Below are 114083 nucleotides of genomic sequence, written 5' to 3'. Positions count from 1 at the left end.
GCCGAGCGGGCGCAGTACCTCGGCGATCGCGTCGCTGGTCGCGCGCTGTCCGGCCGGCGCGCTGGTGTTGAAACCGTAGATGCGACCGGCGCCGAAATCGCTTTCCGCGCCGATGATGTGCTGCGCGATGACGTCCGCGCCGCCGTGTGCCTCGGCGTAGGCGCGAGCGCCGAGCAGTCCCTGCTCTTCATTGGCGAACGCGACCACGCGCACCGTGCGGCGCGGGCGCTGCGGCAGCTGCGCGATCAGATGGCCGGCGGCCATCGTGATGCCGACGCCGGACGCATCGTCGACCGCGCCGGTGCCGAGATCCCACGAATCCAGATGCCCGCCGATCAGCACGATCTCGCCCGGCGCTTCGCGCCCCGTGATTTCGCCGATGACGTTCTGCGAGGTGTAGTCGCCGTTCCAACCGACATCCAGCGCCAGATGCACCTGCACGGGGCCGAGTCGCAACAGGCGCGCAAGCTGGTCGGCGTCGGGCAGCGACAGCGCAGCGGACGGAATCGGAGTGACATCAGCATCGAAGCGGGTGATGCCGGTATTGGCGACGCGGTGCGGACTGGTACTGATCGAGCGCATCAGATAGCCCGCGGCGCCCTTGCGCGCCGCGATCGACGGGCCGCGGCCACGCACCGGGCCCGCAGCGCCATATCCGCTGCCGTCGCGCGAGCGCGCCATCGGCACGTCGACGAACGCGAGCTTCCCGCGCAGCGTCGCGGGATCGGCCGCTTCCAGCGCGGCGACGCTGTCGAAGCGCACGAGTTCGGCGGTGACGTCGCCGGCGGGGCTGCCGCCGAGCGCGGTGATCACCAGCGGCTGCGCATGCGCGCCGACCACGGCCGCGTGCTCGCTGCGGCGCTCCCACTTCGGGAACGTTACCGGTTCGGTCCAGACCTTGTCGTAGCCGAGCGCCTCGAACCGGGCTTTGGCCCAGGCGACGGCGCGGGCGTCCGCTTCGCTGCCGGGCAGGCGCGGGCCGATCTCGGTGGTCAGCGATTCGATCAACCCGTATGCGGTGCCGTCCTGCGTGGCGCGTTCGCGCAATTGCGCGGCCTGTTCCAGCGCAGCCGCCGACAGCGGCGCGGCCTCAGGCGATTGTGCGAAGGCGGGAGAGGCGGCCAGCAGCGCGGTCGACAGCAGGGCAGTGGCCAGAGGCCTGATGGACGGAACGCGCATGTGGACGACTCCAGCGGTGAAAAGGGGTTCGACAAAACGGAAACGGGCCGCGGCATTGTCGCGCGCGGCCCGTCGGATGGCTCGAGCGTGTCTGGAACGCTGCGTCAGGCTTGCGGACGCAGCGAATCGCGGATCTCGCGCAGCAGCTTCACTTCTTCGCTCGGCTCGGCGGGCTTGGCCGGCTCCGGCGCCTCGGCCTGCTTGCGCTTCAGGCGGTTGATGAACTTGACCGCGAGGAAGATCGCGAACGCGACGATGGTGAACTGGATGATGGTGTTGATGAAGATGCCGTAGCCGATGGCGACCGCGGGAATCTCCTCACCGGTGGCGGCATCGACCGTCGCGGCGCGCAGCGTGACGGCCAGTTCGGTGAAATCGACGTTGCCGATCAACATGCCGATCGGCGGCATGATGATCTGGTCCACCAGCGCGGTGACGATCTTGCCGAACGATGCGCCGATGACGACACCGACCGCGAGATCGATGACGTTGCCGCGGACCGCAAATTCCTTGAATTCGGACAGAATGCCCATGGATCACTCCTGCACTGTGTAAGGGAACAAGCGCGGGTGACTATACCGACGGCGAAGTGATTTCGAGATGCAGTGCGATCACGTCGTCGAGCGCGGCGACGCAACGATCGCCCGGCTGCAGCGCGGCCACGCCGGCGGGCGTGCCCATGAAGACGAGGTCGCCGGCGCGCAGCGCGAACAGTTTCGACAGTTCGTGCAGGATTTCGGGTACGTCCCAGATCAGCTGGTCGAGCGTCGACGTCTGGCGCAGCGCGCCGTTGACCTGCAGTGACAGCGTGCGCGATGCAAGCGCGCCGATCTCTGCTGCCGGCACGAGTTCGCCGACCGGTGCGGACGCGTCGAAACCCTTGGCGATGTCCCACGGCAGGCCCTTCGCCTTGGCCGCGGCCTGCAGGTCGCGACGGGTGAGATCGAGGCCGATCGTGTAGCCGAACACCAGCGCCTGCGCGTCCTCGACCGCGAGCACGCCTGCAGGCGCGTCGGCACCGAGCGCGACGACCAGTTCGACCTCGTGATGCAGATCCTGCGTGGCGCTCGGGTAGGGCACCGCACCACCGGTCGTCACCGCATCGGCGGGCTTGGCGAAGAACACCGGCGTGCCGCGTGCGGCCTTCGAGGCCGGCGCCTCGGCACCCATTTCCTTCGCGTGGTCGGCGAAATTACGGCCGACGCAGTACACGCGGCGGACCGGGAAACGGCCACCGCCGCGCACCGGCAGGCGCACGGGCTCGAGAGCGGGCACGACATCGCGCGCGGGGTCGGTCATCGCGGGTCCTCGGCGCAACGCGCCATCAAGATGCAAGACAGGCGCGGCGCAGTCGCCGCGCGCGTTGGATCAACGCAGTGCGGCGTGGTCGCGGTCGCGCACGACGCGATATTCGGCGTCGACGATGCGCGTATCGCGGCGCGGCGCGGGGCCGCGGACGAGCAGGCGACGGGCGATGCCGAACAGGATCATCGCCGCGCCGATGAAGACGCCGGCGACGAGCAGCACCGCGAGCATCGCCACGCCGACCAGGCCGAGCGCGATGCGCAGCAGCGGGTGACGCGGTTTGCGCGGCGCGAACATCGCGCGCACGCCGGAGGCGTCGAATCGGGCATGGAGATCGCGGAAGAAAGGCTTGGACATGGGTTCTGTCAACGTCGTGACACAATGCGGCGGGTGGGCCGGCGACCAGTATCGGGCCCGGGCCGATCGGAGTTGTAATGTCTTCGTTAAATCCACGTGAAGCGCATGCGCCGCTGCTCGCGCTCGACGCCATTGCCGACGGCGGATTCGCCGAAGTGGAGGTGACGCTGGACGGCGATGCCGAATCGCTGGTGCTGTTCCGCGACGGCGCACGCGTACAGGCGTGGTTGAACATCTGCCCGCATGCGGGGCGTCGTCTCGACTGGGCACCCGGCCAGTTCCTGCGCGCGAAGACCGGTGAATTGGTGTGCGCCGCGCACGGCGCGAGTTTTTCGTTGACCGACGGTGTGTGTGTCGCCGGCCCTTGCCGTGGCGAGTCGCTGCGCGCGGTCGCGGTGCGCGTGCAGGACGGGCAGGTCGTGCTGGATTGAACGTGTCCGCGACGCATCACGCCTGCGGCGGAACGTGATCGCGCCGGTCAGAACAGCAGGTTGACCATCAGCACGACGATCACCGTGTAGATCAGCGAGATCGGCAGGCCGATCCGCCAGAGCTCGCGCGCCTTGTAGCCGGCCGGGCCGATGATCATCGACATCACCGGGTTCGACTGGGTCATGAAGTTGTTCGACGCCGACAGCGCGACGATCAGCGCGAACGCGGTCGGATTGCCGCCCACCGCGAGCGCGAGATTGATCGCCAGCGGCACGACGACGATCGTCGCGCCGACGTGGCTGATGACCATCGAGAACGCCGCGGTCAGCAGGGCAACCGCGATTTCCAGCACCCACACCGGCAGCCCGCTCGGCAACCGTTCGATCGTGTGCCCGGCGACCCATGCCGCCGCGCCGCTGGAATCCATCGCCCAACCCAGCGGGATCAGGCAGGCCATCAGGAACACGGTCTTCCAGTTGATGGCGCTGTAGGCCTCGTCCATCTTCAGCACGCCGAACACCAGCATGCCGGCGACGCCGGCCATCAGCGCGACCGAGGTCGGCACGCGCGAGGACAGCGCGATCAGCATCGTCACCGCGAAGATCGCCATCGCGATCTTGAACTTGTGCGGGCGCTGCTCGCCCTTCGGATAATCGGTGACGATGATGAAGTCGAGCGACTTGGCGGTCTTCGCCAGGTCCTGCCAGATGCTGTGCAGCACCAGCATGTCGCCAGCGCGCAGCGTCATCGAACGCACGTCCTCGCGGATCACCTGCTTGTCGCGGTTGATCGCGAGCAGGCGCACGCCGTACTTCTTGCGCAGGCTCAGTTCGGCCGCGGACTTGCCGATGAACTTCGAGGTCGGCGGCACCACGGCTTCGGCGATGCCGGCGCGGCTGGGATTGAACAGATCGCCGAAATTGCGCAGCCGCGTGCTCAGGCGCAGGAACTGGTTCTGGGCGAAATCGGCGACCTGCTGGCGCTGGCCCATCGCGCCGATCACGCTGCCGACCCAGATGCGCGCATCCGATGGCGGCGCGAGTCGCGATTCATTCTCGGACTTGAGCGCCAGCAGTACCGGCGCATCGTGGATCGATTCCGCTTCGCCGAAGGTCATGCCGACCAGCGGACTTTCCGCGGTCACCACGAGCTCGTAGACGTCACCGTCGATGCCGTAGGCGCTGGCGAAGTAACTCTGTGTACGCGCCGGCGTGACGTTGCCTTCGCCGTCGCCCAGATCGCCCAGCTGCCGGTTGCCGCGGAAATGGAAATAGGCGAGGCCCGCGGCGAGCAGCACCAGGCCGATCGGCAACGGCGCGAACATGTTGAGCGATTCGAGCGTCGCCGAGCCCGAGGGCAGGTTGGCATTGGCCGCGGTCAGCAGATCGTTGAGCAGGATCAGCGGCGAGGAGCCGACCATCGTCAGGGTGCCGCCCATGATGATGGCCACGCAGATGGGCAGCAGCATTTGCGCCAGGCGCAGACCCGAGCGCGATGCGAGACGCGCGGCGACCGGCATGTACAGCGCCATCACCGACGGGTTCTGCATCACCGAGGAGTTGAGGCCGGCGATACCGGCGGTCAGCATCAGCAGCCGGTCTTCCTGGCCCTTGGCCCGTCGCAGCAGCCAGCCCGCGAGGCGGTTCAGCGCGCCGGTGCGGTCGAGTCCCATGCCGAGGATCATCGTGGCGATGACGCTGATCGTCGCGTTCGACGAGAAGCCGTTGAATACGTCTTCCGGCGCGACCAGGCCGGTCAGGCCCAGCATCACCAGTACCACCAGCGCAACGAGATCGGCGCGCACGCGCTGGAACACGAACAGCACCATCGTCAGGCCCACGAGGGCCAGGACGATCTTCATGTCGGTGGTGAGGGCGAGCGCGGTGTCCATCAGCGTCGCAGGCCGTCCTGGCGCTGGGTGACGCAATGATCGGTGCGGGCGCGGGCCATCGGCCACAGACTGCGCGGCGCCGCGTGCAGCGGATGTCGAACCCGGCGTCCTGGGGCCCGTGTCACGGCTCTAGCGTCCGGCGGCGTCTTCGGCGACGCGGTCGTACAGCAGATCCCAGACGCCGTGCCCGAGCTTCTGCCCGCGGGTTTCGAAATGGGTCTGCGGCCGCCACGGCGGTCGCGGCACATGGCCGCGCGGGCCGGCGCGATTCCGCAGGCCGGGCGTCGCGTCGAGCACGTCCCACATCTGCTCGGCGTAATCCGCCCAGTCGGTCGCCAGATGCAGGCGGCCTTCGGGGCTGAGCTTGCGCACCAGCAAGGCCGCGAACTCCGGCTTCACCAGTCGGCGCTTGTTGTGGCGCTTCTTGTGCCAAGGATCCGGGAAATAGATGCGGATCTCGTCGAGCGCGCCGTCGGCGATCTCGTGTTCCAGCACTTCGACCGCGTCGTGGTGATACACGCGGACATTGCCGTTGCCGTCCTCGGCCAACGCATTGAGCACGCGGCCGACGCCCGGCGCGTGCACTTCGATGCCGATGTGGTCGCGCGCGGGATCCAGCTGCACCGAGTGGCGCAGAGCCGAACCGTTGCCGAACCCGATCTCGACGATGCGCGGCGCGCTGCGGCCGAACACTGCGTCGAAATCACGGGGGGTGCCCCCACGTTCGGATGGTGTGTAGTCCAGACCGAACTTCGGCCACGCGTCGTCGAACGCGCGCTGCTGGGCCGGTGTGAACCGGCCCTGGCGCAGCACGAAGCTGCGGATCTCGCGACGGCCTTCGGTTGCCGTGAACGGCTTCGGCGGGGCCTTGGCACCTTCGCTGGAAAACGGGTTGGTCATCGCGCGTCGATCAGCCCAGCAGACCGTCGACCGGCGAAGACGCGCTGGCGAACCGCTTGCGCGGAATGCGGCCGGCGAGGAACGCCTCGCGACCGGCCTCCACCGCCTTGCGCATCGCGCTGGCCATCAGCACCGGATGGCGCGCGCCGGCGATCGCGGTGTTCATCAGCACGCCGTCGCAGCCCAGCTCCATCGCGATCGCCGCGTCGGACGCGGTGCCGACGCCGGCGTCGACGATGATCGGCACCTTCGCGTTCTCGATGATCTCGATCAGGTTGTATTTGTTCTGGATGCCCAGGCCCGAGCCGATCGGCGCGGCCAGCGGCATCACCGCGGCGCAGCCGATCTCTTCCAGGCGCTTGGCCAGGATCGGATCGTCCGAGGTGTAGACCATGACGTCGAAGCCGTCCTTGACCAGCTGCTCGGCCGCTTTCAGCGTCTGCACGACGTCGGGGAACAGCGTGCGCTGGTCGCCCAGCACTTCGAGCTTGGTCAGGTTGTGGCCGTCGAGCAGTTCGCGCGCGAGGCGACAGGTGCGCACCGCGTCTTCGGCGGTGTAGCAGCCGGCGGTGTTGGGCAGGATGGTGTAGCGGTCCGGCGGCAGCACGTCGAGCAGGTTGGGCTCGCCCGGGGTCTGGCCGATGTTGGTGCGGCGGATCGCGACGGTGACGATCTGCGCGCCCGCGGCCTCGGTGGCCAGGCGGGTCTCGTCGAGATCCTTGAACTTGCCGGTGCCGGTCAGCAGGCGGGAGGAATAGGTCTTGCCGGCGATGATGAGGCCGGCATCAGCGGGGGATGCAGTGGTCATCGGGGGATTATCGCCGATGCGGCCGGGGCATGTGGGCGTTCGCGATCGGCCGTCGGAATCGAGCGCGCTTCGGGCCGCACGCGGAGGTGCCCGGTGGGGCCCGGGCATCATCCGACGCGACGCCGGATGGACGCTCAGCCGCCGCCCAGCGCGTGCACGATCTCGACCCGGTCGCCCTCGTGGATCACGTGTTCGGCGTGGCGGCCGCGCGGCACGATGTCGCCGTTGATCTCGACCGCGACGCGGCGGCCGGCCAGCCCCTGTTGGGTGAGCAGTGCGGCGATGGTGCTGCCGGTGTCGAGGGCGAGATCCTCGCCGTTGAGTCGGATGTTCATGGCCGGATTGTCGCCGCTTCGCGCAGCCGGCGCACGCGTGCCGCACTGCGGCGTGCCGGCGCCGGAAACGGCGTGGGATGATCCCGCGATTCGGCGCCATGCGCTGCCGGATGGACCGGCGGGAACGCGCCGGCCAACGTCAATTCCCCAGGAGAAGCCCCCAGATGTCGTCCACGCCCATCCGTGCCGCCCTTGCCGTTGCGCTCGCCGCGGCCGCCATTCCCGCTCTCGCCGACGACACGTTCTCGCGCACGGTGTTCTTTGGCGACAGTCTCACCGACTCGGGCTATTTCCGTCCGGCCATCGTGCGCGCCGTCGGCGCGCAGGGCGCCCTCCTCGGCCGCTTCACCACCAACCCGGGCCTGACCTGGGCCGAGCACGTGGCCGACCGTTACGGCACCAAGGCGTACCCGAACGGCAACGGCCAGGTCGGCGACAACTACGCTGCCGGCGGTGCGCGCGTGGCCGTGGCCAATCCGACCGCGCTCGGTGTCGCGCCGTCGCTGGCGTCGCAGGTCAATACCTACCTGTCCGCGAATGGTGGCCGTGCCGATGCGAATGCGCTCTACACCGTGTGGGGCGGCGCGAACGATCTGTTCGCGGTTGCCGCCAATCCCGCGCAGGCGCAGCAGATCATCGGCTCGGCGGTCACCGCCCAGGTCGGTCTGGTCGGCACGCTGCAGGGCGCGGGCGCCCGCTACGTCGTGGTGCCGTCCATCCCCGACATCGGCCTGACCCCGCAGTCGCGCGCCGGCGGCGCCGTTGCGATGGCGACCGGCACCGCGCTCGCCAATACCTACAACACCGCGCTCTACGGCGGCCTGGCCAGCCAGGGCCTGCGGGTGATCCCGGTCGACACTTTCCACTTCCTGCAGGAAGTCAGCGCCAGCCCGGCGCTGTACGGCTTCGCCAACGTGACCTCGGCCGCGTGCCGCGCGCAGCCGGGCATCGGCGACTCGTCTGTCTTCTGCAATCCGAACTCGCTGGTCACCCCGTCCGCGGCCGACACTTATCTGTTCGCCGACGGCGTGCACCCGGCCAGCCGCGCGCACGAGATGATCGCCGACCTGGCGATCGCGATGATCGACGGCCCGCAGCAGATCGCGGTGCTGCCGCAGTCGGCGACCGTGAGCGGCCGCGCCCGCGCCGATCGCATCAACAACCGCCTGAGCCTGGCGCCGGCACGCAGCGAAGGCCGCAGCTGGTGGGCCGACGTGCGCGCCGACATGCAGCGTTACGACCACGGCGATGCCTACGATGGCGTCGGCCCGGCGCTGACGGCCGGTATGGACTGGACCTCGGGCAACACCACCTTCGGCGGCTTCGTCGGCTACGGCAAGCAGGGCAACGATTGGGGTCTGCGTCGCGGCAACTGGGACCAGAGCGAAGCGACGGTCGGCGGTTTCGTCGGCTGGCGCGCCGACAGCGGCGCCTGGGTCAACGCGCAGCTGAGCTACACCTGGCTCGACTTCGACACCGACCGCACGGTGCAGATCGGCCCGGTGACGCGCGTGCATTCCGGCCAGGCCGACGGCAGCAACGTGACCGCCGCGATCGGCGCCGGCTGGAACTTCGGCGAAGGCGCGCTGCAGCACGGCCCGGTGCTGTCGCTGGTCGCGCAGCGCATCGAAGTCGACGGTTTCGCCGAAAGCGATCCGACCGTGTCGAGCTCGCTGGCGTACCCGTCGCAGGACATCGACTCGCTGATCGGCAGCGCCGGCTGGCAGTTCGCCTACGCCGCCAGCGACGCGTTCCGCCCCTATGCGCGCCTGACCATCGATCGCGAGTTGGAAGACGCGCCGACGGAAGCCTTCGCGCAGGCGCAGTCGCTGCCGTCGACGCTGCCGTACGCGGTGCCGGCGCGCGGCTACGACAACAGCTACGCCACCGCGACGCTGGGCACGCAGACCAAGCTGTTCGGCCTCGACGCCAACGTCGGCGCCAGCCTGACAATCGGCCAGAAGGGCGGCAGCAACACCACCGCGTTCGCGACGATCGGCGCCGGCTTCTGAAGCCAGCGTCGTCAGGCAACGGCGCCCGGCTGGCGTCGTTGCCAATGCGCGCAGGGCCGGCATAGACTGCCCACCTCGCGCGGGTGTAGCTCAATGGTAGAGCTGTTGCTTCCCAAGCAACTGACGAGGGTTCGATTCCCTTCACCCGCTCCAACCGGTGTGTGTGACATCCGTGCGGCGACACCATCGAACTGGTGTCGCCGTTTTCGTTGGTGGTCCGTCTCTCTTCGCTGTGCGCCTGTCCGGTGATTCGATGAAGCTCGCGATCCTCTCCCGCAACACCAAGCTCTACTCCACCCGGCGCCTGGTCGAGGCCGCGCGCGTGCGCGGGCACACTGTGCGCGTGCTCGATCCGCTGCGCTGCTACATGCGCATCAGCAGCGAAGGGTTCTCGATGCGCTACAAGGGCAAACCGGTCGTCGGCTACGACGCGGTGATCCCGCGCTTCGCGGCATCGGTCACGCGTTACGGCAACGCGGTGCTGCGCCAGTTCGAACTGATGGGCACCTTCGCGCCGAATCCCTCGGCGGCGTTCGCGCGTGCGCGCGACAAGCTGCTGTGCCAGCAACTGCTCGCCGCAGAAGGACTCGGCCTGCCGGTCACCGTGTTCGGCGACAACCCGGACGACACGGATGATCTGCTGGCGATGCTCGGCCCGCCGCCGCACGTCATCAAGCTCAACGAGGGCAGCCAGGGCGCGGGCGTGATGCTCACGGAGAAGCCGTCGGCCTCGCGGGGCGTCGTCGAAGCGCTGCGCGGGCTGTACGCGAGTTTCGTGATGCAGGAATTCATCGCCGAAGCGCAGGGCGCGGACCTGCGCTGCTTCGTCGTCGGCGATCGGGTGATCGGCGCGATGCAGCGTCAGGCGCCGCCGGGTGATTTCCGATCCAACCTGCACCGCGGTGGCACGGCCAGCCCGGTCGAGACGACGCCGGAAGAACGCGCCGCCGCGGTGCAAGCCGCGCAGGTTATCGGCCTCGGCATCGCGGGTGTCGATCTGATCCGCTCCGCGCGTGGTCCGCTGGTGCTGGAGGTCAATGCCTCACCGGGCCTGGAAGGCATCGAAGACGCCACCAGCGACGACATCGCCGGCGGCATCATCGAGTACCTCTCGGCCCACGTCGCGGCGAAGCCACCGACCCGCCGCGCACGGCGTGCGATTCCGAACGGAACTTGAACGTTTTTTTTCCGGATTTCGACGGCGGCATCCCTAATCTGCACATCCGGAATGCGCTCGCGCTCTCTCCGTCCCGGGCAACCGGGGCCGCAGCGAATGACGGCAATCGGGGCAACACTCCTTCGACCCGGGCGGTTTCCGCCCGGGTCTTTTTGTGTCCCGTCCCGGTAACGGCAGTCGACGGCCTGGGCACGTGCCTCGAGCGCGGGCGCGCCGGGCCCGGTTTGTATGCGCGACGACGACGGTCGTCGTGGAAGCATCGCAGCGCTGTGCCATCATCCGGCGCAGACCCGCATTCACCGTATGCGCCCGAGCGGGCGCGACGCCAAGGACACCCAATGCACATCCTCGTCATCGAAGACAACCAGGACATCGCCGCCAACCTCGGCGATTATCTCGAAGACCGCGGCCATACCGTCGATTTCGCCGCCGATGGCGTCACCGGCCTGCATCTGGCCGTGGTCCACGATTTCGACGCGATCGTGCTCGATCTCAATCTGCCGGGTATGGACGGCCTCGAGGTCTGTCGCAAGCTGCGCAACGACGCGCGCAAGCAGACGCCCGTGCTGATGCTCACCGCGCGCGACAGCCTCGACAACAAGCTGGCCGGATTCGATTCGGGCGCCGACGACTATCTGGTCAAGCCGTTCGCGCTGCAGGAAGTGGAAGTCCGCCTCAATGCATTGTCGCGTCGCGGCAAGGGCACGCACACGCGCGTGCTCGACGTCGGCGATGTCGAGTACAACCTCGACACGCTGGAAGTGCGCCGCAGCGGCAAGCTGCTGCAGCTCAATCCGACCGCCCTGAAGATCCTGCAGTCGTTGATGGAGGCCTCGCCGGCGGTGGTGACGCGGCAGGAGCTGGAAACCCGCGTCTGGGGCGAGGAGCTGCCTGATTCGGACTCGCTGCGCGTGCACATCCATGGCCTGCGTGCGGTGATCGACAAGCCGTTCGACACGCCGTACATCCAGACCCGTCACGGCATCGGCTACCGCATCGCGGTTCCCGATGCGGCCACCTGAGCCCAGCCAGGGCCGACCGGCCCGCACGCGCGGGCGCCGTCGTTACCGGCGGCGTCTGCGCAGTCGCATCATCCTGTCGTTCGTGCTGCTCGGTCTCGGGCTCACGACGCTGTTCGCGTTCCTGACCCAGGAGGCGCGCGACCGCGTGGAGAACACGCTGGTCGAAGACCTGATGAACCGCAACATCGACGAGTACGCTCGGCGCTACTACGTCGATCCGGCGCGCAATCCCGCGGTGCCGCTGGAACAGATCCGCGCGCGCGTGATCAAGCGCGACCGCTTCCAGGAGTTGCGCCGAGACCAGCCCGACTGGTACGAACTCGGCGACGGCATCCACAACCTCAGCGGCGTCGACGAGGACGGCACCCCCTTCATGTACAAGCTCGCGGTGCGCAAGACGCCCGACGAGTGGTTCTTCCTCGCCTACGACATGAGCGAGACGATGCGCGGCGCGACGCAGTTCCAGCGCGCGATCTTCGGCTCGGTGGTGCTGGTCTCGCTGTTGTCGCTGCTGATCGGCTGGTGGTCGGCTGCGCGGGTCATGAGTCCGGTGTCGGCGCTGGCGAACCGCTTGCGCAGTTCCGGTGATTCGTCCACGCCCGAGGCGCTCGCGCCGCATTTCCCGGACGACGAGGTCGGCCAGCTGGCGAGCGCGCTCGATGATTACGCGTTCCGGTTGACCGAGGTCGTGCAGCGCGATCGCGAGTTCAACGCCGACGTCAGCCACGAACTGCGCACGCCGCTGGCGGTGATCAAGGGCGCGGTGGAACTGCTGCTGTCGCGCCCGGAGCTCGACGACAAGACCCGCACGCGACTGCAACGCATCCAGCGTGCCGAACAGCAGTGCACCGATCTGATCAGCGCATTGCTGCTGCTCTCGCGCAACGAACGCGGGCACGGCGCGACCGACGTCGGCCGCGTGGTCGAGCAGCTGTTCGACGCGCATCGCGGCCAGCTGGCCGGCAAAACGTTGACGCTGCGGCTCGAGGCCGGCGCGCAGCCGTTGGTCGTCGATGCGCCCGAAGCCGCGGTGACCGTGGCGCTCGGCAATCTCGTCGGCAATGCGATCAAGTACACGCTCGAAGGCGAGGTGGTCGTGCGGTTGGGCGAGCACACCGTCGAAGTCGCCGATTCCGGCCCGGGCCTCAGCGCGGAAGATGCCGCGCGACTGTTCGAGCGCGGCTATCGCGGCACGCATGCCGAGCATTCGCAGGGTGGCGGCATCGGCCTGTCGATCGTGCGGCGTCTGTGCGCGCTGTACGGCTGGCAGGTACGCGTGGTGCCGGGCGCAGTGCGCGGCGTCGTGGCGACGCTGTCGTTCCGGCCCGAGCGGCCGTCGATGCCGGCGAACTGACGCCGGCCCCGAGAGACGCGCGCCGCCCCCGGTTTCCTAGAGGCTCACCCACCAGCAGCCGAGATGCCGGCGCAGGCCGAACACCGTCGTCACCGTGCCGCCGCCGCTCGCGCCGGTCTGGTCGATCCGCAGCGATGTCGGCGGGCGCTCCGGCGCCGCGGTCGGGATCTCGCGCGCGCTGACCCAGCCGGTGAAGCCCGATCGCTCCTGCGCGACCACGGTCTGCGCCGGACGCTGCGCGGTGATGTTGACCAGCGGCCGCTGCGCGATCGCGTCGAGGCGTTCGAGGATCTGGTACCCGCCGCTGTGACTCAGGCCCTGCCAGTGGTAGAGCCCGGCCACGCGATTGGTGTCGCGCTGGTCGATCGCGAAACTCAGTTCCTGGATCAGCCCGCGCAGCTGGCGCTGGCAACCGATCCGCGGCAGGGCGGACGGCGCGGGGCCGCGTCGTGGCGTACTCGTGGTGGCACCGACGGCCGAGCAGGCGCGATCGGTGTAGATCGTGCCGCCGTCGGGTGCGGTGCAGCGACGCACCTGCGCCGACGCGCCCGACAACACACAGACGGCCGCGATCGCCGAGGCGGTCAGCAGCAGGGCGGGGACGGGGTGGCGGGGCATCGGCGCAGCCTAGCGGCTGGCAGGTGATGACGACAGTGGCGCCGGGCGTGGCCGTCAGGACAGGCGCGCGAGGATGGCCTGGGTCGGCTTGGACAGATTGAGCGTATAGAAATGCAGCGCCGGCGCGCCGCCCGCGATCAGGCGTTCGCACAGGCGCGTGACCACCTCCGTCGCCAGTTCGCGGATCGCATCGGCATCGTCGCCGTGCGCGGTCATCTGTCGCTGCATCCAGCGCGGAATCTCGGCGCCGCAGGCTTCCGAGAACCGGCGCAGCTGGCTGAAGTTCGAGATCGGCATGATGCCGGGAATGATCGGAATCTCGACGCCCGCGCGGCGCACGCTGTCGACGAAATGGAAATACGCGTCGGCGTTATAGAAGTACTGGGTGATCGCGGCGTCCGCGCCGGCGTCCACCTTGGCCTTGAAGTGACGCAGGTCCGCGCGCGCGTCGTCGGCTTGCGGGTGGATTTCCGGATAGCAGCCGACCTCGATGCGGAAATGGTCGCCGAATTCGCTGCGGATGAAGGCGACGAGATCGGCCGCGTACCGCAGATCGCCCGGCTGGCCCATGCCCGACGGCAGATCGCCCCGCAACGCGACGATGCGGTTGCAGCCGATCGCGCGGTAAAGCTTCAGCAACTCGCGGATCTCCGCGCGGCTGCCGCCCACGCAGGACAGATGCGGGGCCGCGTCCAGACCGTGCTGCTGCTTGAGCCGGCGCACGGTCTCGGGCGTGTGGCTCAGCGTCGAACCGCCGGCGCCGAAGGTGCACGACACGTATTCGGGCGCATGCACGGCGAGTTTCTTCGCGGTGCGGTCCAGCTGGCTGCGCTGGTCGTCGGTCTTGGGCGGATAGAACTCGAAGCTGAGCGGGAGCATGCGCGGCCTGCGACGGCGGAGTGCCTTGATTGTATCGCTTGATCGCGATGAAAGCGAAGACCCGCACGCCACCCCGCTGCGTGGAACACGCCTTCCCGCCGGCTCCACGCGCGCGGGTCCTATAATTCGCCGGTCGCCCGGCTCCGTGCCGGGCCGTGCCCCTCGACGGTCCTGGCCGCCGACCGGCGTCCTCCCCCAAGGATCCCGTCATGAAAAAATTCCTCAAGGCCCTCGTCGGCCTCGTCGTGCTGGTGGCGATCGCCGCCGGTCTGTTTCTCTACTGGCCGCTGTTCGAACGCGCGCCGCCCGAGCCGGACAACGCCGAGCCCGTCGACGTGGTGCTGATCGGCGCCGGCGTCATGAGTGTCACGCTGGCCACGTACCTGCAGGAACTCGAGCCCGACTGGCGCATCGAGATGTACGAGCGCCTGGATGGCGTGTCGCTCGAAAGTTCGGACGGCTGGAACAACGCCGGCACCGGACACTCGGGCTTCGCCGAACTCAACTACACGCCCGAACGCGAGGACGGCAGCATCGAGACCGCGCGTGCGGTCGACATCGCCGAACAGTTCGAGATCTCGCGCCAGTTCTGGTCGCACCAGGTCGAAGCCGGCCGTCTCGGCGCGCCGGGTGAATTCATCAACGCCACCCCGCACATGAGCTTTGTCTGGGGCGACGCGAACATCGATTACCTGCGCCGGCGCCACGCTGCGCTGTCGAAGGAGCCGCTGTTCAACGGCATGGCGTACTCGGAAGATCCGAAGCAGATCGCCGCGTGGGCGCCGCTGATGATGCAGGGGCGCGATCCGGCGCAGAGGATCGCCGCGACCTGGATGCCGCTCGGCACCGACGTCAATTTCGGCGTGATCACCCGCCAGCTGACCCAGGCACTGGAGCGCAGCCCGAACTTCGGCCTGCATCTGCGTCACGAAGTCCGCAAGCTGCAGCGCAATGACGACGGCACCTGGACCGTCGCGGTGCACGATCTGGCGAGCGACACGACGCGCTCGATCCGGACGAAGTTCGTGTTCGTCGGCGCCGGCGGTGCCGCACTGACGATGCTGCAGCACTCGGGCATCCCGGAAGCCGCGAACTACGGTGGCTTCCCGGTCGGTGGCCAGTTCCTCGCTGCCGACAATCCGGCCGTCACCGCGCAGCATGAGGTGAAGGCCTACGGCAAGGCGGAAGAAGGCTCGCCGCCGATGTCGGTACCGCATCTCGATGCGCGCATGCTCGACGGCAAGCCGGTGCTGCTGTTCGGCCCGTTCGCGCTGCAGAGCACGCGTTTCCTCAAGCACGGCTCGTGGTTCGACCTGTTCTCCTCGGTCAACAACCACAACGTCGCCGGCATGATGCGCGTGGGCGCGGAGAACCGGGATCTGGTGGGCTATCTCATCAGCCAGGCGCGCCTGTCGGACGCCGATCGCATGGCTGAACTGCAGAAGTACTATCCGGGCGCGCAGCCCGCCGACTGGCGTCTGGTGACCGCAGGTCAGCGCGTGCAGGTGATCAAGCGCGATCCGGAGAAGGGCGCGATCCTGCAGTTCGGGACCGAGATCGTCACCGATGCCGACGGCAGCATTGCTGCGCTGCTGGGTGCGTCGCCGGGCGCGTCGACATCGCCGAAGATCATGCTCGACGTGATGCGCAAGGCCTATCCGGCGCAGATGGACGGCCCGTGGCGCGAACGCATCGCGCAGATCGTCCCGTCGTTCGGCCAGACACTCAACACCGATGTCGCGTTGACCAACCGCATCCGCGGCATGACCAGCCGCGTGCTGCAGCTGCCGTATCACGAAGTGCCTGGCGCCGCGGTCGGCGATGGCCAGCCGCCGGCGGCGAACGACGAACTGCACGGTCCCGATGAAGGCCCGGACGAGGCCGAGCTCGACCGGCGCACGCAGGCGCTGTGATCCAAACGAACAGGCGGGCCGCGAGGCCCGCCTTTTTCTTGCGCGGTGCAGGCGCGTTACCCTGTCGCGCCCCGCATGCGACCCGCCGATGTCCATCGTTCTCACGCCGTTCGCCCGCCCGCGTCTGTTCCCGCGCACGCCGCGCGGCAACACCATCCAGGACATCACGCCCGCGCAGTTCGAGGCGCATCTCAACACCGAAACGCCGCACGCCGTGCTCGACGGCTACGCGCCGTTCTGCAAGCTGCACGTGCATCGCAACTGGACCTCGACGCGCTGCCTGACGGTGCCGATCACCGACGCCAACCGGCACCTGCTGCGCTCGGGTTACGAAGCGCGCAACAGCGCGGAACTGCCGGTGCTCGTGCGCTGGTTCGAAGGCGTGGAGTCGCCACGTGCCGAGTATCTCGTCGTGATCCTCTACAGCGCCGAACAGCTCGCGAAGGAAGGCTCGCCGATCGATGCGGACTGGGGCATCGTCGGCTGCATCTACACCGCCGAGCCGGAGGAGATTCCAATGGCCCCGATCACGATGCTGCGCAATGCGCTGGGCGTGGAGGAGGGCGGTTCCGGCGTGCCGCTCGATCGCGAGGCCTACCGGCGCAGCGTGGACTTCTGGGAGCGGAACGCGAACTGGCGGCCCTGAGACGGATCCACACCTCGCAGCGGAAAACGGGCGCCTTTCGGCGCCCGTTCCGTGTCGCATCCGCGAAGCGGATCGATCAGTAGCGGTAGTGGTCCGGCTTGAATGGGCCTTCGACCGGCACGCCGATGTAGTCGGCCTGTTCCTTCGACAGCGTGGTCAGCTTCACGCCGATCTTCTCGAGGTGCAGGCGCGCGACTTCCTCGTCGAGCTGCTTGGGCAGCAGGTACACCTTGTTCTCGTAGGTGTCCTTGTTCGCCCACAGGTCGATCTGGGCGAGGGTCTGGTTGGCGAACGAGTTCGACATGACGAAGCTCGGGTGGCCGGTGGCGCAGCCGAGGTTCACCAGGCGGCCGTCGGCCAGCAGGAAGATCGCGTTGCCGTTGCCGAACACGTACTTGTCGACCTGCGGCTTGATGTTGATCTTCTCGACGCCCTTCAGCGCATTGAGCGCGTCGACCTGGATCTCGTTGTCGAAGTGGCCGATGTTGCAGACGATCGCCTGGTCCTTCATGCCCTGCATGTGCTCGACCGTGATGATGTCCTTGTTGCCGGTCGTGGTGACGTAGATGTCGCCGCGGCCCAGCGTGGACTCGATCGTGTTGACCTCGAAGCCTTCCATCGCCGCCTGCAATGCGCAGATCGGATCGATCTCGGTGACGACGACGCGCGCGCCGTAGGCACGCAGCGACGCGGCGCAGCCCTTACCCACGTCGCCGTAGCCGCAGACCACGGCGACCTTGCCGGCCAGCATCACGTCCATCGCGCGCTTCAGGCCGTCGGCCAGCGATTCGCGGCAGCCGTAGAGGTTGTCGAACTTCGACTTGGTGACCGAGTCGTTGACGTTGATCGCGGGCACCAGCAGCGTGCCGGCCTGGGCCAGCTGGTACAGGCGGTGCACGCCGGTGGTGGTCTCTTCGGAGACGCCCTTCCACTCGGCGACGGTGCGGGTCCAGAAGTCCGGACGCTCGCTGCGCACGCGCTTGAGCAGCGCCTTGATGACCTGCTCTTCGTGGCTGCCGCCGGTGCTGTTGACCCAGCTCTCGTCGCCCTTTTCGAGCTCATAACCTTTGTGGATCAGGAGGGTCACGTCGCCGCCGTCGTCGACGACCAGCTCGGGACCGATCAGGCCGCCCTTGCCGTCGGGGAAGCTCAGCGCGTCGAGCGTGCAGTCCCAGTACTCCTCCAGCGTCTCGCCCTTCCACGCGAACACCGGCGTGCCGGTCTTGGCGATCGCGGCGGCGGCGTGGTCCTGGGTCGAGAAGATGTTGCATGAGGCCCAGCGCACGTCGGCGCCGATGTCCTTGAGGGTTTCGATCAGCACTGCGGTCTGGATCGTCATGTGCAGCGAACCGGTCACGCGCACGCCCTTGAGCGGCAGGGTGGCGGCGTGCTTCTTGCGGATCGACATCAGGCCCGGCATCTCGTGCTCGGCGATGTCGAGTTCCTTGCGGCCCCAGTCGGCGAGCGTGATGTCGGCGACCTTGTAATCGCCGTCGGTCGAGAAGGTCTTCAGCTGTGCGTTCATAGCAGGCTCCGTAGTGGAATGCGCCATGCGCATTCGCGATTACGGGCGCCGTTCACAGGACACCGCGCCGAGCCTGGCCGTGCAGTCCACGGTCGCAGCGCCCCTCGGCGAGGCGACCCCCATTCTATCGCAGGCGTGTGACTGACGACCTGCTGCCGGAGCCGGCAACCGCGCCGATCGAAGCCGTCGGCATGAACGTGGATTCAGGCTGCGGCGACGACCTCGGGTTTACCCCAGTAGGTCGCTTTCGTCCGCATGCAAGACCATGTCCGCACCGCGCTGGATGCGTGGCTCCCATGAACAGGACGAGGCAACGCGTTTGAACATGCACGTACATGATGGCGGCGGCTCCATTGCACCGACCCTGCCCACCCCGACGCTCGATCCCACGCGGCACAACGTGGTGGCCGGCGACACTGTCGCGACGCTCGCCGAGCGCTACATGGTCAGCCCCGAGGCGATCCACGCGGCCAATCCGCAGCTGGTTTCGCCCACTGCGCAGGGCGGCAATGCGATCCAGCCTGGCGATGTGATCGAGATTCCGGCCTCGCCGATGAGCGCCAGCGGCGACATCGACGGCGGCAGCGCGAACCATTCCACCACCGACGTCAAAGTCAGCGCCAAGGCCGCTGACGGCAGCATCACCTGGCAGCCCGACAGCCGCACGGTCAAGCTCACCGCGGAGCAGGAAGTCGAGCTCGGCAACAACCGCGCCGAGGGCGCGCCGGCGAGCAGCCGTGGGGCGTCGATCAGCGTGGCCAGCGAGTCTTCCGTCGAATTCCAGCAAAGCCAGGGCGACGGCACGACGTCGTTTTCGGTCACCACCGGTTCGCAGATCAGCGTGTCGGGCGAAGCGAACGCAGGCGGCCGCGGCGGCGCCGAGGTCGAGGCGAGCGCCGCGACCGGTTTCGAGTCCACCTACAAGGTCACGCTGCCGGGCGAAGGCCAGACGGTCGAGGCGGCGGCTGCCGTGAATCCCTTCGATCCGACGACCATCCCGGTCGGCGGCAGTGTCACCCTCGACAGCAGCGCATTCACCGAAACTGCCTTGGCCGGCTCGTTCCGCATGATCGGAACGGAGAACAACATCAAGGCGTCCGACGGCGTGAGCTACACCGTCGAGCGCGTGGACGCGGACACCGTGCGCGTGACCACCGGCCCCACCGAGACGATCAATGCGTTCAACGGCATCGGCCTGCGCGTGGGCGATCTGTCGGTGATGGCGGGCCGCGAAGACCAGCTGCATGGCGCGACCCTGCAGACGGCCGAGTTCGACATCTCCAGCGTCGAAGGCCAGGCCGCGTATGCGCACTTCAACGCGACAGGTCAGGTCGCGCATGCAACGCCGGGCGTCGACAACGTCGCGACGATCTCGCGCATCGACTACTCGTCGCAGACCCAGCTGCGCGCCGGCTTCGACCAGCTCAGCATCGCGCTCGGTGGCCAGGCCAATCTCGGCAGCACCGTGCAGGTGGAATATGCCGACGGCTCGCGCGCACTGACCACCGATCTGAGCTACGGCAGCAACGTGCCGCTGACGATCGAGCAACGCTTCGACGCCGCCGGCAACGAACTGCCGGGCGAGCGCAGCTACGCGTTCGAACTCAGCACCGATCGACCGTCCTACAACTGGTTCGAGCGCAACATCCTCGGCAGGAACGAAGCCAGCGAAGAACAGGCCAATGCCGATCTGCTGAACTGGGCACTGACTGGCGGATTCGACGGCGGTGGTCCGGTCGGTGCGGGCGACACGGTGACGCTGACCTTCAGCGAATCGCAGCTCGAAGCGCTGATCGGCCAGACCCGCGCGACGGTCGAGGGCGGGCAGGGCATCGGCGGCGCGCACAGCGATCTGCGCGTGCTCGTCGAGGACTACAGCGGCAAGCCGGTCAACGACACGATGGACTTCGCCGTCTCGCTCGCCCGCAACCTGGGCGGCGATCCCTACGGCTTCGCCGCGCGTCTGCAGACCGTTTCCGCAGGCGCCGACGGCAACGTCGCCAACGACAGCTACGCACGTATCGATGCGGATGTGCAGGTGCGCTGACCCGCTGCACGGTTTGGCATCGACTGGATGTCAGGTTTGGGGGCCGCCTTCGGGCGGCCCCGTTTTTTTGGAGCGTCGTGGACACGCGCATCGCCTGACGGAAGCCGCGCTGCGGCGCAAGTCCCGTCGGTCCCGTCCCGCAGGCGGCGGCTGCGCCCGACTCGGCGGTTATGCTCGACGACCCGTGTGCTTCCGGATCGCCTGCCGATGTCTTCCACGATCGCCCGCCGCCGTCTCTCCGTCGTCGTCTCCGCCACGCTGCTCGTTGCGAGCCTGTCCTGGGGCGCACCCGTGCTCGCGCAAGGCGCGAATGCGGGGCAGAGCGCGGCCGCGTCGGCCGATACCGGCTACCGGTTGCCGCCCGAAGCGCTGCAGGCGATCGTCGATGCGCCGCGTCCGCCGCGGCTGCTGCTGAGCCCGCAGCGCGATCTGGCCGCATTCCTGCAGACGCCGGCGCTGCCGTCGATCGCCGAGGTGTCGCAGCCCGAGCTCAAGCTCGGCGGCATCCGCATCAATCCGAAGACCTATTCGACCAGCCGCGCCTCGTTCGTCACCGACCTGTGGCTCAAGCCGGTCGACGGCGGCGACGAACAGCGCATCGCCGGTCTGCCGGAGCCGCTGTCGCTGGCTTCGTTGCTGTGGTCGCCGGACCAGCGCCATATCGCTTTCAGCCAGGTCGACGTACGCGCCGGTGAAGTGCAGCTGTGGATCGTCAACGTGGCCACGCGACAGGCGCGCCGTCTGCTCGCGCAGCCGCTCAATGCAGTGGTCGGCAACGGCTTCGAATGGATGCCCGACAGCACCGGTCTGCTGGTGCGCCTGCGGCCGGCAGGGCAGGGCGAGCTGCCGCAGGACGAAGGCATTCCCGCCGGCCCGAACGTGCAGGAAACCGGCGCTGGCGGCACGGTGCAGCAGCTGCGCACCTATCAGGATCTGCTGCGCAGCGAGCAGGACGCACGCGTGTTCGCGCACTACATGACCAGCCAACTCGCGCGCGTGGCGCTCGACGGCACCGTGTCGCCGATCGGCGCGCCGGGCCTGACCACCAGCGCGACGACGTCGCCCGATGGGCGCCACATCCTGCGGCAGCAGATCGATCGTCCTTTCTCGTATCTCGTGCCGTACACGCGCTTCCCGCGGCGCATCGAAGTCGTCGGTCTGGACGGCAAGGTCCAGCACACCGTCGCCACGCTGCCGCTGGTCGAAGGTCTGCCGGTCGGCAACGATGCGGTGCCCACCGGCAAGCGTTCGGTGGCCTGGCGCAGCGACGCGCCGGCCACGCTGGCATGGGTGGAAGCGCAGGATGGTGGCGATCCGGCGCGCGAGGTCGCCGTGCGCGACATCGTCTACATGCAGGCCGCGCCGTTCCGCGGGCAGCCGCAGGTGCTGGCCGAACTGTCGATGCGCTACGCCGGCACGCAGTGGGGCAGCGGCGATCTCGCGCTGCTGACCGAATACTGGTGGAAGACGCGGCGCATCCGCGAATGGCGCCTGCAGCCCGATGGCGGCGACGCGGTGATGGTGCGCGACGGCTCCTACGAGGATCGCTACGCCGATCCGGGCATGGCGGTGACCATGCCCGATGCGACCGGCAACAGCCGTCTGCTGATCGCGTCGGATGGCGACAGCATCTACCGCATCGGCGATGGCGCCTCGGAGGAGGGCGACCGCCCGTTCCTCGATCGCCAGAACCTCGCCGATGGCAGCACCACGCGGCTGTTCCATTCGCAGGCGCCGTACTACGAATCGCCGAGCGCGGTACTTGATGCCGATGCGACGCGCCTGCTGACCTCGCGCGAAACCCAGACCGAGCCGGCGAACTATGTCGTGCGCAATCTGCAGGCCGCCGCTGACGGCGCGGATCCGGTTCCACTGACCGCGTTCGAACATCCGACGCCGCAGCTGCGCGACGTGCAGAAGGAACTCGTGCGCTTCAAGCGCAAGGACGGTGTGGATCTCACCGGCACGCTGTATCTGCCCGCCGGCTACGACGCCAAGCGCGACGGCCCGCTGCCGATGCTGATGTGGGCGTATCCGGGCGAGTTCAAATCCGCCGATGCCGCCAGCCAGGTCACCGATTCGCCGTACCGTTTCAACGCGATCGGCTACTGGGGTCCGCAAGCGTTTCTCGCGATGGGCTACGCGGTGTTCGCCGACGTGTCGATGCCGATCATCGGCGAGGGCGACGCGGAACCCAACGACACCTACATCGAACAGCTGGTGGCGAGCGCCGAAGCCGCGATCGACGAAGCGGTACGCCGCGGCGTCGCCGACCGTCGCCGCGTGGCGATCGGCGGGCATTCCTACGGCGCCTTCATGACCGGCAACCTGCTCGCGCATTCGCGCCTGTTCGCCGCCGGCATCGCCCGCAGCGGCGCCTACAACCGCACGCTGACCCCGTTCGGCTTCCAGGCCGAGGAACGCAACTACTGGCAGGCGCAGGAGACCTACCTGCAGATGTCGCCGTTCAACTACGCCGGCGACATCAAGGATCCGATCCTGCTGATCCACGGCGAAGAGGACAACAACTCCGGTACGTTCCCGATGCAGAGCGAACGCATGTTCGCCGCGATCAAGGGCCTCGGCGGCAATGCGCGTCTGGTGATGCTGCCCAAGGAATCGCACGGCTACCGCGCGCGCGAATCGATCCTGCACATGCTCTACGAGACCAATGCCTGGCTCGACACGTACGTGAAGAACCGGCCGGCGGAAGACGCGGCGCGCTGAGCATCAAAAGGTTGGAGCTTCACGTCACACGCTTGACGACTTCTTTCGAGCGGACTTGGGCCTTTCCGCGCGTAAAGTAATAGTCTGCAGCAGCCGGACACCTCTCCCTCCGGGAGAGGTCGACGCGCAAAGCGCGTCGAGTGAGGGGCGGGGCTCTACACAGAAGCCGTCTAAAGCACCCTCATCCGCCCTCCGGGCACCTTCTACCCCGGCGGGCACGTCGCCCCAAGGGGGAAGGGAAGACACTGGTCTGTTGATCTCGGGTTCGGCCCGAGTTGAAACACGACACGTATCAGCGCGAGCAGACCGCTCAGATCAAGCCCACTCAGGCGACGGCAACTCCGCGACCGCGCGCCGCATGCTGTCGTTCCAGTGATTGCGGATCGACTGCAGATACGCGTCGCCGTCCTCGAAGCGCTGCTGGATCTCGACCTTGAAGCTGTCGCGCCTGTAGACCAGCAGGTCGATCGGCGGGCCGACCGAGAGGTTGGAGCGGATCGTCGAATCGAACGACACCAGCGCGCACTTGGTCGCGGTGACCAGATCGGTGTGGCTGTTGATCACGCGATCGAGGATCGGCTTGCCGAACTTGATCTCGCCGGTCTGGAAGAACGGCGTCTCGCCGGCGCTCTCGATGAAGTTGCCTTCCGAATACACCAGGAACAACCGCGGCGCCTCGCCGGCGATCTGGCCGCCGACGATGAAGGACCCGCTGGGATCGATACCGCCGTCGCGCAGGTAGGCCTCGTCGCGGCCGCGGATTTCGCGCATCGCATCGCCGACCACCTGCGCCACCTGGAACATCGATTGCGCGTTGAGGATGCCGATGCGTTCGGGTTCGTGGCGCGCGCGATGCTCGAGCAGATTGAGCACGTTCTGCGTCAGCGAGAGGTTGCCCGACGACAGCGTCACCACCACGCGTTCGCCGTCCTGGGCGAAGACCCGCATCTTGCCCGCTCGGCGGATGTGGTCCACGCCGGCGTTGGTACGCGAGTCGGAGGCCAGCACGAGGCCTTCGTCGAGGTTGAGTCCGATGCAGTAGGTCATGTCATGTCGCGGTACAGCGCAATTGCAGGCGCCATTGTGCCCCGCGATGACGGGCAGTGACAGCTCAGGACGTGCGCTGCCATTGCGATTGGCGCATGACCGGTGGTGCGACGGGCGCCGCGCCGGTGGTCATGAACTGCCGGTGGATCTCGTCGCCGAGCTTCGACAGCCGCGACATCGTGTCCTGCAGCCACGGTTCCAGGCCGCCGGCGATGATCTCGTCGATGTGCGCGTAGCGTGCCTGCGCGGCCAGTGCGCCGGCCTGGCGGGCGACTTCCAGCGATTCGCCGCCCGACAGTTGCTGGAGAATCTGATGGATCGCGCCGACACAGGTCTGCAGCGAGCGCGGGTTGTCGTCGTTGAGCAGCATCAGCGCGGCGACGCCGGCCGGGCTGACCGATTCGCGATACAGGCGGCGGTAGGTTTCGAACGCCGACAGCGCCTGCAGCAGCGCGCTCCACTGGAAGTACTGCGTGGCATCGCGCGCTTCGCCGGTCTCGGGCAGTTCCTCGTCGCTGCTGATCATGTCGAGCAGGCGGATCGACCAGTCCGCGCGTTCGATGAAAGCGCCCATCTGCAGGAACTGGTAGCCCTCGCCGCGGCCGAGCGTGCCGATGGTGATGCCGCGGAACGCGGCCGAGCGGGTCTTGACCCACTCCAGCGCGCTGCTCAGGCCGTCCTGGCGCAGACGCGCGCCGTCGAAGCGGCGGATCTCCAGCCACGAACTGTTGAGGTCTTCGTACATCTCGGCGGTGATCGCGACGCGCTGCGCACGTGCGTTCTCGCGCGCGGCGCGCAGGCAGCTGTAGATCGAGCCCGGATTGTCGGGCGACAGCAGCAGATGCTGGACGACGCTCTCGGCATCGATGCGGCCGTGCGCCTGCTCGAACTCCTGCGCCGAGCCCAGCGAGTCGAGCGCGCGACGCCACGGCGCCGCCTGCGCCTTGCCGCGGTCCAGGCGCTCGGGCAGCAGCGCGATGCGCTGGGCCATGTCCAGCAGGCGCGCGGTGTTCTCGGCGCGCTCCATGTTGCGGGCCACCCAGTAGAGATCGTTCGCGGTGCGGCAGAGCATGGGTCAGCGCCTGTTCGGATGGCCGGCACGCGACGCGCCGTTGGACGTGTGTGTGCGGGCCCGGGCGCCGGGGCAGGCGGGCATCGCGCGGCTCATGCCTCCATCACCCAGGTGTCCTTGGTGCCGCCGCCCTGCGACGAGTTCACGACCAGCGAGCCTTCGCGCAGCGCGACGCGGGTCAGGCCACCGGGCACCACGTGGATGCGGCGTCCGCTGAGGATGTAGGGCCGCAGATCGATGTGGCGCGGCGCGAGGCCGCTCTCGACGTAGGTCGGGCAGGTCGACAGCGACAGCGTCGGCTGGGCGATGTAGTTGCCCGGATCGGCGAGGATGCGCGCGCGGAATTCCTCGATCTCCGCCTTCGTCGACGCCGGCCCGACCAGCATGCCGTAGCCGCCCGCGCCATGGACTTCCTTGACCACGAGTTCGGGCAGATGTTCGAGCGTGTACTTGAGGTCGTCCTTGTTGCGCAGCTGCCAGGTCGGCACGTTGTGCAGGATCGGCTCTTCGCTGAGGTAGTAGCGGATCATCTCCGGCACGTACGGGTACACCGACTTGTCGTCGCCGACGCCGGTGCCCGGTGCATTCGCCAGCGTGACGTTGCCGGCGCGGTAGGCGCCGAACAGGCCGGGCACACCCAGCATCGATTCGGGGCGGAACACGGTCGGGTCGAGATAGTCGTCGTTGATGCGGCGATAGATCACGTGCACGCGCTGCGCGCCGCGCGTGGTCTGCGCGTAGACCATGTCGCCCTGCACGAACAGATCCGCGCCCTCGACCAGTTCTACGCCCATCTGCTGGGCGAGGAACGCGTGTTCGAAATAGGCGGAGTTCGCTGCGCCCGGCGTCAGCACTGCGACCACCGGGTTGTCCACGTTCGCGGGTGCGCACTGGCGCAGCACTTCGAACAGGGCATCGGGGTACCGCTCGACCGGCGCGATCTGCTGGCGCGCGAATAGCTCGGGCGTGAGCCGCGCCATCATGCGGCGGTTCTCCAGCATGTAGGACACGCCGGAGGCCACGCGCAGATTGTCTTCGAGCACGTAGTACTCGCCGTCGCCGGCGCGCACCAGATCGATGCCCGACACATGGGAGTAGGTGTTGCAGGCGACCTTGAGGCCCTGCATTTCCTTGCGGTACTCGCTGTTGTCGAGCACCAGTTCGGTGGGGATGCGGCCGTCGCGCAGGATGCGCTGGTCACCGTAGATGTCGCCCAGAAACAGGTTCAGTGCGTGCACGCGCTGGCGCAGGCCGGCTTCGAGCATTCTCCACTCGTGCGCCGGCAACACGCGCGGCACGATGTCGAAGGGGATCAGGCGTTCGTTGCCCGATTCCTCGCCGTAGACGGAGAACGTGATGCCCACCCGGTGGAAGGAGATTTCCGCCTCGCGCCGCTTGTGCGCGACCTGTTCGTCGGGCGTGGCCTGCAGCCAGTCGTCGAAGCCGCGATAGTGCGGGCGGACATGCCCGTCGGCATCGTGCATCTCGTCAAAGCTGGGCGGCATCGGGTGACAGGCTCCGTGGGCAGCACGCGGGCGGATCTGTGCTGCACTGCACAGATAGCATGCGAACTCCGCGATGCACAACGGGTGATGGCAGGGGAACGCCCAACGAAAAACGGGCCGCATGTGCGGCCCGTTCCCGGAAGTGACGCAGACGCGGCAGACGCCGCAGCCCGATCCCTTACTTCAGCTTTGCGTCCGCGCGCAGCGCGTCGGCGCGATCGGTCTTCTCCCACGAGAACGACGTCGCGTTCTGCGACTTGCCGGCACCGTCGGTGTAGCTGAAGTCCTTCGGCTTGCGGCCGAAGTGACCGTAGGCCGCCGTCTGCTGGTACATCGGGTGGATCAGGTCGAGCATCTGGATGATGCCGTACGGGCGCAGGTCGAAATGCTTGCGGATCAGCTTCTCGATCTTGTCGTCCGGGATCTTGCCGGTGCCGAAGGTCGTCACCGAGATCGAGGTCGGCTCGGCGACACCGATCGCGTAGGACACCTGCACTTCGCAACGGTCGGCGAGGCCGGCTGCGACGACGTTCTTGGCGACGTAGCGCGCGGCGTACGCGGCCGAGCGGTCGACCTTCGACGGATCCTTGCCCGAGAACGCACCGCCACCGTGGCGCGCCCAGCCGCCGTAGGTGTCGACGATGATCTTGCGGCCGGTCAGGCCGCAGTCGCCGACGGGACCGCCGATGATGAACTTGCCGGTCGGGTTGATGTGGAACTTGGTGCCCTTGTGCAGCCACTTGGCCGGCAGCACGGGCTTGATGATCTCTTCGCGGACGGCCTCGATGAGATCCTTCTGCTTGACGCCCGGATCGTGCTGGGTCGACAGCACCACCGCGTCGATCGCGGTCGCCTTGCCGTCCTCGTAGCGCAGCGTGACCTGCGATTTCGCGTCGGGACGCAGCCACGACAGGTTGGAATTCTTCTTCTTGCGGATCTGCGCCTGGCGCTCGACGAGGCGGTGCGACAGGTGGATCGCGGCCGGCATGTAGCTGTCGGTCTCGTTGGTCGCATAGCCGAACATCAGGCCCTGGTCGCCGGCACCCTGCTGCTCGGGGTTCTTGCGGTCCACGCCCTGGTTGATGTCGGGCGACTGCTTGCCGATCAAATTCAGCACGCCACAGGTCTCGCCGTCAAAGCCGACGTCGGAGCTGTTGTAGCCGATGTCGAGGATCACCTTGCGGGTCAGCGCTTCCAGATCGATCCACGCGCTGGTCGTGACTTCGCCGGCGACGATCGCCACTCCCGTCTTGACCATGGTTTCGCACGCCACGCGGGCGCGCTTGTCCTGCGCGAGGATCGCGTCGAGGACGGCATCGGAAATCTGGTCGGCGATCTTGTCCGGGTGGCCTTCGGAGACCGACTCGGAGGTGAAGAGATAGCTGGACATCAGGCCTATATCCCTATATTCGGATGAAAAGATGGGCCGAAATGATACAGCGCCGGCCGCGGAATTGCATTGTGCCCTGCCCAGGATTGCGCTGCGGTTAAGCGCACCGTTGCCGATGCCGCGACTGTCACAGGCCTGAAAGCGCGCTGCAATGCGCGCGACGCGGCGCAGGCACAGGCTGCGCGCATCCCGCCCGCACTGGCACACCATGCTCCGGATCGAGGATCGCCTTCGGCAGCGCTGGCCCGACTGGTTCCGCGGCCGCCGCGCCCGCATCACCCGCCCGCTGCTGCGCGGCATCGGCCACTGGTCGCGCTTCGACGACATCTACGCCTTCCTGGCCGGCAGCGCCCACCTCTCCGGATTCGACTTCGTTGCCGCCTGCAGCGAGCACCTGGGCCTGCGCTTCGAGGTGGGCGATGCCGACGTCGCCCGCATCCCGGCACGCGGCCGGTTGCTGGTGGTCGCCAACCATCCCTCCGGCGCGCTCGACGCACTGGCGCTGCTGGCCTGCATCGGCCGGGTGCGCCGCGATGTGCGCATCGTCGCCAACGACCTCCTGTCGACGGTCCAGCCGCTGGCGCCGCTGATGCTGGGCGTGCGGATTCTCGGCGGCCGGCCGACCGAAGCCAGCATCGCCGCGGTCGAAGCCGCGCTGCGCGAAGACGCCTGTGTGGTGATCTTCCCGGCCGGCGAAGTCTCGCGGCTCGGGCCGGGTGGGGTGCGCGATTCGCGCTGGCGTCGCGGTGTGCTGCGCTTCGTCCGCAACACCGGCGCGCCGGTGTTGCCGGTGCGCATCGAGGCGCGCAATTCGCCGCTGTTCTACGGCGTCTCCGCGCTGTACCGGCCTGCCGGCACCGCGCTGCTCGCGCGCGAGATGTATGTGCGGCGTGGCCGGCCGCTACGCCTGCGCATCGGCACGCCGCTGGCCTTGCCGGCCGACGGCGATGGCGACGCCGCGCTGCGTTCGCTGCGCCGCCAGCTCTATGCGATCGGCACCCGCCGAGAGGCCTGCGCGCAGGGCCAGGTGCCGCTGGCGCGTCCGGCATCGCCTGCACGTCTACGCGCGGCGGTCGCAATGACGGAATGCCTGTGCGAACTCGGCGCGGGTCAGCAGGTGCGGCTGCTGCGCGGTGACCTGCGCAATCCGCTGCTGCGCGAGATCGGCCGCCTGCGTGAGCTGACCTTCCGCCGGGTCGGGGAGGGCACTGGACGCGCACGCGATCTCGATGCCTTTGACGCGCATTACGACCACATCGTGCTGTGGGACGACACGGCGGCGCGCGTCGTCGGCGCCTATCGCGTCGCCTGCGGCGCGGACGTGCTCGCGCAGCGCGGACTCGACGGTTTCTACTCGGCATCGCTGTTCCGCTACGCCGATGCGGCGCTGCCGCGGCTGCAGGCCGGCATGGAGCTCGGCCGCAGTTTCGTCGTGCCCGAGTGCTGGGGAGGCCGCGGGCTCGATGCGCTCTGGCAGGGCATCGGCGTGTATCTGCAACGTCATCCACAAGTACGCTGGCTGTACGGACCGGCGTCGATCAGTGCGGCGCTGCCGCGCGATGCACGCGAACACCTGGTCGCGTATTTCCAGCGCTACCACGCCGGCGATGGACTCGCGATCGCGCGCCGCCCGTTCGCGTTCGCCGGCGACGCGCCGTCGTTCGGCGATCTCGACGCCGCATCCGCGCTGACGCGACTGAAGGCCGGCCTCGCCGCGTTCGGCGCCGGCGTGCCCACGCTCTACCGCCAGTACGTCGAGCTGTGCGAGCCGGGTGGCGCGCGCTTCCTCGCGTTCGGCGTCGATCCCGACTTCTGCAATTCCGTCGACGGCCTCGTCGAACTGGACCTGCACCGCCTGCGTCCGCACAAGCGGCGCCGCTACCTGGGGAAGACCGACGCATGAGCCTGCCGACCCGACTCCCGCCGCCGCGCCCGCATCACCGCGCGGTGTTCGTCTCCGACGTGCACCTCGGCGCCAAGCATTGTCACGCCGCGGAACTGGCCACGTTCCTCGATGGCCTGCGTTGCGACCGGCTGTATCTGGTCGGCGACATCGTCGACCTGTGGTGGATGGCGCAGCGCCGCGCGCGCTGGGGTGCGCCGCAGATCCGTGTGGTCGAAGCGCTGCATGCACTGCGCCGTGCCGGCACGACGATCGTCTACGTGCCCGGTAACCACGACCGCGCGCTGCGTCGCGTCTGCGGCCTCGCGCTGCCGGCGATGCAGGTGCGCCGGCGCGCCGTGCACGAAACCGCCGATGGCCGCCGCCTGCTGGTCACCCATGGCGACGATTACGACGCCATTACCCATTTCGGCGGCCTGCAGGAACGGTTCGGCGACTGGCTCTACTACCGCATCCTCACCGGCAACCAGTGGCTCAACCGGGCGCGTCGGCAACTCGGCATGCGCTACTGGTCGCTGTCGGAGTTCCTCAAGTCGAAGAGCGGAGCGGCCGAGCGCTACATCGAACGCTTCGTGCAGGCCGGTCTCGACGATGCGCGCCGCCGCGGCCTCGACGGCATCGTCTGCGGCCACATCCATCGCGCGTCGCTGGTCGAACGCGACGGTCTGGTCTACGCCAACGACGGCGACTGGGTCGAAAGCCTGACCGCGCTGGCCGAAGCGCAGGACGGCAGCCTGCGCCTGCTGTCGCACCAGGGCGAGGTGCTCGCGGCCCTGCCGGCGCGGGCCGCGAAAGTGGCGGCCGAACACGTGCCGCGCGCGGCCTGACGCATCCTCGTCGCGTGGCCGACTGCTAGCATCGACGGATGGATTCCCTGACCCAGATCGTTCTCGGCGCATCGGTCGCCGCTGCCATCGTGCCTGCCGCCCATCGTCGTGCCGCGCTCGCCGCCGGTGCCGTGCTCGGCACCCTGCCGGACCTCGATGGCTTTCCGATCGCGCTGATGACCGACGATCCGGTGCTGCGGATGACCCTGCATCGCGGGCTCACGCATTCGCTGCTGGTGCTGCCGCTAGTCGCGGTCGGCATCTGGTGGCTGTTCAAGCGCTTCGGCAAGGGCCGCGTCGCCGAGTCGCCGGTGCGCTGGTTCTGGGCGATCGCGCTGGCGCTGATCACCCATCCACTGCTCGATGCGTTCACCGTCTACGGCACCCAGCTGTGGTGGCCGCTCACGCCACCGCCGGCGATGTGGTCGAGCGTCTTTATCATCGATCCGCTGTACACGGTGTGGCTCCTGATCGGCGTACTCGTCGCCGCGTTCGCCGGCCCGCGCCTGATCGCCGGACGCATGATCGCCGCCGGGCTCGTGTTGAGCACGGCGTACCTGGGCTGGTCGCTGGTCGCCAAGACGCTGGTCGACCGCGAGGCCGATCGCGCGCTGGTCGCGATGGGTATGGGCGATGCGCCGCGGTTCTCGGTGCCGATGCCGGCCAATACCGTGTTGTGGCGTGTCGTCGCGATGACCGACGACGGCTACGTCGAGGGCTTCCGCTCCCTGGTGGCCGATCAAGGCCCGATGCGGTTCACTGCGTACTCTTCCGATGTCGCCGCGCTGCGCGAGAACGCAGGTCTGCCCGCCGTGCAACGACTCGCGTGGTTCAACCACGGCTTCATGGGCGCGGCCGTCGTCGACGACACCCTGCAGCTCAGCGATCTGCGCATGGGCAATGAGCCCGACTATTTCTTCCGCTTCGATGTGGCGCGGCGTGCGGGCGATGGCTGGCGATCGATCCCGCCGGTGCAGCCGCCGATGGCGCGCGATCTCGCCGGTACGTGGAATGCCACCTGGGCGCGCATCTGGCACGAGCCGGCATCGCCCGGACTCGAGACGGGCGAGGCCGTCGGCAGCCATTGAGCCCGTGTCGGACGGGCGGGCTCAGGCCGCGAGCGTCGGCCGGATGTCGCCGGCGACCAGCGCATCGAAGTAATCGCGGGTCAGCGCGATCTGCGCCTCCGCGGTCTCGGCGCGGTTGACCACACTGCGGAACGCCGCGTTTTCGGGCCGGTCCTTGGCGTACCAGCCCAGATGCTTGCGCGCGATGCGCACGCCGGAGGTCTCGCCGTAGAACGCGTGCAGCGCGTCGAGATGGCCGAGCAGGATGTCGCGCACTTCCGTCAGCGTGGGCGGCGGCAGATGCGTACCGGTGGCGAGGAAGTGCGCGATCTCGCGGAAGATCCATGGCCGGCCCTGCGCGGCGCGGCCGACCATCACCGCATCGACGCCGGTGTGGCGCAACACCGCCAGCGCCTTCTCCGGCGAGTCGATGTCGCCGTTGGCGAGCACCGGAATCGACAGCGCCGCCTTGATCGCGGCGATCGTGTCGTACTCGGCGGTGCCGGTGTAGTGCTGGTCGCGCGTGCGGCCGTGCACGGCGAGCGCGGCGATGCCGGCATCCTGCGCGATGCGCGCGATGGTCGGCGCGTTGCGATGCTCGGCACACCAGCCGGTGCGGATCTTCAGCGTCACCGGCACGTCGACCGCGCGCACCACGGCATCCAGGATGCGCGCGACCAGCGCCTCGTCCTGCATCAGCGCCGATCCGGCCCAGGCGTTGCAGACCTTCTTCGCCGGGCAACCCATGTTGATGTCGATGATCTGCGCGCCGTGGTCGACGTTGTAGCGCGCGGCGTCGGCCAGCATCGCCGGCTCGGTGCCGGCGATCTGCACGCCGACCGGCGCGGGTTCGCCGTCGTGGTCCATGCGCCGCAGCGACTTCTCGGTCTGCCAGAAGCGCGGATCGCTGATCGTCATTTCAGACATCGCCAGCCCCGCGCCCAGCCGCTTGCACAGCTGCCGGAACGGCTTGTCCGTGACCCCGGCCATCGGGGCCAGGACCACGTTCGGTTCGATGCGGTAGGGACCGATCTGCATGCCGCCATTGTCGCCGATCGACGGAATGCGGCGCTCGCGGCCGATCCGGGTGTTCAGCCGCCGGCGACGAGCCGCGGCATCGCCAGCGCGGCGCCGACGTGCTCGGTCGACAGACCGGCGTAACGGTTGGCGAAGCGCACGTGTTCGGCGAACGGATGCGCATGCGCGGCGGCGTAGGCCGCGGCGAGGGCGCCATTGAACGCATCGCCTGCGCCGGTGGTGTCGACGGGTTCCACCTTGTCGGCAGCCACGCGATAGAACGGCACGTCGTCGCCGCGCAGGAGGTCTTCGCGGTGCGAGACGAACGCGCCGGCGGCGCCGAGCGTGATCACCACCGTGCCGCGCGGCAGCAGGGTGCGGCACAGGCGGTGCAGTTGCGCGTCCGGCGTGCCGGCGATCGCATCGCTGTCGATGCGGTGGCTGGTGTGGCGTTCCAGCAGCGCGGCGAACTCGGTTTCGTTCGGCGTGAGGATGTCGGCCGCGGCCAGCAGTTCGCGCAGGCACTGCGCGTTCGCCGGTGCCGGGTTGAGCATCGTGATCGTGCCGGCCGCGCGCGCCAGGCGCATCGCTTCGAGCACGCTGTCGAGCGGCGATTCGAGCTGCGACAGCAGCACGCGCGCGCCGGCGAGCGCCGCGGCCTGGCGGCCCAGCCACGCGACGCTGAGATCGGCATTGGCGCCGGCGCCGATGACGATGGTGTTGTGGCCGGCTTCGTCGACGTAGATGCCGGCCGTGCCGGTGGGCTGGCTGCTGTCGTGCACGCGCAGGTCGATGCCATCGGCTTCGGCCAGCGCACGCGCCTGACGGCCACCGTCGTCGTTGCCCAGTGCGCACAGGAAGCCCGTCTCGGCGCCCGCGCGCGCGGCCGCGACGGCCTGGTTGAAGCCCTTGCCGCCCGGACCTGTGTGGTAACGACCGCTCAGCGTTTCGCCCAGGCGCGGCAGCGTGGCGCAGTTCCAGACATGGTCGACATTGAACGACCCGACGACGACGACGTGACTCACGCGAATAATCCGATCAGGCGCCGATGTAGGTCAGCACGCCGGCGATGGTGGCCGTCATCAGCGTGGCGATCGTGCCGCCGAGCACCGCGCGCAGGCCGAAGCGCGCGAGGTCCTGGCGACGGTCCGGGGCGAGCCCGCCGATGCCGCCGATCTGGATCGCGATCGAGCTGAAGTTGGCGAAGCCGCACAGCGCATAGGTCGCGATCAGGCGGCCCTGCTCGCTGAGCACCACGCCGTCGACGCGGCCGTTGACGATGTCGGCCAGCTGCAGGTACGCGACGAATTCGTTGATGACGATCTTCTGGCCGATCAGCGAACCGACCACCGAAGCGTCCTGCCACGGCACGCCGATCAGCCACGCGATCGGCGCCAGCACGAAGCCGAAGATCGTCGCCAGGTTGGTCGGCTTGCCGATCGCCTCGGCCAGGCCGGTGACCTCGCCGATCCACTCCAGCGGATAGTTCACCATCGCGATCAGCGCGATGAAGGCCAGCAGCATCGCGCCGATATTCAGGGCCAGACGCAGGCCGTCACCGGCGCCCGCGGCCGCGGCGTCGATGATGTTGCTGGTGGTCTTCTCGACCTCCATCTTCACCGTGCCGCGGGTCAGCGGCTCGCCGGTTTCGGGAATCAGGATCTTGGCGATCACCAGCGTGGCCGGCGCGGCCATGATCGACGCGGCCAGCAGATGCTTGGCGTAGAACGCCTGTTCTTCCGGATTGCCGCCGCCGAGCATGCCGACGTAGGCCGCGAGCACGCCGCCGGCGATGTGCGCCATGCCGCCGATCATCATCGTGATGAGCTCGGATTCGGTCATGCGCGAGATGTAGGGGCGCACCGTCAGCGGCGCTTCGGTCTGGCCGATGAAGACGCTGGCGCAGACGCTGGTGGTTTCGGCGCCGGAGACGCGCATCACCTTGGTGATGGCCGAGGCCATGATCCGCACGATGAACTGCATGATGCCCAGGTGGTACATCACGCCCATCAGCGCGGCGAAGAAGATGATCGTCGGCAGCACCTGGAAGGCGAAGATGAAGCCGTAGGTCTCGACGTTCATCAGGCTGCCGAAGATGAACTCCGAGCCGGCGTTGACGAACGAGAGGATCTTGACGAAGCCGTGGCCGAGCGCGTCGAACACCTCGCGGCCACCCGGCACGCGCAGCACGACTGCGGCGAACGCGATCTGCAGCGTCACGCCGGTGGCGACCAGTTTCCAGTCGACCTTGCGCTTGTTGTTGGAGAACAGCCACGTGATCGCGAGCAGCACGGCCAGTCCGAACAGGCCGAAGCCGATCCGCGTCAAGTCATCCATCATGGCCCCCGGGCCCTTCGCCAAGTCGCGCAGCCTAGTGCAGCGGGCCGGCCCGGGCAACCACAGCGCCTGTGAAAACGCCGTCGTTCAGGCGTCACGCGCTTCCACGCGGTTGCGTCCGGCGCGTTTGGCCTGCTGCAGGCGCCGGTCGGCGACGCCGAGCAGGGCCGACACGTCGCCGCCGTCGGGTGGGAACGCGGCGAGCCCGGCGCTGAAGCTCAGCGGCAGGGGGCGCCCGTCGCGGTCGACCACCAGCGACTCGCAGGCCATGTCGCGTCGCAGCCGGTCCAGCCGCTCCCACGCGCTGCCGGCCGGACACCGCAACAGCAGCACGAACTCCTGGCCGCCGATCCGCGACAGCGATTCGTCGTCTTCCAGCATCGTCTGCAATCGCAGGGCGATGCCGCGGATCGCGCGATCGCCCGCGCGCGGGCCGGCATCGGCATTGATCCGGCGGAAGCCGTCGAGATCGAGGAGGCCCAGCGTCAGCGATCGGCCTTCCCGGCGCGAGTCGGCGAGCTGCCGTGGTGCGTGCTGCAGCAGCCAGGCGCGGTTGGGCAGGCCGGTCAGCCCGTCGCGCCCGGACAGATCCACCAGCCGCTGCATGCGATAGACGACCGCGCAGGCGACCACCGTCATCATCGCCAGCAGCAGCAGGCGCTCGACCTGGCCGGCGACCGAAGCCACGCCGTAACCGAGTGACGCCGGGCGCGCCTCGCCGGTGCCGGCCATCAGCGCGATCGCCAGCGCCGCGTACTGCACGACCGCCAGCCCGCCCACGTACACGGCCAGGCGTCCGTCGTTGCGCAGCGCGGTGAGCGCGATCGCCAGCATGTAGAAGTTCCACACCACCACGCTGTTGAGCGCGGCCGCCGGCTCGCGTGTCGCCAGCAGCACCAGCACCAGCGTGGTCATGCTGATGTCGTAGCTGGCGGTCGCGTAGGGCAGCCAGGGATGACGACGCTGGCGCCGGGCAAGCGCCAGCCAGACCTGGGCCATCAGGTTCGCGAACACCGCCAGCGCAAGTCCGACGACGACGGTGCGGGTGCCATGACCGCCGCTCGCGGCGATCAGCGGCAGCAGCAGGATCAGCAGAGAAAGCGCGGCGCGGACGCGCGCAACCATCAGTTCGCCGCCGGCGCCGAGTTCGAGCATCACCTCGTCGGCGCGGCCGAACAATGTGGCGACGACGCCCTGCCGGGTGCGTTGCGGTGCGCGCATCGAGACGGTCCCTGTGGCAGCTGCGGCAGCATAGCGCGGGCGGTCGCCGGTGGACGGCGGGCATACTTTGCGCATTCCGACCGTTCCAGGAGTTTCCATGCAGTACCGCCGCCTCGGCTCGTCCGGCCTGCAGCTGTCCGCGTTGTCGTTCGGGGCCTGGGTCACCTTCGGCAGCCAGATCGGCCGCAGCGAAGCGCGCAACCTGGTCGCGGCCGCGTGGGACCACGGCATCAATTTCTTCGACAACGCCGAGGGCTATGCCAACGGCGCGGCCGAACAGGTCATGGGCGACGTCATCGCCGATCTGCGCCTGCCGCGCGACGGCTATTGCGTATCGAGCAAGGTGTTCTTCGGCGCGGCCGCCGATCCGCGTCCCACGCAGCGCGGTCTGTCACGCAAGCACGTGCGCGATGCCTGCGACGCGGCACTCAAGCGCCTGCGCGTCGAGCATCTCGATCTGTACTTCTGTCATCGGCCCGATCCCGACACTCCGGTCGCCGAAACCGTCTGGGCGATGGACGCGCTCATCCGCCAGGGCAAGGTGCTGTACTGGGGCACGTCCGAATGGCCGGCGGCGCTGATCCGCGAAGCCGACCGGATCGCGCGTGCGCATCATCTGCACGGTCCGACGATGGAGCAGCCCGAGTACAACCTGCTGCGCCGTGAGCGCGTGGAGCTGGAATACGCCCCCCTGTATGCCGAACTCGGACTCGGCACGACGATCTGGTCGCCGCTGGCCTCCGGCCTGCTGACCGGCAAGTACGCCGACGGCGTGCCGGCCGACAGCCGCCTCGCGCAGCCGCAGCTCGAATGGCTGCAGGGCAGCGTGCTCGGCGATGCGAACGCCAACCGCGTCGGACGGGCAGGGCGCTTCACCGCGCTCGCCACCGAACTCGGTGTCGCGCCCGCGCCGCTGGCGATCGCGTGGTGCCTGACCAATCCGCATGTCTCGACCGTGCTGCTGGGCGCGAGCCGGGTGTCGCAACTGCTCGAAAACCTGCAGGCGCTGGAGTTGCTCGGACGCTTCGACGACAGCGTGTGGCGGCGGGTAGAGGCGGTGACGGGGTGAGGTGCAACTCTTGAAGAGTGATTGCGCGCTTGAACGCGCGCGATTGCGCTTTACGTCCTCCCCCGCAAGCGGGGGAGGGTTGGGTGGGGGCAATCCGTCGGCTCCCGTAGACGTCTGGGTCGTGCACTTGTCACTCGGCGCGGCGCTTTTTGCTTCTGATCGCGCTCGAGACCGGTTGGTCTCCCTCTGACCGTTCGCCCCCTCCCAGCCTCCCCTGCAGGCGGGGAGGCGGAAAGCGGATCAAGCGTGTGCAGTTTCCAAATGACATCCGCTCTTGACTGGCGAATGAGAATCACTATCATCGAAATCCTCTTCCGGAGGATTCCGACATGCGCGTATCCCAGTTCCAGGAGGCATCCGCTCCCCGCGACGCCCACGACGCCGGCAACGTCCATCCGTTGACCCGCGCACCCGAGGTCATCGAGCTCGACAGCGTCCAGCTGTTGCGCGGCCAGCGCGAACTGCGCATCCGCCACGGCAACGAGATCTACCGTCTGCGCCATACGCGCAACGACAAGCTGATCCTCACCAAGTAATCCGCCTTCGCGTGTCGTGGCCCGGTCCCGATGGGCCGTGCGCGCGACGCGCCGTGTCACCCAACCCTCTCCCCAGAGGCTGCCCGCCCGCGCGATCCTCCCCGCGCCCGCCAGCTCGCCGATCTCCACTTTCGCGAGCGCCCATGCGTCCCAGCCTGCTGTCCGTTTCCCTGGCCCTGTGCCTGTCGTCCACCGCCGTCCTCGCCGCACCCGAAGGCGAGCCGCGCGACTTCGACCAGATCGTCGTCACCGCCACCCGCACCGAACGTGCGATCAGCGACGTGCCCAATACCGTCGACGTGATCGACCGTGCGCGCATGGACACGTTGCTGGTGCGCGACATCGCCGATCTGTTCCGCTACGAGCCGGGCATCACCGTCGGCAGCAGCTTCGGTCGCTTCGGGCTCAACGACATCCGCATCCGCGGCCTCGGCGGCAACCGCGTGCGCATACAGACCGACGGCATCGCGGTGCCGGATGCGTTCGCGATCGGCAGCTTCTCCAGCGCCAACCGCAACTTCGTCGATCTCGAAACGCTCAAGCGCGTCGAAGTGGTGCGCGGGCCCACGAGTTCGTTGTACGGCTCCGACGCGCTCGGCGGCGTGGTGTCGTTCGTGACCAAGGACCCGTCCGACTATCTGCGCGCCGGCGACACCGCGCACTTCGGCGCCAAGATCGGGTTCGAAGGCGTGAACGAAGGCCTGATCGCCGGCGCGACCGCCGCCTTCGGTGGCGAGCGCTGGTCGGGCCTGGTCGCGGTGAGCCATCGCCAGGGCAAGGAAACCGAAAACATGGGCGAGATCGGCGGCGAAGGGGCTGCCCGCACGCAGGCCAACCCGCAGTCGTCGAACGGCCGCAGCGTGCTCGGCAAACTGGTATTCGCGCCCAGCGACACGCAGCGCTTCAAGCTGACGGTCGACGGCAACGAGGACGACGTCGAGACCGACGTGCTGAGCTCGTACGGCTTCCAGAGCCTGACCCGCGCGACCAATACCCAAGTGCTTGGCGATGACCACCAGTCGCGCGCACGCATCACCTTCGGCCACGAACTCGACGACATGTCGTCGGCGTTGGCCGACAGTGTCGACTGGCAGGTCTACCGCCAGGACAGCCGCACCCGGCAGGACAGCGTGGAAGTGCGTCGCGTGCCGTCGGACGCCGAGACGATCCGCGACCGGCGTGAACGCGAGTTCTATTTCGACCAGCGTAGCTATGGCCTGCAGGCGAATGCGCGCAAGACGTTCGAGACCGGCAGCGTCGAACACGCACTCGCCTACGGCATCGATATCGAGCGCACCGAGACGAAACAGAAGCGCGACGGACGCCGCATCTTCCTCGATACCGGCGTGGTCACCAACGTCATGTCGCCCGACACCTTTCCGGTGCGCGACTTCCCGATCAGCGAGACCACCAAGGCCTCGCTGTACGTGCAGGACGAGATCGCATTCGCCGATGGTGCGTTCCGCCTCGTGCCGGCGGTGCGCGTCGACCATTACCGGCTGGAGCCGGAAGTCGACACGATCTTCCGCGAGGACAACCCGACCACGCAGGTTGCCGACCTCAGTGAAACGAGCGTGTCGCCGAAGCTCGGCTTCGTGTGGACGTTCACCGATGCCTGGTCGCTCTACGGCGGCTACGCCCGCGGCTTCCGCGCGCCGCCCTACAACGACGTCAACATCGGCTTCACCAATTTCCAGTTCGGCTACACGGCGATCCCGAATCCGGATCTGAAGTCTGAAACGAGCGACGGTCTGGAACTGGGGCTGCGTTACTCGGGCGACGCCGCCTACGCCAGTCTCAGCACCTACTACACGCAGTACGACGACTTCATCGAATCGACGCGCTACACCGGCATCGATCCCGTATCCGGACTGATGGTCTACCAGTCGCAGAACATCGCCGATGCGCGCATCCGCGGCGTCGAGTTCAAGGGCGGCGTGTACTTCGACAGCGTCGCGCCCGCGCTCGCGGGCTGGCAGCTGCGCGGCGCGGCGGCGTGGTCGCGTGGCGAGGACCGGACCACCGGCGAGGCGCTGACGAGCGTGGACCCGCTGACCGCGACACTCGGCGTCGCGTTCGACCAGACAGCATGGGGCGCCGAACTCGCGGGCCGCTTCGTCGGCCGGCGCGACCGGCTGCCGACGGCGCCGGCCGGCAGCACCTATTTCGAAAGTTCCGGCCATGCGGTGCTCGATCTCTATGCGCACTGGAATTTCGCGCCGGGCGCGCGCCTCGACGCCGGGGTGTTCAATCTCGCCGACCGCAAGGTCTGGCAGGCGGGACTGGTGCCGCTGGTCGCTGCGAGCAGCGCCACGCTCGACCGCTACACCGCGCCGGGCCGCAACGTCGCGGTCAGCCTGTCGGTCGACTTCTGACCATGGCCACCGCCCTGTCGCCGGCCATTGCAAGCGTCGTCCCCACGCCATCGCAATTGGCGGCGCTGGGCACGGTGTTGTGTCTGCACCGCCCGGGTGCCGCGCGCGAACTCGGCGGCTGGTCGTCGGCGCGCCGCGCGCAGGCGCATGCCGGCCTCGACCTCGACGGCATGCATGAGAGACTGCGCTTCTTCGACGCCGACGATGCCTGTTGCTGGCAACTGCATCTGCTGCCCGACAGCGACTTTCTCGCTTGGGAGCGTCTCGCCGCTGATCTCCCGCGTTGCAGCGATGTGGCGCCCGGGGGCATCAGCGAGCGTCTGTGGCGGGGCCTTGCGCAGCGCATCCGCGGCGGCGCCTGGGAGGCCAGCGTGCTGCGTTTCCGGTCGGTAGCGGCGGAACCGGAGGACGGCGGGCCGATGCTGGTCGCCAGTCTCGGCACGCTATCGCCGCTCGGCATCGATTGCGCGCGTCGCATCGCGCGCGGCCACGGCATCACGCCGTCGTCCTCGCTCGACGACTGCTGCTGCCGACGCGCAGCCGCGGCCGCCGGAACCGCGTCGCCCGACGCGTACCGCCATCCGATCCCTCTCTCCTGACGTTTCCCGACCACGAGGTTCCACCGACATGACACCGCAAGCGACCGCGCTGGCACTCGCCGCCCTGCTGGCCTCGACCGCCGCACCGGCTGCCACCCGCACGCCCGCAACCCCGTCCGAGGCCGACCGCAGCGCGATCCTCGGCATGCAGGGCGAATACACCGTGCGTTTCCTGTTCGACGAGACCGTCGTCCTCGCGCCTGGTTACACGCGCAAGGACCCCAAGCGCAGCGGCGGCGACGAAGTCGTCATCGTCGTCGAGGACACGCCGACCAAGATCGTGCTGCAGCATCTGCTGCTCGACGTCAAAAGCGGCCACGTGATCAAGCACTGGCGTCAGGACTGGACGTTCGAAGCGCCGACGCGCTGGGAGTTCGCATCCGACCAGACCTGGCGCCAGCGCGACGTGCCCGCCGAACTGGTGCGCGGCGGCTGGACCCAGTGCGTGTTCGAAGTCAGCGATGCGCCGCGCTACTGCGGCAGCGGTCGCTGGGTCCATGAGAACGGCGCATCGACGTGGACATCGGATGCCGGCTGGCGTCCGCTGCCGCGCCGCGAATACACCACGCGCGAGGACTACAACGCGCTGGCCGCGGTCAACCGCCACACCATCGTGCCGGGCGGCTGGACCCATGAGCAGGACAACCGCAAGGACGTCCGCGATGCAGCCGGCGCGGTCACCTCGAGCATCGTCCGCGAGACCGGCTTCAACGATTACGTGAAGACCGATGCGATCGACTTCACCCCGGCCTACGACTACTGGAGGGCGACGCAGGACTACTGGGCACGGGTGCGCGCGCGCTGGGATGCGCGACTGTCCGCGCCGGCAGGCGTGCATCTGAAGACGAAGGTCGACGGCATGGCGCTGATCGTCCCGTTCTTCGAACAGGCGCAGACCGTGCAGGACGGCGGCAGCGTCAGCGATGCGCAGATCGACGCCGTATTCGCGCAATGGGTGGATACGCCGCGCGACTGAAGCCGGTCTACGCCTTCCCCCGCGCGCGGGGGAAGGCGGGATGGGGGCAAACCTGCCGACCCCTGTGTCAACGGATTCAGTCGCGGTCGTCGCCAACAGCTGACCACTCACCCACGATCACATCGATTGAAGCCTGACGGTTCGTTCCCGCCCAACCCTCCCTGTTGCACAGGGGAGGGCGTTTTCACGCCGATCGGTCCGCGACACCCTGCGCCTATACTCGACGCCAGCGGCATCGGCCGCCCGCACACAAGGATCGAACTATGGGAACCGGACTGTTTCTCGCCGTGGTACTGGCACTCGCCGGCGTCGTCGTGCTGTTCAAGACCGTGCGCATGGTGCCGCAGGGGTTCGAATGGACCGTCGAGCGCTTCGGCAAGTACACGCACTCGATGGCGCCGGGCCTGCATTTCCTGATTCCGGTGGTCTACGGCGTCGGCCGCAAGATCAACATGATGGAGCAGGTGCTGGACGTGCCGAGCCAGGAAGTCATCACCCGCGACAACGCGGTCGTGCGCGTCGACGGCGTGGTGTTCTTCCAGGTGCTGGACGCGGCCAAGGCGGCGTATGAAGTCTCGAATCTGGAGATCGCATCGATCGCGCTGGTGCAGACCAACATCCGCACCGTGATCGGCTCGATGGACCTCGACGAGTCGCTCAGCAACCGCGAGCGCATCAATGCGCAGCTGCTCAATGTCGTCGACCACGCCACCAATCCCTGGGGCATCAAGGTCACGCGCATCGAGATCCGCGACATCCAGCCGCCGCGCGACCTCATCGACTCGATGGCCCGGCAGATGAAGGCCGAGCGCGAACGCCGCGCGGTGATCCTCGAGGCCGAAGGCCACCGGCAGTCGGAAATCCTGCGCGCGGAAGGCGACAAGCAGTCGTCGATCCTGCAGGCCGAGGGCAAGAAGGAAGCCGCGTTCCGCGAGGCCGAAGCGCGCGAGCGTCTGGCCGAAGCCGAGGCCAAGGCGACCGAGATGGTGTCCAACGCGATCGCCAATGGCGACGTGCAAGCGATCAACTACTTCGTCGCGCAGAAGTATGTCGAGGCGTTCAAGGAACTGGCGATGGCGCCGAACCAGAAGTTCGTGCTGATGCCGATGGAGACCAGCGGCCTGATCGGCTCGATCGCCGGCATCGGCGAGCTCGCGCGCGAGGCGTTGTCGGGCAAGCCGACGCCGCCCGCGCCGCCGCCGGTCCAGCGTCCGCACGCCGGAGTCTGAGCCATGGACTGGATGCGCTGGGATGTCGCGGGTTGGGGTGCGCTGGCCCTGCTGCTGATGGCGGCGGAGACGCTGGCGCCGGGTGCGTTCCTGCTGTGGATGGGCTTCGCCGCCGCGGCGGTGTTCCTGGTCGCGCTGTTCGCGCCGGGGCTGACCCTGTTGACCCAGGTCGCGTTGTTCGTCGTGCTGAGCTTCCTGTCCGCGCTGGTCTACCAGAAGTTCTTCCGCAAGCGCGCCCGCCAGAGCGACCAGCCGCTGCTCAACCGTCGCGCGCAGCAGCACGTGGGACGCGTGCTGCCGCTGGAGCAGGGGATCGTCGACGGCCGCGGCCGGATCAAGATCGGCGACGCGTTCTGGGTCGTCGAGGGTCCGGATCTGCCCACCGGCGCGCCGGTGCGGATCACCGGCACCGACGGTGTGAACCTGCACGTCGAAGCGGCCTGAGTTGCGTGACGTCCTCCCCCGCACGCGGGGGAGGCTTGCGTGGGGGCGAACCGTCGTGCGGGTGATCGCACCACCAGGCGAAGCGTCCTGGACTTCGGCACATCTCTGCGACCGGTCCCCCGCGGCCGGCGCGCCCGACCTGCGATAATCCCGGCTTTCCGCTTGCGAGCCGGCCAGATGACGCAGAAGACGATCCTCAACGATGCCCACCGTGCGCTCGGCGCACGCATGGTCGATTTCGGCGGCTGGGACATGCCGCTCAACTACGGCTCGCAGATCGAGGAGCACCACCACGTCCGCCGCGACGCCGGCATGTTCGACGTCAGCCACATGACCGTTGTCGATCTGCGCGGCGCGGGCACGCGCGATTTCCTGCGACGCCTCGTCGCCAACTCGGTCGACAAGTTGAAGGTGCCGGGCAAGGCGCTCTATACCTGCATGCTCACGCTCGACGGCGGCATCGTCGACGACCTGATCGTCTACTTCATGGCCGACGACTGGTTCCGCCTGGTCGTCAACGCGGCGACGCGTGACAAGGACCTGGCGTGGATCGCCGCGCAGGCCGCCGACTTCGATGTCGCCGTGACCGAGCGCCCGGAGCTCGCGATGATCGCCGTGCAGGGCCCGCAGGCGCGCGACACGGTCGCCACGCTGCTGGGCGACGACGGCAAGACCGTCGCCAAGCTCGGCCGCTTCGCCGCCGCCGCGCTCGAGGGCACCGCGTTCGGCGATCTGTTCGTCGCCCGTACCGGGTACACCGGCGAGGACGGGTTCGAGATCGTCGTCGGCGAGTCGCACGCGGTCGCCCTGTGGACGGCGCTGCATGAAGCGGGCGTCGCACCGGCCGGTCTCGGCGCGCGCGACACGCTGCGCCTCGAAGCCGGCCTCGCGCTCTACGGCCAGGATATGGACGAGACCGTGTCGCCGTTCGAAGCCGCACTCGGCTGGACCGTCGCCCTCGACGAAGGCCGTGCGTTCAACGGCCGTGCGCTGCTGGAGTCGCAGGCCGACGGCGCGCCGCGGCAGATGATCGGTCTGGTGATGGACGACAAGGGCGTGCTGCGTCACGGCCAGACGGTCGCGACCGCGAACGGCGCCGGCGAGATCCTGTCGGGCACGTTCTCGCCGACGATCGGCAAGGCGATCGCGTTCGCGCGCGTGCCGGCCGGCGAGCCGGGCGAGGTCACGGTCGACATCCGCGGCCGCCAGGTGCCGGTGCGTGTGGTCAAGTTCCCGTTCGTCAAAAACGGACAGCCCGCCGACGGCGTCTGATGCGCGACGCTCGGCATCGTCGTTACACTAGCCCCACCTTCCCGATCGAACGTTTTCCCCGGAGCCGACCATGAGCGAAATCCCTGGCGACCTGAAATTCCTGAAGTCCCACGAGTGGGTCCGTATCGAAGGTGACGGCAAGGTCACCATCGGCATCTCCGACCATGCCCAGGGCCTGCTCGGCGATCTGGTCTACGTCGAATTGCCCGCCGTCGGCGACGACATCCAGGCCGGCACCGGCGTGGCCGTGGTCGAGTCGGTCAAGGCCGCGTCCGATGTCTATGCACCGGTCTCGGGCACGATCACCGCCGTCAACGAGGCACTGGCCGACAAGCCGGAGACGATCAACGAAGACGCCTATGGCGAGGGCTGGTTGTTCGTCGTCGAACTGAGCGAACCCGACCAGCTCAACGAGCTGCTGGCGCCCGACGATTACGCCGAGCAGATCGAGGGCGAAGAAGACTGACGTCTTCGCGCGAACGTCGTGCACATCGACCGGTGCGTTCCGAGAGGAACGCGCCGGTTTTCATTTCCGGCGTTCCGAACCGACGACGTGACGGCGGCGTCGTGCGAGGTCGTCGCGCCGCGACCGTCGACGCCCTCGATGCACGACGCGAACGTCGGTCGACGCGTTCGGAGGCCGCGCATTTTTCGCGCAAACCGATCCCGCAACCGCGCAAACGTGTCGCGCGCGGCACAGCCGGATTTACGTTGCGGTCGGGTGGGTGATTCTTTTTTCACCACGCCGGAAATGCCTGCGTGCGCAGGCTCGAAATGCACGCGATGAAAGCGCGCCGATGCATTGATGCCTTTTTTTATGATGTTTTGCGAAAGCGGTTCGCGTGCGATGCGCGGAGTCGCATGCCGGATCGCACCGCGTGCGTGGCATCGCCGCACCGCGTCGCCCGACACGCGTGCCGGCGGCGCCGGAAAAATTTTGCGACGACCTGTTGACAGTGGAAAAAACCGTGATTAGGTTTCGCGGAAACACACGTCCGCAACGAAACGAGTGAGTCGAACCACGACACCAGCGCGCAGCACAACTCGAACCTCTGCCAGGAACATCACACGGTGGATGCGGGCATCGTCTCCGCTGCGAAATCTCCCCACACATTTTCCCGACCTCCGCGACAGATCTGGCGCGTGCAGGTTTCCGCTTCACCGGGGCGACGTCGTGCAGTCGACGACCCACCCTTCGAATCCGGTCCGATGCGCGGTGCGCGTCGGCGGTTGTGCGCGGGTCCAACTCCCGCGTGCCGTTTGAGAACTGGGCCGCTGTACATGCAAGTCCACTGACGAGGAGAGCCATTCCATGGCCACGAAGAAAGCCGTAAAGAAAGCGCCTGCCAAGAAGGCGGCCAAGAAGACCGCGAAGAAATCCACCGCCAAGAAGGTGGTGAGCAAGGTCAAGAAGGCTGTGAAGAAGGTCGCGAAGAAGGTCGCCAAGGTCGCCAAGAAGAAGCCGGCGGCGAAGAAGACCACCAAGAAGGTCGCGAAGAAGAAGGTCGCTGCCAAGAAGACCGCGAAGAAGGCAGCGAAGAAGACCACCAAGAAGGTCGCCAAGAAGAAGGTCGCCAAGAAGTCCGTAGCGAAGAAGGCGACCAAGAAGACCGCCAAGAAGTCGACTGCGAAGAAGGCTGCGAAGAAGGCGACCAAGAAGTCCGCGACCAAGAAGACCGCGAAGAAGTCGACTGCCAAGAAGGCCACGAAGAAGGCCGCCACCAAGAAGGCAGCGACCAAGAAGTCTGCAACCAAGAAGGCCGCGACGAAGAAGCGCGCGCCTGCCAAGCGCACCAAGAAGTCCGCGCCGGTCGTGATTCCGCAGATGCCGACGCCGCTGATCTGATCTGACGTAGCTGCACTTCGTCATCGAAAGCGCTTCCTCCGCGTGCCCAGGCGGAGGAGGCGTTTTTTTTTGCCCGTGGTAGCCGCGCAAACAGACGCATCGCCGCCGCGTAGGATGGGTAGAGCGGAGCGAAACCCATCGCCTTCATTCGAACCGCACCCACCTTAGGCAGTCCCGGGTCCCGGAGACCAGAGCGAACTCGCCCGCGTGGCGTCGGAGGCTGTGCGCATGCGCGTGCGATCGCTGGCGCAGACACGCGAAGGCCGCCCGTAGGCGGCCTCATGCTCTCCCGCGTCCCGGGAGGTTTACTCCGGCGTCGCCGCCGCGCGATGGGTCGTGCTGCCCGACGAAGGTGTCGAGGCCGGCGCGTGCGTGCGCTGGGCGTGCAGCGTTTCGAGGTTCGGATCGACGTCCAGCCAGCGCTGCGGCGGCAGGCCGATCGCGCGGTCGAGGATCGTCGGCAGCAGGCCCGAGGGCAGGCTGCTCTCGCTGTTCCACAACACGACCATGCCGAAGTCGCGGTCGGGAATCATCGCCATCAGACCGCGATAGCCCTGCACCGCACCGCCGTGGAAGACCACGCGCTGACCGGCGTAGTCGTAGACGCGCCAGCCCAGGCCGTAACCCGCGGCGTCGAGACGGTCGCGACGCCACGAGGAATTGCGCATCTCCGGCGGCGTGCCGACGATCGGCGCCTGCAGCGTCGCCAGCAGCGGCGCAGGCAACACGTCGGGACGATGGCCGGTCTGCGCGACCAGCCATTGCGCCATGTCGCTGATGCTGGCGTTGACGCCGGCAGCCGGCGCCAGCCGGTAATAGGTCGGCTTGGGCATCAGCGACGTCCAGCCACCACCGGCACGCACGTGCGGCTTGGCCCAGCGCGTGCTCGCCTGGATGCCGTCTAGCCCGTAGCTCGCATCGTTCATGCCGAGCGGTTTGAAGATCCGGCGCGACACCGCTTCGCTGAAGAACTGTCCGGAGGTCGCGAACACCACGTCGCCGACCAGGCTGAAGGCGACGTTCTGGTAGGCGTAGCAGTTGCCCGGCTGGCAACTCATCGGCGCGGCGGCGAGGCGCTGCACGAGGTCGTGATAGTCGGCGTTGCGTTCGATGTCGCGGTCGTAGGTGTTACGGCCCAGACCGACGCGATGGCTCAGCACGTCGGCGACGGTGAGCTGCTGCGCGGCCAGCGGATCGGAGAAGCGCAGCGACGGCAGGTAGTCGACGATGTGGCTGTCCCAGCGCAGTGCGCCTTCGGACACCAGCATGCCGGTCACGGTGCCGGCGAAGGATTTGGACAACGACGCGAGCCGGAACACGGTGTGCGCATCGACCGGTTCGGCCGCCTTGACGTCGGTGATGCCGTAACCGCGCGCGCTGAGGATCTGGCCCTTGTGCACGATCGCCATCGCCAGGCCCGGCACGCGCTGGTTGGCGACGAGATCCTGCGCCATCGCTTCGAGCAGCGTCACGTCGAACGTGGGGGCGAGTGGCTTGTCCTGCCCCGGCACGCGCGGCTGCGGTTTGACGGCGTCCTCGCGGCTGACGATGGCCGACCGGTTGGCCTGCTCGTCGAGCGGCACGATCGCGGTGATCTCGTCTTCGCTTTCGTTCTCGACGACATCGGCGGAGGTCGGTGCCTGCGCCGCGGAACCCAATGCGGCAGGCAGCAGTAGCCCGATGAGACCCAGCCGGACGAGCGGCCGGCGGGATGGATATCGGCTTTTCATCGGGCCTGCCCCCTGCGTATGCTCTGGTGCTGCGGCGATGATAGCGCCTGTGTAATGGATTGCATGAACAAGGGGAAGTTTGATGGCTAGCGCATTGATCCTGCTGGTATTGCTCGTGGTGATCGCCGCCGGTCTGGCGCTGTGGGGCGTCGGTATCTACAACGGGCTCATCACTGCCCGCAACGCGTACAAGAATGCGTTCGCCCAGATCGACGTGCAGTTGCAGCGTCGTTTCGACCTGATCCCGAACCTCGTCGAGACCGTCAAGGGCTACATGCGCCACGAGCGCGAGACGCTCGAAGCCGTGACCCAAGCGCGCAATCTGGCGCAGGCCGGCCTGTCGGCGGCGAAGGCCGATCCCGGCGATCCCGCGGCGATGGCGCAGCTCGCGCAGTCGCAGGGCATGCTCAACGGCGCGCTTGGCCGCCTGCTCGCGGTGTCGGAGGCCTATCCGGACCTCAAGGCCAGCCAGAACATGATGCAGCTCACCGAAGAGCTGACCAGCACCGAGAACAAGGTCGCGTTCGCACGCCAGGCCTACAACGACTCGGTGATGGCCTACAACAACAAGCGCGAAGTGTTCCCCTCGAGCGTCCTCGCCGGCATGTTCAATTTCAAGGAAGCGGCGCTGCTCGACATTCCGGCCGATCGCGCCGAGGTGCGCGACGTGCCGAAGGTGACGTTCTGAGGGCGACGCACCCGCCGGCACCGGTCGTATCGCGATGAATTTCTTCGAACGCCAGGCCCAGGCGCGGCGCAACAGTACGCGCCTGATCGCATTGTTCTCGCTGGCGGTGCTGGGCATCGTGCTGATGGTCGGCGTGCTGGTGCTGCTGGTCGTCGGTCCGCGTCCAGGTCCGCTGCTGGCGGCAGCCCTGGCAACGCTGGCGGTGATCGGTCTGGGCTCGCTGTTCCGTATCTCGTCGCTGCGCAGCGGCGGCGAGACGGTCGCCCAGCAGCTCGGCGGCGTGCCGGTGGCGGAGGACACGCGCGATCCGCAATTGCGGCGGCTGCGCAATGTGGTCGAGGAGATGTCGATCGCGTCCGGCGTGCCGGTGCCCAAGATCTACGTGCTCGAACAGGAAGCCGCGATCAATGCGTTCGCGGCCGGCTACTCGACGTCCGATGCCGTGGTCGCGGTGACCCGCGGCGCGCTCGACCGGCTCAACCGCGACGAGTTGCAGGGCGTGGTTGCGCACGAATACAGCCACATCCTCAACGGTGACATGCGGCTCAACATCCGCCTGATCGGCGTGCTGTTCGGCATCCTGATGATCGGCATCATCGGCCGCAAGATCCTGATCCACGGCCGCGGCTTCCGGAACAGCGCGACGATCGTGGTGATCGTCGGCGCGCTCGCAGCGATGGCGGTCGGCAGCCTCGGCATGTTCTTCGGCCGCATGATCAAGGCCGGCGTGAGCCGCTCGCGCGAAGTGCTGGCCGATGCATCAGCGGTGCAGTTCACCCGGCAGACGGCGGGCATCGCCGGTGCATTGAAGAAGATCGGCGGTCTCGACAGCGGGTCGCGACTCGCGCACCGCGAGGATGCCGAGGAAGTGAGCCACATGCTCTTCGGCGACGGCGTGGGCCTGAGCGGACTGTTCGCCACGCATCCGCCGCTGATCAAGCGCATCCAGGCGCTGGAGCCCGGCTTCCGTCCCGAACAGCTGTCGCGTCTGCAGCAGCAGTGGATGATGAATCCGCCCGACGGTCTGCAGGAAGATGTGGCGCTGGGCCTGGTCGCGCCGGGCGAAGCACTCCCGCACAAGGACCGCGCATTGGCGGTGACGCCGCCGATGGTCGCCGCGCAGGTCGCGCATCCGCATGACGACGACTACGCCCGCGCGCATGCGCTCGTCACGGCCATCAGCGATCCGCTGCACGATGTCGCGACGCATCGCGAGGCGGCGATGCCGCTGGTGCTCGCCCTGCTGTTCGACGACAGCGATGTCGTGCGCGGTCGCCAGCATACCGAGATCGTCGCGCGCATGGGGGCGTCGGTGGCGACGGAGGCGGCGCATCTGCGCGAAACGTATCTGCTGGAGCTGCACCCCATGCTGCGCATGCCGCTGGCGGCATTGGCGTTCCCGGTGTTGCGTCGCCGCCCGCGCCCGGAACTGGCGACGTTCCTCGACACCGTGCACGCAGTGGTACATGCGGACCAGCAGGTGTCGCTGTTCGAGTACTGCCTCGGCCGGTTACTGGAAGTGCAACTGCGCGAGACGCTCGACCCGGGCCGTCACATCCGCTTCGGCCGGCGCAAGCCCGGCAACGTGAAGCAGGAATTCGCGACGCTGCTCGCCGTCGTCGCGCAGGCCGGCAATCCCGGCGACAAGGCCGCCGCGCAGCGTGCGTATCTCGCCGGCATGCAGCGCGTGCTGCCGCGCGACCACGTGCCTTATGCACCGCCTGCGGGCGGCGTGCAGGCGCTGGACGATGTATGGGAGCCGCTCGACGCGCTCGACCCGCTGGCCAAGCAGGTGATGGTCGAGGCGATCACCGCCGCCGTCAGCCACGATGGCCAGGTCAGCGTGGCGGAGTCCGAACTGCTGCGCACGATCTGCGGCGTGCTGCATTGCCCGCTGCCGCCGACGCTGGAACAGCTGCCGCACTAGCCACGCCTCAGCCGGTGCGGATCATCTCCGCCGCGCGCTCGGCGATCATGATCACCGGCGCATTGGTGTTGCCACCCGGCAGGCTCGGCATCACGGATGCATCGACGACACGCAGTCCGTCGACGCCGCGCACGCGCAGCTGCGGATCGACCACCGCGTCATCGTCGATGCCCATGCGGCAGGTGCCGACCGGGTGATAGACCGACTCCGCTTTCGCGCGGACGAACGCCACCAGTTCGGCATCGCTGAGGTCGTTGCGCGCGGGAAAGATCGGCACACCGCGGATGCCGTCGAATGCGGCCTGCGACAGGATCGTCCGCGAGATGCGCGCGCACTCGACCATCATCTTCAGATCGAAGCCGTCCGGATCGCTGAGGTAGTTCGCCTCGATGCGTGCCTTGTCGCTGACGCGGTTGCTGACCAGCGTCACACGACCCCGACTGCGCGGGCGCAGGAAACAAGCGTGCAGGGTGTAGCCGTCGCCGGCCAAACGGTTGCGGCCGTGATCGTCGAGCATCGCCGGCACGAAATGGAACTGGATGTCGGCGCGGTCGTCAGGCGCAAGCGGTGAGCGATAGAAGCCGCCGGCCTCGGCGATGTTGCTGGTGCCCGGGCCGCGACGGCCGCGCACGAAGTAATCCCATGCGATCGCGACGTCGCTGGCGCGGTCGTAGGTGATGCGCTGCGTGGCGTGGAACAGCGTGCAGATATCGAGATGGTCCTGCAGGTTGCCGCCGACGCCGGGCGCATCGTGCACGACCTTGAGGCCCTGCCGACGCAGATCGTCCGCCGGGCCGATGCCAGAGAGCATCAGCAGCTGCGGCGTGTTGATCGCACCGCCGCACAGCAGCACCTCGCGCGTCGCCGGCTGGTGGAATGCGCCGCGCGCGGTCGCATACACCACGCCGGTCGCGCGTCCATCCTCGAACGTCACGCGGCTGGCGACCGCACCGGTCTGGATCGTCAGGTTCGGGCGCGCGCGCGTGGCGCGATCGAGGTAAGCGGTCGCCGCCGAACACCGCGCGCCATCGCGCTGGGTGACCTGGTACAGGCCGACGCCCTGTTGCCGCGGCCCGTTGAAATCGTCGTTCGCCGGCAGCCCCGCCTGCTGCGCGGCCTCGATGAACATCCGCGAGACCGGATTGACGTAGCGCAGGTCCGACACCGTCAGCGGGCCGTCGGCGCCGTGCAGCGCATCTCCGCCGCGCGTGTTGCCTTCGCTGCTGCGGAACCACGGCAGCACCTCGTTCCAGGACCAGCCCTGCGCGCCCTGCGCGGCCCAGTCGTCGTAATCCGACGGCACGCCGCGGATGTAGCACATCGCATTGATCGAGCTCGAGCCGCCGAGCACCTTGCCCCGCGGCCACCACAGCGCGCGGTTGTCGAGCTGCGCCTCGGGCGCGGTGTCGTAGTCCCAGTTCACGCCCTTGCGGTTGACCAGCTTCGCCAGGCCCGCGGGCATGTGGATGAAGGGGTGCGTGTCGTTCGGTCCTGCTTCGAGCAGCAGCACGCGCACGTGCGGATCGGCGCTGAGCCGATGGGCGAGCACGCAGCCGGCGGAACCGGCGCCGACGATGATGTAGTCGTAGACGGGAGCGGGACGGGGAGGCATCGCGGCACGGTAGGCAAGGGGGCTAGAGCATATGCTCCGCGCACCGGACCGTGCCGGCGATGTGCTGGTCGCCGTCATGGTGTTGCGTTAACGTGCCGCGTCCGCCAGGAGCCCGCCATGCGCCCCCCCGTCATGACGCCGCCACGCCCGCGGCTGCGCGCCGCACTGGCGGAGTCGCCGCCGCTGTGGTGGGCGCTGCTGTATTTCTTCTGCCTGCTGTGCGGCTATTACGTGCTGCGCCCGGTGCGCGATGCGATGGGTGCATCGTCGGATGCCTCCGCGGTGTTTCCCTCGTTCCTGCTGGACTGGGCCGCGGCGCGCGGCATCGCGCTCGGTGACTTCACGTTGCAGGCGCTCTTCAGCGCGACATTCGTCGTCATGCTGCTGTTGCAGCCGCTCTACGGCGCGCTGGTGTCGCGCTTCCCGCGCCGGGTGTTCCTGCCGGTGGTGTATCTGATTTTCATCGTCTGCCTGCTGGGGTTCCGCTGGGCGTTCGACACGGATCTCCAGGGCCGCGGCGCGCTGTTCTTCGTCTGGATCGCGGTCTTCAACCTGTTCGCGGTCACCGTGTTCTGGAGCTTCATGGCCGACGTGTTCGACAACGAACACGCCAAGCGCTACTACGGTTACATCGGTGCGGGCGGCACGATCGGCGCCTTCGTCGGGCCCTTCATCACGACGATGCTGGTCGGCCGGATCGGCGTCGCGAACCTGACGCTGGTGTCGGTCGGGTTTCTCTGCGTGTGCCTGCTGTGCATCCTCAAGCTGCGCAGCTGGGCACGGCGCAACGAAGCAACACGCGCCGAGCAGGGCGAGCAGGCGATCGGCGGTTCGATCTGGGCCGGCCTCAAGCTCATCGCCGCCGATCCATTGCTGCGCGGCCTCGCGCTGCTGATGTTCTTCGGCGTCGGCGTCGGCACGCTGCTCTACAACGAACAGGCCGCGATCGTGCGGCGCCTGTATCCCACCGCCGAGGCAGCGACGCGCTACTACTCGATCATCGACTGGGCGGTCGCCAGCCTGACGATCCTGGTGCAGCTGCTGCTCACCCGCTGGCTGCTGCGCCGCTACGGCGTGGCACCGCTGCTGTTGCTGCCGGCGGTGGCCATCCTGATCGGCTTCGCGCTGCTGTCGGCCTCGCCGCTGCCGCTGCTGATCGCGACGGTGCAGGTAATGACGCGCGCCAGCGAGTTCTCGCTGGCCAAGCCGGCGCGCGAGACGCTCTACACCCGGGTGAGCCGCGAATCGCGCTACAAGGCCAAGGCGGTCATCGACACGGCCGTGTATCGCGGCGGCGACGTGACCTTCGTCTGGGTGCACAAGGCGCTGGCGGTGCTGGGGTCGCAGCTGGTGTTTGTGGCCGGCATCGGCATCGCGCTGGGCATGACCTTCGGCGCATGGCGGGTGATCCGCGCCGAGCGCAGGCTGCCGGAACAGCCGGCACCTGCCCGGCCTCCGGAGCACACCCATGGCAAGCCGTCGTGAGTTCCTCGCCCACAGCCTGACCGCCGCGACGTTCGCTGCGCTGCCGGCCGCCGTCTTCGCATCGACCGGGCGCGCCGCGCGTCCGCTGAAACTTCTGGTGCTCGGCGGCACCGGTTTCCTCGGCCCGCACTTCGTCGAACGTGCGCATGCACGCGGGCACACGCTGACCCTGTTCAACCGCGGCCGCAGCAACCCGACGCGCTTCGACGGCACGCCGCTGGCCGGCATCGAACAGCTGCGCGGCGACCGCAAGGACGATCTCGCCGCGCTCGAAGGCGACCGCCGCTGGGACGCCGTGCTCGACACCTCGGCGTATTTCCCCGACGACGTCGCACGCAGCGCCGCGCTGCTGGCCGGGCGCGTCGGCCACTACCAGATCATCTCGTCGATCTCGGTCTACGCCCGCAACGACATCGCCAACGACGAGGACAGCGCGCTGGCGACGCTGGACGACCCTTCGACGCGCACGATCACCGGCGAGACCTACGGCGGGCTCAAGGCCGCCTGTGAGCGTGCAGCGCAGGCCGCCATGCCGGGCAAGACTTCGGTCGTCCGGCCGGGACTGATCGTCGGGCCGGGCGATCCGACCGACCGTTTCACCTACTGGCCCGCACGCGCCGACCGCGGTGGCGAGATCGCAGCCCCGGGTGCGCCCGGCAATCCGACCCAGTGCATCGATGTGCGTGACCTCGCGGCATTCCTGCTGCAGCTGATCGAACAGGACACGACCGGCGTGTTCAACGCCGACGCGGCGTCCGGCACGCTCGATATGGGACGTGTGCTCGACAGCTGCCTGCGGCAGGCGAAGGCGGCCGGCGGTGCGCCGGATGCGCGGCTGACATGGCTGCCCGCGGAATTTCTCGACGCGCAGGGCGTGAACGCGTGGTCGGACATGCCGGTCTGGATCGCGCCGGTGGGCGAGTACGCCGGTTTCGGCCGGACGCGCGTCGATCGCGCGATCGCGGCCGGACTCTCCCATCGCCCGATCGACGACACCGTGCGCGACACGCTGGCCTGGTGGCGCACGCAGCCGGCCGAACGCCGCGCCGCGCTCAAGTCTGGATTGACGCCGCAGCGAGAGGCGGAGGTGCTGGCGACCTGGCACGCGCGCAGCGGCTGAGGCCGCGCTGCGCTTCCGTGGAAGCGCGCTTGCGCGCGATGGGGCTCGTTCGTGAAAGCGTCCTCGCGCGCAAGCACGCTCCCACAAGCGACATTTCAGCGCGAAGCGGCGTCGTCAGACAGCATCGCGCAGACCACGAACGCCCCGCGCAGCCGGAAGAACTACAGACCCAATCTCAGCCACCAGAAGTCGGCCATCTCGGCGAGCAGCGTCCGTCCGAGCCGGGATGATGTCCAGGTCGCCGGGCATCAGGAAGCAGGGCAGGGCGACCGCGTCGCACACCCACACGAGCTGTGCGTTCGCGATCTGCACGATCGCGCGATTGGCGCGCGTCGTCGTCTGTGCATCGTGCGCGGCCAGCCGAACAGCCGCCAGAGGCCGAGATGAAACAGTGCGAAGGCGGCGCCGTGCAGACCGCAAAAACGAGGATCCACCAATCTGATGCGGCCGACGTCTGCGCGGACTCAACCGCCGCGTGCGCTGCGCGGTGAGACCCACATCGCGATCTGCGCGCGGAGCACGGCATCGCCGGCCGGGTCGCGGATCACCACGTCGACCGGCAAGGCGTAGCCCGCGTCGGATGCGACAGGCTGGATCGCAGGCGTCGCCGTGGCGGTCATCGTGCCGACGGCCTTCTTCAGATATTCGACGGTCATGCCCTTGGGGATCCAGCGCATCGACGCTGGAATGCTGACGTCCGTCGTCAGGCCGCCGATCAGTTCGGCCAGGTTGCACAGCGCGATCGCATGTACGGTGCCGATGTGGTTGGTGACCGCGCGACGGTGGCGCATCGTCGCCTCGCCGCGCCCCTCCTCCAGCGCAGTGATGCGCGGCGCGATGCTGGCGAAGTAGGGTGCCTTGCGGCACACGAGGACGCCGAACAGCCAGGCACCGCCCGGCCAGCGGATGAAGCGGTTGCGCAAGGTCAGCAGCGGGGCGCTCATCGCGTGCTCCGACAAGAGTATGGAAAACCGGAAGTCCGGATACGGCAAAGGCGGGACTCGCCCGCCGTTGCCGCTGTCACGTCACGCTGGTCGCTCAGGCCGCTTCGCGAGACTCGCTCGACGGCTGCGTCGGCGCGCGATAGCCCGCCGAACGCAGTTCCTCGGTGTCGAAGTCGTCGACGGTGATCGCATCCAGCGTGAGCTCGCGCAACTCGACCAGCAACGCGCGCTCCTCGGCAGTGATGTGACCTTCGCGCACCGCTTCGTCCAGCTGCGCGTCGTAATCCAGCGCCTCGATGCCCTTGCTCTTCATCGCCTTGAGGAACTTGCGCTCCACCGGCTCGGCCGCGATCGCCTTGGCCAGATAGCTGTCGATGCGGCCGCCCGGATTGTTCTCGCAGGGCGTCATGAACACACCCTCGGCCAGACGCGCGCGCGCTTCGTTCGGCGCCATCAGCAGCGCGGCAACGCGACGCGACAGACGATCGCCCGGCGCTTCGGCACGACGGCCCCACGGGAAGATCAGCAGCCACATCAGCCAGCCGACCGGACGGATCGGGAAGTTGCGCAGCGCAGCCGACAGCGCGAGTTCGATCTTGTGCACGCTGTCGTGGAAGGCCCACGCCAGCAGCGGCTGGTCGGCCTGCGGCGCGCCTTCGTCGTGGTAGCGCTTGAGCATCGCGCTGGTCATGTAGACATGGCTCAGCACGTCGCCCAGACGGCCCGACAGCGATTCCTTGAACTTCAGCTTGCCGCCGAGCGTCAGCATCGACACGTCGGCCATCAGCGCGAGATTCGCGGAGTAGCGATCGAGCTTGCGGAAGTAGCGGCGCGTGTAATCGTCACCGGGTGCTGCGCCGGTCTTCGCGCCGGTCAGACCGAACCAGAACGAGCGAACGGCGTTGGAAATCGCGAAGCCGATATGGCCGAACAGGTTGCGGTCGAACTCTTCGAGGCCGCGCTGCGCGTCCGGATCCTGCGCCGCCTTCATTTCCTTCATGACCCACGGATGGCACAGGATCGCGCCCTGACCGAAGATCAGCAGGCTGCGCGTCATGATGTTCGCGCCTTCGACGGTGATCGCGATCGGCGCCGCCTGCCAGCTGCGGCCGGCGAAGTTCTTCGGGCCGAGGATGATGCCCTTGCCGCCGACGACGTCCATGACGTCGCTGATGACTTCGCGGCTCATCGAGGTGCAGTGGTACTTGGCGATCGCCGACGGCACCGACGGCACGTCGCCACGGTCGACGGCCGCCGCAGTCGCCTGCGACAGCGCGCTGATCGCGTAGGCCTTGCCACCGATACGCGCGAGCGCCTCTTCGACGCCCTCGAAACGACCAACCGACAGGCCGAACTGCTTGCGGATGCGCGCATACGCACCGGTCACCACCGCGCCGGCCTTCGCGCCGCCCGAGGCGGTGGAGGGCAGGGTGATCGAACGGCCCACGGCCAGGCATTCGTTGAGCATGTTCCAGCCCTTGCCCGCCATCTCCGCGCCACCGATCAGCTGGCTCAGCGGAATGAAGACGTCCTTGCCGTGGATCGGGCCGTTCTGGAACGGCGAGTTGAGCGGGAAATGACGACGGCCGATTTCGACGCCCGGCGTCTCACGCGGCAGCAGCGCCAGCGTGATGCCGATGTCCTGGGTGTCGCCGATCAGGCCGTCGGGGTCGTACATGCGGAACGCGAGGCCGACCAGCGTCGCCACCGGCGCCAAGGTGATGTAGCGCTTGTCGAAGGTCAGACGCACGCCGAGCACGTTCGCGCCGTTCCACTCGCCCTTGCAGACGATGCCGTAGTCGGGAATCGAGGTCGCGTCGGAACCGGCGAACGGACCGGTCAGGCCGAAGCACGGCACTTCCTGGCCGATCGCGAGACGCGGCAGGTAGTGGTCCTTCTGCTCCTTGGTGCCGTAGTGGTTGAGCAGCTCGCCCGGGCCGAGCGAGTTCGGCACGCCGACGGTCGAACTGACCACGCTCGACATCGAGGCCAGCTTCTGGATCACCTTGTGGTGCGCCAGCGCCGAGAAGCCGAGGCCGCCGTATTCCTTCGGAATGATCATGCCGAAGAACTTGTTGGCCTTGATGTAGTCCCACAGCTCCGGCGGCAGATCGGCGTGGACGTGGGTGATCTCCCAGTCGTTGATCATGCTGCAGAGCTCTTCGACCGGCCCGTCGAGGAACGCCTGCTCCTCGGCGGTGAGCTGCGGTTTGGGATAGTCGAGCAGCTTCTGCCAGTCGGGATCGCCAGTGAACAGTTCGCCCTCGAACCCGACCGAGCCGGTTTCCAGCGCGATGCGCTCGGTCTGCGACAACGGCGGCAGCACCTTGCGGAAGAACTTCAGCAGCGGTGTGGTCACCAGCGACTTGCGCACCGACGGAATCAGCAGCGGCACTGCGATCGCGGCGACCAGCAGCGCGGCGATGACCGTGGCCACGCCATTGGCGCCGAGCAGCCAGCACGCGAGCAGCACAGTGACCGTGATCGCCGCCCAGTAGACGAGACGAAGACGGTGGTAGGCGGCGAAGGCACCCACCAGCAGGAAGGCGAGAAAGGGGATCGCGACGCTCATCATCAACTCCGGCAAACGGCATTACAGAGAACGGGGCCGGCACTGTGCCGGCTGCACGGGCGGATCCCGATGCTGACCGTACGGTCGAGTATGGTGACGGTTTCCAGTGGTGTCAATGCTGCCAGTCGGCCTGTGTCCGGCATGTCGATACTGTTGCGGATGGATGCGTATGGATAGACTGTCGCGATGAGCAGACCTGCCCCGAAATCCGCAGTGATCGCCCAGTCGGGCGATGCGTCACCCGCCGAACGGCCAAGCCGCCTGAGCGCCGACGACTGGGCCCAGGCCGCGCTCGACCTCATCGCCGAAACCGGCGTGCAGGCCGTCGCGGTCGAGCCCTTGGCACGCCGTCTCGGCGTGACCAAGGGCAGCTTCTACTGGCACTTTCCGTCGCGCGACGCATTGCTGCAGGCGGCGCTCGAGCGCTGGGAAAACGTCGAGCAGGAAGCACTGTTCGGCGCGCTCGAAAAAGTGCCCGACGCCCGCGAGCGTCTTCGCGCGCTGTTCCACATGGTCGCGCGCGAGTACAAGTCGCACGTGATCTACAGCGCGCTGCTCAAGGCCCAGGACCATCCCACCGTGCACCCGGTGATCGAACGCGTCTCCAAGCGTCGTCTCGACTATCTGACCGCGTCGTTCCGCCAGGCCGGCCTCGGTCGCGAAGACGCGCAGCACCGCGCGCGTCTGACCTACGCCGCCTACGTCGGCTTCCTGCAACTCAACCTGCAGCTGCACCAGGCGCGCATGCAGCAGGACGAGTTCGACGCCTACGTCGAACATCTGGCGCAGACGTTGGTCCCGGCCTGATTCCGCCGAACTTCCTGATCTGTCTCAGCCCGGTCCGGGCTGCGCCTGCAACACGCCGCCGCGCCATTCTGCCTGCTCGTGCGCAAGCGCGCTGCGCTCCAGCCACTCGAGAATCGCACGCACCGTGACCACCGGATAGCGACCCGACAGCCGCGTCGCGACCGGATGGTCGCTGAAACTGACGTTGCCACCGAACAGGCCGCCGGCGACGCGCCTGGTGTAGGCGATCCGCAGGACATCCGGTTCGAAACCGGTTGCCAGCGCCTGCGCGTAGGCGATGTGCCGGGTGCGGATGTCGCCGCTGGCCGGCTGCGTCGCCGCGAGCGTCTCGAGGATCCACGAAGTCGAATTCTGGTACTGCGTGCTGTTGGGGCGTGCGATCAGGTTGTAGCGCGGCTGGAAAAGCGACGCCTGCGACAGGCCCACAAGATGCGAGGCCAGCCGTTCCGCGTGCACTGGCTGCAGCCAGACGATCCGCGCGTCCTGGGTCACCAGATCGTCCGCGAAGAAGTTCACCAGTCCCTGCACGTACAGACCCGATGCGTGCGTGCCGCACTCGTTGAGCAGATGCACGACCGACCAGCGACCGCTCGCGTGGTCGCGGACCGCGAAGCCCGCGTGGCTGTAGACGAGCCCGTGTTCGGACAGGTCCTGTCCGACGCGCGCGATCAGCGCGACCGGCGCATCGCGCGCGTCGAGTGCGTCTGCTGTCCGCAGTGCGGTCGACGCCGCATCCGCGACCCGTGCTGGTGCCAGCGGCTCAGGGGCGCAACCACCGCCCGCCTGTGTGGTCGTGGAAACGAGCATGCCGAGCAGGAGCGCTGCCGCGTATGCCGCAGTCCGCGGCCGTTCCATCACGACGAGATCCGCATCGAATGGATGAAGGGCCGGGTGAGCGCATCCGCGACGAACGCGATGCCTTCGCCCGCCGCGCTGAGGATCCAGCCCCCGCTGACGGCCACCGCCACGATCGCAGTGCCGGCAACGATGCCGAGGCGTCGAACGAGTTCTGCCGACACCACGATGACGGCCGACGCGGCGAGTCCGACGCCCGACACCGTCATCATGACGGTGTCGCCGCTCGCTTCGAGCGCGGTGATCGAAAAGCGGCCGCCGGCCGACAGCGCCTCGGTCATCGCGACGGGTACCTGCACCGACGCCAGCAGACTGGCATCGGACTGCCGGCTCATCGCATTCGACTGCGCGAGTGCGGCACCGCACGCGAACAGGCTGCCACCGAGCAACAGCGCGGTGCAGATGGCGGATTGCGCGCCACGGGGTGGATGTCGGATCACCGGCATCTCCAGTCCATGAGGTGGGCCGAGCCTCGGACTGTGTCGGGTGACCGACAACCGGGATCGCTCAAGTCTCTGTTTCCGCGCCGCGTGGTCGCGTATTTTTAGACCATGAGTCTTTCCGTCGACCTGATCGAAGCCCTGAAGCGCGCCCTGCGCGCGCAGGGCATGACCTATCGCGTGCTGTCGCAACGCCTGGCGATCAGCGAGGCGGCGGTCAAACGCATGTTCTCGCGGCGTGCGATGACGCTGGTGCGGCTGGAGTCGATCTGCGAAGTACTCGGGATCGGCCTGCAGGAACTCAGCGGCGACGCCGATCGAGGGCGCGAGCCGATGGCGCGCCTGAGCGAAGCACAGGAACAGGCGCTGGTCGACGAGCCGGCGCTGATGTTGGCGATGTTCCTGACGATCAACCGCTGGTCGCAGGCCGAAGTGCTGGCGCATTTCGATTTCGACGTCCCGCAATGGACAGGACTGCTGGTGCGGCTCGACCGTCTCGGCATCATCGAACTGCTGCCCGGCAATCGCGCACGCGCGCTGACCGCGCGCAACTTCCGCTGGCGCAGCGACGGGCCCATGGAGCGTCATTTCCGCGCAGCGCTGCTCGGCGATTACTTCTCGACGCCGTTCACAGGCGCTTGCGACGCGCTGTTCCTGCTCAGCGGCAGCCTCGGACCCGACGGCATCGCCCAGATGCGCGCGCGCCTCGAAGACCTCGCACGCGAATTCGACGGCCTGCTCGCGCGCGACGCGGGCCTTTCGGCGGAAGCGCGCACCGGCGTCAGCCTGGTGCTGGCGCAGAAGCCCTGGACGCTGCAGGTGTTCGACCGGTATCGGCGTGCACCCCGACATTGACGTCACGATCGATACAAACACAGTTTTGTCGTGAGGTTGGAAACGAGGGGCTCCGCGCCTCACGGCATTTGCCTTCTGGCACGCCACACGGGTTTTATTTTGCTCGCACTCTCAAGACTCACAATTTGTGCGAGCCGGAAGAATGACTCCAGCGGGTCAGAAGATCTAATAGATCGTCCCATCGGGCACACGCGAGCGAACCGGAGCGAGTCGGTTAAGAGATCGAGAAGCAAACGTATTTGGAGATGAAGTCGCACTTAGACGCATAAGCCGCCTAAGAGGCAGGGGTCATCTTTCAAGCGCCGCGTTCGGACGGCGCGGAGCCGCGGCTTCGCATCGTCTCCCTTGATCTTTCTCGCTCTTCCTCCATTTGTGCGCGCGTTCTGCAGACCCGCACGGCGCGATTGCTTCCTATCGGCTTCTCGCTCCGACAGATCATTCGTTCTTGGTCAGCCGATGGGCGTTCCTGACTACCCGCCTGGGTGATCTCGACGCTCGGGTCGTTTTGCTGCGCGTGCGCGGCGTGTGGAAATCCGCAGCCAATGGCGAGCAAAGTACATAGCACAACCCCTGACTCCATTCGCATAAAGATTGCTCCTTGATGGCTAAACACTTGGTCCTGCGACTACTAGGACATCATCGTCGCCTGGGGGCCTCAGTTCTGGGGCCGGCTGCACGATTCTATAAAGAAAGAACGGCCCCTCGCGGGGCCGTCCTGTTCAAGCTTAGGATCGATCAGAAGCGCTGCACATACTCCATGTACATGTAGCGGCTGTCCGGAACGTCGTATTGGGGATCGTAAGAGTTCGCGAACGGCTGCTGCGCATAGGGTGCAGACTTTTTGAACACGTTGTTTGCGCCCAACTTCACGGTGCCGTTCCACGGCAGTACGTAGCGGAACTGGACATCGTGGTAGGTGGTTGCCGGCAGGCGATTGCGTGCGGCCGGCTCTCCACCGATCGTGCGGTCATCGTCCGAGCAGAGGCCTTCACCGGGGTACAGGCAATCTTCAACCAGGCCGGAGAAGTACCGGGTCGACCAGCTGGCGCCGAAATCTCCATAGCTCCAGTCGAGCGATGCATTCGCGCGCAGGCGCCAGTTCGGATCTCGGTCATAGTAGATACCGGTGTTCTGGATCACGTCGGATGCTGCGCTCTGCTGAGACTCGAACTTGGACGTGTAGGAGCCATCGAAGTTGAAGCCGAATCGGCCGTAAGCAGTCTCTGGGAGTGCGTAGCGGACGTTGAGGTCCCAGCCCTCGACATTGAGGACCGCGGTGTTCTGCGGAATGAGGAACATATCGGTGATGACACCTTGATTGACGCCCGGTGCGGTATCGCGAATCAAGAAGTCACAGAACGACTGGTCACCCTGGGCGTAGCACTGGTCCAGAATAAAACCGACACTCGGTGTGCTGATTGCACCCTCGATCTTGATGTTCCACCAGTCGATGGACACATTCAGACCTTCGATGAAGCTGGGGCTGTAGACCAGCCCAAGGGTCTTCGATGTCGAGGTTTCCGGCAGAGCATCCTGGTTGCCACCGACAGTGAACGGAAATACGGTCTGCCCGCCGTACTCGCGACCGGCATTGGTGAGCTGGAGATAGCCGGCGGGCACGCCCGCGGCAAGACAGTTCGCAGCGATCGTGGCCGTGCGACCCGCGAAGTCGGCCGAGCAGATGTCGCCGAAGGTGTTGTAGCTGTCCGAATTACCCTGGAAGAGGGTGGAAATCGGCGGGGCACGGAAACCTTCCGCCCAGTTGCCGCGGAACAACAGGTCGTCTACCGGCTTCCACTTGAAGCCCGCCTTACTGTTCGTGGTGTCACCAAAATTGCTGTAGTCCGAGTAGCGCGACGCCAGACTGAGCTCCAGCAACTGCGCGAACGGTACGTCCGAAAGCAGTGGAAGCAGCAGCTCACCATAGATTTCGTCGAGGTCGTATGCGCCGGATGTCGGAAGACGCGCATTACCGGATGTGTAGCCTGCCGCGACAAATGCGTCGGGACGGTCGAAGCCGCTTTCCTTGCGCGATTCGATGCCGGCCGCGAATCCCATCATTCCACCGGGAAGTGCCACGATTTCACCGCTCAGATTTGCGGTGAAGCTCTCACTGCGGTTCTGGAATGCGTCGGATGCAGTGAACAGGATGTAGTTCAGCATTTCCGGCGTGACGCCGCCAGCAGGCGACAACGGATTGAACGGCACGCAGCCGTCGATCACCGCACCTGCAGCACCGCAGCGGACCACGCCGTCGGTATCGAGAAACGACGGGCCGACCGCATTCGCGAGGTTCAGCATGTTGGCATCGCCAACCTGAGCGTCGTTCTGGTCTGACTTGTTGAAGGCGTAGCCAACATCCCAATTGAAGTAACGGTCAGCGAAATCGAAGCTGCCTTCAAGACCCACGTATGTGTGGAAGGTCTTAACGTTCTGCTGATACACACGCGCCTGCTCAGTAAGGCGGTGGCTCCATGTCAGGTCACGACCGTCTCCGCCGTAAAGCGCGTTGTATGGGTTGTAGTAGCTTTCGCCACTGAGCAAAGTATTGTCGGGGTTGCCCAGCGACGGGCCGCCGCTCAGCGGGAAACCCGCGAGCTGCTGCTCCGAACGACGCTCGTTGTACATCGCATCTGCGCGGAACGAGATGGAATCTGTCAGGTCATAACGACCCTTTGTGTAGAGCGATGTGCGCGTCTGCGGCGTCAGCAGGTAGTTGTCTGCAGCGAAGTTGTAACGATCCTGCGCGGCAAACGGAACGAACTGGTCCAGTGCATAACGGCCTGCACCGGTCGGTGTTGCGCCGGGGCGCACCACGATCGAGTCTTCGCCGTCCGGACCTGCGTCCCAGATGCGGCCATTGGCTGAGAAGCCGCTGAAGTTGGCACTCCCGCGACCGAAGACCGGTACCGCCGAGATGGCACGATCACCTGCCATGACAGCCTTCTCCTCGACGCGAGACAGGCTCATCACCAAGTTACCCCGGTCCCCGTTGAAGCCGATCGTGCCATCGATCGAGTTGCGCTCACCGTCACCTTGGTTGAACTGACCGTAATGCGTACGGAACTCGGCACCATCGAAATTGTCGCGCGTGATGATGTTGACCACGCCGGCGATTGCATCTGAGCCATAGATCGACGAGGCGCCATCTTTCAGCACCTCGATACGCTCGATGATCGCAGCAGGAATCGTATTGAGATCCACCGAACCGCCCAGGCTGGATACCCAGCGACGGCCGTCTACCAGAACGAGCGTGCGCGAAGAGCCCAGGTTACGAAGAGAAATCTCTGCAGAACCATCACCGCCGTTGTTGAAGGTGCGATTGATTCCGGCACCGTTGGCAGAGATGCGCGACAACACTTCGGCAACAGAAGTCACACCCTGCTTTTCAATCTCTGCGCGATCGAGCACAAGCACGGGCTGCGAAGTTTCCGCGTCTACTGAGCGGATGCGCGAGCCGGTAACTTCCACGCGGTCCAGGGTGGTTGCCTGCTGCTCGCTCTGTGCGAGGGCAGTGCCTGAAGCTGCAGCCGTAGCGGCACCCGCGACGAGCGCGAATGTAATTGCGTCACGCAGCCTGGTTGTTCTGACCATCATCTTCTCTCTCCAAGAGTCGGGGGATCCCATTTCAAACCGCTGATGGCGTATATCGAACGGCCAAATTCAGCAAGGTGTCCCGATACTAGCGAGAGCTGCGTGGAAATTAAAGCGGCATTAAGAAATTGCTCTATTAATGTGAAGGCCGTGGCTCGACGGGCGTTAAATGTGAAATTTTCGTGAAATATTCGGCTCGTGCGTTAGGCTGTCCGCACGCTGTATCCAGACTGCGCCTCGTCATCAAAAGGAATGGACCGGTCGAGTTCTGCCGGTGGCTTGCGCAATATTCCTGAAGCGGACAACAAAAAGCCGCGACATGTCGCGGCTCTCGCAACCATCCAGTAGCTTCAGAGATCCTGCTGATACCGGATATACGGCACCGCGCCCTCGTCGTCCGCGTTCTCGGTCATCTTCGAGAACGGGTTCTTGCCGCGGGTGATCACGTTGTCGGCGCCGACCGTGAGCTGGCCGCTCCACGGGGTGCGCCAGCTAACGCCGAGGCCGACGCCTTCCCATTTCGGAAGGCCGGGAGTATCGACGACCTGGCCGACAATATTGGCGCTGAAACGACCGATGCCGCCACCGACGCTGAGGCTGCGGCTGGTCCAGTGATCGCTGAGCGTGGCTGGCGCGGCAGATGTCGGGATCAGCGTGGCCTTGGCCAGGGTGCCGGCAAGCGACACATAGGCGTCGTCGCCAATGTCTTTCTTGGCGAACACGGTCAGGTCATGGAGATCGACCTGGCCGGCCGACGCGACGCGCGACGGGCTGAGGAAGCCGGGGAGGGTGTCGCGGCCTTCGCCGAGCGTCAGGCCGACACCGCCGCCGGGGCGGCTCAGGCTGGCCGTCGCACTGGCGCGACGTGCGCCGGGCGTGTTGTCGCCGACCGAAGCCAGCTGGCAGTTGCGCGCCAGGCTGCTGACGGCGCCGTTGAAGCTGCTGCCCGGGCTGCAGAGCAGCGCCAGCGAGCTGCCGGATTCGAGGCCGAAGGCGGCGTCGAACTGGCTTTCGCCGAAGCGCCAGCGACGGCTCGACTGGTTGGCAGTCGCGGGTTCGAGCACCAGGAAAGCCTCGACCTTGCCGGACGTATCGAGCACGGGGAGCACGGTCTGGTTGCGTTTTTCCTGCGCGGCCGCGCCCGAGGCCGCCGCGAGGGCGAGACCGAGGGCAAGTACGAGGCGCGTGACAGGCATTCGCATGGCCGTTGTGACCCGGGCTCGGCCCGGAAGTTCCCTATCGTTCGTTCCGGAACTCTAGAACATTTATATTTCTTTAACAATCATCGCCTGGCGACCGGACGCCTTTATTGCAACCGCTCCGACACTTCGACATCGACACCGGGCGTTTCGAGCAGTTGGTCGATCTCATCGGCGCTGAAACCGTAGGACTGCCCACAGAATTCGCAGATCACCTTGGCTTCCCCATCGACGACCGCGGCGCGGGCCTCGTCGGCCCCGAGCGAGACCAGCATCTCCTCCACGCGTCCCCGGGAGCAGGAGCAGCCGAAGGCCAGTGGTCGTTCCCCGAGCAACTGCGGCGCATCTTCCGGAAACAGGCGCGCCAGCAGGGTCTCGGTAGGCCATCGAAGCAGTTCCGTCGTCGACAGCGTGTCAAACAGGGCGCTGGCGCGGTTCCAGCCGTCGTCGTCGCCGTCGTCGCCGGGCAGCTTCTGCAACATCAGGCCCGCGGCCTCGCCGCCGTCGACCGCCAGCAGGACGCGCGTGGGCAACTGTTCGGACTGGCGGAAATAGTCCTCGAACGCGCCCGACAGCGACTCGGCCGTCAGCGCGACCAGACCCTGATAGCGGTTGGGCTCGCGATGCGGCGAGGGGTTCTCGATCGTGATCGCCAGCAGCGCATCGTCGCCGAGCGCGCGCAGGTCGCGCGAGACGTCCGCGCCGTCGCCGTCGAAGCGGGCGATGCCGCGGATCGTGCCTGCCGCGGTGCATTCGGCGAACAGCGTGCGCATCGGGCCCGGTGCGCGCAGTTGCACCGACAGGCGGCCGTCGACCTTGGCGTGGCCGGTGAAGAGCGCCGACGCCACGCAGGCTTCACCCAGCATCTCTTCGATCGCCGGCGGGTAGGGGCCATTGGCGCGCACGGCCTGCCAGGCGTCGCGCAGGTGCACACGCACGCCGCGCACGCCGGCGGTCTGCAGAAGGAAGCGGGACAAGCGGTCGCTGTCGGGCTGGGCGATGTCGGTCATGGCGGCTCGCAAAGGGATTTCGATTGGCGGCGTCGAGGGTGACCGATAGAGTGGCCGCCATGGAACAACCGGCTCTCCGACATGGGGACGGCACTGCCGTCCCGCAAGCACGCCCCTCGTCCACCCGTCGCTGGCTGCGCCGGCTGCTGTGGCTGGGCATTCTGCTCGCCGTGCTGCCGGTGTTGCAGGTCCTGACGCTGCGCTTCATCGATCCGCCGTTCTCGACCTTCATGGCGATCCGGCAGGTCGAAGCCTGGACCGGCGGCGAGCGTGATTTCAAGCTGTATTACCAGTGGCGCGACCTGGACCGCATCGCGTCGTCGCTGCCGGTCTCGGTGATCGCGGCCGAGGACCAGAACTTCGCCATCCACCGCGGCTTCGATCTGGAGGCGATCGAGAAGGCGCGCGCGCACAACGCCAGCGGCGGGCGCATGCGCGGTGCGAGCACGATCAGCCAGCAGACGGCGAAGAACCTGTTTCTGTGGGGCGGACGCAGCTGGGTGCGCAAGGGCCTGGAGGCGTATTACACGCTGCTGATCGAAACGCTGTGGCCGAAGACGCGGATCCTCGAGGTCTACGTGAACGTCGCCGAGTTCGGCGATGGCATCTACGGCGCGCAGGCTGCTGCGAAGCGGCACTTCGGCAAGGACGCGGCGCGCTTGAGCGCGGGTGAAAGCGCGCGGCTGGCGGCAGTGCTGCCGAGTCCGCAGCGCTACAGCGCTTCACGTCCCGGGCCGTATGTGCAGCGACGCGCGCAGTGGATCCAGCGCAACGCGCGCCAGATCGGCGGCGAGTCGTATCTGGAGGCGCTCAAGTGAGTGCGCGCGATCGGCTGACCATCGTCATCGCCGCGTTCGACGAGGCGCATGCGTTGCCGATGCTGCATCCGCGCATTGCCGCGGTGATGGAGACGCTCGCCGCGGACGGCATCGAGACGCGTGTGCTGTACGTCGACGACGGCAGTGGCGACGCGACCTGGCAGGTTCTGCAGGGCATCGCGGCCGGCGACGCACGCGTGGCGCTGCTGCGGCTGTCGCGCAATTTCGGCAAGGAAGTCGCGCTGACCGCGGGCCTCGACATGGTGACCGAAGGCGCGGCGATGATCCTCGATGCCGATGGCCAGGATCCGCCGGAACTGATCCCGCAGTTCGTCGCGCACTGGCGCGACGGCTACGACGACGTCCACGGCACACGGCTGAGCCGCGAGGGCGAGAGCTGGCTCAAGCGATCCACCGCGCACGTGTTCTATCGCGTCATCCAGCGCCTCGCGAAGACGCCGGTGCCGGCCGACACCGGCGATTACAGGCTGTTGTCGCCACGCGCGCTGGATGCGTTGCGCCAGTTGCGCGAACGGCATCGCTTCATGAAGGGGCTGTTCGGCTGGATCGGATTCAACCGCATTGCCGTGCCGTACGCGCGCGAGCAGCGGATCGCCGGACACACCAAATTCGGATTCTGGCGTCTGTGGAATTTCGCGCTCGATGGCGTGACGAGCTTTTCGACCGCGCCCTTGCGCCTGGCGACCTACGTCGGCGTGTTCACCGCCTGCGGCGCGTTTGTGTTCGCGCTGTACGTGATCGGCAAGGCCCTGATGTACGGCGACCGCGTCGCGGGGTGGCCGACGATGATGGCGGTGATCCTGTTCCTCGGCGCGGTGCAGCTGGTCGCGCTGGGCGTGATCGGCGAGTACCTGGGACGCCTGTACGAAGAATCGAAGCAGCGTCCGCTGTATCTGGTGAGCGCCTGGCACCCGGCGCCCGGACCGGGCGCGTTGAACCGGCTGTCCGACGTCTGATCTTCTACTTGGCGTAAGGCCCGCCGCAACCGCTGTCTTCGCCGCCGCCCAGTTCCAGCGTCGCGAGCAGTGCGGCCGGCGGTGCAATCGATCCGAGCGCGAGGGCGATCGCGCCGCGCAGGCCCAGACGCGCGAGATCGGGTCGGAAGCTCGGCGATGCGAACGTGCCGCCGATCGTCAACGGCGTACGCAGCGCGAGGATGCTGCGATCCTTGGGGCGCGGACGCAGCAGCAGATCGAGTTGTTCCTCGCGCAGATTGATCGTGCCTTCGCCGAGGATGATGGTGTCGGTGGTATCGAACGCGAACGCACGAGTTTCCATCACGCCGCGCCGCACGCCGAAGTCCGCGAACGCGCAACGCACCGGGATCTGCTTGTCGTTGCCGATCAGATATTTCAGCGTCTCGTAGACATCGATACCGGCCAGCTCGACCAGCAGGTTGCTGACCCGGCCGGCGCCCATGCCCACCGCGACGTCGCCATTCGCGCTGCCGAACATCGCGGCGACCGAATTGCCGGTGCCCGCGAGATTGAAGTCGCCGCCGATCCGGCCGACGGCTTCGCCGGCGAGCGTATCGGGCGGGAACAGGCCGCCGAGACTGATGCGTCGCACCGAGGCCTGCAGCCGGGTCTGGATGACGTCCTGACGCGCATCGAGCCGGATGTTGGACCGGATGTTGCCGCCGGCCACGCCGAAGTTCAGCGGCTCCAACTGCAGCAGGCCGGCATCGAGCTTGAGATGCGCATCCATGTCGTCGATCGGCAGCTTCGGCGCGTTGATGCGCTGCGCGCGCAGGCGCACATCGGCGTCCATCGCCCGCAGTTTTGCGAGGTCGTAGGGCGTATCGGGCAGCACGCGGCCCTTCGCCGCGAGCGCGCGTTCGCGTTCGACGAGTTCAGGGTCGAGCGCATCGCCTTCGGGATCCGGCGTGCCGCCGATGAAGCCGGCAAGATCGTCGAAGTCCAGGCGCTTGGAGACCAGATCGGCCTTCAGGAACGGGCGTTCGCCGCCGAGCGTGATCGCGGCCGACCCCCCGAGATCGCTCTGGCCGACCTTGCCGGTGAAGCCGTCGTAGTGCCAGGTGGCGGCATCACGCGTCAGGCGACCGTCGAGCGCGTAGGGCGGCGTGTCGGGCAGGGCGACGCCGACGAGGGGAAACAGATCGGCGAGGTTGCGGCCCGACAGTGCGAACTGCAGATCGAAATCGCGCAACTGGAACGGCGCGACCAGCGAACCGCGCACATGGGCGCGCGTGGCGCCGGCGCGGGCACGCAGATCGATGCGGTACGGCTTGTCGGTGTCCTGCAAGGCGAGTGGCGATTCGGCCACGCCCTCCAGCGTGAACCTGTTGTTCGTCCAGCTGCCGCCGCCTTCGATGCCGATCGCCGGCGCGGCATCTTCACCGCCGCGCGATTCGCGGCTGGCCAGACGGACATCGATGTCGGTCTGGCCCGGCACATCGAGATAGCGCAGGCGGCCGCCTTCGACCCAGAGGCGACGGATCTGCGGCGGCGGGCCGTCGCCACCGTCTCCGAATGCGATGTCCCAGTTGGCGGTGCCGCTGTCGGGATTGGTTTCCAGGCGCAGAATCGGTTTGACCAGGCGGATTTCGGGCAGGCGCACTTCGCGTTTGAACAGAAGCGGGAAGACCTCGACCTTGATCTCCAGCCGCTCGACCGAGGCCATCGTCTGTGACTCGGACCAGTCCGCATTCGCGAACCGCAATGCATCGGCGCGGACGGTGGTCGTGCGCCCCAGATCGACATCGAGATCGCCGCCGATCACCAGTGCGCGGCCGGTGCGGGCTTCGACGATGCGCTCTACCGGGCCCTTGAACCAGTTCCAGTCCCACAGCAGCACGAGCAGCACGATTGCCACCAGAAGCACGAGCGCGACGATGCGCAGCGGTCGCGACGATGCGAATCGACGGAAGCGCGGACGGGGCGATGCGGGAGGTGGGGGCGTGGTCGTCATTGGGGGCCTTGTTCAGCCCCACCATCGACGCGCTGCGGTCAACTGCGGGTGAATGTTCCGTTGCGCTTCGGTATCACGACGCGTCAGCGGGCGCGGATTTCGGCAGCGCGGTTTCGGTGCAGCGCACTGTGCGGCCGTTGTCCTGCGACAGTTCGGCACCGTCATCGGTGGTGACGAACCGCAGGCCGACTTCCGACCACACCGGCGGCTGGCTGCCGCGGATCACGCCCAGATTCACGATGCGCCCATCGGTCATGCGCAGACGGGCGAAGCGCCCTTCTCGGATGATTTCGACGATCGCGGCCGTCGGGCAGTCGTAGGCCGCGGTGACGGTTTCCGGCGCGGGCGCAGGCGTCTCGGGCGGCGGCGTGGGCGCGGCCACGGGTGCAGGCGGCGCCGGTGTTTCGGCAGAACAGGACACCAGCATGACGACGGCAAGGGCGGGCAACATCGGGACGGATCGCATGCGGAACTCCGGAGTGGACGACGACCGCTCGATTGTCGCGACGCGCGCGCCGACGATCAACGCGCCGGTACGACCTGGGCCAGCACGGCCACGTAATGGCAGACGCTGCCGCCGATGCAGAACAGGTGCCAGATCGCATGCGCGTAGGGAATGGAATCGCGCATGTAGAAGAAGGTACCGAGCGTGTAGAACACGCCGCCGGCGATGATCCAGCTCAGCGTCCAGGTGTCGAGCGCAGCGGCGACCGGGCCGATCGCGATCACCACCAGCCAGCCCATCGCGACGTAGATCGCCGTCGACAGACCGCGGAAGCGGCCGGTGTAGAACAGTTTGAACACCACGCCCGCCAGCGCCAGCGTCCAGATGATGCCGAACAGCCACCAGCCCAGCGTGCCGCGCAGTCCGATCAGCGTGAAGGGCGTATAGGTGCCGGCGATCAACAGATAGATCGCGCAGTGGTCGAACACTTTCAGGCGACCCTTGGCTACCGGGTGCTCGACCGCGTGATACAGCGTGGACGCCAGATACAGCAGCAGCAGCGAGACGCCGAACACGATCGATGCGCCGAGCTGCCAGCCGTTGCCGTAGAGCGCGGCCAGGGTGATCAGGACCGCACCGCCGGCGAGCGCGGCGGTCGCGCCGAGACCGTGGGTCAGGGCGCTGGCAAACTCTTCGCGCTTCGCGCGAAGCGAACGGGGCGGGGCGGTGGTCATCGACGTCCGGCTGGGGGATTGGACTGCCGCGAAGTATGACCGGGTGCCCGTGTCCTGTCAGAGACCGCGGCGCGGATCAGTCCACCGACACCGCATGCGCATGCTCGCGTGTGGCGAGGAACTCGACACCCTCCGCGCGTTCCTGGGCCAGCTGCAGGTTCACCCGGGTCGGGGCCAGGTAGACCAGCTGATCGGCGGCGTCGTAGGCCAGATTCATCGCGTGCTTGTCGCGGAAGGCTTCGAGCGTCTTCGCGTCCTTGCAGCGGATCCAGCGGGCCGTGTTGACCTGCACCGGCTCGAAGCTCGCATCGACGCCGTATTCGTCCTTCAGCCGGTAGGCGACGACGTCGAACTGCAGCACACCGACCGCGCCGAGAATCAGGTCGTTGCTCATCAGCGGCTTGAAGAACTGCGTCGCGCCTTCTTCCGACAGCTGCGCCAGGCCCTTCTGCAGTTGCTTGAGCTTGAGCGGATCGCGCAGGCGCGCGCGGCGGAACAGTTCCGGGGCGAAGTTCGGGATGCCGGTGAAGGCGATGTTCTCGCCCTCGGTGAAGGTGTCACCGATCGAGATCGTGCCGTGGTTGTGGATGCCGATCACGTCGCCCGGATACGCCTCGGCGGCGATCTCGCGGTCACTGGCCATGAAGGTCAGCGCGTTGGCGAGCTTGAGCGGCTTGCCGGTGCGCGGATGGAACGCCTTCATGCCGGCTTCGAAGCGGCCCGAACACACGCGCATGAAGGCCACGCGGTCACGGTGCATCGGGTCCATGTTCGCCTGGATCTTGAACACGAAGCCGGTCAGCTTGTCTTCCTGCGGCGCGACTTCGCGCGTGGTCGTCTCGCGTGCCTGCGGCGGCGGGGCGTGCTCGACGAAGAAATCCAGCAGCGGCTGCACGCCGAAGTTGTTGACGCCCGAGCCGAAGAACACCGGCGTCTGCCTGCCGGCGCGATAGGCCTCGAGATCGAAGGGATGGCTGGCGCCCTGCACCAGTTCCAGTTCGTCGCGCAGGTCGGTCAGCATCTTCTCGCCGATCTTGTCGCTCAGGCCCGGCGCGTCGATCGACGGGAAGATCGTCGAATCCTGTCGGGTGAAGTTGCGGCCCGGCTCGTAGAGATGCACCTCGCCGGTCACCAGATGCACCACGCCCTTGAGGCGCTGGCCCATGCCGATCGGCCAGGTCACCGGCGCGCACTCGATGCCGAGCACGGTTTCCACTTCATCGAGCAGATCGATCGGGTCCTTGCCCTCGCGGTCGAGCTTGTTGATGAAGGTCATGATCGGCGTGTCGCGCAGCCGGCAGACCTCCATCAGCTTGATCGTGCGTTCCTCGACGCCCTTGGCGACGTCGATGACCATCAGCGCCGAGTCGACCGCGGTCAGCACGCGGTAGGTGTCCTCGCCGAAGTCGGCGTGGCCGGGGGTGTCGAGCAGATTGACGACGCGGCCCTCGTAGGGGAACTGCATCACCGAGCTGGTCACCGAGATGCCGCGCTCCTTTTCCAGCGCCATCCAGTCGGACGTCGCATGGCGCGCGGCCTTGCGGCCCTTGACCGATCCGGCCATCTGGATCGCACCGCCGAACAGCAGCAGCTTTTCGGTCAGCGTGGTCTTGCCGGCGTCGGGATGCGAAATGATCGCGAACGTGCGGCGGCGGGAACTTTCGGAGGCGATATCGGACATGCGGGCGGCCGCGCGGGTGCGCGCAGGCTGGAATCGGGAAGCCGCCGATTATACGACGCCGTGCGGCCGCCTCAGGGCGGGGCGTCCGTGTCGGCCCGTACCTGTCCGAAGCGCAGCGGGCCGTCCGGTCCGGCCATGCGGAACGGCAGCGATTCGAGCCGCATGCCGCGGTTGGCCTGCACGACGAAGTGCAGGTGCGGCGCGGCGCTCAGGCCGGTATTGCCCGAGAAGCCGATGATCGTGCCGCGCAGCACGCGTGCGCCGGGTGCAACGACCACGCCGGCCTGCTGCAGGTGCGCGTAGAGCGCCATCGTGCCGTCGTCGTGGAGCACGCGGATGAAGTTGCCGCGTACGCGGTCGTCGCCTGCATCCACGATCGCGTCTGGATCGAGGCGCGCGCTGGCGCCGGATTCGACCTGCATCACCACGCCGTCGCGCGCCGCCAGCACCGGCGTCCCGGCGGGGACCGCGAAATCGACCGCGTGCCTGTTTTCGTCGTCGTCATGACTGAAGCCGCCGCCGAAGCCCTGGGCGATCCGCACGGGCGCGTCGCGCAGCGGGTACAGGTATTCGACATTGCGCGCCCGTGCGGTCGGCAGGCCGGGGATGGCCACGAGCTGCAAGCGTGTGCCGGCGGCGCCATCCGTCAATTGCGCGATCACGAGGCCGCCGCCGCCCGGCACGGTAACGCGTGCCGGCAGGGCCGGTGTCGCGTGCGGCGGCGGACCGTCGCTCAGCAGCGTCACTTCCACCGGGCCGGCGAGATGATTGATCGCAGTGGCCTCGGTGCCACCGAAGCGCGGGCGCAGTTCGAGTTCGACACTCGACGTGCGCGGCGCCGATGCGATGGCCGCCTGTGCAGGCACGGCGGGCGCCATCGTCGCACCGGGCCAACTGCCGCTCGACGGCGTCTGCGCGGACGCGGCGCCGGATGCGCACATCGCCAGCAACGCGAACGCTGTCCACCATCGAGGCATCGGCATCTGCAGGCTCAGCGGCTGCAGTCGGGATCGAGCTGCAGCGCGGTCGCGACCTCGCGCAGATCGAACGCGACCACCGAGGCATCGTCGTCGACCGCGAACAGCGCACCGGCGGAGAAGCGCGCGGTAGGCGCGGGATGCAGTGCGATGCCGTCGGTCGCGGCGACGTGTGCACCGGTGAAGCTGCCGGCCGGCGTCAGCTGCGCACGGTCGAACACCCGGAACACGGTGCGCGGGCGCAGCTGGTCGGCGACGATCCAGTAACCGCCGTCGACACTGCACGACCACAGCGCGATGCCTTCGGGTTCGGCGTCGAACGTACCCGCCGGCAATACACGACCGGTGTACGCGCCTTCGAGCGTGTAGACGTGGACCGTCGCGTTGTGGCGCAGATCCTCGTCGGCGATCAGCAGCTGGTCGTGGGCGGCGTCGCCGGCGATCGATTCGACGATGCGCAACGCGCTCTGCGCATCGGTAGCGCCAAAGGCGCCGAGCCCGGTGACCTTGGGCGAGCCGCCGTCGTGCGCTTCGAAGCGGTAACGGCGCACGCGCTGATCGAGGCGGGCGAAGTCCGGCACCTGCTTGTGGTCGGCGCCCTCCATGAAGCTGTCGGTGACGTAGACCTCGAGCGCGTCCGGCGCGGTTTCGTGGACCCACAGGCCGTACGGGCTGCGGAGGTCGTCGGCGCCGAACGCGGCCAGCGGGGTGAAGCCGGGAAGCGAGAACACCTGCACGCGATGATTGTCGCGCTCGGCGACGAACACCAGGTCGCCGTGCACGGCGATGCCGTTGGGCCGGTCGAACTGGCCGGGCATGGCCCCGCGGGCGCCGACGGTGCGCAGCATCACGCCGGTGTCGGCATCGAATACGCGCAACTGGTGGGTGCGCTTGGCCGTGGCGATCAACCAGGTACTGCCCTCGGGCGTGGGCCAGGTGGCGAGCGAATCCAGTTCGTCGCCCGCGTGCGCGGACGAGCGCCAGGCTTCGACGATCACCGGTCGATCGGCGGCCGCCACGCCGGCCATGGCATCGGCATCGGCCTCGGGTGCGGTGGGGCGCGGGGAATGAGCGGTGCAGCCGGCCAGCAGGGCGGCCGCGAACAGGAGGGCGATGCGCATCCCCGGATTATGACGAGCGCCGTGCGATCTGCGTGACCGGTTGCATCCGGAATGATCCATCGCTGCATCCGGATGAAGCGATTGACATCCGCGAATGGCGCTGGCAACCTGCACGCATCCATCGAGACCGGCGGAGGGGCAGGCCCTTTGATGCCGGGGCAACCTGATGGGATCCGCGCGTCGCGCGGCGTCCATCGCGGTGCCAAGTCCTGCGGGGACCTGTGTGTCCACCGGAAGATGGTGATGCCGTATCGGCGTTCGCGCCGATGTCGTATTCCGCCGACAGGCGACTTCCGGTGATTCCCGCGAGACGCGATGGCCCAGTCCATCCGGAATCCCGTGCCATGAGTCTCGTCGACACCGCCACCCGTCCCGAACCCACGCCCGACGCGGCGTACGTGCACGCGCTCGCTGCCGATGCGCCGATCGCGCACGACGTCACCCGCGGCAGCCTCGACGTGCAGCTCGCCACCCGGTATGCCGGCATGCGTCGGCTCACGCTGCGGTATCAGCTGCAGGGCCCGGCCTCGGCGCCGGTGGTGTTCGTCGCCGGCGGCATTTCCGCGCATCGGCATCTGGCGTCGAATGCCGCGCATGCCGAAGCCGGCTGGCTGGAGGAACTGGTCGCACCCGGCCGTACGCTCGATCCGGCGCAGCTGCGCTTGTTGGCCTTCGATTTCGTCGGCGCCGATGGCGCGCTCGATGCGCCGATCGACACGACCGACCAGGCTGATGCGGTTGCCGTGCTGCTCGATGCGCTGGGCATCGCGCGACTGCACGCCTTCGTCGGCTATTCCTACGGCGCACTGGTCGGCCTGCAGTTCGCGGCGCGCCACGCGACCCGCGTGCAGCGGCTGGTTGCGGTCAGCGGTGCGCATCGCGCGCATCCCTATGCGGCCGCCTGGCGCGCGCTGCAGCGGCAGGCCGTCGCGCTGGGCCAGCTGCAGTGCGCCGACGCGCAGGGGCTGTCGCTGGCGCGCCAGTTCGCGATGCTTAGCTATCGCACACCGGAAGAATTCGCCGAGCGCTTCGACGCCCCGCCCGAAGTCGTCAACGGCCGCGTGCGCGTCGCCGCCGAGGACTATCTCGACGCTGCCGGCGCGCGTTACGTCTCGCGCACGCCGGTCACCGCGTGGCTGCGGTTGTCGGAATCTATCGATCTGCACCGCGTCGATCCGCGCGACATCCGCGTGCCGACGACCGTCGTCGCCGTCGAAGGCGACCGCCTCGTGCCGCTGGCCGATGCGGTGACGCTGCTCGAAGGCCTGGGACCGAACGGCCAGCTGCGCGTGCTGCGATCGCCTTACGGCCACGACGCCTTTCTCAAAGAAACCGACCGCATCGATGCACTGCTCGCGACCGCGCTGCGTGCCCCCACTTCCGGAGACCCCGCATGAGCATTCACGCCCCGACCGACGCCGCCTGTCAGCCCGCGACCCGCGCCGTGCGCGCCGGTATCGATCGCGATCCGGCATATGGCGCGGTGACGCCGCCGATCGTGCTGTCGAGCAACTTCAGCTTCGCCGGCTTCGGCGAGAAGCGGCAGTACGACTACACCCGCAGCGGCAATCCCACGCGCGATCTGCTCGGTGAGGCGCTGGCCGAACTCGAAGGCGGCGCGGGCGGTGTGATCACGCCGACCGGCATGGCCGCGATCACCCTGGTGCTCAATGCGCTGCTCGAGCCCGGCGATCGTCTGGTCGTGCCGCACGATGCCTACGGCGGCAGCTGGCGTCTGTTCGATGCGCTGGCGCGCAAGGGGCATTTCGAACTCGTCACCGCCGATCTCACCGATCCGCGCAGCCTCGCCGACGCGCTGGCCACGCAACCGAAGCTGGTGCTGGTGGAGACGCCGTCGAACCCGCTGCTGCGCATCACCGATCTGCGTTTCGTCATCGAAGCCGCGCATCGGGCAGACGCGCTGGTCGTGGTCGACAACACCTTCCTGTCACCGGCGCTGCAGCGCCCGATCGCATTCGGCGCCGACGTCGTGCTGCATTCGACCACCAAGTACATCAACGGCCACAGCGACGTGGTCGGCGGCGCGGTGATCGCGCGCGATGCCGAGCTGCATGCGCAGCTCGCGTGGTGGGCGAATGCGCTGGGTATCACCGGCTCGCCGTTCGACAGCTTCCTGACCCTGCGCGGCCTGCGCACGCTGGACGCGCGCCTGCGCGTGCACCAGGAGAACACCGCCGGCGTGGTCGCACTGCTCGACGCGCATCCGGCCGTCGCGCGCGTCCACTATCCGGGTCTGGTCGACCATCCGGGTCACGCCATCGCCGCGCGTCAACAATCGGGCTTCGGCGCGATGTTGTCCTTCGAGCTCGCCGGCGCGCCCGGCGTGGCGCAGGAAGACGTGGTGCGCGCATTCGTCGCCGGCCTCCAGCAGTTCACCCTGGCCGAATCGCTGGGCGGCGTGGAAAGCCTGATCGCGCATCCGGCGACGATGACGCATGCGGCGATGACGCCGGCGGCGCGCGCCGCGGCCGGCATCTCCGACGGTCTGCTACGCCTGTCGGTCGGCATCGAAGCACTGGACGATCTGCTGATCGACATCCAGGCCGGCCTGGCTCGCGCCGCGACCGTGCTGGACGCGGCCACGCGCCCGTCCCACGCAGGCGTCGAAGCATGAGTACCGTCGTGCAACTGCGGCAGGGGCGCCGCGCGCAACCGCGGCCCGCGCGCCTGGCCTTGCTCGGCACCGGTACGGTCGGCTCGGCGTTCGTCGAACGCTATGCGCGACTCACCGCGCAGGGCGTGGCGCTGCCCGAGGTGGCATGGCTTTGCAATTCGCGCACCCAGGTCGGCGGTGGCGACGATCTGCATGCCGCGCTCGCGCAGGCCCGCGCCGCGGCGCGTCGGCGCGCCGGATTCCCGCCGTGGGCCGAAGGCGAAAGCCCGAAGCCGGGCGACATCATCGTCGACGCGACCGCCAGCGAAACCGTCGCCGACTGGCACCCCGAATGGCTGACCCGTGGCGTGCACGTGGTCACCGCGAACAAGCTCGGCACCGGCGGCGATCTCGGCCGCGCATTGTCGATCGGCGATGCGCGCGCGATCGGCGGCCGCTACGGCGACAGTGCGACGGTCGGCGCCGGTCTGCCGCTGTTGCGCAGCCTGCGCGCGCTGATCGACGGCGGCGATCGCATCCACGCGATCGAAGGCGTGCTGTCGGGCTCGCTGGCCTGGCTGTTCTCGCACCACGATGGCAGCCAGCCGTTCTCGGCGCTGGTGCGCCAGGCGAGTGCGGCGGGTTATACCGAGCCGGATCCACGCGTCGATCTGTCCGGCGAGGACGTGCGCCGCAAGCTGCTGATCCTCGCGCGCGCCGCGGGCATCGCATTGCCCGCGCACGAAGTCGTCGTCGAATCGCTGGTGCCGGATGTGCTCGCACGCGCTGCGGATGTGGACGTCGATCAGGCGCTGGCCGCACTCGACGACACGCTCGAAGCGCGCCGCGCGGAGGCGGCTGCGAACGGTGAGCGCCTGTGCTTCGTCGGCCGTTTCGACGCCGACGGCGCACGCGTGGGTCTGCGCGCGTTGCCGGTCGGCCATCCGCTGTGCGCGGGCAATGGCACCGACAACCGTGTCGCGATCCACAGCGATCGCTACAGCACGCAGCCGCTGGTGATCCAGGGCCCGGGCGCGGGCGCGGAAGTCACCGCGGCGGCATTGCTCGACGACGTGCTGGCCATCACCCACGCGCAGGTGGTCTGACAGCGGCGCAAGCTTCGGAAGTCCTGGACTGGGGCGAACCCTAGATCGGGTGCGCCCCGGTGTCGTGGGCGCTGCGCGCGCGCTGGAATGGCGTCATTCAGATTCCATCCAGCCAGGGGCCCACCGTGACCGACAACCTCAGCATCTCCGTCTCGCTCAGCATCAGCGGCCAGCTGCCGGCCGTGCAGAGCGCCGCCAGCACGCAGCGCACCGCCGACGGCCGCGTGCAGTTCGAAAACGAGAACTACCGCATCACCGCCGGCGACAACGACGAAGTCATCGTCTTCAACAAGGGGACCGGCGAGAACTACCGCATCTGGGGCGACCCGCACGTCGAGATCGACGGCAAGCACGCTTTCGATTTCTGGGGCCAGACCACGTTCCAGCTCGACGACGGCACCAAGGTGACCATCGAGACCACGCCGTGGGCGCAGGGCGGCGACGGCGCGACGGTCGCGTCCGTCGTGACGATCACCGACGGCGACTACGGCGTGCAGATCAGCGGCGTCGACAGCAACACCCACGGCGATCTGTCGTTCCAGGAATTCGCCGGCGGCGGCCGCGTGCTCGATGCCGCGGTGCGCGACGGCAACGTGCTGCTGGAGAACGAGAACGGCAGCGGATTCATCGCCGTCGACCGCAACGGCAACATCCAGAACGTCGACCAGGCCTTCATTCTGGCGACCGACGAACTGAAGAACGGTGGCCCGGATTTCCTCGCCCATTTCGCCGAGATCTTCTCGTTCTTCACCGGCCTCATGGCGATCAGCTTCAACGGCGGCCTCGCGCTCGGCAGCGACAATCCCCAGCGCGACCCCGAACCGACCGCACAGCCGGCCGCGCCGTGGCAGTTCAGCCTGACGCTGTCGATCAGCGCCTGAGCCCGCGTGTCGTCACGAACGGCGTGCCGCGGTTGCGGCGCGCCGTTTTCGTTGCAATCAATTCAAGTGCAGGCGTCGGATGCCGCGCGACGCCGTCTGCGCCGCGCACGCGTCCCGGTCCTCAGCACTCGATGACGTTGACCGCCAGACCGCCGCGCGAGGTTTCCTTGTACTTGTCGCGCATGTCGCGGCCGGTGTCGCGCATCGTGCGGATCACCTTGTCGAGGCTGACCTTGTGCTTGCCGTCGCCGCGGAAGGCCATGCGCGAGGCATTGATCGCCTTGACCGCGCCCATCGCGTTGCGCTCGATGCACGGGATCTGCACCAGGCCGCCGATCGGATCGCAGGTCAGGCCGAGGTTGTGTTCCATGCCGATCTCGGCCGCATTCTCGATCTGGCTCGGCGTGCCGCCCAGCGCGGCGGTCAGACCGGCGGCAGCCATCGAACAGGCCACGCCCACCTCACCCTGGCAGCCGACTTCCGCGCCCGAGATGCTGGCGTTCTCCTTGTAGAGGATGCCGACGGCGGACGCGGTCAGCAGGAAATCGAAGATGCCCTGCTCGGTGGAATTCGGGCAGAAGCGGTCGTAGTAGTGCAGCACCGCGGGCAGGATGCCGGCCGCGCCATTGGTCGGTGCGGTGACGACGCGGCCACCGGCGGCGTTCTCTTCATTCACGGCGAGCGCGTAGAGGTTCACCCAGTCGAGCACGGTCAGCGGGTCGCGCATGCCGGCTTCGGGCTTGGATGAGAGTTCGGCGTGCAGCGCGGGCGCGCGGCGGGTGACGTGCAGGCCGCCGGGCAGGGTGCCGGTCTGGCGGATGCCGCGCGCGACGCAGGACTGCATCGCCGCCCACAGTTCGCGCAGGCCGTCGCGGATCTCGTCCTCGCTGCGCCAGACCTTCTCGTTCTCCAGCATCAGCTTCGCGATGCTCAGGCCATGCGTGTTCGCCTGCGCGATCAGCTCGTCGCCACTCGAGAACGGATAGGGCACGTCGGTGGTGTCGGCGACGATGCGGTCTTCGGCCGCCTCGTCCTCGTTGACCACGAAGCCGCCGCCGACCGAGTAGTAGTCGCGCGTCGCGATGACGGCGCCCTCGGCGTCGTAGGCGGTGAAGCGCATGCCGTTGGTGTGGAAGGGCAGCTTCTGCCGCTTGTTCATCACCAGATCGGACTTCTCGTCGAAGGCGATCTCGTGCGTGCCGCCGAGCCGGATGCGCTTGTCGCCGCGGATGCGGTTGAGCGCATCGGGAATGATGTCGGGGTCGATCTGGTTCGGCATGTGGCCTTCGAGCCCCATCATCACGGCCTTGTCGGTGCCGTGGCCGCGACCGGTCAACGCCAGCGAACCGAACACCTCGGCACGGATGCGCGTCACGTCCTGCAGGCGACCGGGCACCTCCAGCCAACGGCGCACGAAACGCGCGCCCGCGCGCATCGGCCCGACGGTGTGCGAGGAACTCGGCCCGATGCCGATCTTGTAGAGGTCGAACGTGCTGACTGCCATGTGGCTATTCTACGGCCCGCGCCTGCATCCAGGCCTGCCGCAACGCGACATGACCGCTCCCACCCTGATCCTGTACCAGCGCGACGACTGCCACCTGTGCGATCTGGCGCTGGACGTGCTCGCCAACGCCGGCGTACCGGCGTTCGACAGCGTCTTCATCGACGACGATGCCGCGCTCGAAGCCCGGTACGGGACGCGGGTTCCGGTGCTGCGCGACGCGTACGACGGTCGTGAGCTCGACTGGCCCTTCGATGCGGATGCGGCGCGGCGTTGGCTGCGCCGCTGACCGCGCTGCGCCGGTTACTTCGCCGGCTGCAGATAGACCCGGGTGCTGACCGCGATCTCGTTCGGGATCGTGCCGGTGTCGGCCCACTCGCCGCCGCCGACGCCGAAATCGAGACGGCGCACGGTCGCGCGGCCCGACAGCAGCGGTCGCGCGCCGTCCGTCCAGGTGAAGGTCAGGGTCACCGGCTTGCGCACACCGCGCAGCTCCAGCGTGCCGTCGGCCGCGTACTGGCCGTTGCCGAGATCGCGGAAGCCGGTCGCGGTGTAGGTCGCCTGGGCGAACTTCGACGCATCGAAGAACGCGTTGCCGCGCATCTCGGTGTCGTAGTCGGCGTTCTGCGTGGTCGCGGTGGCCACCGGAATGGTCACCGCGAGCTTGCCGGCCGCCAGGTTGGCCGGGTCGAAGCTGACCGTCGTGCGGAAGCCGGGGAAGGTGCCAGAGAACGTCTCGCCCTGGTACTTGCCGGCGAAGGCGAGCGAAGAGCCCGGCGCCTGCACGTAATCGGCGGCGAGGGCGGGCAGGGCGAGCGCGGCGGTCAGCGCGCCGAGGGCGAGGAAGCGGATCATGCGCATGTCATCAGTCCTGCAGGGGCGGAGTCGGAGTGCGGGTGCGCAGCCAGCCGCGCGGCAGCATGCGCGCCAGCGTGTCGTCGCGCTGGACGAGATGGTGGTAGAGCGCGGCGGCTGCATGCAGCAAGGCCAGGCCGACCAGCGTCCAGAACAGCAGTTCGTGCACGTTGCCGGCGAGCTGACGCAGGTCCGCGTCCCGCGTCACCAGCGCGGGCAGATTGACCAGTTTGAACCACTGCAGCGGATAGCCGGCGGCGGAATTGAAGGTCCAGCCGCTGAGCGGAATCGCGAACAGCAGGCCGTAGAGCAGCCAGTGCGTGACCGACGCGACCCGGTCCTGCCAGCGCGGCGTGCCGGGCGCCGCGCGCGGTGCGCCGGCATACAGGCGCCACAGCAGCCGCAGGGTGGCCAGCGCGAGGATCGTCAGCCCCAGCGATTTGTGCAGCGCGTAGATCTCGATCTTGGTCGGATTGTTGCGCATGTCGCCCATGACCAGGCCGAGGATGCCGGTCGTCAGGATCAGCGCCACGACCAGCCAGTGCAGCAGCTGGCTGACGCCGCCCCAGCGGTCGGGTGGATTGCGCAGCGTCACGGGGTCGGCTCCGTCGGCGGGGGTGCAGGTGCCTCTTCGACAGGCGCGTCGGCCGTCGGCACTTCGGCATCAGGCGCGTCGTCCGGGGCATCGGCATCGTCACCTGCGTCCGAACCGCCGCGGCTGCGCGAGGCTTCGACTTCCAGCCGCAATTCGACGGCGTCGCCGATCACCGATTTCCACGCGTCGATGCCGAACTCGGCGCGCGACAGCGCGGCGGTCGCGGAGAAGCCTACGGTGCGGCGGAACGGTGGCAGCGGATACCGCTTGAGCCCGTTGAGCACCACCTGCAGCGCGACCTCGCGGGTCTCGCCGCGCAGGGTCAGGTCGCCGTGCACGATCGCGCGCTGCGCGTCGATGGGCTCGATCCGGGTGGAGACGAAGGTCGCGACCGGGTGACGTTCGCCGTCGAGCAGGTTGCGCGCGACCGTCGCCTGGTTCCATTTCGCATCGCCCAGATCGACGCGCGCGATCGGAATCGACACCGCCACGCGCGCGGTGCTCCAGTCGTCGGGATCGAACACGATCGTGCCGGTGCTGCCCGACACCGTCCCGATCGCCTTCGAAAACCCGGCATGGTCGATCGCGAACTGCACACGGGTATGCACCGGATCCAGCGTGTACTGCGCCGGCGCGGCCCATGCGGGCGTGCTCATACCCAGCAGCAGGCAGGACGGCAGGAGGAACTGGCGCGGCAGTCGCATCGGAGGTCCGGAGGGCAGCGGGGCGGGCGGTCGTGCCGATTCTAGGCGCGGGCCGCCGGTGCAGCGCAACTTGCGGTGGCAACGCAGCGTTGCGAGGATGCCCGTCGGGACGCGCGTTCGACGCGCGGCGGTGCTGTACGGGGAGCGGGATGCGTGTTGCAGGGATGATGCTGGTGTGGCTGTGGTGCTGCCTGTCGGCCGGCGCCGCGTGGGCGCAGAACGGCCCGGTCACCGCCAGCATCCCGCAGCCGCGGCAGATCGGCGTGCTGGATGGGCTGCCGTCGAATCGCGTGAACGCCATCGCCGAAGACAGGCAGGGCTATCTGTGGATCGCCACCCGCGACGGTCTGGCGCGCTACGACGGCGTGGGCTTCCGGGTCTGGCGCGTCGAGGACGGCCTCGGCGACAACTACGTCTGGGCGGTGCACGTCGATGCGCAGGACCGCGTCTGGGTCGGCACGCGGCGGGGTGGCCTGTCGATGCTCGACGCGAAGCGCACCACGTTCACCCGTTACAACCACGACACCCACGCCGAGATCGGCGTCGACGACGTCTGGGCCGTGATGTCGACGCCGGATGGGGCGATCTGGTTCGGAACCGCCGAGTCGGGTCTCTACCGGCTCGCGCCCGATGGCGGACTTCGGCGATTCCGATCGGATCCTGACGACCCGCGCAGCCTGCCGGCGGATGGCGTCAGCTACATCGTGCCTGCCGCCGAAGGCGCGCTGTGGATCGGCACGAAGAATGGTGCCGCGCGCTGGAACGGACGCGATTTCGAACCTGTTCCGTCGCCTGCAGAGGCCAGCCGCATGGTCAATGGTCTGGTGATCGATACGGCTGGCGATCTGTGGATCGGTGCGCAGGGCGGTGGTGTCGTGCGGCGCGCGGACGGCTGGGTCGAAATGATGCCGCAGGTCGATCCGGTGATGCGTGCGCCCGTGCTGCACATGCTCGTCCAGGATCGCCAGGGCGTGCGCTGGTTCGACACGCGCAGCGGCCTCGCGCGTGAGGTGGAGGGCCGTCTCGATGACGTGCCGCTCTACAGCTTCGCCAGCCGGGGACCCGTGCGACCGTCGTGGTCGTCGGGCTTCCAGGATCGCGAAGGGGGGCTCTGGTTCGCGAGTCTGGATGCGGGACTGTGGTACCTGCCCGCCAACTGGCGCAATTTCACCGTATTGCAGCGCCGTGTGCTGGACCCGACCACGCCCGCGAATGCGTTCGTGCATGGGGTCGCACGGGCTGCCGACGGAGGCTTCTGGCTTGTCGGCAATGGTGGGGTTCTCGATCACCTGGATCCGGTCACGGGCGTCGTCGAACACCGCCTCTCCGAGGTGTGTGGGAGCGAGCCAAACCGCAGTGTCCACGAGACCGATGCCGGTATCGTCTGGATCGGCTGCCTTCGGCAACTGGTGCGCTTCGATCCGGCGAGTGGCGATGTGCGGCGCTGGTACCAGGACGATGAGGACGCGCCGGCGCCGAGTGGTCAGCACACCGACAGCATCGTCGAACAGCGTGACGGCACGGTCTGGTTCGCCAGCGACCACGAGGTGCAGGCGCGCGCCCCGGATGGACGTCTGATCGAATCGATCCGGGCAGGCGATGGCCATGGCATTCCGTCGCTGGCGCGGCCGATGACCATCGCGCAGGCGCCTGACGGCAGCGTCTGGCTCGCCACCACACGCGGCATCTACGCGTGGAAGACCGGCACCCGCACCTTCGAACCCGTGCCCGGCGCACCCCAGCGCACGATCAGTGCGATCACCCAGCAGGGAGCGGACACCGTCTGGCTGGCGGGCCCGGGGACACTTGAGGCCTACCATTGGAATGGCGCGCTGCTGACCCGGCAACTCGCCTTCGGTCGTGCGAACGGACTGCCGCAGGTGATGCCTGGCGGTGTCGCCGTCGACGCCAGCGGTACGGTGTGGATCACCACCGTGCGTGGACTGGTGCGTCTGGATCCAACGACATCGCGCATCCGTGTCTACGGCGTGCACGACGGATTGCCCAGCCAGGAATTCAGCGAACAGCACATCGGGGTGTCACGGGATGGCCACTTCGCGGTGGGAACCGGCGAGGGGCTGTTGCTGTTTCATCCAGCCGACGTGCATCGACGCGACGAGACGCCGCCACTGGTGATCGAGTCGATCGATCTGCGCCGCGACGACGATGAGCTCGAACTTGCGCCCTCGGGCCCGATCGAGCTGCGTCACGGCGACCGGGATCTGCGCGTGGTCGCACGCCTGCTGTCGTTCACGGATGCGCACGCCCATCACTATCGATTCCGTCTGGACGGCTACGAGTCGGAATGGGTGGATGCGGACGTCACCGCGGAACGTGTGTTCCCGCGGCTCGAGCCCGGGCGGTACACCCTGCATGTGGAAGCGCGGACGGAAGACGGCGAGTGGACCACACTGGCCCCGCTGACCATTCGCCAGGCGCCGCCGTGGTGGCGCACGATCTGGGCGCTGCTGGGATTGCTGCTGCTCGCAGGTGTCGTGCTGTGGTGGGTGGCCCGCGCCTACCGGACGCGCCTCAAGCGCCGCCATGCCTGGCAGCTCGCCGAGGACAAGCGCAGCCTCGCCGAGCAGGCCTCCCTCGCGAAGACGCGCTTTCTCGCCACGCTGGGCCACGAGGTCCGCACACCGATGACCGGTGTGCTGGGCATGAGCGAGCTGCTGCTCCACACGTCCCTCGATCCACGCCAGCGCGGTTATGCCGAATCGATCCGCCGCGCGGGTGATCACCTGATGCGTCTGGTCAACGACGCACTCGATCTCGCCCGCATCGAAGCCGGCAGGCTCGAGCTCGATCCCCAACCGTTCGAGGTCGCGCGGCTGGTGCAGGACGTCGTCGCGATGTGCGCGCCGATCGCGCGACAGAAGTCGCTGGGCTTCGACGTGATCATCGATCCGTCCGTGCCGGCGTGGGTGCTCGGCGATCCCGGGCGCGTGCGCCAGATCCTGCTCAATCTGCTGGGCAACGCGGTCAAGTTCACCGAGACCGGCCGGGTCGGGCTGCATGTGGACGTCGATTCCGCCGGCGCGCTGTGTTTCGTCGTCACCGACACGGGGCCGGGCCTGAGCAACGAGCAGCGCGAGCGCCTGTTCCGACGGTTCGAACAGGCCGAAGGTGCGCGCACTGCATCGCGCTACGGCGGCAGCGGGCTCGGACTGGCCATCAGCCAAGAGCTGTCTGCGACGATGGGCGGGCACATCGAGGTCGAGAGCACGCCGGGGGAAGGCACCCGTTTCCGCGTGATCCTGCCGCTGCCGGTGGTGACCGATCCGCCGCATCCGCAGATCGAATCGGGCGTCGAACGCATCACCTCCGCGGTCGGTCTGGAGATCCTGCTGGTCGAGGACGACCAGACCGTGTCCGAAGTGATCGCCGGACTGCTGCAGTCGCAGGGCCACGAGGTGGTGCACGTGATGCACGGCCTCGGCGCCCTGTCGGAGATCGCCACGCGCAGCTTCGATCTGGCGCTGCTCGATCTCGACCTGCCCGGCATCGACGGTCTGACCCTCGCCGGCATGATGCGCGCACACGGGTTCGTCCAGCCGATGATCGCGGTCACGGCGCGGGCCGATGCCGATGCGGAGGCCGCGGCGCATGTCGCCGGTTTCGACGGCTTCCTGCGCAAGCCGCTGACCGGCGAGATGCTGTCCGACACCCTGGCGTGGACCTGGCGCCCCACGCGCGACGACGATGAGCCCGATGCCGAACTCTCCGGCTACGACGCGCGCTGATCCCCGCTGAACCGCAGCAGGAGACGCGCGCCGGCGTCTCATATCCCGCGACGGCGCGGTTGCAGGCTTGCCGCCTCGTGCACAAGCCGCTACCCAGACTGCGCCCATGGCCGTCGCGTCCAACGATCTGATCCAGCTGCGCCCGGAAGGGCTGTACTGCCCGGCAGGCGATTTCCACATCGACCCGTGGCGCCCGGTGCCGCGCGCGGTGATCACGCACGGGCACGGCGATCATGCCCGCACGGGCATGGGCGCGTATCACACGACCCGGATCGGTCTGCCGATCCTCGAATGGCGGCTCGGCGAGCAGATCTACGCGGCGCACGAATACGGCGCGCCGTTCCAGATGGGCAATGCCACCGTGTCGCTGCATCCGGCGGGACACGTGCTGGGATCGGCGCAGGTGCGCGTCGAGGTCGACGGCGAAGTCTGGGTCGCCTCGGGCGACTACAAGCGCCAGCACGATCCGACCTGCGACCCGTTCGAAGTCGTGCGCTGCGACACCTTCATCACCGAGGCGACGTTCGGTCTGCCGGTCTATCGCTGGCCGGACACGTCCGAAGTCGCCCGCGACATCGTCGCCTGGCGCGACCACTGCGCCGAACGCGGCGAGGCGGCGATTCTCTACTGCTACGCGCTGGGGAAGGCACAGCGCGTACTGGCCGAACTGGCGGTGCATGCCGACGAACCCGTGTTGCTGCATGGCGCCGTCGCGACCGGCGTCGAGGTGTACCGCCGCGCCGGCGTGTCACTGATCGACACGTTGCCGGTGGCAGACACCGACAAGGCCGCCGACTTCGCCGGCAGGCTTGTCCTTGCGCCGCCATCCGCTGCGGGCAGTTCCTGGATCCGCCGTTTCCGCCGTGCGCAGCAGGGCTTCGCCTCCGGCTGGATGCAGATCCGCGGCAACCGGCGCCGCCGCAATTACGACCGCGGCTTCGTGGTGTCCGATCACGCCGACTGGCCGGACCTGATGCGCACCGTGCGCGAGACCGGCGCGTCGCGCGTGATCGCCACCCACGGCAACACTGACGCGATCATCCGCGCGTTGCGCGAAGACGGCATCGCGGCCGAAGCGTTCCGGACGGGTTTCGGAGGCGAGGAGTGACGGCGCTTCGCAAGGCGTCTGCCGCACTGGAGCGGCGGGCATGAAGCGCTTCGCGCAGCTGTATCGCGAGCTCGACCAGAGCACCGCCACGCTCGACAAGCGCGCCGCGCTGATCCGCTATTTCCGCGAGGCACCACCGCGCGATGCGGCATGGGCGCTGTATCTGCTGTCGGGCGGGAAGGTAGCCAGTGCACGCAAGAAGATCGCCAATACCCGCGAACTGCGCGAGTGGATCGCGGTCGAGTCGGGCACGCCCGACTGGCTGGTCGACGACAGCTACGACCAGGTCGGTGATCTGGGCGAGACACTGGCGCTGCTGCTGGGCGATCCGGCCGAAGCATCGCCGGACGTCGCGCTTGCAGACTGGATCGAGACAAAGCTGCTGCCGGTCGCCAACAAGGACGTCGAGATCCGCCGCGCGGTCATCGTCGAGGCCTGGCGCACGCTGCGCTTCGACGAGCGCCTGCTGTTCAACAAACTGCTGACCGGCGCGCTGCGCGTCGGCGTGTCGCAGCGGCTGGTGCAGCAGGCGTTGGCCGAGCTGACCGGCATCGACATCGCACGCCTCGCGCAACGGATGCTCGGCAGCTGGGCACCGACACCGGAGTTCCTGCGCGATCTGCTGTCGCCGGAAGAACTGCCCGGCGATCGCCAGCAGCCGTATCCGTTCTTTCTCGCCTCGCCGCTGGAGTCGGCGCTGCGCGCGGAAGCGGGCCTGCCAGAAGCGGCGCCGGTCGAGGACGACGCGCCGACGGTCGCGCCCGACATCATTGCGCTCGCCAACGATCCCGATGCGGTCGCGCGCGCGCTCGGGCCGATCGAGGGCTGGCTGCTCGAATGGAAGTGGGACGGCATCCGGCTGCAGCTGCTGCGTCGCGATGGCGAGGTCGCGCTGTGGTCGCGCGGCGAGGAGCGTCTGGATGGGCGCTTCCCGGAAATCGAAGCGGCGGCGATGTCGCTGCCCGACGGCGTGGTGCTCGATGGCGAACTGCTGGCCTGGCGCGCGGACGACGATGCGCCGCTGCCGTTCACCGCCTTGCAGACGCGCATCCAGCGGCTCAAGCCCGGACCGAAGACGCTGGCCGACACGCCGGTGCGCCTGCAGGTCTACGACCTGCTCGAACGCGACGGCGAGGACTGGCGCGCGCGGCCGCAGTCTGAGCGCCGCGCGGCACTGGAGGCCCTGATCACCGCGCACGGCGATCCGCGCATCGTCGTGTCGCCACGCGTCGACGTCGCGGACTGGTCGTCGGCGGCCCAGTTGCGCGAGGAAGCGCGCGATCGCGGCGTCGAAGGCCTGATGCTCAAGCGCGCGAGTGCGCCTTACCAGACCGGTCGGCGTCGCGGCGACTGGTGGAAGTGGAAGATCGATCCGCTGACCATCGATGCGGTGCTCCTCTACGCCCAGGCCGGGCATGGTCGTCGCAGCACGCTCTATACCGACTACACGTTCGGCCTGTGGGACGGCGACACGCTGGTGCCGGTGGCGAAGGCGTATTCCGGTCTCGACGACAGCGAGATCCTCGCGCTCGACAAGTGGATCCGCGCGCACACGCTGGAACGCTTCGGGCCGGTGCGCTCGGTGCGCGCGCACCACGTGTTCGAACTCGGCTTCGAAGCGGTCAATGTGTCGAAGCGGCACAAGTCCGGCATCGCGGTGCGGTTCCCGCGCATTCTGCGCTGGCGCCACGACAAGCCGATGGCCGAGGCCGACCGGCTGGACACCTTGAAGGCACTGGCGCGATGACGTGCGTGTGTGGGCGCGCGCTTGCGCGCGAAGAGGATGTATCGGGAGTGTTCCATCGCGCGCAAGCGTGCTCCCACGGGAACAGCCGGTGAAGCGTCTGCGCGGCCCCGACGCGCCGATGCGCGCATGGTTCGAAGCGCAGGGCTGGACTGCCGCGCCGTTCCAGCGCGAAGTCTGGAAGCGCTATCTCGCCGGCGAGTCCGGCCTGCTGCAGACACCAACCGGCAGCGGCAAGACGCTGGCCGCGATCGGCGGCCCGCTGCTCGAAGCAGTCGCGTCGGCGCCGCGTGCCGAAGCACCATCGAAACCACGCAAGCGACCTGTGACGCGTCCGCCCGGCAGCCTCAAGGTGCTGTGGATCACGCCGCTGCGTGCGCTCGCGGTCGACACCACGCGCGCACTGCGTGCGCCGATCGAAGCGCTGGGGCTGGACTGGGTGGTGGCGATGCGCACAGGGGACGCGAGCGCGCGCGACCGACGCCTCGCGCGCAGCGGCCAGGCCGACGTGCTGGTCACCACGCCCGAATCGCTGTCGTTGCTGCAGTCCTATGCCGACATGGCGCCGCAGTTGTCACAGCTGCAGTGCGTGGTCGTCGACGAGTGGCACGAACTGCTCGGCAACAAGCGCGGGGTGCTGCTGCAGCTGGCGCTCGCGCGCCTGCGTCGCCTGAATCCTGCGCTGCGGATCTGGGGCGTATCGGCGACGCTCGGCAATCTGGATGAAGCGCGCCACGCCTTGCTGCCGCATCTGCCGGATGCGCCACTGGTCGCCGGCGTCGCGCCCAAGCGCTTCACCCTCGACACCCTGTTGCCCGGCGAGGACGAACGTTTCCCGTGGGGCGGTCATCTCGGTCTGGCGCAGTTGCCGCGCGTGCTCGAACGGCTGATGGCCGAGCGCACCAGCCTGCTGTTCGCCAATACGCGATCGCAGGCCGAGCTGTGGCATCGCGCCTTGAACGCCGTGTGGCCGGAAGCGCCCGAGACGCTGGCGCTGCACCACGGTTCGCTCGATCCCAAGCTGCGCGCGGCGGCGGAAGAGGGTCTGCGCGACGGCAGCATCCGCTGCGTGGTGGCCACGTCGAGTCTCGATCTGGGTGTCGATTTCCCCGCGGTCGACCAGGTGCTGCAGATCGGCAGCCCGAAGGGCGTCTCGCGTCTGCTGCAGCGTGCTGGTCGGGCGCGGCATCGTCCAGGCGAAGCCGGGCACGTGGTCTGCGTGCCGACGCATGCGCTGGAACTCGTCGAATACGCCGCCGCGCGCGCCGCGGTCGCGGCCGGCACTATCGAATCGCGACCGCCGCCGGTGCTTAGTCTCGACGTGCTGGCCCAGCATTGCGTCACGCTGGCGCTCGGCGGCGGCTTCGAGGCCGACGCGTTGCTCGCGGAAGTACGCGGCACCCACGCCTTCCGCGCGCTCGACGACACCGCCTGGCGCGCGGTGCTCGATTTCATCGTGCAGGGCGGCACTGCGCTCGCGCACTATCCCGAGTTCCGCCGCGTCGTGCGCGACGAGGCGGGCGTCTACCGCGTCGACGACCGCCGCATCGCGCTGCGCCATCGGCTGTCGATCGGCACGATCGCCAGCGACGGCTCGGTGCGGGTGAAGCTGATGCGGGGCGGCGGTCTGGGTTCGGTGGAAGAGAGCTTCATCGGCCGGCTGCGACCGCGCGACAGATTCCAGTTCGCCGGACGCACGTTGGAACTCGTACGGCTGGAGGACATGACCGCGTACGTGCGCGTGGCGAAGTCCGGCAGCGGCACCGTGCCGAAATGGTCGGGCGGGCGCATGGCGCTGTCGGGCACGCTGGCGCACGAAGTCGAGCGGCTGTTCGAAGCACCGCGCGACGTGCCCGAGTTGCGCGCGATCGGGCGCCTGCTCGATCTGCAGCAGCGCCTGTCGGCGTTGCCGGCGCCGGGCCGTCTGCTGGTGGAATGGATCCACGTGCGCGGCGGCCGGCATCTGTTCCTGTATCCCTTCGCCGGCCGTCAGGTCCACGAAGGGCTGGCCGCGCTGTGGTCGCTGCGCTGGGGGCGCCGGCATCCCAACAGTTTCACGTTCGCGGCCAACGATTACGGACTGGTGCTGTCGCCCGCGCAGGATGTCGAGCTCGACGCCGACGACATCGCCGCGTTGCTGACGCCCGAATCCCTGCTCGAGGATCTGCGCGAGAGCCTCAACCTCGCCGAACTCGCACGTCGCCAGTTCCGCGACATCGCCCGGGTCGCCGGCCTGCTGCCACCGTCGCTGCCGGGACGCGCGCCGCGCTCGATGCGCCAGCTGCAGGCGTCCAGTGGTCTGCTGTTCGACGTGCTGCGCCGGCACGATCCTGACCACATGCTGCTGGCGCTGGCGGAGCGCGAAGTCTTCGCCGCGCAGCTCGAAGTCGTGCGCCTGCGCGAAACGCTGGAAGACTGCAGTGGCCGCACGCTCGCGCTGCATGCGCTGAAGACGTTCACCCCGATGTCGTTCCCGCTGTGGGCCGAGTCGCTGCGTGGACAGCTCAGCACCGAGGACTGGCGCACCCGCGTGCAGCGCGCCGCGGCGCAGCTGGAGAAACGCAATCGTGGTTGAGACCGCGGTGCCCGGCAGTCTTGCCATCACGCTGGCCCGCGAAGCGCTGGTGCTGCTGCCCGATCGCGCGCTGTGGTGGCCCAGGATGTCGCTGCTCGCGATCGCCGATCTGCATCTGGGCAAGGGTGACCATTTCCGCCGCGCGGGGATCGCCTTGCCGAAAGGCGGCACCGCGCACGATCTCGACAGGCTCGACGCGTTGCTGGCGCAGACCCGGGTCACGCGTCTGCTGGTGCTGGGCGATCTGCTGCACGCGGCCGTCCACGATGCGCACTGGCGCGATGCGTGGATGCACTGGCGCGCGGGCCGGCAGGCGCTGTCGGTGGAACTGGTCGGCGGCAACCACGATCGCGCGCTGACCGCGCGTCCAAGCGTCGCCGATACGCTCGGTATCCACCTGCATGGACACACGCTGGCGGTCGCGCCGTTCCTGTTCGTCCACGATCCGGCGCATGGCGCGGGTGCCGCCGGCTACCGGCTCGGCGGTCACCTGCATCCCGTCGTGCGCCTGCCGGGTGTGCCGCGCCTGCCGGCCTTCCTGTTCGGCGAATCCGCCGGCGTGCTGCCGGCTTTCACTGCCTTCGCCGGCGGCTGGCGCGTCGACCGCGAGCCCGGCACGCGCCTGTTCGCCTGCGCGCCGGATGTGGTGGTCGACGTCTCGGGCTAGCTGCGCGCGCTCGCACGCCGGTGCCGGCAGATCCGGAGGCGACATGGACACCGCACGCCCCGATCCGGTTAGCATCGCCACAGGACAGGGGAGGTCTGCATGGCACTGGATCGGGCTCGGGCGGGTTCACGTGTATTCGTATTGGCGTGTCTGGCGCTGCTGGCCACGGGCGCGCTTCCGGCGACCGTCATCGCGGCCGATGACGTCGCACCGACGCCGCTGCTCGGCGGTTATCTGCGCGAAACCCGCATCGTCTATCCGTTGACCGTGCAGGGCTGGCAGGCACAGGGTGAAAAGCGCTACGAGCAGCCCGAGCTCGGCGTGTCGGTGCGCTACGCGCAGGATGCGATGCCCGGCTGGATCGACGTGTTCTTCTATCCGGTCGGCGAGGCCGACGCTGCAGTGCTCGATACGCACATGCGGGGATCCATCGCGGACATCGGCACGCTAGTCGGGCGGCAGGATGTCGCAGCGGTCCACTTCGATGCGACGCGCGCGCGTCGTATCGCGTTGCAGGGGGTCGAGCCCGAGAGCGCCGATGGCGAGGTCCGGACCGCGTCCGGCTGGATCGAGCGCGCATCGGGCCGTTACGACACTGCGATGACGATCGGACTGCGCCAGCTTCACTTCATCAAGGGCCGGTACTCGCGCCCTGCGGATGCCGGTGGTGTTCCGGTCGGCGATCTGCTCGACGCGTTCGTGGGCGTACTGTTCGCGGACGTCGAGATACAGAGCACGGGCGACTGCGCACGCGCGCTGCCGATCGACGTGATCGCAGCCGGACAGGCCCCGTCGGATGCTGCGGTCGAAGGGGGCAATGACGATGCGCGCGGTGCGGTGCTCACGTCGGATGGCCGCGTCGTGGCGGCTGATGGCGATGCGCCCATGACGCAGGCGCTCGCCGAACTGGGCGCTGTGATGCGCCGGCAACGGTTTCCCGGCTGCGTCGGCGCAACACCCGTCGAACCGCACGTGCCCGAGGGCCATCGCGAAATCCGCATCGAGTATCGAGCGCCGTCGCCGTCGCCGTCGCGCGCGCTGGTGTCCATCGACTGAACCCGCGATGGCGCCGCGCCCTGCCGCGCTGGCATGATAGGACCGATGGATGGGGTGGGGCCGCGCACGCGGCCCGCAACAGGGAGCGGGAACCGGGGATGGCGGAATTCGTGCATACGGCGCTGGGCTTTCCCACGCTGGTCTACAGCATCGTGCTGGCGTTCTGCACGATCTACTGGCTGCTCGCGGCCACCGGTCTCGTGGACCTCGATCTCGACGGTCTCGATGCCGTCGAACTCGGCGAAACCAATGGTCTGGCCGGCATGCTCGGGCGCTTCGGGCTGGACCGGCTGCCGTTGATGCTGGTCGTCACCCTCGTGGCCTTCTTCGCCTGGTTCCTGACCTATTTCGTGCATCTGTTCGTGCTCGGACAGTTCGCCGGCTGGCTGCGCTGGCTCGTCGGCAGTGGCGTCGCGCTGGTCGCGTTCGTCGCGTCGGTGTTCATCGCGTCGGCCGTTCTGCGCCCGGTGCGTCTATGGCTGCTGGCAAGGCGCACGCCGGCGCAGCAGTCGCTGCTCGGACAGGTCGCGGTAGTACGCACGCCGCTGGTGTCCGAACACGTCGGCATGGCCGATGTCGACGATGGCGGTGCCGGCCTGATCCTGCAGGTTCGCGCCGATGCGGGCACCGATCTGCGCCGCGGCGACCGCGTGGTACTGGTCGACTTCGACGCCGCCACGCATGCCTGGCGCGTGCTGCCCGAAACCCGGTACCGAACCCTTTGATCCCTCGGCCCGCGTCCGCGGGTCTCATGTGCAAGGAGCTGCAATGAGCGTTGCCACGATCGCCCCTTTCCTGATCGGCCTGGGGGTGCTGCTGGTCGCCCTGCTGGGCATCGCGGGCCTGTTCAAGGCCTTCTACAAGAAGGTCGACCAAGGCACCGCGCTGATCGTCAACGACATGAGCGCGACGCCGAAGGTGCACTTCACCGGTGCGCTGATCATCCCGGTGCTCTACCGCGCCGAGCACATGAAGATCAGCCTGATCACGCTGCAGATCGACCGCCGCGGCAAGGAAGGCCTGATCTGCCGTGACAACATGCGCGCCGACATCGCGGTCGCGTTCTACCTGCGCGTCAACGAGACCCAGGCCGACGTACTGCGCGTGGCCAAGGCGCTCGGCGCCGACCGTGCGTCGGACAAGCACGCCGTCGACGAGCTGTTCAACGCCAAGTTCTCCGAGGCATTGAAGACGGTCGGCAAGAAGTTCGACTTCACCGATCTGTTCGAGAAGCGCCAGGAATTTCGCGACGAGATCATCGCGGTGATCGGCAACGACCTCAACGGCTATGTGCTGGAAGACGTCGCGATCGACTATCTCGAGCAGACACCGAAGAACGTGCTCGATCCGCACAACATCCTCGACGCCGAAGGCATCCGCAAGATCACCGAGCTGACCGCGTCGCAGAACGTGGTCACCAACGAGCTCGAGCAGAACGAGCGCCTGGCGATCACCAAGAAGAACGTCGAGACCCGCGAAGCCACGCTCGCCCTGGAACGCCAGCAGGCCGAGGCCGAGGCGCGGCAGAAGCGCGAGATCGAAACCATCCAGGCCCGCGAGACCGCCGAGACGCAGAAGGTGCAGGAAGAACAGCGCCAGCTGTCGGAGAACGCGCGCATCGAGGCGCAGCAGCTGATCGACATCCGCGAGGAGAACCGCCTGCGCGAAGTCGAAGTCGCCACCCAGAACCGCCAGCGTGCCGTCGCCATCGAGGCCGAGCGCGTGGAGCGCGCGCGCAAGCTCGAGCAGGTGACGACCGATCGCGAAGTGCAGCTGCAGGGCGTGGAGCGCGACAAGGTGGTCGAGCAGGGCCGCATGGACGTCGCCAACATCACCCGCGAGCGCATCTCGATCGACCGTACCGTCGCGGCCGAAGAAGAACGCATCAAGGAACTGCGCGAAGTCTCCGAGGCCGATCGCCTGAAGCAGGTCACCATCCTCGATGCCGAAGCCAAGGCGCAGGAATCGCTGGTGCGCCAGGTCAAAGAAGCCGAGGCCCGCGAGACTGCGGCCCGTCACCGCGCGGTCGAGATCACCACGCTGGCGCAGGCCGAGTTCGATGCGTCCGGCAAGCAGGCCGAGGCCAAGAAGCTGCTCGCCGAAGGCGTGCAGGCCGAGCGCGCCGCGCCGGGTCTCGCCGAGGCGCAGGTCAAGGAAGCGGGTGCGTCGGCGATCGAGAAGGTCGGTATCGCCGAGGCCCGCGTGGTCGATGCGATGGCCGATGCCAACCTCAAGCAGGGCGCCGCCGAGGCCAAGGTGCTGGCCGAGCAGCTGGCCGCACGCGCGCAGGGCGAGGAGCAGATGGGCCGCGCCAGGGCAACGGCGACCGAATCGCTGGGCCTGGCCGAGGCCAGCGTCATCGAGAAGAAGCTCTTCGCCGAGGCCGAAGGCCTGACCAAGAAGTTCGGTGCGATCGACGCGCTCAGCGACACCGCGCGCGGGCACGAGGAGTTCCGTATGACCCTCGACACCAGCCTCAAGCAGGCATTGGCGGCATTCGAAGCCGGCAAGGAAGTATCGAAGGAGAATGCCGAGGTCATCGCGACCGCGCTGCGCAATGCCGACATCGATCTGATCGGTGGCGACGGCGGCATGTTCGAGAACGTGGTCAAGGCCGTTTCGCTGGGGCGCTCCATCGAGGGCCTGACCGAGAAGAGCCCGATCCTGCAGGATCTGCTGCAGCGCTATCTGGGGGTGTCCAGTGGATCGCTGCCCGCTGCGCGCAGCGGCAGTGCACCGGCGGCTCGCGTCGTCGAGGGCGATCCCGCCTGAACCCGCACGCGGCCCAGGTCGCCATCTCGAACGCTGGGCGCGCCTTGACGGCGCGCCCGCGCCAGCCCGGATCGTGAGCCGATGACCGAACAGCCCCAGGACGCCGCGACGGCGTCGCCCGAAGACACTCATATCGATCAGGCCGTCGCCCGCGGCGGTGCTTACGAGGTGCTGCGCCGGCGCCTGGTTGAACAGGGCACGCGCCTGCGCACGCTCGCCGAATCGCTCAACACGCGCCGCCTCGCCGAGTTCGGCGACAGCCGCATGGAGGTGATCGGGCGTTTCCGCATCCGCACCGAGAACAACTGCGTCGGTCGCGACATCGTGCAGATTCCCGGCGACCAGGTGCTGTTCGGTTACAACGTCTACATCGGGCTCAAGAGCAAGACCCGGATCGAGGACGTGTTCGGCCTCTATCGCCTGGTGGAGGGCGATGGCGGCTACGACGTGGTGCCGGTCGACCCTGCCGGCACGTTCCTGGCGCAGCCCGGTTTCGTCCACGATTTCACCGAGCTCTACGCCTACTACAAGCATGCACGGCTGCTGCAGCTCATCGTCCGCGAGGGCCGGCTGCTGGCCGCATTCCAGATCGGCGAGCGTAGCACCGACGTGCGCGTGTTCCGCTGGTCGATCACGAACACCGGCGAACTGAGCTATCTCGATTCCCGCGGCGAACGCGACATCGCGCTGCCGCCGCCGTTCGATTTCGAATGGACCCGCGCCACTCGCGAACTCGCGGTCGATGGCCGCCACCCGCATCTGGACATCCTCGACACGCTGTTCGTCGAGACCACGGGCGGCGATCTTACGGTCAAGGTAGAGAACAACACCGAAACCGGCGCCGGCATCTACAGCGAGCCGGTCGACGACCGCACCCAGTCGATCGACGATGCGACCTTCGATTTCGCGAAAGTCGGCACGCTGATCCTGCTGAAGGTGCTGCCCTACCGCGAGCAGCAGTGGCGCGGGCTGATCTACAACACCATCACCGGGAAGATCGTCCGCAACGACGCCATCGTGCAGGCCTGCGTCCAACTGCCCGAAGACCACGGCATCATCTTCCCCGGCGGCTACTACCTGCAGAACGGTGACCATCGCGCGTTCGACGCGCAGATGGACGGCATGCAGTTCAAGCGCGCGATCCGCTCGCCGAACGGCGAAGACGTGATGTACATCTTCTACGACCGTGCGGCGGGGCGGTCGGCGTTGTTCGTCTACAACACCATCCAGCGCGCACTGCAGAACCCGGTGTTCGGACACGGCTATGCGCTGCTGCACGACGGCCGCATGGTGCTGTTCCATGCCGAGGGCGATGCGCCCACGCGCGTGCATCCGATGCAGGTCTGGCAGACGCCGTTCACCAGCGACGAATTCGCCGCGCACGTGCCGGTGGGCAACAGCTTCATGGGGCGGATCGGCAATCCGGAGCTGGTGCGCGGCATTTCCAACCTGCTCGATCTCGCGCGCACCATCGACGGTCGCGATGTGTCCTTGCAGCGGTACCAGCTGCTCGTGCACGACACCCGCCGCATGTTCGACGCCCATCACTGGCTTGAAGATGCCGACAGCGAAGGCGCGGGCGCGCTGCTGCACGAGATCGCCGCGACCGGCGAGTCGGTGCTCGACGAGTATGAAAAGGTCGAAGGCATCCGCCGCCAGTCCGATGCCGCGATGCGTGAGGCCGGGACTGCGCATCGCGCATTGCTGGGTCGTCTGCAGCCGGAGAGCTGGAACCGCATCGAAGAGTTCGTCGAGGCGCTGAACGAGATCTCGAAGCAGCGCGGCCATCTGCTGACCATCCGCGAGCTGCGTTACGTCGACACCGGCGCCATCGACGCGATGGGCGAAGCGCTGCAGGCCGCGCAGGACACGGTCGGCGCCGCGACCGGCACCTTCCTCGCCGGCGAGCGCGCGCTGCAGCCGGTGTCCGAGCGCCTGCAGGTGCTCGACACCGAAGCACAAGCGGCGACCACCGCAAAGGCGCTCGCCGCCTCGATCGCCGAGATGCAGGCACTGTCCGGCGATCTGGACATGCTGTCGGAGCTGATGGCGACGCTGAAGGTCGATGACGCGACCGAACGCACGCGGGTCGTCGACGCGATCTCCGGTCTGTACGCGCGGCTCAACCAGACCCGCACACGCGCCGACCAGCGTCGCCGCACGCTCGGCTCGGCCGAGGCCGTCGCGCAGTTCGGTGCGCAGTTCGCGCTGTTCGGCCAGGCGATCGCGGGCGCGCTGGCGCTGGCCACCGATCCCGAGCGCGCCGACGAGCAACTGTCGCGGCTGATGGTCCAGCTCGAGGAGCTGGAGAGCCAGTTCGGCGAGCACGAGCAGTTTCTCGGCGACATCCTCGCCAAGCGCGAGGAACTGCTGGACACGTTCGAATCGCACAAGCAGTCGCTGCTCGATGCGCGCCAGCGCAAGGCGCAGGCGGTGTTCGATGCCGCCGCGCGCATCCTCGACGGCCTGCCGCGGCGCACCGAGCGCTTCGAGACCGCCGACGAACTCAACGCCTTCTTCGCCGGCGATCCGCTGATCCTCAAACTGCGCGAGCTCGCCACGCGCCTGCGCGACTACCGCGACACGGTCAAGGCCGACGACGTCGAAGCGCGCCTGAAGGCTGTGCGCGACCAATCAGTACGCAGCCTGCGCGACCGCAGCGATCTGTTCGAGGGCGGCGGCCAGGTGATCCGGCTCGGGCCCAGGCATCGCTTCAGCGTCAACACGCAGCCGCTGGACCTGACGATCCTGCCGCGTGGCGACGGTTTGTCGATCCACCTCACCGGCACCGATTTCTACGCGCCGATCGAGGATCCCGAACTCGAGACGCTGCGCGACTACTGGCAGGTGACGCTCGATTCCGAATCGCCGGACATCACCCGCGCCGAGTATCTCGCCGGTCTGGTCCTGCAGGCCGCGATCGAGGGCCGGGAAGGCCTCGATCTCGACCGGCTGCAGCGCGAGCTGCCCGAGCCCGAAGCACTGGAGCGCAGCGTGCGCGCATTCGCCGCGCCGCGCTATCGCGAAGGCTACGAGAAGGGCATCCACGACCACGACGCCGCGCTGATCCTGCGCGCATTGCTGCCGCTGCACGCCCAGGCAGGTCCGTTGGCGAAGCCGCCGGCCGCGCGTGCGCTGGCGATGGCGTTCTGGGCCTTCGGTCGCGACGGCTCCGCTGCCGACCAGTGGCCCGAGCGCAGCGCAGGGGCGCGCGCGATCCGCCAGCTCTTCGCCTCCGATGCGGGCGTCGATGCGCTGCGCGTCGAGATCGCCGACGCGCTCGCGGCCTTCATCGACGCAGCGGCATTGCCGTTCGACGTCGTGCTCGCGCCGGTCGCGGCTGATTATCTGTTCGAGGAACTCCGCGAAGGGGTACCGACGTTCGGCATCAGCCATTACGCGCGCGATCTGCGCGAGGCGTTGCGCAAGGCGCTGGACAACGCCGGCCTGAGGAATGATGTCGAGCGGGCGCTGGCCGATGCCGGCGTCGCGCTTGCACAGCGCTGGTCGCTGGCGGCGCAATGGCTCGGCGCGCTCGGTGCCAGCGAAACGCACGCTGCGCTCGCCGGATACGTGCCCGAGGCGATCGTGCTGCTGCTCGCCGCCGAGACGCTGCCGCACGCGGTGCGCGAGGTCACGCTGATCACCGATGTCGACGGTCTGCTCGGCGAGCATCCGCGCGTGCACGCAGGCCGCCTGCGTCTGTCGCTCGACGGCTTCCTGCAGCGTTTCGACAGGCACCGCCTGCAGTTCGTGCCGGCCTTCCACCGCTACCAGAGCGTGCGCCAGCGCATCGCGGCACGCGAGCGCGATGCACTGCGCCTGTCGGAGTTCAAGGCGCGACCGCTGACCTCGTTCGTGCGCAACAAGCTGATCAACGAGGTCTATCTGCCCTTGATCGGCGACAACCTCGCCAAACAGATGGGCACGGTCGGCGAACACAAGCGCAGCGACCTGATGGGCCTGCTGATGCTGATCTCACCGCCCGGCTACGGCAAGACGACGCTGATGGAATACGTCGCCAGCCGCCTGGGTCTGGTCTTCATGAAGATCAACGGCCCGGCGCTCGGTCACGAGGTGCGCTCGATCGATCCGGCGCAGGCGCCCGACGCGACCTCGCGCCAGGAACTGGAGAAGCTCAACCTGGCGCTGGAAATGGGCAGCAACACGATGCTGTATGTCGACGACATCCAGCACACGCATCCCGAGTTCCTGCAGAAGTTCATCTCGCTGTGCGACGGCACGCGGCGCATCGAAGGCGTGTGGAAAGGCCGCACCAAGACCTACGACATGCGCGGTAAGAAGTTCTGCGTGGTCATGGCCGGCAACCCGTATACCGAGTCCGGCGAGGTGTTCAAGATTCCGGACATGCTGGCCAACCGCGCCGACATCTACAACCTCGGCGACGTGCTCGGTGGAATGGAGGACGCCTTCAAGCTCAGCTACATCGAGAACAGCCTGACCTCCAATCCGGTGCTCGCACCGCTGGCGACGCGCGACATGGCGGATCTCTATCTGCTGGCCGAGCGCGCCGCCGGCAAGGACGTTTCGACCAATGACCTGTCGCACGCCTACAGCGGCGCCGAGGTCAACGAACTCACCGCGACGTTGCAGCGGCTGCTGCAGGTCAGCGAGATCGTCTATCGCGTCAACCAGCAGTACATCGCCAGCGCCGCGCAGGCCGACCGCTACCGCACCGAGCCGGCGTTCCGGCTGCAGGGCAGCTACCGCAACATGAACAAGCTGGCCGAGAAGATCTCGCCAGTGATGAACGCCGCCGAGCTCGAGCAGCTGCTCGACGACCACTACATGGGCGAGTCGCAACTGCTGACCACCGGCGCCGAAGAGAACCTGCTCAAGCTGGCCGAGTTGCGCGGAAAGCTCGACGAGACCGCCGCTGCCCGCTGGACCCAGATCAAGCGCGACTTCATGCGCGACAAGGCGATGGGCGGTGACGACGCCGACACCGGCGCGCGCGTCGTTGCGCAGCTGGCCGATATCGCCGCGGGCCTGCAGTCGATGGGTCAGGGCAGCGACGCGCCAGTCGCACCTGCGCCGTGGGACCAGTTGCTGGCCGCGCTGCACGGGCTGCGCGCGCCGGTGGCACCGACGCCTGTCGAGCCGGCACCAGTGGTCGGGCCAGACGACACGGCACGGGCCGTTGCAGGCGAACTGCAGACGGCGCTGCGTGAAACGGCAGGTCCGCTGCTCGCGCAGCTCGGCCAGTCGGTCGCCGGACAGGCCGCACTCAATGCTGCGCTTGCGGAACTGGCGCAGTGGCTGCGTACACGCGGCACGACACTCGACAGCAGAACGCCTGCGCGCCGCCGTGAGCGTACCCCGGCCGAGCGGCGTCTCGATGCCGCACTCGATCGCCTCGGCGCAGCCGAATCCGACCCGGACGCGCAGGCCTGATGTCGACCGGTGACGACATCGACGCGGTGCCCGTCGATGCGGCCGGCATCTCGGCCTACGGCGATGCAGTCATCGCCGAGCTGGCCGCCATCGATATTGCGGACACGCTCGATGCCGCGCCGGCGGCCGCGTTGGTCGCGCGTCTGCGTGATCTGCACATCGCGATGCGCGCCGCGCTTCCATCGCGTGGCCGGCCGCGTGCCGGTCTGTTCGCGCGCCTGACCGGTCGTGACGTCATCGACCAGCACGAAGCGGAAGCGCTCGGCGCACGCATGGGCGTGTTGCTGATCGACGCCGACCGCGCCGCCGCAGCCCTGCGCGCCGATATCGCGGCGCATCGCGCGCGTCTGGCGGCATCGGCACCTGCACTCGACCGGCTGGACCGGGCCGCGGCTGCAGTGCGCGCCGGCAGTGCCGAGGACGAGGTCCATCAGGATCTGCGGCTGCGCCGCGCGCAGCACCTCGACACCGTGCGCGCGACGCATGCGTTGTCGGCGCGGCAACTGCAGCTGATCGCCGAGCAGCACGAGGCCGTGCTCGCGCACTACCGCAACGTCCGCGATGTGCTGCTGCCGTTGTGGCGGCAACGCGCGGTCGGTGAACGCGCTGTCCAAGGCGCCGCGCAGGCGGTGACTGCGGCCGACATCGAAGTCGACGTCGCCCATGCACTCGATGCCATGACCGCTACACTCGCCCGACGCGCGCCCGATCGCGCCGCCAGGCCCAAGGAGATCGACGCATGACCCAGGACACCGCCTATCCCACGCACGTGCCGTCGGCGACGCCGGTGACCGACGATGCCGCGCTGCAGTCGCTGGGCCTGGTGCCCGCCGACCGCGCCGACATCGAGGTCGTCGGCCGCAGCCTCGCGGACATCACGCCCGGCAACCTGCACGTGTTCGGCCGCGACGCGGCGAGCAAGACCGCGGCGTTCTCCAGCCAGCTGCTCGACCAGGTGCGCAACAGCGATCTCGACGCGACCGGCGACAAGCTGGGCGAAGTCGTGCGGATCGCGCGCGCGCTCGATCTGGGCAGCTTCGCCGGTCGCTCCAAGGTGCCGGTGCTCGGACGCCTGATCGACAGGATGCGCTCCGGCCGCGACGAGCTGGTGCAGAAGTTCAGCAACACCAACCAGCAGATCGAGCGGCTGATGGGCGATGTCGGCCGCCAGCAGGATTTGCTGACGCGCCGTATCACCGACTTCGACCGCATGCACGACGTGGTGCTCGACGAACGCCGCGCGCTGGGCGTGCACGTGATCGCGGGCCGCGAGCGGCTGGCGAGCCTGGCCGCCGAACAGGCGACGCTGGCCGGTGCGGAAGATCCGCAGTCGCGCACGCGCCGCGCCGAGATCGAGAACGCGGTCCGCCTGCTCGACAAGCGCGTCGGCGACCTGCTGGTGATGCAGCACGCTGCCGACCAGTCGCTGCCGATGATCCGCCTGATCCAGGCCAATGCGATCCAGCTGGTGGAGAAGTTCAACACCGTCCGCAACATCACGATTCCGTCGTGGAAGCGCCAGTTCGCCATCCAGCTGTCGCTGGGCGAGCAGAAGAACGCGGTTGAACTGTCGAACGCGATCGACGACGCCACCAATGAACTGATGCGCAGCAATGCCGATCTGCTGCGTCAGACCTCGGTCGAGACCGCCGAGGCCAACCAGCGCGCCGTCATCGACATCGGCACGCTGCGCCACGTGCACGAGCAGCTGATCCAGACGGTCGAGGAAGTCCGCAGCATCCATCGCGACGGCATGCAGCAGCGCCGCGAAGCCGAAGGCGAACTCGCGCGCCTGCGCGACGATGTGCAGAAGCGGTTGTCGGCGCCGACGGAAGGGGTCTGACGCAAAGCACGCACAGGTGATTCAGTCCGCTCGCGGAACTTGAGCACCTCTCCCTTCGGGAGAGGTCGACGCGCACAGCGCTTCAGGTGAGGGCAGGGCGGCGCGCAGCCGTCAAAAGCGCCCTCATCCGCCCTCCGGGCACCTTCCCCCGGAGGGGGAAGGAAACACACGTCGCACTCGCAGGAATCAGCGCGCGCTGTACGCGTGCACTTCGTCGACCAGCACGCCGACGTGGTCGGGATTCATATCCGGCGACATGCCGTGGCCGAGGTTGAAGATGTGGCCGTCGCGCGAGCCGTTGTTGCCGTCGCGGTAGCTGTCGAGCGCGTGGCGAACTTGTGCGCGGATCGCGTCGGGCGCGCCGTAGAGCGTGGTCGGATCGAGGTTGCCCTGCAGGACGACGCGGCCTTCCGTGCGACGCGCGGCGTCGCCCAGTTCGATCAGCCAGTCGACGCCGACGCCTTCGGCGCCGGAGCGCGAGAGCTCGTCGAGATACGCGGCGTTGCCCTTGCCGAACAGGATCAGCGGCGTGCGCCCGGCGCCGTCGCCACGCTGCAGTTCCTGCGCGATGCGGGTCAGGTACGGCAATGAGAACTCGCGGTACATCGCCGGCGACAGCACGCCGCCCCAGGTGTCGAACACCTGCAGCGCCTGCGCACCGGCCGCGCGCTGCGCGGCGAGATAGGCGATCACCGCATCGGTGTTGACCGACAGCAATGCGTGCAGCGCCTTCGGATCATTGAGCGCCATCGCCTTGATGCGGGCGAAATCCTTGCTGCCGCCGCCTTCGACCATGTAGCAGGCGAGCGTCCACGGGCTGCCGGAGAAGCCGATCAGCGGCACGCGGCCGTCGAGTTCACGGCGGATCGTGCGCACCGCGTCCATCACGTAACGCAGGTCCGTTTCCATGTCCGGCACGCCGAGCTTCGCGATGCTGGCCGCGTCACGCACCGGGTGGCGGAACTTCGGGCCTTCGCCTTCGACGAAATACAGGTCCAGACCCATCGCATCGGGAATGGTCAGGATGTCGGAGAACAGGATCGCCGCGTCGAGATCGAAGCGCGCCAGCGGCTGAAGCGTGACTTCGCAGGCGAGGTCGGGATTCTTCGCCATCGCCAGGAAGCTGCCGGCGGCCTTGCGCGATGCGCGGTACTCGGGCAGGTAACGGCCGGCCTGGCGCATCAGCCATACGGGCGTGCGGTCGACGGGTTCGCGGCGAAGCGCGCGGAGGAAACGGTCGTTCTTCAGGACGGCGGACATCGGGACTGGAATTTCCTGGTGGAGGCGGTGGTCGCGCGGTCAGGCCGGCGCGTCGCTGCCGCGGGCGAACATCAACTGGAAGCCGCGCTTGAGCTGCGCATCACGCGCGGCTTCGAGCGCCTTGATCGCGCTGGGCTGGTCGAGGAACTGGTCGCGCCGCAAGGTGCTGCGGCCGCCGACTTGGCCGGTCTCGCGCAACAGCACCCAGCCGCCCAGCAGATCGGGCTGCAGGGTCAGCTGCACGAATCGCGGGGATTCGTGGCCGTCGGGGTGCTGCTGCAGGAACAGGCGCATGGTGCCGATTGTACGGCGTGCCGTGTTCAGGCCTTTTGCAGGACCGACAGCACGGCCGATTCGGGCACATCGCCCAGTACTTCCGCGCGCCCGGCGCCGCGCCAGACGATGAAGCGCAGGCCACCGGCGACCGCCTTCTTATCCAGGCGCATGTGCGCGAGCAGGCGCTCGGCATCGAGTCCGGCCGGCACGTCGACCGGCAGTTGCAGGCGCACCAGCAGATCGCGCAAGCGCTGTGTGTCCGCTGCCGGCGCCAGACCCAGCGCTTCCGACAAGCGCGCCGCCAGCACCATGCCGACCGCGACCGCCTCGCCGTGATTGAGGCCACCATAGCCCTGCTCGGTCTCGATCGCATGACCGAAGGTGTGGCCGAGATTGAGCAGGGCGCGTTCGCCATGTTCGAACGGGTCGCGCGCGACGATCGCCGCCTTGTGCGTGCAGCTGCGTGCGATGGCCTCGGCCAGCGCGGCGTCGTCCATCGCCAGCAGCGCGTCGGCATGGTCGTCGAGCCAGTCGAGGAAGTCCGCATCGCCCAGCGCGCCGTACTTCACCACTTCGGCCAGGCCGGCGCGTAGTTCACGGGGCGGCAATGTGCGCAGCGCGGCGGTATCGGCGATCACCGCACGCGGCGGGTGGAAGGCGCCAACGAGGTTCTTGCCTTGCGGCAGGTCGACTGCGGTCTTGCCGCCGACCGACGAGTCCACCATCGCCAGCAGCGTGGTCGGCAGCTGCACGCAGTCGATGCCGCGCATCCAGCAGGCCGCGGCAAAGCCGGCGAGATCGCCGATCACGCCGCCGCCGAGTGCGAACAGCGTCGCATCGCGGCGCATGCGCGCATCGGCGAGCGCGGTGGTGACTTGCGCGAAATGCGCGAGCGTCTTGGCCGCTTCGCCCGGCGGCAGCACGTGCCGGTGGATGCGCAGATCCGGCCGTGCGGCCTGCAACGCCGCGGCAACGCGATCTGCGTACAGCGGCGCGACGTGCGCATCGCTGACGAGCATCGCATCGCGCCCGCGCACGCTGCGCGCCAGCAGCGTGCCGTCGGCGAGCAGGGACGGGCCGATATGGATGGTGTAGGGCGTGTCGCCGGCGACGGCGACCTCTCGGGCACTGGTGGTCATGCGATCCGGATACGGGTGGGGGATGTGGCCGGCGCGCGGCTCGCGACGCGGCTCATGACGCGTGCGACGAGGCCACGTCGGCGGCGGCGTCGGTAATGACTGTTTCGACGCTGCCTGCCGGCGGATGCCAGTGCGCCTCGACCAGATGGCCGAGCTGGGCAGCGGCCTCATTGCAGGCGTGCGGTCCGGTGTCGAAGCGCAGGTGCGCGGCATCGGCGTACAGCGGCGCGCGTTCGATGGCGAGGCGCTGCAGAACTTCGGTGCGGTCGTCGCCCGCGAGCAGCGGCCGCGTGCGATCGCGCGCCAGCCGCGCGAGCTGGGCGTCGACATCGGCATGCATGTGCACGACGAAGCCGCGCGAACGCAACAGGGCGCGGTTGGCGGGATCGAGCACCGCGCCGCCGCCGGTGGCGATCACCTGGCCGCTGCCGGCGAGGATCTCGACCAGGGTCGCCCGCTCGCGTGCGCGGAAGCCGGCTTCACCTTCGCACTCGAAGATAGTCGCGATCCGCGCACCGGTGCGGACCTCGATCTCGTGATCGACATCGACGAACACCACGCCGAACCGCGCCGCGAGGCGACGGCCGATCGAGGACTTGCCGGCGCCCATCGGACCGACGAGCACGAGGTTAGGGGCGGGGTGCATGGCTGCATGCTAGCAGTGGGGGCGGGAGGCGCCGAACGTTGCAGGCGCAAGTTTTGGCGCGCATCGAGTTTGCTCCGGGTTTCTTGAAACCGGATGCCTTGCGGCTGTGCCCAGACCCGGAGGGCGTCGCACATGGATGGGCGGCGTTTTTCGACCGAGCCGGGATGGCGAGTCGAAGAATCCCGGAACGAATAAGGCGCCATGACGCTGTGATCGGGGCTGGCCCCTTTCCTTTGGTTCCGCTTCTTTGACTCGCATCTTCGATGCTTGCCCCTTCGGGGCTGGCTTCGCCGTTCGCATTGCGTGCGTGGGGCCAGCAGAAGAAACGAACCCGCTTGCCGTAAGGCGAGTGGAAGCGTTGCTGTTGCTTCTCGTTGCAGCGTAAAGCGGAAATCCAACGCTTTCGTCCGCTGACGCGGCCGAGTTCATTTCTTTTGGTTGACGCCAAAAGAAACGGAACCAAAGAAAAACGTCTCCCCGACACGTCCACAGCCCGCGGCTTTGTGTGCACGGGGATTTTCCGACTCGGCATCCTGCCTCGGTCGGAAAACGCCGCCCATCCATGGGCGGCGCCCTCCGGATTGGGGCGTGCACGTTCGCGTTTCGATTTAGCAACGGCAACGGCCAACACAACGGCAACGGCCTCAGCAGCCGCATGGCAAATCCACGGGAGCGGAGATTGTGTCCGTGGCAGAGCGCGAGCCAGCCGCGAGATCACCCCGCCGGAACAATTCCCCGCTCGGCATCGAGCGTCACCACCACATCCGCCAGACCCGGCAACGTCCGCAAGGCCTGGCGGCTCACCCGCTCGTAGTGCTGCACGAACCGGGCAACGCCGGCCGCGTCCATGCCACCACGCCCCGGCTCGGCCACCTGCAGCGCCTGTTCCTGCTGCAGGCGCCAGTCGAAGACGACCTCGAAGCCGGGCGGTTGCAGGAACAGCAAGCGATCAAGGCCGGCCCACAGAGCGGGGTAGTCGCGGGCGAGGGCGGTGTTGCACCAGCGGCGCCAGGTGCCGGTGGGGTCTTCGTCGTGTTCCAGGGTGTTGACCGGCTCGACGAGCGCGCTCGCGGGTTCGGCCGGGGTGCCGATGCACCAACCTTCGAACAGCAGCAGGTCGAGGCCCTGGACCGTCGGCCAGCCTGTTTCCGGCACGCGGCGGTCGCCGAGTTTGTCGAAGCGCGGCAGGCGGGTCGGGGTGCCGGCGCGCACGGCGTCGAATGCGGCGAGTCCCAGTGCGACTTCGTGGGTGCCGGGCGGGCCGCGGGTCGCGAGCAGCGGATGCACCTCGCGGGCGAGCGCCTGGCGGGCGTCGCGATCCAGATACAAATCGTCGAGCGAGAGCACGGCGGCGCGCAGCCCACGTGCGTCGGCGGAGCGGACGACCTGGGCGGCGAGGGTGGATTTGCCGGTGCCCTGCAGACCACTGATGCCCAGCACGCGCGGCGCGCCACCGGGCTGCAGGCCGGTGAGCAGGATGTCGACGAGGGCGTCGGGCCAGGGCGAGGAGGACGTAGCGTGCATCGGGGCACGATAGCGCGGCCTGCGCGCGTGCTGCGCCGCGGTTCGACATCGCAGTGCTCGAGCGGCGATCATCGAGGCATGCACACCGCCACCACGACCCTGCTGTCCGAAGCCCTCGACACCTTCGCCACCCTGTTCGACGAAGCGCAGGGCGCCGGCGAACCCGATCGCACCGCGATGACCGTCGCCACTGCCGCCCTCGACGGCCGGCCGTCGGCGCGCACCGTGCTGCTGAAGGCCTGGGACGAGCGGGGTTTCGTTTTCTATACGCATCTCGACGGCCGCAAGGGCCGCGAGTTGCAGGAGAACCCGCACGCCGCGCTTCTGTTCCACTGGCCGCGCGTGCGCAAGGGCGTGCAGGTGCGGATCGAAGGGCCGGTGGTGATCGTCGCCGACGACGAGGCCGATGCGTATTTCGCCTCGCGTCCGCGCGGCAGCCAGCTGGGCGCCTGGGCGTCGAAACAGTCCGAGGTGCTCGACACGCGCGAGACCTTCGAGCAGCGGCTGGCCGATCTCGAACTTGAATTCGAAGGCCGCGACGTGCCGCGTCCGCCGCGCTGGTCGGGCCTGCGCGTGCGACCGGATCGCGTGGAGTTCTGGTACGGCGCCGAGTACCGGCTGCACGAGCGCTGGCTATACGAATGCGACTGCGCCGGCGATTGCCGCAAGCGGATGCTGTATCCGTGAGATCACGCGCCCCATGAAATCCGTGGTCGCCGCCGTGTCGCCCGATGCCTACGTCGCCGCGCTCGACGGCTGGAGACGGACGCAGGTCGAGATGCTGCGCGACGCGGTGCGCGCTGCCGGACCGTTGGAAGAACGCATCAAATGGGGGCATCCCGTTTATCTGCACGGCGGTCCCGTGCTGCTGATCCGGGCAGAGGAGGCGCGTGTGCTGTTCGGAATCTGGCGGGGCGCACGGCTGCGCGAGATCGAGCCCCGGCTCAAGCGCGGCGGCAAGTACGAGATGGCGACCCTCACGCTCGTCGAGGGTGACGCGCTCGACGCGGCCGTCGCGACGCGCCTGGCCGCGGAGGCCATCGCGCTCAACGCGCGTCTGGGCGATCCCACCGCGCTGGCGGGACGCTGAGCCGATGTCTGGCCCGCGCCGCATCGTCTGCCTGACCGAAGAGCCGACCGAAGTCCTGTACGCGCTCGGCGAGCAGGACCGTATCGTCGGCATCAGCGGTTTCACCGTGCGTCCGCCGCAGGCGCGCAAGGAGAAGCCCAAGGTCAGCGCGTTCACCAGCGCGAAGATCGATGAGATCCTCAAGCTCGAACCGGATTTCGTCGTCGGCTTCTCCGACATCCAGGCCGACATCGCCGCCGAGCTGGTGCGGCGCGGCGTGGAGGTGTGGATCAGCAACCACCGCAGCGTCGACGGCATCGTCGATTACGTGCGCCGGCTCGGCGCGCTGGTCGGCTGCGCGGCGCGCGCCGATGCCTATGCCGACGAACTGCGCCGCGGACTGGATGAGATCGAGGCGCAGAGCGCGCGCCTGCCGCAGCGCCCGCGCGTGTACTTCGAGGAATGGGACGAACCGATCATCACCGGCATCCGCTGGGTCGCGGAACTGGTGCGCATTGCCGGTGGCGACGACGTGTTCCCGGAACTGTCGATCGAGCCGCTGGCCAAGGCGCGCATCCTCGCCGATGGCGATCCGGTGATCGCACGCGCGCCAGACATCATTCTCGGCTCCTGGTGCGGCAAGAAATTCCGCCCCGAGCGCGTCGCCGCGCGGCCGGGCTGGAACGCGATTCCGGCGGTGCGCGACGGCGAGCTGCACGAGATCAAATCGCCGCTGATCCTGCAGCCAGGCCCCGCGGCCCTGACCGACGGCGTGGCTGCGATCGCGCGCATCGTGCAGGCCTGGGCGCAGACCCGGCGCTGATCGCGGCCGGGTTCCCGGAACGGTGGGTTGCACCATCGTCGCCCCGCGCACCGGGCGCGGCGCCTAGCATGGCGCCTCCCCACACCGCAGGTGCAGTCCCATGCAGCGCATCGCCCTTCTCGGCATCACCGGACGCGCGGGCTCGCGTATCGCCAGCGAACTGCTGGCGCGCGGCCATCGCGTCACCGGCATCGCCCGCAACACCGCCGACACCCCGGCCCAAGCCGGCCTGACCCTGCAATCGGCCGACGCCTCGCGCGCCGACGCCATCGCGCCACTGCTCCAAGGCCACGATGTCGTGGTCAGCGCGACGCGCTTCGATGGCGGCCCGACCGCCGACGTGCTCCTCGATGCCGTGCGCCAGGCCGGCGTGCGTCGCCTGCTGGTCGTCGGCGGCGCCGGCAGTCTGGAAGTCGCGCCGGGTGTGGCGCTGATCGACACGCCGGAATTCCCGGAGATCTACAAGGCCGAGGCCGGCGCGGGCCGCCGTTTCCTCGACGCGCTGCGCGGCGCCGACGACGTCGACTGGACGTTCGTCTCCCCCGGTGCGGTGTTCGAACCCGGCACCCGCACCGGCGCGTTCCGCACCGGCGGCGATGCCCTGCTGGTCGACGCGGACGGCAACAGTGCGGTCTCGATGGAGGACTACGCGATCGCCTTCGCCGACGAGATCGAACATCCCGCCCACGTGCGCGAGCGTTTCAGCGTGGCGTACTGATGGCGACGGCGGGACGCGGGACCGGCCGCTACTGGGCGCTGGTGTTCGCTGGCGGTCTGATCGAGACGGTCTGGGTGGTCGGGCTCAAGGCCGCGACCACGCCGCTGGGCTGGACGCTGACGATCGGCGCGATCGCGGTGAATTTCGCATTGCTGATGCGTGCGATCCGCTTCCTGCCGGTCGGTTCGGTCTACGCGGTGTTCTGTGGCCTCGGCGCGGCGGCTTCGGTGATCGCCGAGACCGTGTGGTTCGGCGAGCCGGTGAAGCCGGCGAAGATCGCGCTGATCGCCTTGCTGATCGTCGGCGTTGCCGGACTGAAGCTGGTGACGCCGCTGGCGCCGGCGCCCGACGTGGAGAAAGCGCCGTGACCGGCTGGCTGTTCGTGTTCGCGGCCGGGCTGGCGGAAGTGGCCGGCGTGATCGCGATGAACGCGATCAAGCAGCGGCCGAGCGCGCTCGCCTATGCACGACTGGTCCTGTGTTTCGGCGTGAGCTTCGGCCTGCTGTCGCTGGGCCTCAAGAGCGGCATGTCGATCGCGATCGCGTACGCGGTCTGGGTCGGCATCGGCACGGTGGGCGCAGTGGTCGTCGGCATCCTGCGCTACGGCGAATCGGCGCGGCCGCTGCGGCTGTTCTTCGTCGCACTGGTGCTGGCCGCGGTGGTCGGGCTCAAGCTGATCGGCTGACGTTGTTCGGCTGCGCGCGCGTCGTCAGCGCGGGATGTCGCGGTTGAAGCGCAAGGTGGCGCGTGCGCCGTCCTCGGCGGTGATCCGCAGGTCGAGACGCAGCGTGTCCGGGCCGCTGACGCGCGCGACGGCCACGTGTTCGACGCGGCCGTCGAGATCCACGGCATCGAAGGCCAAGGTCTGGCGCACGCCGCGCAGATCGCGCGCCTCGCCGGTGATCTGCACCGGCACCGACACATCGCCGCGCTGCACGCTGACCAGCACCAGGGCCCGGTCGCGCGCCGGCTCGATCGCGTAGCGCCGGGCGACCGCGGCGCCCATGTGCGCGGCCGGCAC

97 protein-coding genes, 1 tRNA gene and 2 riboswitches (2 of these 100 running past the window's edge) are annotated in these 114083 nt (G+C 68.1%); of the genes, 53 read left to right on the top strand and 45 right to left on the bottom strand.

Features of this window, described 5'->3' with window-relative positions:
* From AC3A5T_RS11580 to AC3A5T_RS11565, 4 genes are all read right to left on the bottom strand, one after another.
* On the bottom strand, window positions 1–1164 hold the 5' portion of the coding sequence (locus AC3A5T_RS11580; protein WP_487628793.1) for a M20/M25/M40 family metallo-hydrolase. The gene continues 261 nt to the left of window position 1, outside the view; only the first 1164 of its 1425 coding nucleotides appear in the window; the start codon lies at window positions 1162–1164; the stop codon falls past the left edge of the window.
* A 119-nt stretch (window positions 1165–1283) separates the two neighbouring features.
* Complete coding sequence (gene mscL, locus AC3A5T_RS11575) at window positions 1284–1712, bottom strand: large-conductance mechanosensitive channel protein MscL (RefSeq protein WP_487628694.1); 429 nt, start codon at window positions 1710–1712, stop codon at window positions 1284–1286.
* Between the two features lie 40 nt (window positions 1713–1752).
* Window positions 1753–2478, bottom strand: a complete 726-nt coding sequence (locus AC3A5T_RS11570) for a fumarylacetoacetate hydrolase family protein (RefSeq protein WP_487628693.1) — start codon at window positions 2476–2478, stop codon at window positions 1753–1755.
* A gap of 69 nt (window positions 2479–2547) precedes the next feature.
* Complete coding sequence (locus tag AC3A5T_RS11565) at window positions 2548–2841, bottom strand: hypothetical protein (protein WP_332078425.1); 294 nt, start codon at window positions 2839–2841, stop codon at window positions 2548–2550.
* 77 nt (window positions 2842–2918) lie between these two features.
* Here AC3A5T_RS11565 and AC3A5T_RS11560 point away from each other — a divergent pair, with 77 nt between their 5' ends.
* Complete coding sequence (locus AC3A5T_RS11560; protein ID WP_487628692.1) at window positions 2919–3272, top strand: Rieske (2Fe-2S) protein; 354 nt, start codon at window positions 2919–2921, stop codon at window positions 3270–3272.
* A gap of 47 nt (window positions 3273–3319) precedes the next feature.
* On the opposite strand, the gene AC3A5T_RS11555 is transcribed toward AC3A5T_RS11560, so the two are convergent.
* The 4 genes from AC3A5T_RS11555 to thiS all read right to left on the bottom strand — a co-directional run bounded on the left by AC3A5T_RS11555 (window position 3320) and on the right by thiS (window position 7207).
* Window positions 3320–5164 carry an SLC13 family permease gene (locus tag AC3A5T_RS11555; protein WP_332078427.1) on the bottom strand — a complete coding sequence of 615 codons (1845 nt, stop codon included), beginning with the start codon at window positions 5162–5164 and terminating at the stop codon, window positions 3320–3322.
* A gap of 129 nt (window positions 5165–5293) precedes the next feature.
* A complete protein-coding gene (trmB, locus tag AC3A5T_RS11550) occupies window positions 5294–6064 on the bottom strand; it encodes a tRNA (guanosine(46)-N7)-methyltransferase TrmB (RefSeq protein WP_487628691.1) in 771 nt (256 codons plus the stop codon).
* Window positions 6065–6074: 10 nt separating this feature from the next.
* Window positions 6075–6872, bottom strand: coding sequence for a thiazole synthase (locus AC3A5T_RS11545; RefSeq protein WP_487628690.1), 798 nt, complete (start codon window positions 6870–6872; stop codon window positions 6075–6077).
* A 134-nt stretch (window positions 6873–7006) separates the two neighbouring features.
* A complete protein-coding gene (gene thiS / locus AC3A5T_RS11540; protein WP_487628689.1) occupies window positions 7007–7207 on the bottom strand; it encodes a sulfur carrier protein ThiS in 201 nt (66 codons plus the stop codon).
* Window positions 7208–7371: 164 nt separating this feature from the next.
* Between thiS and AC3A5T_RS11535 the strand changes: the two genes are divergently transcribed.
* From AC3A5T_RS11535 to AC3A5T_RS11515, 5 genes are all read left to right on the top strand, one after another.
* The gene (locus AC3A5T_RS11535; RefSeq protein WP_487628688.1) at window positions 7372–9219 is read left to right on the top strand and encodes an autotransporter domain-containing protein; all 1848 of its coding nucleotides are present in this window, start codon (window positions 7372–7374) and stop codon (window positions 9217–9219) included.
* A gap of 79 nt (window positions 9220–9298) precedes the next feature.
* Window positions 9299–9372, top strand: a tRNA-Gly gene (locus AC3A5T_RS11530).
* A 100-nt stretch (window positions 9373–9472) separates the two neighbouring features.
* Window positions 9473–10396 carry a 30S ribosomal protein S6--L-glutamate ligase gene (rimK, locus tag AC3A5T_RS11525; protein WP_487628687.1) on the top strand — a complete coding sequence of 308 codons (924 nt, stop codon included), beginning with the start codon at window positions 9473–9475 and terminating at the stop codon, window positions 10394–10396.
* Window positions 10397–10734: 338 nt separating this feature from the next.
* Window positions 10735–11418, top strand: a complete 684-nt coding sequence (locus AC3A5T_RS11520) for a response regulator transcription factor (protein WP_487628686.1) — start codon at window positions 10735–10737, stop codon at window positions 11416–11418.
* Complete coding sequence (locus AC3A5T_RS11515; protein WP_487628685.1) at window positions 11405–12772, top strand: sensor histidine kinase; 1368 nt, start codon at window positions 11405–11407, stop codon at window positions 12770–12772. The genes AC3A5T_RS11520 and AC3A5T_RS11515 overlap by 14 nt, the downstream gene beginning before the upstream one ends.
* A 36-nt stretch (window positions 12773–12808) precedes the next feature.
* On the opposite strand, the gene AC3A5T_RS11510 is transcribed toward AC3A5T_RS11515, so the two are convergent.
* Together AC3A5T_RS11510 and metF are read right to left on the bottom strand one after the other, a co-directional pair.
* Complete coding sequence (locus AC3A5T_RS11510; RefSeq protein WP_487628684.1) at window positions 12809–13390, bottom strand: hypothetical protein; 582 nt, start codon at window positions 13388–13390, stop codon at window positions 12809–12811.
* Between the two features lie 54 nt (window positions 13391–13444).
* A complete protein-coding gene (gene metF / locus AC3A5T_RS11505; protein ID WP_487628683.1) occupies window positions 13445–14269 on the bottom strand; it encodes a methylenetetrahydrofolate reductase [NAD(P)H] in 825 nt (274 codons plus the stop codon).
* A 209-nt stretch (window positions 14270–14478) separates the two neighbouring features.
* Here metF and mqo point away from each other — a divergent pair, with 209 nt between their 5' ends.
* On the top strand, window positions 14479–16182 hold the full coding sequence (mqo, locus tag AC3A5T_RS11500; protein WP_487628682.1) for a malate dehydrogenase (quinone): 1704 nt from the start codon (window positions 14479–14481) through the stop codon (window positions 16180–16182).
* 88 nt (window positions 16183–16270) lie between these two features.
* Complete coding sequence (locus AC3A5T_RS11495) at window positions 16271–16828, top strand: DUF3228 family protein (RefSeq protein ID WP_487628681.1); 558 nt, start codon at window positions 16271–16273, stop codon at window positions 16826–16828.
* A 76-nt stretch (window positions 16829–16904) separates the two neighbouring features.
* On the opposite strand, the gene ahcY is transcribed toward AC3A5T_RS11495, so the two are convergent.
* Window positions 16905–18353: an adenosylhomocysteinase gene (gene ahcY, locus AC3A5T_RS11490; protein ID WP_487628680.1), complete on the bottom strand. Its 1449-nt coding sequence runs from the start codon at window positions 18351–18353 to the stop codon at window positions 16905–16907.
* A gap of 36 nt (window positions 18354–18389) precedes the next feature.
* Window positions 18390–18465: riboswitch (S-adenosyl-L-homocysteine riboswitch) on the bottom strand.
* A gap of 213 nt (window positions 18466–18678) precedes the next feature.
* Between ahcY and AC3A5T_RS11485 the strand changes: the two genes are divergently transcribed.
* Window positions 18679–20400 (top strand): LysM peptidoglycan-binding domain-containing protein, encoded by a 1722-nt coding sequence (locus AC3A5T_RS11485; RefSeq protein ID WP_487628679.1) that lies wholly within the window; start codon window positions 18679–18681, stop codon window positions 20398–20400.
* Between the two features lie 207 nt (window positions 20401–20607).
* Window positions 20608–23127, top strand: coding sequence for a S9 family peptidase (locus tag AC3A5T_RS11480; protein ID WP_487628678.1), 2520 nt, complete (start codon window positions 20608–20610; stop codon window positions 23125–23127).
* A 315-nt stretch (window positions 23128–23442) separates the two neighbouring features.
* On the opposite strand, the gene AC3A5T_RS11475 is transcribed toward AC3A5T_RS11480, so the two are convergent.
* The 4 genes from AC3A5T_RS11475 to metK all read right to left on the bottom strand — a co-directional run bounded on the left by AC3A5T_RS11475 (window position 23443) and on the right by metK (window position 28141).
* Entirely contained in the window at window positions 23443–24174 is a 732-nt protein-coding gene (locus tag AC3A5T_RS11475) for a proteasome-type protease (RefSeq protein WP_332078464.1), read from the bottom strand.
* A gap of 64 nt (window positions 24175–24238) precedes the next feature.
* Complete coding sequence (locus AC3A5T_RS11470; RefSeq protein ID WP_487628677.1) at window positions 24239–25246, bottom strand: alpha-E domain-containing protein; 1008 nt, start codon at window positions 25244–25246, stop codon at window positions 24239–24241.
* Between the two features lie 92 nt (window positions 25247–25338).
* Entirely contained in the window at window positions 25339–26751 is a 1413-nt protein-coding gene (locus tag AC3A5T_RS11465) for a circularly permuted type 2 ATP-grasp protein (protein WP_332078466.1), read from the bottom strand.
* Window positions 26752–26929: 178 nt separating this feature from the next.
* Window positions 26930–28141 (bottom strand): methionine adenosyltransferase, encoded by a 1212-nt coding sequence (gene metK / locus AC3A5T_RS11460; RefSeq protein WP_332078467.1) that lies wholly within the window; start codon window positions 28139–28141, stop codon window positions 26930–26932.
* A gap of 208 nt (window positions 28142–28349) precedes the next feature.
* On the opposite strand from metK, the gene olsF reads away from it, so the two are divergent.
* The 3 genes from olsF to AC3A5T_RS11445 are packed head-to-tail and all read left to right on the top strand — an operon-like array spanning window position 28350 to window position 31959.
* Window positions 28350–30044, top strand: a complete 1695-nt coding sequence (gene olsF, locus AC3A5T_RS11455) for a bifunctional ornithine lipid synthase OlsF (RefSeq protein ID WP_487628676.1) — start codon at window positions 28350–28352, stop codon at window positions 30042–30044.
* On the top strand, window positions 30041–30871 hold the full coding sequence (locus AC3A5T_RS11450) for a UDP-2,3-diacylglucosamine diphosphatase (protein WP_487628675.1): 831 nt from the start codon (window positions 30041–30043) through the stop codon (window positions 30869–30871). Before olsF ends, AC3A5T_RS11450 begins: the two co-directional genes overlap by 4 nt.
* 38 nt (window positions 30872–30909) lie before the next feature.
* Window positions 30910–31959 (top strand): metal-dependent hydrolase, encoded by a 1050-nt coding sequence (locus AC3A5T_RS11445; protein WP_487628674.1) that lies wholly within the window; start codon window positions 30910–30912, stop codon window positions 31957–31959.
* A gap of 21 nt (window positions 31960–31980) precedes the next feature.
* On the opposite strand, the gene dusB is transcribed toward AC3A5T_RS11445, so the two are convergent.
* The 4 genes from dusB to AC3A5T_RS11425 all read right to left on the bottom strand — a co-directional run bounded on the left by dusB (window position 31981) and on the right by AC3A5T_RS11425 (window position 36513).
* Entirely contained in the window at window positions 31981–32976 is a 996-nt protein-coding gene (dusB, locus tag AC3A5T_RS11440; protein ID WP_487628673.1) for a tRNA dihydrouridine synthase DusB, read from the bottom strand.
* 53 nt (window positions 32977–33029) lie between these two features.
* On the bottom strand, window positions 33030–33980 hold the full coding sequence (locus tag AC3A5T_RS11435; RefSeq protein ID WP_487628672.1) for a ribokinase: 951 nt from the start codon (window positions 33978–33980) through the stop codon (window positions 33030–33032).
* Between the two features lie 13 nt (window positions 33981–33993).
* Window positions 33994–35295 (bottom strand): NupC/NupG family nucleoside CNT transporter, encoded by a 1302-nt coding sequence (locus AC3A5T_RS11430; protein ID WP_332078473.1) that lies wholly within the window; start codon window positions 35293–35295, stop codon window positions 33994–33996.
* Between the two features lie 84 nt (window positions 35296–35379).
* Window positions 35380–36513: a GGDEF domain-containing protein gene (locus tag AC3A5T_RS11425; RefSeq protein ID WP_332078474.1), complete on the bottom strand. Its 1134-nt coding sequence runs from the start codon at window positions 36511–36513 to the stop codon at window positions 35380–35382.
* 97 nt (window positions 36514–36610) lie between these two features.
* Between AC3A5T_RS11425 and AC3A5T_RS11420 the strand changes: the two genes are divergently transcribed.
* The 9 genes from AC3A5T_RS11420 to gcvH all read left to right on the top strand — a co-directional run bounded on the left by AC3A5T_RS11420 (window position 36611) and on the right by gcvH (window position 45479).
* Complete coding sequence (locus AC3A5T_RS11420) at window positions 36611–37582, top strand: aldo/keto reductase (protein WP_487628671.1); 972 nt, start codon at window positions 36611–36613, stop codon at window positions 37580–37582.
* Window positions 37583–37911: 329 nt separating this feature from the next.
* Entirely contained in the window at window positions 37912–38118 is a 207-nt protein-coding gene (gene hemP, locus AC3A5T_RS11415; protein WP_332078476.1) for a hemin uptake protein HemP, read from the top strand.
* 143 nt (window positions 38119–38261) lie between these two features.
* Window positions 38262–40493, top strand: a complete 2232-nt coding sequence (locus AC3A5T_RS11410) for a TonB-dependent hemoglobin/transferrin/lactoferrin family receptor (RefSeq protein WP_487628670.1) — start codon at window positions 38262–38264, stop codon at window positions 40491–40493.
* Window positions 40494–40495: 2 nt separating this feature from the next.
* The gene (locus AC3A5T_RS11405; protein WP_487628669.1) at window positions 40496–41092 is read left to right on the top strand and encodes a Hemin transport protein; all 597 of its coding nucleotides are present in this window, start codon (window positions 40496–40498) and stop codon (window positions 41090–41092) included.
* Window positions 41093–41120: 28 nt separating this feature from the next.
* Window positions 41121–42068, top strand: coding sequence for a DUF6607 family protein (locus AC3A5T_RS11400; RefSeq protein WP_487628668.1), 948 nt, complete (start codon window positions 41121–41123; stop codon window positions 42066–42068).
* Window positions 42069–42331: 263 nt separating this feature from the next.
* A complete protein-coding gene (locus AC3A5T_RS11395) occupies window positions 42332–43297 on the top strand; it encodes an SPFH domain-containing protein (RefSeq protein WP_332078480.1) in 966 nt (321 codons plus the stop codon).
* Between the two features lie 12 nt (window positions 43298–43309).
* Window positions 43310–43741 (top strand): NfeD family protein, encoded by a 432-nt coding sequence (locus AC3A5T_RS11390; protein WP_487628792.1) that lies wholly within the window; start codon window positions 43310–43312, stop codon window positions 43739–43741.
* Window positions 43742–43918: 177 nt separating this feature from the next.
* The gene (gene gcvT / locus AC3A5T_RS11385; RefSeq protein WP_487628667.1) at window positions 43919–45013 is read left to right on the top strand and encodes a glycine cleavage system aminomethyltransferase GcvT; all 1095 of its coding nucleotides are present in this window, start codon (window positions 43919–43921) and stop codon (window positions 45011–45013) included.
* A gap of 70 nt (window positions 45014–45083) precedes the next feature.
* Window positions 45084–45479, top strand: coding sequence for a glycine cleavage system protein GcvH (gcvH, locus tag AC3A5T_RS11380; protein ID WP_332078482.1), 396 nt, complete (start codon window positions 45084–45086; stop codon window positions 45477–45479).
* Here the strand turns inward: gcvH and AC3A5T_RS11375 are convergent.
* Window positions 45446–45925 carry a hypothetical protein gene (locus AC3A5T_RS11375; RefSeq protein ID WP_487628666.1) on the bottom strand — a complete coding sequence of 160 codons (480 nt, stop codon included), beginning with the start codon at window positions 45923–45925 and terminating at the stop codon, window positions 45446–45448. The two genes, gcvH and AC3A5T_RS11375, sit on opposite strands and share 34 nt — an antisense overlap.
* 400 nt (window positions 45926–46325) lie before the next feature.
* Here AC3A5T_RS11375 and AC3A5T_RS11370 point away from each other — a divergent pair, with 400 nt between their 5' ends.
* Complete coding sequence (locus AC3A5T_RS11370) at window positions 46326–46859, top strand: hypothetical protein (protein ID WP_332078484.1); 534 nt, start codon at window positions 46326–46328, stop codon at window positions 46857–46859.
* Between the two features lie 305 nt (window positions 46860–47164).
* Here AC3A5T_RS11370 and AC3A5T_RS11365 read toward each other — a convergent pair whose 3' ends face one another.
* Window positions 47165–48589, bottom strand: coding sequence for a serine hydrolase domain-containing protein (locus AC3A5T_RS11365; protein ID WP_487628665.1), 1425 nt, complete (start codon window positions 48587–48589; stop codon window positions 47165–47167).
* Between the two features lie 82 nt (window positions 48590–48671).
* On the opposite strand from AC3A5T_RS11365, the gene AC3A5T_RS11360 reads away from it, so the two are divergent.
* Both AC3A5T_RS11360 and AC3A5T_RS11355 read left to right on the top strand, forming a co-directional pair.
* Window positions 48672–49277 carry a LemA family protein gene (locus AC3A5T_RS11360; RefSeq protein WP_332078486.1) on the top strand — a complete coding sequence of 202 codons (606 nt, stop codon included), beginning with the start codon at window positions 48672–48674 and terminating at the stop codon, window positions 49275–49277.
* A 34-nt stretch (window positions 49278–49311) separates the two neighbouring features.
* On the top strand, window positions 49312–51204 hold the full coding sequence (locus tag AC3A5T_RS11355; protein ID WP_487628664.1) for a M48 family metallopeptidase: 1893 nt from the start codon (window positions 49312–49314) through the stop codon (window positions 51202–51204).
* 7 nt (window positions 51205–51211) lie between these two features.
* On the opposite strand, the gene AC3A5T_RS11350 is transcribed toward AC3A5T_RS11355, so the two are convergent.
* Entirely contained in the window at window positions 51212–52816 is a 1605-nt protein-coding gene (locus tag AC3A5T_RS11350; protein ID WP_487628663.1) for a GMC family oxidoreductase, read from the bottom strand.
* Window positions 52817–52933: 117 nt separating this feature from the next.
* Between AC3A5T_RS11350 and AC3A5T_RS11345 the strand changes: the two genes are divergently transcribed.
* Entirely contained in the window at window positions 52934–54301 is a 1368-nt protein-coding gene (locus AC3A5T_RS11345; RefSeq protein WP_487628662.1) for an NTP/NDP exchange transporter, read from the top strand.
* Window positions 54285–55421 (top strand): NAD-dependent epimerase/dehydratase family protein, encoded by a 1137-nt coding sequence (locus tag AC3A5T_RS11340; RefSeq protein ID WP_487628661.1) that lies wholly within the window; start codon window positions 54285–54287, stop codon window positions 55419–55421. The genes AC3A5T_RS11345 and AC3A5T_RS11340 overlap by 17 nt, the downstream gene beginning before the upstream one ends.
* 464 nt (window positions 55422–55885) lie before the next feature.
* Here AC3A5T_RS11340 and AC3A5T_RS11335 read toward each other — a convergent pair whose 3' ends face one another.
* Complete coding sequence (locus AC3A5T_RS11335) at window positions 55886–56365, bottom strand: hotdog fold domain-containing protein (protein WP_332078493.1); 480 nt, start codon at window positions 56363–56365, stop codon at window positions 55886–55888.
* A 94-nt stretch (window positions 56366–56459) separates the two neighbouring features.
* The gene (locus AC3A5T_RS11330) at window positions 56460–58937 is read right to left on the bottom strand and encodes an acyl-CoA dehydrogenase (protein ID WP_487628660.1); all 2478 of its coding nucleotides are present in this window, start codon (window positions 58935–58937) and stop codon (window positions 56460–56462) included.
* A gap of 186 nt (window positions 58938–59123) precedes the next feature.
* Here AC3A5T_RS11330 and AC3A5T_RS11325 point away from each other — a divergent pair, with 186 nt between their 5' ends.
* Window positions 59124–59744, top strand: a complete 621-nt coding sequence (locus tag AC3A5T_RS11325) for a TetR/AcrR family transcriptional regulator (RefSeq protein WP_332078495.1) — start codon at window positions 59124–59126, stop codon at window positions 59742–59744.
* Between the two features lie 24 nt (window positions 59745–59768).
* On the opposite strand, the gene AC3A5T_RS11320 is transcribed toward AC3A5T_RS11325, so the two are convergent.
* A complete protein-coding gene (locus AC3A5T_RS11320; RefSeq protein WP_487628659.1) occupies window positions 59769–60551 on the bottom strand; it encodes a DUF2145 domain-containing protein in 783 nt (260 codons plus the stop codon).
* 47 nt (window positions 60552–60598) lie between these two features.
* On the bottom strand, window positions 60599–61039 hold the full coding sequence (locus AC3A5T_RS11315) for a hypothetical protein (RefSeq protein WP_487628658.1): 441 nt from the start codon (window positions 61037–61039) through the stop codon (window positions 60599–60601).
* A 111-nt stretch (window positions 61040–61150) separates the two neighbouring features.
* Between AC3A5T_RS11315 and AC3A5T_RS11310 the strand changes: the two genes are divergently transcribed.
* Window positions 61151–61894: a helix-turn-helix domain-containing protein gene (locus tag AC3A5T_RS11310; RefSeq protein WP_487628657.1), complete on the top strand. Its 744-nt coding sequence runs from the start codon at window positions 61151–61153 to the stop codon at window positions 61892–61894.
* Between the two features lie 735 nt (window positions 61895–62629).
* On the opposite strand, the gene AC3A5T_RS11305 is transcribed toward AC3A5T_RS11310, so the two are convergent.
* The 3 genes from AC3A5T_RS11305 to hslO all read right to left on the bottom strand — a co-directional run bounded on the left by AC3A5T_RS11305 (window position 62630) and on the right by hslO (window position 67697).
* Window positions 62630–65491 (bottom strand): TonB-dependent receptor plug domain-containing protein, encoded by a 2862-nt coding sequence (locus AC3A5T_RS11305; protein WP_487628656.1) that lies wholly within the window; start codon window positions 65489–65491, stop codon window positions 62630–62632.
* Between the two features lie 347 nt (window positions 65492–65838).
* Window positions 65839–66684, bottom strand: a complete 846-nt coding sequence (locus AC3A5T_RS11300; RefSeq protein WP_425497239.1) for an XOO1806 family protein — start codon at window positions 66682–66684, stop codon at window positions 65839–65841.
* A gap of 110 nt (window positions 66685–66794) precedes the next feature.
* Entirely contained in the window at window positions 66795–67697 is a 903-nt protein-coding gene (hslO, locus tag AC3A5T_RS11295) for an Hsp33 family molecular chaperone HslO (RefSeq protein ID WP_487628655.1), read from the bottom strand.
* Between the two features lie 59 nt (window positions 67698–67756).
* Between hslO and mtgA the strand changes: the two genes are divergently transcribed.
* Both mtgA and AC3A5T_RS11285 read left to right on the top strand, forming a co-directional pair.
* Complete coding sequence (gene mtgA, locus AC3A5T_RS11290; RefSeq protein ID WP_487628654.1) at window positions 67757–68515, top strand: monofunctional biosynthetic peptidoglycan transglycosylase; 759 nt, start codon at window positions 67757–67759, stop codon at window positions 68513–68515.
* Window positions 68512–69492 carry a glycosyltransferase family 2 protein gene (locus AC3A5T_RS11285; protein ID WP_487628653.1) on the top strand — a complete coding sequence of 327 codons (981 nt, stop codon included), beginning with the start codon at window positions 68512–68514 and terminating at the stop codon, window positions 69490–69492. Before mtgA ends, AC3A5T_RS11285 begins: the two co-directional genes overlap by 4 nt.
* 4 nt (window positions 69493–69496) lie before the next feature.
* On the opposite strand, the gene AC3A5T_RS11280 is transcribed toward AC3A5T_RS11285, so the two are convergent.
* The 6 genes from AC3A5T_RS11280 to AC3A5T_RS11255 all read right to left on the bottom strand — a co-directional run bounded on the left by AC3A5T_RS11280 (window position 69497) and on the right by AC3A5T_RS11255 (window position 76425).
* Entirely contained in the window at window positions 69497–71467 is a 1971-nt protein-coding gene (locus AC3A5T_RS11280) for an AsmA family protein (protein WP_487628652.1), read from the bottom strand.
* A gap of 73 nt (window positions 71468–71540) precedes the next feature.
* Window positions 71541–71933, bottom strand: coding sequence for a hypothetical protein (locus tag AC3A5T_RS11275; protein ID WP_487628651.1), 393 nt, complete (start codon window positions 71931–71933; stop codon window positions 71541–71543).
* A gap of 56 nt (window positions 71934–71989) precedes the next feature.
* Entirely contained in the window at window positions 71990–72646 is a 657-nt protein-coding gene (gene trhA / locus AC3A5T_RS11270; RefSeq protein ID WP_332078505.1) for a PAQR family membrane homeostasis protein TrhA, read from the bottom strand.
* A gap of 76 nt (window positions 72647–72722) precedes the next feature.
* Window positions 72723–74327, bottom strand: a complete 1605-nt coding sequence (locus AC3A5T_RS11265; RefSeq protein ID WP_487628650.1) for a peptide chain release factor 3 — start codon at window positions 74325–74327, stop codon at window positions 72723–72725.
* Window positions 74328–74398: 71 nt separating this feature from the next.
* Complete coding sequence (locus AC3A5T_RS11260) at window positions 74399–75310, bottom strand: M23 family metallopeptidase (RefSeq protein WP_487628649.1); 912 nt, start codon at window positions 75308–75310, stop codon at window positions 74399–74401.
* Window positions 75311–75318: 8 nt separating this feature from the next.
* Entirely contained in the window at window positions 75319–76425 is a 1107-nt protein-coding gene (locus tag AC3A5T_RS11255) for an NHL repeat-containing protein (RefSeq protein WP_487628648.1), read from the bottom strand.
* A gap of 115 nt (window positions 76426–76540) precedes the next feature.
* Window positions 76541–76669: riboswitch (SAM riboswitch) on the top strand.
* 100 nt (window positions 76670–76769) lie between these two features.
* Between AC3A5T_RS11255 and metX the strand changes: the two genes are divergently transcribed.
* The 4 genes from metX to AC3A5T_RS11235 all read left to right on the top strand — a co-directional run bounded on the left by metX (window position 76770) and on the right by AC3A5T_RS11235 (window position 81026).
* The gene (gene metX, locus AC3A5T_RS11250) at window positions 76770–77822 is read left to right on the top strand and encodes a homoserine O-succinyltransferase MetX (RefSeq protein WP_487628647.1); all 1053 of its coding nucleotides are present in this window, start codon (window positions 76770–76772) and stop codon (window positions 77820–77822) included.
* Window positions 77819–79060: an O-succinylhomoserine (thiol)-lyase gene (locus AC3A5T_RS11245; protein WP_487628646.1), complete on the top strand. Its 1242-nt coding sequence runs from the start codon at window positions 77819–77821 to the stop codon at window positions 79058–79060. The genes metX and AC3A5T_RS11245 overlap by 4 nt, the downstream gene beginning before the upstream one ends.
* Complete coding sequence (locus tag AC3A5T_RS11240) at window positions 79057–80145, top strand: Rossmann-fold NAD(P)-binding domain-containing protein (protein ID WP_487628645.1); 1089 nt, start codon at window positions 79057–79059, stop codon at window positions 80143–80145. The genes AC3A5T_RS11245 and AC3A5T_RS11240 overlap by 4 nt, the downstream gene beginning before the upstream one ends.
* Window positions 80146–80270: 125 nt before the next feature.
* A complete protein-coding gene (locus tag AC3A5T_RS11235; protein ID WP_487628644.1) occupies window positions 80271–81026 on the top strand; it encodes a DUF1521 domain-containing protein in 756 nt (251 codons plus the stop codon).
* Between the two features lie 121 nt (window positions 81027–81147).
* Here the strand turns inward: AC3A5T_RS11235 and AC3A5T_RS11230 are convergent, their stop codons facing one another.
* The gene (locus AC3A5T_RS11230; protein ID WP_487628643.1) at window positions 81148–82530 is read right to left on the bottom strand and encodes an L-serine ammonia-lyase; all 1383 of its coding nucleotides are present in this window, start codon (window positions 82528–82530) and stop codon (window positions 81148–81150) included.
* A gap of 49 nt (window positions 82531–82579) precedes the next feature.
* Between AC3A5T_RS11230 and AC3A5T_RS11225 the strand changes: the two genes are divergently transcribed.
* Complete coding sequence (locus tag AC3A5T_RS11225) at window positions 82580–82816, top strand: glutaredoxin family protein (RefSeq protein WP_487628642.1); 237 nt, start codon at window positions 82580–82582, stop codon at window positions 82814–82816.
* Window positions 82817–82830: 14 nt separating this feature from the next.
* Here AC3A5T_RS11225 and AC3A5T_RS11220 read toward each other — a convergent pair whose 3' ends face one another.
* The 3 genes from AC3A5T_RS11220 to AC3A5T_RS11210 are packed head-to-tail and all read right to left on the bottom strand — an operon-like array spanning window position 82831 to window position 84681.
* On the bottom strand, window positions 82831–83388 hold the full coding sequence (locus tag AC3A5T_RS11220; RefSeq protein ID WP_487628641.1) for a YceI family protein: 558 nt from the start codon (window positions 83386–83388) through the stop codon (window positions 82831–82833).
* Window positions 83389–83392: 4 nt separating this feature from the next.
* A complete protein-coding gene (locus AC3A5T_RS11215) occupies window positions 83393–83977 on the bottom strand; it encodes a cytochrome b (RefSeq protein WP_487628640.1) in 585 nt (194 codons plus the stop codon).
* The gene (locus AC3A5T_RS11210) at window positions 83974–84681 is read right to left on the bottom strand and encodes a YceI family protein (protein ID WP_487628639.1); all 708 of its coding nucleotides are present in this window, start codon (window positions 84679–84681) and stop codon (window positions 83974–83976) included. Before AC3A5T_RS11210 ends, AC3A5T_RS11215 begins: the two co-directional genes overlap by 4 nt.
* Window positions 84682–84830: 149 nt before the next feature.
* Between AC3A5T_RS11210 and AC3A5T_RS11205 the strand changes: the two genes are divergently transcribed.
* The 11 genes from AC3A5T_RS11205 (at window position 84831) to AC3A5T_RS11155 (ending at window position 105607) form a co-directional block, all read left to right on the top strand.
* Entirely contained in the window at window positions 84831–88427 is a 3597-nt protein-coding gene (locus AC3A5T_RS11205) for a two-component regulator propeller domain-containing protein (protein ID WP_487628638.1), read from the top strand.
* Window positions 88428–88533: 106 nt separating this feature from the next.
* On the top strand, window positions 88534–89535 hold the full coding sequence (locus AC3A5T_RS11200) for a ligase-associated DNA damage response exonuclease (protein ID WP_487628637.1): 1002 nt from the start codon (window positions 88534–88536) through the stop codon (window positions 89533–89535).
* 40 nt (window positions 89536–89575) lie between these two features.
* Window positions 89576–91282 carry a cisplatin damage response ATP-dependent DNA ligase gene (locus AC3A5T_RS11195; RefSeq protein ID WP_487628636.1) on the top strand — a complete coding sequence of 569 codons (1707 nt, stop codon included), beginning with the start codon at window positions 89576–89578 and terminating at the stop codon, window positions 91280–91282.
* Window positions 91283–91400: 118 nt separating this feature from the next.
* Window positions 91401–93854 carry a ligase-associated DNA damage response DEXH box helicase gene (locus tag AC3A5T_RS11190; RefSeq protein WP_487628791.1) on the top strand — a complete coding sequence of 818 codons (2454 nt, stop codon included), beginning with the start codon at window positions 91401–91403 and terminating at the stop codon, window positions 93852–93854.
* Between the two features lie 7 nt (window positions 93855–93861).
* Window positions 93862–94521, top strand: a complete 660-nt coding sequence (gene pdeM / locus AC3A5T_RS11185) for a ligase-associated DNA damage response endonuclease PdeM (RefSeq protein WP_487628790.1) — start codon at window positions 93862–93864, stop codon at window positions 94519–94521.
* 99 nt (window positions 94522–94620) lie between these two features.
* The gene (locus tag AC3A5T_RS11180; RefSeq protein WP_487628635.1) at window positions 94621–95577 is read left to right on the top strand and encodes a hypothetical protein; all 957 of its coding nucleotides are present in this window, start codon (window positions 94621–94623) and stop codon (window positions 95575–95577) included.
* A gap of 98 nt (window positions 95578–95675) precedes the next feature.
* The gene (locus AC3A5T_RS11175) at window positions 95676–96302 is read left to right on the top strand and encodes a hypothetical protein (protein WP_487628634.1); all 627 of its coding nucleotides are present in this window, start codon (window positions 95676–95678) and stop codon (window positions 96300–96302) included.
* 43 nt (window positions 96303–96345) lie between these two features.
* The gene (locus tag AC3A5T_RS11170; protein ID WP_487628633.1) at window positions 96346–98349 is read left to right on the top strand and encodes a flotillin family protein; all 2004 of its coding nucleotides are present in this window, start codon (window positions 96346–96348) and stop codon (window positions 98347–98349) included.
* An 81-nt stretch (window positions 98350–98430) separates the two neighbouring features.
* Window positions 98431–103764 carry a DNA repair ATPase gene (locus AC3A5T_RS11165; protein WP_487628632.1) on the top strand — a complete coding sequence of 1778 codons (5334 nt, stop codon included), beginning with the start codon at window positions 98431–98433 and terminating at the stop codon, window positions 103762–103764.
* Complete coding sequence (locus AC3A5T_RS11160; RefSeq protein WP_487628631.1) at window positions 103764–104507, top strand: hypothetical protein; 744 nt, start codon at window positions 103764–103766, stop codon at window positions 104505–104507. Before AC3A5T_RS11165 ends, AC3A5T_RS11160 begins: the two co-directional genes overlap by 1 nt.
* Window positions 104504–105607 carry a toxic anion resistance protein gene (locus AC3A5T_RS11155; protein ID WP_487628630.1) on the top strand — a complete coding sequence of 368 codons (1104 nt, stop codon included), beginning with the start codon at window positions 104504–104506 and terminating at the stop codon, window positions 105605–105607. The genes AC3A5T_RS11160 and AC3A5T_RS11155 overlap by 4 nt, the downstream gene beginning before the upstream one ends.
* A gap of 186 nt (window positions 105608–105793) precedes the next feature.
* Here AC3A5T_RS11155 and hemE read toward each other — a convergent pair whose 3' ends face one another.
* The 5 genes from hemE to AC3A5T_RS11130 form a co-directional block, all read right to left on the bottom strand.
* Window positions 105794–106867: a uroporphyrinogen decarboxylase gene (gene hemE, locus AC3A5T_RS11150; RefSeq protein WP_487628629.1), complete on the bottom strand. Its 1074-nt coding sequence runs from the start codon at window positions 106865–106867 to the stop codon at window positions 105794–105796.
* A 39-nt stretch (window positions 106868–106906) separates the two neighbouring features.
* Window positions 106907–107161 carry a WGR domain-containing protein gene (locus AC3A5T_RS11145; RefSeq protein WP_332078533.1) on the bottom strand — a complete coding sequence of 85 codons (255 nt, stop codon included), beginning with the start codon at window positions 107159–107161 and terminating at the stop codon, window positions 106907–106909.
* 26 nt (window positions 107162–107187) lie between these two features.
* Window positions 107188–108282, bottom strand: a complete 1095-nt coding sequence (gene aroB / locus AC3A5T_RS11140; RefSeq protein WP_487628628.1) for a 3-dehydroquinate synthase — start codon at window positions 108280–108282, stop codon at window positions 107188–107190.
* A 52-nt stretch (window positions 108283–108334) separates the two neighbouring features.
* Window positions 108335–108928: a shikimate kinase gene (locus AC3A5T_RS11135; RefSeq protein ID WP_487628627.1), complete on the bottom strand. Its 594-nt coding sequence runs from the start codon at window positions 108926–108928 to the stop codon at window positions 108335–108337.
* A 714-nt stretch (window positions 108929–109642) separates the two neighbouring features.
* On the bottom strand, window positions 109643–110452 hold the full coding sequence (locus tag AC3A5T_RS11130) for a kinase (protein WP_487628626.1): 810 nt from the start codon (window positions 110450–110452) through the stop codon (window positions 109643–109645).
* A 78-nt stretch (window positions 110453–110530) separates the two neighbouring features.
* Here AC3A5T_RS11130 and pdxH point away from each other — a divergent pair, with 78 nt between their 5' ends.
* The 6 genes from pdxH to AC3A5T_RS11100 all read left to right on the top strand — a co-directional run bounded on the left by pdxH (window position 110531) and on the right by AC3A5T_RS11100 (window position 113747).
* Complete coding sequence (gene pdxH, locus AC3A5T_RS11125; protein WP_487628625.1) at window positions 110531–111139, top strand: pyridoxamine 5'-phosphate oxidase; 609 nt, start codon at window positions 110531–110533, stop codon at window positions 111137–111139.
* A 34-nt stretch (window positions 111140–111173) separates the two neighbouring features.
* Window positions 111174–111542, top strand: coding sequence for a DUF1801 domain-containing protein (locus tag AC3A5T_RS11120; RefSeq protein WP_487628624.1), 369 nt, complete (start codon window positions 111174–111176; stop codon window positions 111540–111542).
* A gap of 4 nt (window positions 111543–111546) precedes the next feature.
* Complete coding sequence (locus AC3A5T_RS11115) at window positions 111547–112344, top strand: cobalamin-binding protein (protein ID WP_487628623.1); 798 nt, start codon at window positions 111547–111549, stop codon at window positions 112342–112344.
* A 100-nt stretch (window positions 112345–112444) separates the two neighbouring features.
* The gene (locus AC3A5T_RS11110; RefSeq protein ID WP_487628622.1) at window positions 112445–113062 is read left to right on the top strand and encodes an NAD(P)-dependent oxidoreductase; all 618 of its coding nucleotides are present in this window, start codon (window positions 112445–112447) and stop codon (window positions 113060–113062) included.
* Window positions 113062–113430, top strand: a complete 369-nt coding sequence (locus tag AC3A5T_RS11105; protein ID WP_487628621.1) for a DMT family transporter — start codon at window positions 113062–113064, stop codon at window positions 113428–113430. Before AC3A5T_RS11110 ends, AC3A5T_RS11105 begins: the two co-directional genes overlap by 1 nt.
* Complete coding sequence (locus tag AC3A5T_RS11100) at window positions 113427–113747, top strand: DMT family transporter (protein WP_487628620.1); 321 nt, start codon at window positions 113427–113429, stop codon at window positions 113745–113747. The genes AC3A5T_RS11105 and AC3A5T_RS11100 overlap by 4 nt, the downstream gene beginning before the upstream one ends.
* Window positions 113748–113771: 24 nt before the next feature.
* Here AC3A5T_RS11100 and AC3A5T_RS11095 read toward each other — a convergent pair whose 3' ends face one another.
* Window positions 113772–114083, bottom strand: partial view of a DUF4426 domain-containing protein gene (locus AC3A5T_RS11095; protein ID WP_487628619.1) — the 3' portion only. Its footprint extends 162 nt past the window's final position; 312 of the gene's 474 nt are visible here — the last part of the coding sequence; the start codon falls outside the window, past its right edge; it ends in the stop codon at window positions 113772–113774.

It is taken from the genome of Luteimonas sp. Soil_C_16 (genome assembly GCF_057657295.1).
Note: the sequence above shows the minus strand (reverse complement) of the source record. Positions and strands in the feature narration are given on the sequence as shown.

What these genes read in the sequence shown, in the direction of transcription:
- AC3A5T_RS11565 (WP_332078425.1), bottom strand. Translation starts at nt 2,841, where the DNA reads ATGTCCAAGCCTTTCTTCCGCGATCTCCATGCCCGATTCGACGCCTCC.
- AC3A5T_RS11225 (WP_487628642.1), top strand. Translation starts at nt 82,580, where the DNA reads ATGACCGCTCCCACCCTGATCCTGTACCAGCGCGACGACTGCCACCTG.
- AC3A5T_RS11545 (WP_487628690.1), bottom strand. Translation starts at nt 6,872, where the DNA reads ATGACCACTGCATCCCCCGCTGATGCCGGCCTCATCATCGCCGGCAAG.
- gcvH (WP_332078482.1), top strand. Translation starts at nt 45,084, where the DNA reads ATGAGCGAAATCCCTGGCGACCTGAAATTCCTGAAGTCCCACGAGTGG.
- hslO (WP_487628655.1), bottom strand. Translation starts at nt 67,697, where the DNA reads ATGACCGACATCGCCCAGCCCGACAGCGACCGCTTGTCCCGCTTCCTT.
- AC3A5T_RS11130 (WP_487628626.1), bottom strand. Translation starts at nt 110,452, where the DNA reads ATGCACGCTACGTCCTCCTCGCCCTGGCCCGACGCCCTCGTCGACATC.
- AC3A5T_RS11555 (WP_332078427.1), bottom strand. Translation starts at nt 5,164, where the DNA reads ATGGACACCGCGCTCGCCCTCACCACCGACATGAAGATCGTCCTGGCC.
- AC3A5T_RS11180 (WP_487628635.1), top strand. Translation starts at nt 94,621, where the DNA reads ATGGCACTGGATCGGGCTCGGGCGGGTTCACGTGTATTCGTATTGGCG.
- AC3A5T_RS11335 (WP_332078493.1), bottom strand. Translation starts at nt 56,365, where the DNA reads ATGAGCGCCCCGCTGCTGACCTTGCGCAACCGCTTCATCCGCTGGCCG.
- AC3A5T_RS11390 (WP_487628792.1), top strand. Translation starts at nt 43,310, where the DNA reads ATGCGCTGGGATGTCGCGGGTTGGGGTGCGCTGGCCCTGCTGCTGATG.
- AC3A5T_RS11570 (WP_487628693.1), bottom strand. Translation starts at nt 2,478, where the DNA reads ATGACCGACCCCGCGCGCGATGTCGTGCCCGCTCTCGAGCCCGTGCGC.
- AC3A5T_RS11160 (WP_487628631.1), top strand. Translation starts at nt 103,764, where the DNA reads ATGTCGACCGGTGACGACATCGACGCGGTGCCCGTCGATGCGGCCGGC.
- AC3A5T_RS11520 (WP_487628686.1), top strand. Translation starts at nt 10,735, where the DNA reads ATGCACATCCTCGTCATCGAAGACAACCAGGACATCGCCGCCAACCTC.
- rimK (WP_487628687.1), top strand. Translation starts at nt 9,473, where the DNA reads ATGAAGCTCGCGATCCTCTCCCGCAACACCAAGCTCTACTCCACCCGG.
- AC3A5T_RS11265 (WP_487628650.1), bottom strand. Translation starts at nt 74,327, where the DNA reads ATGTCCGATATCGCCTCCGAAAGTTCCCGCCGCCGCACGTTCGCGATC.
- AC3A5T_RS11155 (WP_487628630.1), top strand. Translation starts at nt 104,504, where the DNA reads ATGACCCAGGACACCGCCTATCCCACGCACGTGCCGTCGGCGACGCCG.
- AC3A5T_RS11275 (WP_487628651.1), bottom strand. Translation starts at nt 71,933, where the DNA reads ATGCGATCCGTCCCGATGTTGCCCGCCCTTGCCGTCGTCATGCTGGTG.
- AC3A5T_RS11395 (WP_332078480.1), top strand. Translation starts at nt 42,332, where the DNA reads ATGGGAACCGGACTGTTTCTCGCCGTGGTACTGGCACTCGCCGGCGTC.
- AC3A5T_RS11510 (WP_487628684.1), bottom strand. Translation starts at nt 13,390, where the DNA reads ATGCCCCGCCACCCCGTCCCCGCCCTGCTGCTGACCGCCTCGGCGATC.
- AC3A5T_RS11245 (WP_487628646.1), top strand. Translation starts at nt 77,819, where the DNA reads ATGAGCATTCACGCCCCGACCGACGCCGCCTGTCAGCCCGCGACCCGC.
- AC3A5T_RS11445 (WP_487628674.1), top strand. Translation starts at nt 30,910, where the DNA reads ATGGATTCCCTGACCCAGATCGTTCTCGGCGCATCGGTCGCCGCTGCC.
- AC3A5T_RS11240 (WP_487628645.1), top strand. Translation starts at nt 79,057, where the DNA reads ATGAGTACCGTCGTGCAACTGCGGCAGGGGCGCCGCGCGCAACCGCGG.
- thiS (WP_487628689.1), bottom strand. Translation starts at nt 7,207, where the DNA reads ATGAACATCCGACTCAACGGCGAGGATCTCGCCCTCGACACCGGCAGC.
- AC3A5T_RS11350 (WP_487628663.1), bottom strand. Translation starts at nt 52,816, where the DNA reads ATGCCTCCCCGTCCCGCTCCCGTCTACGACTACATCATCGTCGGCGCC.
- AC3A5T_RS11210 (WP_487628639.1), bottom strand. Translation starts at nt 84,681, where the DNA reads ATGCGACTGCCGCGCCAGTTCCTCCTGCCGTCCTGCCTGCTGCTGGGT.
- AC3A5T_RS11200 (WP_487628637.1), top strand. Translation starts at nt 88,534, where the DNA reads ATGGCCGTCGCGTCCAACGATCTGATCCAGCTGCGCCCGGAAGGGCTG.
- mqo (WP_487628682.1), top strand. Translation starts at nt 14,479, where the DNA reads ATGAAAAAATTCCTCAAGGCCCTCGTCGGCCTCGTCGTGCTGGTGGCG.
- AC3A5T_RS11195 (WP_487628636.1), top strand. Translation starts at nt 89,576, where the DNA reads ATGAAGCGCTTCGCGCAGCTGTATCGCGAGCTCGACCAGAGCACCGCC.
- mscL (WP_487628694.1), bottom strand. Translation starts at nt 1,712, where the DNA reads ATGGGCATTCTGTCCGAATTCAAGGAATTTGCGGTCCGCGGCAACGTC.
- AC3A5T_RS11170 (WP_487628633.1), top strand. Translation starts at nt 96,346, where the DNA reads ATGAGCGTTGCCACGATCGCCCCTTTCCTGATCGGCCTGGGGGTGCTG.
- AC3A5T_RS11365 (WP_487628665.1), bottom strand. Translation starts at nt 48,589, where the DNA reads ATGAAAAGCCGATATCCATCCCGCCGGCCGCTCGTCCGGCTGGGTCTC.
- metK (WP_332078467.1), bottom strand. Translation starts at nt 28,141, where the DNA reads ATGTCCAGCTATCTCTTCACCTCCGAGTCGGTCTCCGAAGGCCACCCG.
- ahcY (WP_487628680.1), bottom strand. Translation starts at nt 18,353, where the DNA reads ATGAACGCACAGCTGAAGACCTTCTCGACCGACGGCGATTACAAGGTC.
- dusB (WP_487628673.1), bottom strand. Translation starts at nt 32,976, where the DNA reads ATGCAGATCGGTCCCTACCGCATCGAACCGAACGTGGTCCTGGCCCCG.
- AC3A5T_RS11485 (WP_487628679.1), top strand. Translation starts at nt 18,679, where the DNA reads ATGCACGTACATGATGGCGGCGGCTCCATTGCACCGACCCTGCCCACC.
- AC3A5T_RS11465 (WP_332078466.1), bottom strand. Translation starts at nt 26,751, where the DNA reads ATGCCGCCCAGCTTTGACGAGATGCACGATGCCGACGGGCATGTCCGC.
- AC3A5T_RS11420 (WP_487628671.1), top strand. Translation starts at nt 36,611, where the DNA reads ATGCAGTACCGCCGCCTCGGCTCGTCCGGCCTGCAGCTGTCCGCGTTG.
- AC3A5T_RS11345 (WP_487628662.1), top strand. Translation starts at nt 52,934, where the DNA reads ATGCGCCCCCCCGTCATGACGCCGCCACGCCCGCGGCTGCGCGCCGCA.
- AC3A5T_RS11330 (WP_487628660.1), bottom strand. Translation starts at nt 58,937, where the DNA reads ATGAGCGTCGCGATCCCCTTTCTCGCCTTCCTGCTGGTGGGTGCCTTC.
- mtgA (WP_487628654.1), top strand. Translation starts at nt 67,757, where the DNA reads ATGGAACAACCGGCTCTCCGACATGGGGACGGCACTGCCGTCCCGCAA.
- AC3A5T_RS11310 (WP_487628657.1), top strand. Translation starts at nt 61,151, where the DNA reads ATGAGTCTTTCCGTCGACCTGATCGAAGCCCTGAAGCGCGCCCTGCGC.
- AC3A5T_RS11410 (WP_487628670.1), top strand. Translation starts at nt 38,262, where the DNA reads ATGCGTCCCAGCCTGCTGTCCGTTTCCCTGGCCCTGTGCCTGTCGTCC.
- AC3A5T_RS11115 (WP_487628623.1), top strand. Translation starts at nt 111,547, where the DNA reads ATGTCTGGCCCGCGCCGCATCGTCTGCCTGACCGAAGAGCCGACCGAA.
- AC3A5T_RS11430 (WP_332078473.1), bottom strand. Translation starts at nt 35,295, where the DNA reads ATGATGGATGACTTGACGCGGATCGGCTTCGGCCTGTTCGGACTGGCC.
- metF (WP_487628683.1), bottom strand. Translation starts at nt 14,269, where the DNA reads ATGCTCCCGCTCAGCTTCGAGTTCTATCCGCCCAAGACCGACGACCAG.
- AC3A5T_RS11450 (WP_487628675.1), top strand. Translation starts at nt 30,041, where the DNA reads ATGAGCCTGCCGACCCGACTCCCGCCGCCGCGCCCGCATCACCGCGCG.
- AC3A5T_RS11560 (WP_487628692.1), top strand. Translation starts at nt 2,919, where the DNA reads ATGTCTTCGTTAAATCCACGTGAAGCGCATGCGCCGCTGCTCGCGCTC.
- AC3A5T_RS11190 (WP_487628791.1), top strand. Translation starts at nt 91,401, where the DNA reads ATGCGCGCATGGTTCGAAGCGCAGGGCTGGACTGCCGCGCCGTTCCAG.
- AC3A5T_RS11400 (WP_487628668.1), top strand. Translation starts at nt 41,121, where the DNA reads ATGACACCGCAAGCGACCGCGCTGGCACTCGCCGCCCTGCTGGCCTCG.
- AC3A5T_RS11405 (WP_487628669.1), top strand. Translation starts at nt 40,496, where the DNA reads ATGGCCACCGCCCTGTCGCCGGCCATTGCAAGCGTCGTCCCCACGCCA.
- AC3A5T_RS11280 (WP_487628652.1), bottom strand. Translation starts at nt 71,467, where the DNA reads ATGACGACCACGCCCCCACCTCCCGCATCGCCCCGTCCGCGCTTCCGT.
- AC3A5T_RS11360 (WP_332078486.1), top strand. Translation starts at nt 48,672, where the DNA reads ATGGCTAGCGCATTGATCCTGCTGGTATTGCTCGTGGTGATCGCCGCC.
- AC3A5T_RS11105 (WP_487628621.1), top strand. Translation starts at nt 113,062, where the DNA reads ATGGCGACGGCGGGACGCGGGACCGGCCGCTACTGGGCGCTGGTGTTC.
- AC3A5T_RS11220 (WP_487628641.1), bottom strand. Translation starts at nt 83,388, where the DNA reads ATGCGCATGATCCGCTTCCTCGCCCTCGGCGCGCTGACCGCCGCGCTC.
- AC3A5T_RS11325 (WP_332078495.1), top strand. Translation starts at nt 59,124, where the DNA reads ATGAGCAGACCTGCCCCGAAATCCGCAGTGATCGCCCAGTCGGGCGAT.
- AC3A5T_RS11535 (WP_487628688.1), top strand. Translation starts at nt 7,372, where the DNA reads ATGTCGTCCACGCCCATCCGTGCCGCCCTTGCCGTTGCGCTCGCCGCG.
- AC3A5T_RS11135 (WP_487628627.1), bottom strand. Translation starts at nt 108,928, where the DNA reads ATGCACCCCGCCCCTAACCTCGTGCTCGTCGGTCCGATGGGCGCCGGC.
- AC3A5T_RS11320 (WP_487628659.1), bottom strand. Translation starts at nt 60,551, where the DNA reads ATGCTCGTTTCCACGACCACACAGGCGGGCGGTGGTTGCGCCCCTGAG.
- AC3A5T_RS11480 (WP_487628678.1), top strand. Translation starts at nt 20,608, where the DNA reads ATGTCTTCCACGATCGCCCGCCGCCGTCTCTCCGTCGTCGTCTCCGCC.
- AC3A5T_RS11165 (WP_487628632.1), top strand. Translation starts at nt 98,431, where the DNA reads ATGACCGAACAGCCCCAGGACGCCGCGACGGCGTCGCCCGAAGACACT.
- AC3A5T_RS11255 (WP_487628648.1), bottom strand. Translation starts at nt 76,425, where the DNA reads ATGCGCATCGCCCTCCTGTTCGCGGCCGCCCTGCTGGCCGGCTGCACC.
- AC3A5T_RS11495 (WP_487628681.1), top strand. Translation starts at nt 16,271, where the DNA reads ATGTCCATCGTTCTCACGCCGTTCGCCCGCCCGCGTCTGTTCCCGCGC.
- AC3A5T_RS11205 (WP_487628638.1), top strand. Translation starts at nt 84,831, where the DNA reads ATGCGTGTTGCAGGGATGATGCTGGTGTGGCTGTGGTGCTGCCTGTCG.
- AC3A5T_RS11425 (WP_332078474.1), bottom strand. Translation starts at nt 36,513, where the DNA reads ATGCGCGCACCGCAACGCACCCGGCAGGGCGTCGTCGCCACATTGTTC.
- hemE (WP_487628629.1), bottom strand. Translation starts at nt 106,867, where the DNA reads ATGTCCGCCGTCCTGAAGAACGACCGTTTCCTCCGCGCGCTTCGCCGC.
- metX (WP_487628647.1), top strand. Translation starts at nt 76,770, where the DNA reads ATGAGTCTCGTCGACACCGCCACCCGTCCCGAACCCACGCCCGACGCG.
- AC3A5T_RS11145 (WP_332078533.1), bottom strand. Translation starts at nt 107,161, where the DNA reads ATGCGCCTGTTCCTGCAGCAGCACCCCGACGGCCACGAATCCCCGCGA.
- aroB (WP_487628628.1), bottom strand. Translation starts at nt 108,282, where the DNA reads ATGACCACCAGTGCCCGAGAGGTCGCCGTCGCCGGCGACACGCCCTAC.
- AC3A5T_RS11260 (WP_487628649.1), bottom strand. Translation starts at nt 75,310, where the DNA reads ATGCCGATGCCTCGATGGTGGACAGCGTTCGCGTTGCTGGCGATGTGC.
- gcvT (WP_487628667.1), top strand. Translation starts at nt 43,919, where the DNA reads ATGACGCAGAAGACGATCCTCAACGATGCCCACCGTGCGCTCGGCGCA.
- trhA (WP_332078505.1), bottom strand. Translation starts at nt 72,646, where the DNA reads ATGACCACCGCCCCGCCCCGTTCGCTTCGCGCGAAGCGCGAAGAGTTT.
- AC3A5T_RS11300 (WP_425497239.1), bottom strand. Translation starts at nt 66,684, where the DNA reads ATGCCTGTCACGCGCCTCGTACTTGCCCTCGGTCTCGCCCTCGCGGCG.
- AC3A5T_RS11470 (WP_487628677.1), bottom strand. Translation starts at nt 25,246, where the DNA reads ATGCTCTGCCGCACCGCGAACGATCTCTACTGGGTGGCCCGCAACATG.
- AC3A5T_RS11340 (WP_487628661.1), top strand. Translation starts at nt 54,285, where the DNA reads ATGGCAAGCCGTCGTGAGTTCCTCGCCCACAGCCTGACCGCCGCGACG.
- hemP (WP_332078476.1), top strand. Translation starts at nt 37,912, where the DNA reads ATGCGCGTATCCCAGTTCCAGGAGGCATCCGCTCCCCGCGACGCCCAC.
- AC3A5T_RS11370 (WP_332078484.1), top strand. Translation starts at nt 46,326, where the DNA reads ATGGCCACGAAGAAAGCCGTAAAGAAAGCGCCTGCCAAGAAGGCGGCC.
- AC3A5T_RS11515 (WP_487628685.1), top strand. Translation starts at nt 11,405, where the DNA reads ATGCGGCCACCTGAGCCCAGCCAGGGCCGACCGGCCCGCACGCGCGGG.
- AC3A5T_RS11355 (WP_487628664.1), top strand. Translation starts at nt 49,312, where the DNA reads ATGAATTTCTTCGAACGCCAGGCCCAGGCGCGGCGCAACAGTACGCGC.
- trmB (WP_487628691.1), bottom strand. Translation starts at nt 6,064, where the DNA reads ATGACCAACCCGTTTTCCAGCGAAGGTGCCAAGGCCCCGCCGAAGCCG.
- AC3A5T_RS11230 (WP_487628643.1), bottom strand. Translation starts at nt 82,530, where the DNA reads ATGGCAGTCAGCACGTTCGACCTCTACAAGATCGGCATCGGGCCGAGT.
- AC3A5T_RS11110 (WP_487628622.1), top strand. Translation starts at nt 112,445, where the DNA reads ATGCAGCGCATCGCCCTTCTCGGCATCACCGGACGCGCGGGCTCGCGT.
- AC3A5T_RS11175 (WP_487628634.1), top strand. Translation starts at nt 95,676, where the DNA reads ATGGCGGAATTCGTGCATACGGCGCTGGGCTTTCCCACGCTGGTCTAC.
- AC3A5T_RS11475 (WP_332078464.1), bottom strand. Translation starts at nt 24,174, where the DNA reads ATGACCTACTGCATCGGACTCAACCTCGACGAAGGCCTCGTGCTGGCC.
- AC3A5T_RS11305 (WP_487628656.1), bottom strand. Translation starts at nt 65,491, where the DNA reads ATGATGGTCAGAACAACCAGGCTGCGTGACGCAATTACATTCGCGCTC.
- pdxH (WP_487628625.1), top strand. Translation starts at nt 110,531, where the DNA reads ATGCACACCGCCACCACGACCCTGCTGTCCGAAGCCCTCGACACCTTC.
- olsF (WP_487628676.1), top strand. Translation starts at nt 28,350, where the DNA reads ATGCTCCGGATCGAGGATCGCCTTCGGCAGCGCTGGCCCGACTGGTTC.